The organism is Thermomonas sp. (assembly GCF_029945965.1).
GTDB lineage: Bacteria > Pseudomonadota > Gammaproteobacteria > Xanthomonadales > Xanthomonadaceae > Thermomonas.
In genome coordinates this window covers 275,695-382,878 of sequence record NZ_JAQSDO010000008.1, presented here as the reverse complement: position 1 = coordinate 382,878, position 107,184 = coordinate 275,695, and the positions used below count along the sequence as shown (strand labels likewise).

General features: G+C 63.3%; 94 protein-coding genes and 2 pseudogenes (1 of these 96 only partly in view). 45 read left to right on the top strand and 51 right to left on the bottom strand.

Annotation, left to right across the window (positions count from 1 at the left end):
* A partial coding sequence (locus tag PSV05_RS04780) for a hypothetical protein (protein ID WP_300062213.1) occupies positions 1 to 180 on the top strand: 180 nt, incomplete at its 5' end.
* Here the strand turns inward: PSV05_RS04780 and tyrS are convergent.
* Positions 177 to 1,427, bottom strand: coding sequence for a tyrosine--tRNA ligase (tyrS, locus tag PSV05_RS04775; RefSeq protein WP_300062210.1), 1,251 nt, complete (start codon positions 1,425 to 1,427; stop codon positions 177 to 179). The genes PSV05_RS04780 and tyrS overlap by 4 nt on opposite strands.
* A gap of 188 nt (positions 1,428 to 1,615) precedes the next feature.
* On the opposite strand from tyrS, the gene PSV05_RS04770 reads away from it, so the two are divergent.
* On the top strand, positions 1,616 to 3,058 hold the full coding sequence (locus PSV05_RS04770) for a M23 family metallopeptidase (RefSeq protein ID WP_300062207.1): 1,443 nt from the start codon (positions 1,616 to 1,618) through the stop codon (positions 3,056 to 3,058).
* A gap of 61 nt (positions 3,059 to 3,119) precedes the next feature.
* Complete coding sequence (locus tag PSV05_RS04765; protein WP_300062205.1) at positions 3,120 to 4,247, top strand: anhydro-N-acetylmuramic acid kinase; 1,128 nt, start codon at positions 3,120 to 3,122, stop codon at positions 4,245 to 4,247.
* A gap of 17 nt (positions 4,248 to 4,264) precedes the next feature.
* Here PSV05_RS04765 and PSV05_RS04760 read toward each other — a convergent pair whose 3' ends face one another.
* The 3 genes from PSV05_RS04760 to PSV05_RS04750 all read right to left on the bottom strand — a co-directional run bounded on the left by PSV05_RS04760 (position 4,265) and on the right by PSV05_RS04750 (position 6,704).
* Positions 4,265 to 4,522: a hypothetical protein gene (locus PSV05_RS04760; RefSeq protein WP_300062202.1), complete on the bottom strand. Its 258-nt coding sequence runs from the start codon at positions 4,520 to 4,522 to the stop codon at positions 4,265 to 4,267.
* Between the two features lie 71 nt (positions 4,523 to 4,593).
* Complete coding sequence (locus PSV05_RS04755) at positions 4,594 to 5,904, bottom strand: MFS transporter (protein WP_300062199.1); 1,311 nt, start codon at positions 5,902 to 5,904, stop codon at positions 4,594 to 4,596.
* Positions 5,901 to 6,704, bottom strand: a complete 804-nt coding sequence (locus PSV05_RS04750; protein WP_300062196.1) for an exodeoxyribonuclease III — start codon at positions 6,702 to 6,704, stop codon at positions 5,901 to 5,903. Before PSV05_RS04750 ends, PSV05_RS04755 begins: the two co-directional genes overlap by 4 nt.
* Positions 6,705 to 6,772: 68 nt before the next feature.
* Here PSV05_RS04750 and pyrE point away from each other — a divergent pair, with 68 nt between their 5' ends.
* Entirely contained in the window at positions 6,773 to 7,441 is a 669-nt protein-coding gene (pyrE, locus tag PSV05_RS04745; protein ID WP_300062193.1) for an orotate phosphoribosyltransferase, read from the top strand.
* Between the two features lie 29 nt (positions 7,442 to 7,470).
* Complete coding sequence (locus PSV05_RS04740; RefSeq protein WP_300062190.1) at positions 7,471 to 8,169, top strand: hypothetical protein; 699 nt, start codon at positions 7,471 to 7,473, stop codon at positions 8,167 to 8,169.
* A gap of 33 nt (positions 8,170 to 8,202) precedes the next feature.
* Here the strand turns inward: PSV05_RS04740 and PSV05_RS04735 are convergent, their stop codons facing one another.
* From PSV05_RS04735 to coaBC, 3 genes and pseudogenes are all read right to left on the bottom strand, one after another.
* On the bottom strand, positions 8,203 to 10,521 hold the full coding sequence (locus PSV05_RS04735) for a phosphomannomutase/phosphoglucomutase (RefSeq protein ID WP_300062187.1): 2,319 nt from the start codon (positions 10,519 to 10,521) through the stop codon (positions 8,203 to 8,205).
* Between the two features lie 11 nt (positions 10,522 to 10,532).
* Positions 10,533 to 10,991 carry a dUTP diphosphatase gene (gene dut, locus PSV05_RS04730; RefSeq protein WP_300062184.1) on the bottom strand — a complete coding sequence of 153 codons (459 nt, stop codon included), beginning with the start codon at positions 10,989 to 10,991 and terminating at the stop codon, positions 10,533 to 10,535.
* A pseudogene (coaBC, locus tag PSV05_RS04725) lies at positions 10,991 to 12,255 on the bottom strand (bifunctional phosphopantothenoylcysteine decarboxylase/phosphopantothenate--cysteine ligase CoaBC). The gene dut and the pseudogene coaBC overlap by 1 nt, the downstream one beginning before the upstream one ends.
* Positions 12,256 to 12,353: 98 nt before the next feature.
* On the opposite strand from coaBC, the gene radC reads away from it, so the two are divergent.
* The 7 genes from radC to PSV05_RS04690 all read left to right on the top strand — a co-directional run bounded on the left by radC (position 12,354) and on the right by PSV05_RS04690 (position 18,254).
* On the top strand, positions 12,354 to 13,028 hold the full coding sequence (gene radC, locus PSV05_RS04720) for a DNA repair protein RadC (protein ID WP_300062288.1): 675 nt from the start codon (positions 12,354 to 12,356) through the stop codon (positions 13,026 to 13,028).
* A gap of 139 nt (positions 13,029 to 13,167) precedes the next feature.
* A complete protein-coding gene (argS, locus tag PSV05_RS04715; protein WP_300062181.1) occupies positions 13,168 to 14,868 on the top strand; it encodes an arginine--tRNA ligase in 1,701 nt (566 codons plus the stop codon).
* Between the two features lie 28 nt (positions 14,869 to 14,896).
* Positions 14,897 to 15,682: an SPOR domain-containing protein gene (locus PSV05_RS04710; protein WP_300062178.1), complete on the top strand. Its 786-nt coding sequence runs from the start codon at positions 14,897 to 14,899 to the stop codon at positions 15,680 to 15,682.
* 102 nt (positions 15,683 to 15,784) lie between these two features.
* The gene (locus PSV05_RS04705; RefSeq protein ID WP_300062175.1) at positions 15,785 to 16,396 is read left to right on the top strand and encodes a PEMT/PEM2 methyltransferase family protein; all 612 of its coding nucleotides are present in this window, start codon (positions 15,785 to 15,787) and stop codon (positions 16,394 to 16,396) included.
* Positions 16,397 to 16,405: 9 nt separating this feature from the next.
* The gene (locus PSV05_RS04700) at positions 16,406 to 17,167 is read left to right on the top strand and encodes an SDR family NAD(P)-dependent oxidoreductase (protein ID WP_300062172.1); all 762 of its coding nucleotides are present in this window, start codon (positions 16,406 to 16,408) and stop codon (positions 17,165 to 17,167) included.
* Positions 17,168 to 17,253: 86 nt separating this feature from the next.
* Positions 17,254 to 17,607 (top strand): type II toxin-antitoxin system Phd/YefM family antitoxin, encoded by a 354-nt coding sequence (locus PSV05_RS04695; protein ID WP_300062170.1) that lies wholly within the window; start codon positions 17,254 to 17,256, stop codon positions 17,605 to 17,607.
* A 17-nt stretch (positions 17,608 to 17,624) separates the two neighbouring features.
* A complete protein-coding gene (locus PSV05_RS04690) occupies positions 17,625 to 18,254 on the top strand; it encodes a hypothetical protein (RefSeq protein WP_300062167.1) in 630 nt (209 codons plus the stop codon).
* Positions 18,255 to 18,393: 139 nt separating this feature from the next.
* Here PSV05_RS04690 and speA read toward each other — a convergent pair whose 3' ends face one another.
* Positions 18,394 to 20,283, bottom strand: coding sequence for an arginine decarboxylase (speA, locus tag PSV05_RS04685; protein ID WP_300062164.1), 1,890 nt, complete (start codon positions 20,281 to 20,283; stop codon positions 18,394 to 18,396).
* Between the two features lie 140 nt (positions 20,284 to 20,423).
* Here speA and speE point away from each other — a divergent pair, with 140 nt between their 5' ends.
* Entirely contained in the window at positions 20,424 to 21,272 is an 849-nt protein-coding gene (gene speE / locus PSV05_RS04680) for a polyamine aminopropyltransferase (protein WP_300062161.1), read from the top strand.
* A gap of 105 nt (positions 21,273 to 21,377) precedes the next feature.
* Positions 21,378 to 23,288 (top strand): diguanylate cyclase, encoded by a 1,911-nt coding sequence (locus tag PSV05_RS04675; protein WP_300062158.1) that lies wholly within the window; start codon positions 21,378 to 21,380, stop codon positions 23,286 to 23,288.
* Positions 23,289 to 23,324: 36 nt separating this feature from the next.
* Here the strand turns inward: PSV05_RS04675 and PSV05_RS04670 are convergent, their stop codons facing one another.
* Positions 23,325 to 23,663, bottom strand: a complete 339-nt coding sequence (locus tag PSV05_RS04670) for a P-II family nitrogen regulator (RefSeq protein WP_300062155.1) — start codon at positions 23,661 to 23,663, stop codon at positions 23,325 to 23,327.
* A 230-nt stretch (positions 23,664 to 23,893) separates the two neighbouring features.
* On the opposite strand from PSV05_RS04670, the gene PSV05_RS04665 reads away from it, so the two are divergent.
* Together PSV05_RS04665 and PSV05_RS04660 are read left to right on the top strand one after the other, a co-directional pair.
* The gene (locus tag PSV05_RS04665; RefSeq protein WP_300062285.1) at positions 23,894 to 24,178 is read left to right on the top strand and encodes an accessory factor UbiK family protein; all 285 of its coding nucleotides are present in this window, start codon (positions 23,894 to 23,896) and stop codon (positions 24,176 to 24,178) included.
* Between the two features lie 10 nt (positions 24,179 to 24,188).
* Positions 24,189 to 25,700, top strand: coding sequence for a YifB family Mg chelatase-like AAA ATPase (locus PSV05_RS04660; protein ID WP_300062153.1), 1,512 nt, complete (start codon positions 24,189 to 24,191; stop codon positions 25,698 to 25,700).
* Between the two features lie 2 nt (positions 25,701 to 25,702).
* On the opposite strand, the gene PSV05_RS04655 is transcribed toward PSV05_RS04660, so the two are convergent.
* Positions 25,703 to 26,938 (bottom strand): putative peptide maturation dehydrogenase, encoded by a 1,236-nt coding sequence (locus tag PSV05_RS04655; RefSeq protein ID WP_300062150.1) that lies wholly within the window; start codon positions 26,936 to 26,938, stop codon positions 25,703 to 25,705.
* A gap of 104 nt (positions 26,939 to 27,042) precedes the next feature.
* Here PSV05_RS04655 and PSV05_RS04650 point away from each other — a divergent pair, with 104 nt between their 5' ends.
* The gene (locus PSV05_RS04650) at positions 27,043 to 27,345 is read left to right on the top strand and encodes an NHLP-related RiPP peptide (RefSeq protein WP_300062147.1); all 303 of its coding nucleotides are present in this window, start codon (positions 27,043 to 27,045) and stop codon (positions 27,343 to 27,345) included.
* A 42-nt stretch (positions 27,346 to 27,387) separates the two neighbouring features.
* Here the strand turns inward: PSV05_RS04650 and PSV05_RS04645 are convergent, their stop codons facing one another.
* From PSV05_RS04645 to aceB, 4 genes are all read right to left on the bottom strand, one after another.
* The gene (locus tag PSV05_RS04645) at positions 27,388 to 29,883 is read right to left on the bottom strand and encodes a putative peptide modification system cyclase (protein ID WP_300062145.1); all 2,496 of its coding nucleotides are present in this window, start codon (positions 29,881 to 29,883) and stop codon (positions 27,388 to 27,390) included.
* A 13-nt stretch (positions 29,884 to 29,896) separates the two neighbouring features.
* Positions 29,897 to 30,901 (bottom strand): diguanylate cyclase, encoded by a 1,005-nt coding sequence (locus PSV05_RS04640; RefSeq protein WP_300062141.1) that lies wholly within the window; start codon positions 30,899 to 30,901, stop codon positions 29,897 to 29,899.
* Between the two features lie 171 nt (positions 30,902 to 31,072).
* Complete coding sequence (gene aceA / locus PSV05_RS04635; protein ID WP_300062138.1) at positions 31,073 to 32,371, bottom strand: isocitrate lyase; 1,299 nt, start codon at positions 32,369 to 32,371, stop codon at positions 31,073 to 31,075.
* A gap of 63 nt (positions 32,372 to 32,434) precedes the next feature.
* Positions 32,435 to 34,093 carry a malate synthase A gene (aceB, locus tag PSV05_RS04630; protein ID WP_300062136.1) on the bottom strand — a complete coding sequence of 553 codons (1,659 nt, stop codon included), beginning with the start codon at positions 34,091 to 34,093 and terminating at the stop codon, positions 32,435 to 32,437.
* Between the two features lie 111 nt (positions 34,094 to 34,204).
* Between aceB and PSV05_RS04625 the strand changes: the two genes are divergently transcribed.
* Positions 34,205 to 35,173 carry a LysR family transcriptional regulator gene (locus tag PSV05_RS04625; RefSeq protein WP_300062133.1) on the top strand — a complete coding sequence of 323 codons (969 nt, stop codon included), beginning with the start codon at positions 34,205 to 34,207 and terminating at the stop codon, positions 35,171 to 35,173.
* Between the two features lie 26 nt (positions 35,174 to 35,199).
* On the opposite strand, the gene PSV05_RS04620 is transcribed toward PSV05_RS04625, so the two are convergent.
* Positions 35,200 to 36,162: an isoaspartyl peptidase/L-asparaginase gene (locus PSV05_RS04620; protein ID WP_300062282.1), complete on the bottom strand. Its 963-nt coding sequence runs from the start codon at positions 36,160 to 36,162 to the stop codon at positions 35,200 to 35,202.
* A 468-nt stretch (positions 36,163 to 36,630) separates the two neighbouring features.
* Positions 36,631 to 36,951: pseudogene (locus PSV05_RS15075) on the bottom strand (Type 1 glutamine amidotransferase-like domain-containing protein); the annotation flags it as partial.
* Positions 36,952 to 37,241: 290 nt separating this feature from the next.
* Between PSV05_RS15075 and PSV05_RS04610 the strand changes: the two are divergent.
* The 3 genes from PSV05_RS04610 (at position 37,242) to PSV05_RS04600 (ending at position 42,047) form a co-directional block, all read left to right on the top strand.
* Positions 37,242 to 37,817 carry a sigma-70 family RNA polymerase sigma factor gene (locus PSV05_RS04610; protein WP_345782235.1) on the top strand — a complete coding sequence of 192 codons (576 nt, stop codon included), beginning with the start codon at positions 37,242 to 37,244 and terminating at the stop codon, positions 37,815 to 37,817.
* The gene (locus tag PSV05_RS04605; protein WP_300062127.1) at positions 37,795 to 38,847 is read left to right on the top strand and encodes a FecR domain-containing protein; all 1,053 of its coding nucleotides are present in this window, start codon (positions 37,795 to 37,797) and stop codon (positions 38,845 to 38,847) included. The genes PSV05_RS04610 and PSV05_RS04605 overlap by 23 nt, the downstream gene beginning before the upstream one ends.
* Positions 38,848 to 38,954: 107 nt before the next feature.
* Complete coding sequence (locus PSV05_RS04600; RefSeq protein WP_300062124.1) at positions 38,955 to 42,047, top strand: TonB-dependent receptor; 3,093 nt, start codon at positions 38,955 to 38,957, stop codon at positions 42,045 to 42,047.
* 95 nt (positions 42,048 to 42,142) lie between these two features.
* On the opposite strand, the gene PSV05_RS04595 is transcribed toward PSV05_RS04600, so the two are convergent.
* Positions 42,143 to 42,709, bottom strand: coding sequence for a 1-acyl-sn-glycerol-3-phosphate acyltransferase (locus PSV05_RS04595; protein WP_300062279.1), 567 nt, complete (start codon positions 42,707 to 42,709; stop codon positions 42,143 to 42,145).
* A gap of 53 nt (positions 42,710 to 42,762) precedes the next feature.
* On the bottom strand, positions 42,763 to 43,188 hold the full coding sequence (gene arfB / locus PSV05_RS04590) for an alternative ribosome rescue aminoacyl-tRNA hydrolase ArfB (RefSeq protein ID WP_300062121.1): 426 nt from the start codon (positions 43,186 to 43,188) through the stop codon (positions 42,763 to 42,765).
* A gap of 74 nt (positions 43,189 to 43,262) precedes the next feature.
* Between arfB and PSV05_RS04585 the strand changes: the two genes are divergently transcribed.
* The gene (locus tag PSV05_RS04585) at positions 43,263 to 43,784 is read left to right on the top strand and encodes a DUF2059 domain-containing protein (RefSeq protein WP_300062118.1); all 522 of its coding nucleotides are present in this window, start codon (positions 43,263 to 43,265) and stop codon (positions 43,782 to 43,784) included.
* A 6-nt stretch (positions 43,785 to 43,790) separates the two neighbouring features.
* Here PSV05_RS04585 and PSV05_RS04580 read toward each other — a convergent pair whose 3' ends face one another.
* Positions 43,791 to 44,501, bottom strand: a complete 711-nt coding sequence (locus tag PSV05_RS04580) for a pseudouridine synthase (RefSeq protein ID WP_300062115.1) — start codon at positions 44,499 to 44,501, stop codon at positions 43,791 to 43,793.
* Between the two features lie 163 nt (positions 44,502 to 44,664).
* Between PSV05_RS04580 and PSV05_RS04575 the strand changes: the two genes are divergently transcribed.
* Positions 44,665 to 45,894 (top strand): sodium:proton antiporter, encoded by a 1,230-nt coding sequence (locus PSV05_RS04575; protein ID WP_300062112.1) that lies wholly within the window; start codon positions 44,665 to 44,667, stop codon positions 45,892 to 45,894.
* 24 nt (positions 45,895 to 45,918) lie between these two features.
* Here the strand turns inward: PSV05_RS04575 and ubiB are convergent, their stop codons facing one another.
* From ubiB to PSV05_RS04520, 11 genes are all read right to left on the bottom strand, one after another.
* The gene (ubiB, locus tag PSV05_RS04570) at positions 45,919 to 47,586 is read right to left on the bottom strand and encodes a ubiquinone biosynthesis regulatory protein kinase UbiB (protein ID WP_300062109.1); all 1,668 of its coding nucleotides are present in this window, start codon (positions 47,584 to 47,586) and stop codon (positions 45,919 to 45,921) included.
* A complete protein-coding gene (locus PSV05_RS04565; RefSeq protein ID WP_300062106.1) occupies positions 47,583 to 48,221 on the bottom strand; it encodes an SCP2 sterol-binding domain-containing protein in 639 nt (212 codons plus the stop codon). Before PSV05_RS04565 ends, ubiB begins: the two co-directional genes overlap by 4 nt.
* 76 nt (positions 48,222 to 48,297) lie before the next feature.
* A complete protein-coding gene (locus tag PSV05_RS04560; protein ID WP_300062103.1) occupies positions 48,298 to 48,453 on the bottom strand; it encodes a DUF1328 domain-containing protein in 156 nt (51 codons plus the stop codon).
* An 81-nt stretch (positions 48,454 to 48,534) separates the two neighbouring features.
* Positions 48,535 to 49,527, bottom strand: a complete 993-nt coding sequence (oleD, locus tag PSV05_RS04555) for a 2-alkyl-3-oxoalkanoate reductase (RefSeq protein WP_300062101.1) — start codon at positions 49,525 to 49,527, stop codon at positions 48,535 to 48,537.
* Between the two features lie 133 nt (positions 49,528 to 49,660).
* Positions 49,661 to 51,310 carry an olefin beta-lactone synthetase gene (gene oleC / locus PSV05_RS04550; protein ID WP_300062098.1) on the bottom strand — a complete coding sequence of 550 codons (1,650 nt, stop codon included), beginning with the start codon at positions 51,308 to 51,310 and terminating at the stop codon, positions 49,661 to 49,663.
* Positions 51,311 to 51,350: 40 nt separating this feature from the next.
* Positions 51,351 to 52,301, bottom strand: coding sequence for an alpha/beta fold hydrolase (locus tag PSV05_RS04545; RefSeq protein ID WP_300062095.1), 951 nt, complete (start codon positions 52,299 to 52,301; stop codon positions 51,351 to 51,353).
* 136 nt (positions 52,302 to 52,437) lie between these two features.
* Positions 52,438 to 53,607, bottom strand: a complete 1,170-nt coding sequence (locus tag PSV05_RS04540) for a Fic family protein (protein WP_300062092.1) — start codon at positions 53,605 to 53,607, stop codon at positions 52,438 to 52,440.
* Positions 53,608 to 53,715: 108 nt separating this feature from the next.
* Positions 53,716 to 54,732, bottom strand: a complete 1,017-nt coding sequence (locus PSV05_RS04535) for a 3-oxoacyl-ACP synthase III (RefSeq protein WP_300062090.1) — start codon at positions 54,730 to 54,732, stop codon at positions 53,716 to 53,718.
* A 90-nt stretch (positions 54,733 to 54,822) separates the two neighbouring features.
* Entirely contained in the window at positions 54,823 to 55,140 is a 318-nt protein-coding gene (locus tag PSV05_RS04530) for a DUF4156 domain-containing protein (protein WP_300062087.1), read from the bottom strand.
* Positions 55,141 to 55,245: 105 nt separating this feature from the next.
* Positions 55,246 to 58,083 carry a pitrilysin family protein gene (locus PSV05_RS04525; RefSeq protein WP_300062084.1) on the bottom strand — a complete coding sequence of 946 codons (2,838 nt, stop codon included), beginning with the start codon at positions 58,081 to 58,083 and terminating at the stop codon, positions 55,246 to 55,248.
* 165 nt (positions 58,084 to 58,248) lie between these two features.
* Complete coding sequence (locus tag PSV05_RS04520; RefSeq protein ID WP_300062081.1) at positions 58,249 to 61,140, bottom strand: pitrilysin family protein; 2,892 nt, start codon at positions 61,138 to 61,140, stop codon at positions 58,249 to 58,251.
* Positions 61,141 to 61,231: 91 nt separating this feature from the next.
* Here PSV05_RS04520 and PSV05_RS04515 point away from each other — a divergent pair, with 91 nt between their 5' ends.
* From PSV05_RS04515 to PSV05_RS04505, 3 genes are all read left to right on the top strand, one after another.
* Entirely contained in the window at positions 61,232 to 61,951 is a 720-nt protein-coding gene (locus PSV05_RS04515; protein WP_300062078.1) for an SDR family oxidoreductase, read from the top strand.
* 12 nt (positions 61,952 to 61,963) lie between these two features.
* Positions 61,964 to 62,443: a tRNA (cytidine(34)-2'-O)-methyltransferase gene (locus PSV05_RS04510; protein WP_300062075.1), complete on the top strand. Its 480-nt coding sequence runs from the start codon at positions 61,964 to 61,966 to the stop codon at positions 62,441 to 62,443.
* 150 nt (positions 62,444 to 62,593) lie between these two features.
* Positions 62,594 to 63,166: a diffusible signal factor-reguated Ax21 faimly protein gene (locus PSV05_RS04505; RefSeq protein WP_300062073.1), complete on the top strand. Its 573-nt coding sequence runs from the start codon at positions 62,594 to 62,596 to the stop codon at positions 63,164 to 63,166.
* Between the two features lie 200 nt (positions 63,167 to 63,366).
* Here PSV05_RS04505 and PSV05_RS04500 read toward each other — a convergent pair whose 3' ends face one another.
* The 11 genes from PSV05_RS04500 to PSV05_RS04450 form a co-directional block, all read right to left on the bottom strand.
* Complete coding sequence (locus PSV05_RS04500) at positions 63,367 to 66,057, bottom strand: DEAD/DEAH box helicase family protein (RefSeq protein WP_300062070.1); 2,691 nt, start codon at positions 66,055 to 66,057, stop codon at positions 63,367 to 63,369.
* Positions 66,054 to 67,127, bottom strand: coding sequence for a virulence RhuM family protein (locus PSV05_RS04495; protein ID WP_300062067.1), 1,074 nt, complete (start codon positions 67,125 to 67,127; stop codon positions 66,054 to 66,056). Before PSV05_RS04495 ends, PSV05_RS04500 begins: the two co-directional genes overlap by 4 nt.
* A complete protein-coding gene (locus PSV05_RS04490; RefSeq protein ID WP_300062064.1) occupies positions 67,124 to 68,758 on the bottom strand; it encodes a site-specific DNA-methyltransferase in 1,635 nt (544 codons plus the stop codon). Before PSV05_RS04490 ends, PSV05_RS04495 begins: the two co-directional genes overlap by 4 nt.
* An 8-nt stretch (positions 68,759 to 68,766) precedes the next feature.
* The gene (locus PSV05_RS04485) at positions 68,767 to 71,079 is read right to left on the bottom strand and encodes a hypothetical protein (protein WP_300062061.1); all 2,313 of its coding nucleotides are present in this window, start codon (positions 71,077 to 71,079) and stop codon (positions 68,767 to 68,769) included.
* Positions 71,076 to 71,252, bottom strand: a complete 177-nt coding sequence (locus PSV05_RS04480) for a hypothetical protein (RefSeq protein ID WP_300062058.1) — start codon at positions 71,250 to 71,252, stop codon at positions 71,076 to 71,078. The genes PSV05_RS04485 and PSV05_RS04480 overlap by 4 nt, the downstream gene beginning before the upstream one ends.
* Positions 71,253 to 71,261: 9 nt before the next feature.
* Entirely contained in the window at positions 71,262 to 74,117 is a 2,856-nt protein-coding gene (locus tag PSV05_RS04475) for an SNF2-related protein (protein WP_300062276.1), read from the bottom strand.
* Between the two features lie 232 nt (positions 74,118 to 74,349).
* Entirely contained in the window at positions 74,350 to 75,414 is a 1,065-nt protein-coding gene (locus PSV05_RS04470; protein ID WP_300062055.1) for an NAD(P)H-dependent glycerol-3-phosphate dehydrogenase, read from the bottom strand.
* A gap of 96 nt (positions 75,415 to 75,510) precedes the next feature.
* On the bottom strand, positions 75,511 to 76,050 hold the full coding sequence (secB, locus tag PSV05_RS04465) for a protein-export chaperone SecB (protein ID WP_300062052.1): 540 nt from the start codon (positions 76,048 to 76,050) through the stop codon (positions 75,511 to 75,513).
* Positions 76,051 to 76,198: 148 nt separating this feature from the next.
* Positions 76,199 to 76,639 carry a rhodanese-like domain-containing protein gene (locus PSV05_RS04460; protein WP_300062049.1) on the bottom strand — a complete coding sequence of 147 codons (441 nt, stop codon included), beginning with the start codon at positions 76,637 to 76,639 and terminating at the stop codon, positions 76,199 to 76,201.
* 71 nt (positions 76,640 to 76,710) lie between these two features.
* Positions 76,711 to 77,142 carry a hypothetical protein gene (locus PSV05_RS04455; RefSeq protein WP_300062046.1) on the bottom strand — a complete coding sequence of 144 codons (432 nt, stop codon included), beginning with the start codon at positions 77,140 to 77,142 and terminating at the stop codon, positions 76,711 to 76,713.
* Positions 77,143 to 77,212: 70 nt separating this feature from the next.
* Complete coding sequence (locus PSV05_RS04450; protein WP_300062043.1) at positions 77,213 to 77,683, bottom strand: YiiD C-terminal domain-containing protein; 471 nt, start codon at positions 77,681 to 77,683, stop codon at positions 77,213 to 77,215.
* Positions 77,684 to 77,730: 47 nt separating this feature from the next.
* On the opposite strand from PSV05_RS04450, the gene PSV05_RS04445 reads away from it, so the two are divergent.
* The 10 genes from PSV05_RS04445 to hemF all read left to right on the top strand — a co-directional run bounded on the left by PSV05_RS04445 (position 77,731) and on the right by hemF (position 86,267).
* The gene (locus tag PSV05_RS04445) at positions 77,731 to 78,501 is read left to right on the top strand and encodes a uroporphyrinogen-III synthase (protein WP_300062040.1); all 771 of its coding nucleotides are present in this window, start codon (positions 77,731 to 77,733) and stop codon (positions 78,499 to 78,501) included.
* Positions 78,502 to 78,523: 22 nt separating this feature from the next.
* Positions 78,524 to 79,510 (top strand): hypothetical protein, encoded by a 987-nt coding sequence (locus tag PSV05_RS04440; protein WP_300062037.1) that lies wholly within the window; start codon positions 78,524 to 78,526, stop codon positions 79,508 to 79,510.
* Positions 79,511 to 79,601: 91 nt separating this feature from the next.
* Entirely contained in the window at positions 79,602 to 80,852 is a 1,251-nt protein-coding gene (locus PSV05_RS04435; protein WP_300062034.1) for a heme biosynthesis HemY N-terminal domain-containing protein, read from the top strand.
* A gap of 212 nt (positions 80,853 to 81,064) precedes the next feature.
* Positions 81,065 to 81,892, top strand: coding sequence for an ATP-binding cassette domain-containing protein (locus PSV05_RS04430; RefSeq protein ID WP_300062031.1), 828 nt, complete (start codon positions 81,065 to 81,067; stop codon positions 81,890 to 81,892).
* Positions 81,892 to 82,653: an MlaE family lipid ABC transporter permease subunit gene (locus PSV05_RS04425; RefSeq protein WP_300062028.1), complete on the top strand. Its 762-nt coding sequence runs from the start codon at positions 81,892 to 81,894 to the stop codon at positions 82,651 to 82,653. The genes PSV05_RS04430 and PSV05_RS04425 overlap by 1 nt, the downstream gene beginning before the upstream one ends.
* Before the next feature lie 42 nt (positions 82,654 to 82,695).
* Complete coding sequence (gene mlaD, locus PSV05_RS04420; RefSeq protein ID WP_300062025.1) at positions 82,696 to 83,238, top strand: outer membrane lipid asymmetry maintenance protein MlaD; 543 nt, start codon at positions 82,696 to 82,698, stop codon at positions 83,236 to 83,238.
* Entirely contained in the window at positions 83,235 to 83,927 is a 693-nt protein-coding gene (locus PSV05_RS04415; RefSeq protein WP_300062022.1) for an ABC transporter substrate-binding protein, read from the top strand. The genes mlaD and PSV05_RS04415 overlap by 4 nt, the downstream gene beginning before the upstream one ends.
* Entirely contained in the window at positions 83,908 to 84,210 is a 303-nt protein-coding gene (locus PSV05_RS04410) for an STAS domain-containing protein (protein ID WP_300062019.1), read from the top strand. The genes PSV05_RS04415 and PSV05_RS04410 overlap by 20 nt, the downstream gene beginning before the upstream one ends.
* 37 nt (positions 84,211 to 84,247) lie before the next feature.
* Positions 84,248 to 85,192, top strand: a complete 945-nt coding sequence (locus tag PSV05_RS04405) for a VacJ family lipoprotein (protein ID WP_300062016.1) — start codon at positions 84,248 to 84,250, stop codon at positions 85,190 to 85,192.
* Between the two features lie 136 nt (positions 85,193 to 85,328).
* Entirely contained in the window at positions 85,329 to 86,267 is a 939-nt protein-coding gene (gene hemF, locus PSV05_RS04400) for an oxygen-dependent coproporphyrinogen oxidase (protein ID WP_300062273.1), read from the top strand.
* A gap of 19 nt (positions 86,268 to 86,286) precedes the next feature.
* Here hemF and PSV05_RS04395 read toward each other — a convergent pair whose 3' ends face one another.
* Both PSV05_RS04395 and polA read right to left on the bottom strand, forming a co-directional pair.
* Positions 86,287 to 86,769, bottom strand: coding sequence for a YetF domain-containing protein (locus tag PSV05_RS04395; protein ID WP_300062013.1), 483 nt, complete (start codon positions 86,767 to 86,769; stop codon positions 86,287 to 86,289).
* Between the two features lie 447 nt (positions 86,770 to 87,216).
* Positions 87,217 to 90,003 (bottom strand): DNA polymerase I, encoded by a 2,787-nt coding sequence (polA, locus tag PSV05_RS04390; protein ID WP_300062010.1) that lies wholly within the window; start codon positions 90,001 to 90,003, stop codon positions 87,217 to 87,219.
* A gap of 85 nt (positions 90,004 to 90,088) precedes the next feature.
* Between polA and PSV05_RS04385 the strand changes: the two genes are divergently transcribed.
* Entirely contained in the window at positions 90,089 to 90,376 is a 288-nt protein-coding gene (locus tag PSV05_RS04385) for a DUF2782 domain-containing protein (protein WP_300062008.1), read from the top strand.
* Positions 90,377 to 90,416: 40 nt separating this feature from the next.
* Here PSV05_RS04385 and PSV05_RS04380 read toward each other — a convergent pair whose 3' ends face one another.
* From PSV05_RS04380 to deoC, 6 genes are all read right to left on the bottom strand, one after another.
* A complete protein-coding gene (locus PSV05_RS04380) occupies positions 90,417 to 92,015 on the bottom strand; it encodes an SDR family oxidoreductase (RefSeq protein ID WP_300062005.1) in 1,599 nt (532 codons plus the stop codon).
* A 66-nt stretch (positions 92,016 to 92,081) separates the two neighbouring features.
* Positions 92,082 to 92,552: a DUF1456 family protein gene (locus tag PSV05_RS04375; RefSeq protein ID WP_300062002.1), complete on the bottom strand. Its 471-nt coding sequence runs from the start codon at positions 92,550 to 92,552 to the stop codon at positions 92,082 to 92,084.
* Between the two features lie 81 nt (positions 92,553 to 92,633).
* The gene (uvrD, locus tag PSV05_RS04370; RefSeq protein WP_300061999.1) at positions 92,634 to 94,838 is read right to left on the bottom strand and encodes a DNA helicase II; all 2,205 of its coding nucleotides are present in this window, start codon (positions 94,836 to 94,838) and stop codon (positions 92,634 to 92,636) included.
* 34 nt (positions 94,839 to 94,872) lie between these two features.
* Entirely contained in the window at positions 94,873 to 95,580 is a 708-nt protein-coding gene (gene deoD / locus PSV05_RS04365; RefSeq protein WP_300061992.1) for a purine-nucleoside phosphorylase, read from the bottom strand.
* Complete coding sequence (locus tag PSV05_RS04360; RefSeq protein WP_300061989.1) at positions 95,577 to 96,809, bottom strand: phosphopentomutase; 1,233 nt, start codon at positions 96,807 to 96,809, stop codon at positions 95,577 to 95,579. The genes deoD and PSV05_RS04360 overlap by 4 nt, the downstream gene beginning before the upstream one ends.
* Entirely contained in the window at positions 96,806 to 97,579 is a 774-nt protein-coding gene (gene deoC, locus PSV05_RS04355) for a deoxyribose-phosphate aldolase (RefSeq protein WP_300061987.1), read from the bottom strand. Before deoC ends, PSV05_RS04360 begins: the two co-directional genes overlap by 4 nt.
* A 193-nt stretch (positions 97,580 to 97,772) precedes the next feature.
* Between deoC and PSV05_RS04350 the strand changes: the two genes are divergently transcribed.
* Positions 97,773 to 98,513 (top strand): glutathione S-transferase C-terminal domain-containing protein, encoded by a 741-nt coding sequence (locus PSV05_RS04350; RefSeq protein ID WP_300062270.1) that lies wholly within the window; start codon positions 97,773 to 97,775, stop codon positions 98,511 to 98,513.
* Positions 98,514 to 98,589: 76 nt separating this feature from the next.
* Positions 98,590 to 99,096 (top strand): hypothetical protein, encoded by a 507-nt coding sequence (locus tag PSV05_RS04345; protein WP_300061984.1) that lies wholly within the window; start codon positions 98,590 to 98,592, stop codon positions 99,094 to 99,096.
* A 24-nt stretch (positions 99,097 to 99,120) separates the two neighbouring features.
* On the opposite strand, the gene PSV05_RS04340 is transcribed toward PSV05_RS04345, so the two are convergent.
* Positions 99,121 to 101,448 carry a S9 family peptidase gene (locus tag PSV05_RS04340; protein ID WP_300061982.1) on the bottom strand — a complete coding sequence of 776 codons (2,328 nt, stop codon included), beginning with the start codon at positions 101,446 to 101,448 and terminating at the stop codon, positions 99,121 to 99,123.
* Between the two features lie 106 nt (positions 101,449 to 101,554).
* Between PSV05_RS04340 and PSV05_RS04335 the strand changes: the two genes are divergently transcribed.
* The 5 genes from PSV05_RS04335 to aroE all read left to right on the top strand — a co-directional run bounded on the left by PSV05_RS04335 (position 101,555) and on the right by aroE (position 105,692).
* The gene (locus tag PSV05_RS04335) at positions 101,555 to 102,394 is read left to right on the top strand and encodes a glycosyltransferase family 2 protein (RefSeq protein ID WP_300061980.1); all 840 of its coding nucleotides are present in this window, start codon (positions 101,555 to 101,557) and stop codon (positions 102,392 to 102,394) included.
* 41 nt (positions 102,395 to 102,435) lie between these two features.
* The gene (locus PSV05_RS04330) at positions 102,436 to 103,440 is read left to right on the top strand and encodes a pteridine-dependent deoxygenase (RefSeq protein WP_300061977.1); all 1,005 of its coding nucleotides are present in this window, start codon (positions 102,436 to 102,438) and stop codon (positions 103,438 to 103,440) included.
* A 93-nt stretch (positions 103,441 to 103,533) separates the two neighbouring features.
* On the top strand, positions 103,534 to 103,782 hold the full coding sequence (locus PSV05_RS04325) for a hypothetical protein (RefSeq protein ID WP_300061974.1): 249 nt from the start codon (positions 103,534 to 103,536) through the stop codon (positions 103,780 to 103,782).
* 37 nt (positions 103,783 to 103,819) lie between these two features.
* Positions 103,820 to 104,812, top strand: coding sequence for a porphobilinogen synthase (gene hemB / locus PSV05_RS04320; RefSeq protein WP_300061971.1), 993 nt, complete (start codon positions 103,820 to 103,822; stop codon positions 104,810 to 104,812).
* A 34-nt stretch (positions 104,813 to 104,846) separates the two neighbouring features.
* The gene (gene aroE / locus PSV05_RS04315; RefSeq protein ID WP_300062267.1) at positions 104,847 to 105,692 is read left to right on the top strand and encodes a shikimate dehydrogenase; all 846 of its coding nucleotides are present in this window, start codon (positions 104,847 to 104,849) and stop codon (positions 105,690 to 105,692) included.
* A gap of 31 nt (positions 105,693 to 105,723) precedes the next feature.
* Here aroE and PSV05_RS04310 read toward each other — a convergent pair whose 3' ends face one another.
* Positions 105,724 to 106,260, bottom strand: coding sequence for a gamma carbonic anhydrase family protein (locus PSV05_RS04310; protein WP_300061968.1), 537 nt, complete (start codon positions 106,258 to 106,260; stop codon positions 105,724 to 105,726).
* A 52-nt stretch (positions 106,261 to 106,312) separates the two neighbouring features.
* Between PSV05_RS04310 and PSV05_RS04305 the strand changes: the two genes are divergently transcribed.
* Positions 106,313 to 107,184, top strand: partial view of a coniferyl aldehyde dehydrogenase gene (locus PSV05_RS04305; RefSeq protein WP_300062264.1) — the 5' portion only. Its footprint extends 532 nt past the window's final position; the window shows 872 of its 1,404 coding nt (coding positions 1-872); the start codon lies at positions 106,313 to 106,315; its stop codon lies beyond the right edge, outside the window.

Sequence of the window (107,184 nt, the reverse complement as noted above, 5' to 3'; positions counted from 1 at the left end):
CACTTCTGCTCAAGCGAGCCGCACATCATACAAGCTTTTTGCCTTCCGTCAATACCGCGTGAGGAAGAATTTGGCTTGCTTCAGTGGCTAGTGAGAATTCTCACCGCCCACCTCAGCCGGCCGACCAGTATAGCGAACTTTGCTGCACTGCCGCAAGCCTTGCCCGCCAAAATAATCTAGGGTCCCGCCACGGAACGCAGAATTACCCGGGCGAAATTTCGCTTGCCGACAGCCAGCACACCCTCGAAGCCAGGCAGGAACAGCCTGGATGCATCTTCGAAGACCTCGCCATCGATCCGTACGGCGCGCTCTTTAAGCTTGCGATTGGCTTCGGAGTTGCTGGGCATCAGGCCAGCTGCAACCAGCAGCGCCGCGATGCGCAGGCCATCTGCCGGCACAGGCACGTCCTGCAATGGCAGGTTGCCGAGGTCACCTTCGCCGCGCACGGCGGCATGCCAGCCTGCGAGCGCCTGCTCTGCAGCGGCATCGCCCTGGAAGCGTGCAGCCAGTTCGCGGGCCAGCCGCAGCTTGACGTCGCGCGGATTGAGTCCACCCACTTCGATGTCGCGCTTCAATGACTTCGCTTCATCGACGCTGATCTCGAAACTGAGCAGGTCGATCCATTTCCACATCAGTTCGTCGCCGATCTTCATCGCCTTGGTGACGATGTTGATCGCCGGCTCGTCGATGCCAATGTAGTTGCCCAGCGACTTGCTCATCTTCTGCACGCCATCCAGGCCTTCAAGCAACGGCATGGTGAGGACGACCTGTGGCGGTTGCCCGTGGTGTTCCTGCAGGCCGCGGCCCATCAGCAGGTTGAACTTCTGGTCGGTGCCACCGAGTTCCACGTCGGCCTTGAGTGCGACCGAGTCGTAGCCCTGCACCAGCGGATACAAGAACTCATGGATGGCGATCGGCTGCTGCGCGGCGTATCGCTTGGCGAAATCATCGCGCTCAAGCATGCGTGCCACCGTATGCTGCGCCGCCAGCTTGATCATGTCTGCGGCAGTCATCGCCCCGAACCACTCACTATTGAAGCGCACCTCGGTACGTTCGCGGTCGAGCACCTTGAACACCTGGTTGGAATAGGTCTGCGCGTTGGCCAGTACGTCCTCGCGGGTCAACGGCTTGCGGGTGACGTTCTTGCCTGTCGGGTCACCGATCATTCCGGTGAAGTCGCCGATGAGGAAGATCACCTGGTGGCCGAGGTCCTGGAACTGGCGCATCTTGTTGAGCAAGACGGTGTGGCCGATGTGCAGGTCTGGCGCGGTCGGGTCAAATCCCGCCTTGACTCGCAGCGGGCGCCCGCCGCGCTTCAATGACTCGGCCAGGCGCGCCTGCAATTCCTCGCGCTTGAGGATTTCATCGCTGCCACGCGCGATGAGGTCGATGGCGTGCTGCAGGTCAGGATGTGGCTGGTCGGTCACGGGTAGTGCTCTTGAAAGGAATGTTCGCTGGCGGCACGCACTGTGACCGCTGTCTGGAATGGCTCGTTAAAGTAGCGTTAAAACGTGACACGGAAAAACATTCGGCGATTCAATGAGTTGACGCATGTATTTCACATGACTATGGTACCGCTTTGACGCGATCTTCACGCTGAGAGGGAAACAAACGCATGACGGATTCGAGCCACGAGGCCGTGCGTCGCAGCAATCTTGAGCGCGCAAAAGCCGCATCAACCCCGATCCCGGCACCCCGCCTGCCACATGCCTTCAATGGCCGATGGACCCGTCGCCACTGGCTGCATGCCAGCCTGTTCGCAACCATCGGCGCATTGGTCGCGGCGATCGTGCCCGGTTTTTCGACTGCGATGCAATCGCCTGGCCTGGCGCAGCGGATGACGCTGTCGCTGCCTTTGCCACAACTGGGCATCAAGCACAGCATCACCTCGGATCACTGGCAGAGTGTTTCGCTGAAACCAGGCCAGACCCTGAGTGGCGTCTTCGCCGAGCTTGGGATCCCGAATCGCCAGCTGCATGACGTGATGAAGCACCCAAAGATCCAGCCGATGCTGCGGCGCATGCGCCCGGGCACCGAAGTGAGCTTCAACCTGCCGGCCGACGGCAGCGTGCGGGCAATGCGCATCGACATGGGCAAGTACGCCAACGATGGCGAGCCGGTCGAACTGGAATTCGACGGTAATGCGCTGCGTGAGCGCGAGATCGCGCATGAAGTCACCACGCGCACGGTCGTATTGAGCGGCAAGGTCGGCAAGTCGCTGTTCAAGTCGGCACGCTCGGTTGGTTTGGGCAGCAAGCAGCTCAACCAATTGACCGACGAGATGTTCAAGTACGACATCGACTTCGATTCCGACCTGGACGACAACGACCGCTTCAGCGTGGTCGTCGACCAGACCTGGAAGGATGGGCAACTGGTCGATACCGGCCCGGTGCTGGCCGCGACGTTCACCATGGACGGCAAATTGAAGAGTGCGTTCCGGTACATGCGCAATGGCAAGCCGGAATACTTCACGCCCGATGGCCGCTCGCTCAGGCGCCCGTTCATTCGCATGCCGATCCCGTACGCGCGCATCACTTCCGGCTTTGGCATGCGCAAGCATCCGATACTCGGCCGCATGCGCGGTCACATGGGCATCGATTACGCTGCGGGCACAGGTACCCCGATCATGGCCGCAGGTGATGCACGGGTAGAATTTGTCGGCTGGAAGGGCGGCTACGGTCGCGCAGTGATCCTCAATCACGGCAACGGCCGCACGACCCTGTACGGCCACATGTCGCGCTTCGGCAAGGAAAAGATCGGCCAGCGCGTCGCCCAGGGCTCGGTGATCGGCTTTGTCGGTTCCAGCGGCCTGGCCACCGGCCCGCACCTTCACTACGAATTCCGCGTCAATGGCGTGCACCAGAATCCGTTGAAGATGACCCTGCCGCCGCCGCAGCCCTTGCAGGGCGCTGCGCTGGTCGCGTTCAAGAACGAGACCCGGCGTGCGCTGGACAAGATCCGCGAGGTCGAGGACGTAATCTACGATCCCAATGACGACACCCGCGTAGCCAGTGCCGACAAGCCTGCCAAGGCCAGCAGCCGCAACAAGAAGGGTTAACTCGGCGAGAACGGACGTTGTATCTGCAAGTGCAGTGCATGGCGATGCGATACTTCATCGCATGTCGAAATCCGCATCCCAGCAGTATTTCCTTGGCCTGATTTCCGGCACCAGTGCCGACGGCATCGATGCCGCGCTGGTGCGCTTTGCAGATGACGATGCGCACGCCACACCCGAGCTGGTGTTCGGCCTGACCGACCCGTGGGAACCAGCATTACGCTCGCGCCTGCTGGCACTCGGCCAGCATGCCATGACGCTCACCCTGGACGAAGTTGGCGAACTGGATGTACGCATCGGGCGTGCGTTTGCAAAGGCGGCGCAGGCTGCCATCGAAGCAGCCGGCATCGACCGCAACGAGCTGGTTGCGATCGGCTCGCATGGACAGACCTTGCGCCATCGTCCGCATGGCGAGGTTCCGTTCACCCTGCAATTAGGGGATCCCTCCAGCATCGCCGAGCACTGCAGCGTGCAAGTGGTGGCGGATTTCCGCCGGCGCGATGTCGCGGCCGGCGGCCACGGTGCGCCGCTGGTGCCTGCCTTCCATGCAGCCACGCTGCATTCGGATCGCGAAAACCGCGCGGCACTGAACCTGGGCGGCATCGCCAATTTCACCCTGCTGCCGAAGCACGGCGCGGTGCGTGGTTTCGACACCGGCCCGGCCAATGGCCTGATGGATGCCTGGTGCCTGCGCCATACCGGAAAGCCCTATGACGCTGGGGGCGAATTCGCGGCGCAGGGATGTATCGATGAAGCGCTGTTGGCACGACTGCTGGACGAGCCATGGTTCGCCCTGCCGCCACCCAAGTCCACTGGCCGCGACCAGTTCCATCTGGCCTGGGTCGAATCGAAACTGACTGGCGACGAAGCGCCGGCCGACGTGCAGGCCACGCTGATGGAATTGAGCGTGCGTACGATCGTCGATGCATTGCGCGTGACACAACCGGATACGCAGCGGGTCATCGCTTGCGGAGGTGGCGTGCACAACGACAGGCTGATGGCTGCGCTTGGGCAAGCGTTGCCCGATGTCATTGTGGAATCCAGCGCGGCGCATGGGCTGGACCCGGATTTCGTCGAGGCGATAGCGTTCGCTTGGCTGGCGCGGGAAACCCTGGCGGGGCGACCCGGCAACCTGCCGGCAGTCACCGGTGCCGCAGGCCTGCGCGTGCTGGGCGCGGTCTATCCGGCCTGAACTCTGCCTAGCCTGAGCTATTGCCGCGGCTTCACGCGTCCGATCAATCCGAATGCAGCATTCGGTACCTTCTGGATCTGCTCGATCGCATCTTTCAGTGCGACCTGTTCACGGGTATTGAGCAACTCCTTGCGAACCCGATCCTCGATGGCATCCACGCCAATGGTGAGTGCTTCCGAAGCGACGGCATCCAAGGCCAGGCCCTGGAGTTGCGCGAGCCGCGTGAGTCGCTCGACAAGCTTGGGCCTTAGGTTTTGCAACGTGATATCGGTCATGACGGAGGACTTCCTTGATTGCGCGGGGGAACGCAGTCCATATCTAACCCGACACGCGGCGCAGGGCAAGCTCAGGGGGCTTGCGCCCTGCCCGCAGCTTCATGTGCTGCGCCAAGCCGAAGCCTCGGCATGACCCAGAAAAACAGCAGCACGGCGGGAATCGACGCAAGTGCGGTGATCCAGAAATAGACGCCATAGCCGGTAGTCTCCACGATACCTCCGGAGACCGCGCTGAGCAGCTTGCCTGGCAACATCACCAACGACGAAAACAAGGCGTACTGCGTCGCAGTAAAACGCTGGTTCACCAGTGCCGACAGGAAGGCGACCAGTGTGGTGCCCTGGAATCCCTGTGCCAGGTTTTCGCCGGAAATGACCACGGTCAGCATGCCCAGGTCGCCGTTGGCACCGACCAGCCAGACATACAGCAAGTTGCTGACCGCGCCCAGCACCACCCCGGCCAGCAACGGCCAACGTATGCCCCAGCGTGCCACCGCGAACCCGCCCAGGAACACACCTGCAATGCCCACCCAGATCCCGTACACCTTGCTGATCGCCGCGATCTCGGTCTTGCTGTAACCCTGATCCAGATAGAACGGCGCCATGATCCCGCCGCCCAAGGACTGATCGGAAATCTTCGCCAACAGGATGAATGCGAGCACCGCCAGCGCCAGCGGCACGCTGAAACGCCGGAAGAAATCCGCGAAAGGTTCCACCACGCCATCCTGCAACCCAGCCGCCCAACCGCTGGCGTACTCACGCTGCACGTCCGGTTCGCGTGCAAGCAAGACCGCCACTAGCGGTATCAGCATGACTCCGGCCATTGCCCGGTAGACATTGCTCCACGCCGTGTGATCGGCGAGTACCAATGCCAACGCACCAGTGACGATCAGGGCAACTCGATAGCCCAGCGAGTACGTGGCCACCAGCGCGCCCTGCGCCTCGATCGGCGCGATTTCGACGCGATATGCATCCACCGCGATATCCAGCGTGGCACCGGCGAAGGCGACGAGAATCGTGACCCACACGAACGGCGCCAGCCGGTCAGGGGTCAACTGCGCCATGCCCAGCAGTCCGCCCATCACGATGAGCTGCGCCAGCAGCAGCCAACCGCGCCGTTGTCCAAGACGACCAAGCAGCGGCAGCCGCCAGCGGTCGACCAAGGGCGCCCACACGAACTTCAGCGTGTACGCCAGGCCTGCACTGGCGATCAGCGTGATGTCCTTCAGGGTGATGTCCTTTTCCTTCAACCAATAGGCCAGGGTGCCGGCCACCAGCAGGAACGGCAGGCCGGAGGCGAAGCCGAAAAAAAACATCGTCCACGCCGATGGCTGGGCGAAGGCCTGCCAGGCCGAAGGCTTTTTGGCAGCAGCGGCATCATTCACTCGGTGTACTCCACCAGGCAAGGCGCATGGTCGGAAAATTTAGGTTCCGGGAAGATCGTCGCCGAGGCGATGCGAGCGGCCAGTGCCGGCGTCACCAGCTGGTAGTCAATGCGCCAGCCCACGTTATTGCCACGCGCGGCGCCGCGTTGCGACCACCACGAATATTCGACAGCATCCGGCTTGGCCACGCGGAAGCTGTCTTTCCAGCCGTGCGCCGGCGGCACGATCAGGCCGTCATGGCAGTCGTCCGCGATCAAACCGCTCAGCCATGCCCGCTCATGCGGCAGGCAACCGGAGTTCTTCTGGTTGCCGGTCCAGTTCTTGATGTCGTTCCTGGCCCGCACGATGTTCCAGTCGCCGCACACCACGTAGTCGCGGCCGCTGGCCAGCCAGCCATCAAGGATCGGCTTGAGCCACGCCATCGCCTCTTGCTTGAAGCCCTGGCGCAATTCGCCGGAGCTGCCGGATGGAATGTAGAACGACACCACCGACAAATTGCCGAAGCGCGCCTCGATGTAGCGCCCCTCGTCATCGAAAGGGGCCCAGCCGAGTTGGGTACGCACCTCGTCGGGTTCGCGGCGGCTGTAGATCGCCACCCCGCTGTAACCCTTCTTGGTGCTGGCATCCTTGAACCAGGCGCGATAGCCGTCGGGGCGGAACACCGCATCGCCCAACTGGTGTTCCTGGGCCTTGGTTTCCTGCACGCACATCACGTCGATGTCCTGTGCCGCGAACCAGTCGAAGAAGCCTTTCTTGGCCGCCGAACGCAGGCCATTGGCGTTGAAACTGAGGATGCGCATGCGATCTCGCGTGCCGGATCAATGCGGGAGCGTAGCGGAAAAGCCGCCAGATCGTGGACACTAGGGGCATGGACGACCACCGCTCGCGCTTCCTTCGACTTGCCATGCGTGCCGACGCACTGCGGTTTGGGCAATTCACCCTGAAGTCGGGACGCACCAGCCCGTACTTCTTCAACGCCGGTCACTTCGACTCGGGCGCATTGCTGATGGAACTGGCAGGTTGCTATGCCGATGCGCTGGACGCGGCTGGCATCGCTGGCTCAATCGGGGATTTCGACCTGCTGTTCGGCCCCGCCTACAAGGGCATTCCCCTGGCCACGGCATTGGCCTGCGAATACGCGCGCCGTGGCCGCGACCTGCCATTGGCGTTCAACCGCAAGGAAGCCAAGGCGCATGGCGAGGGCGGCAACCTGATCGGCGCGCCATTGGCCGGCAAGCGCGTATTGATCGTCGATGACGTGATCACCGCCGGCACCGCGATCCGCGAGGCACTGGCGATCATTTCGGCTGCCGGCGGCTTGCCGGCTGGCATTGTGATCGCGCTGGATCGTCAGGAACGCGCGGGTGACGAGGATGCCCACTCGGCCGCTCAGGCGGTCGCCGCCGAGCACGCAATCCCGGTGATTGCAGTGGCCGGATTGGAGGACTTGCTTGCGTTTGCAGGTAAAACCACCGAACTTGTGGCCCAACGAGATGCCCTGCTCGCCTATCGCGCGCGCTACGGCACGACCACATGAACGCTTCACGATTGCCGCAGGGGGCTGTCATGTCGCATCGAAATCAAATGGCGTGGATCACTGCTGCCTTGCTGCTTGGCGCCGGGCTGGGTGCAAGCGCCTGTGCCAATGCTCAGGCCCAGGCGCACAAGAAGGTCTATTGCTGGAACGAGAATGGCCGCAAGATCTGCAGTGATGCGCTACCAGCCGAAGCGGCCAACGCTGCACGCACCGAGATCAGCGCAAGTAGTGGACTCGCCACCGGCCAGGTGGCGCGTGCGCTGACCGAGAGCGAACGCGCTGCGGCGGCAGTGTCGGCGACAGTGGCGCGCAGGCAGGCTGAAGCCGTGGCCATGCAGCAGCGTCAAGACCTGGCGATGGTCGAGTCCTACATGACCGAAGCCGACCTGCGCCGTGCCTACGGTGAACGCACGTCGCTGCTGGACGAAACCCTGAAGGCAAGCCAGTTGGGGCTGTCCAACCAACGCCTGAGCCTGATCACGTTGCTGCGCCAGGCCGGCGATTGGGAACTGGACAAGAAGCCGGTGCCGAAGCGCCTTGCGGATTCCATCCTGCATCAACACAACGACCTGATTCGCCAGCAACAGATCCTGGCCGACCAACAGCAGGACCGCGCCACCCTGGACGCGGAGCTGGTCGATGCGGTCCGCCGCTATCGCGACCTCAAGGCATCGGAAGCGGACAATCCGGCCAATCCGGGCAGTCAAGACCCGCTGCCGGCACGCTGAACCACTGGGCGAACTCCGCCGCAATACGATCCGTCAGAACGGCAGCGCCATCCCGGGTTGTACCGCCAGCAGCTGTTCGCGGAATGCCTGCTGGATGCGTGCCATCGCCGGATTGGAATCGGCGTCGAAGCGCATCACCAGTACCGGCGTCGTGTTGGATGCGCGCACCAGACCCCAGCCATCCGGCCAATCCACGCGCAAGCCATCAATGGTGGACAGGCGCGCACCCTCAAAGCGCGCGATGCTGCGGAAGCGTTCGACGAAGGCATGCGGGTCGCCATCCGGTGCTTCGACCTTGATCTCCGGCGTTGAAATGCCATCGGGCAAGGCATCGAACACTTCGTCCGGCGTGTAGCCGCTGCCATCGAGGATTTCCAGCAGGCGCGCTGCCGCGTAGATGCCGTCGTCGAAGCCATACCAGCGCTCGGCAAAGAAGAAATGCCCGCTCATCTCGCCGGCCAGTTCGGCCTCGGTTTCCCGCATCTTCGCCTTGATCAGCGAATGCCCGGTCTTCCACATCAACGGGCTGCCGCCATGGCGCAGGATGTGCGCCGGCAGGCGACCGGTGCACTTCACGTCGTACACGATCACCGCGCCCGGATTGCGCTGCAGCACGTCGGCGGCAAACAGCATCAGTAGCCGATCCGGATAGATGTTCTTGCCGGCCCGGGTAATCACCCCCAGGCGGTCGCCGTCACCGTCGAAGGCGATGCCGATATCGGCCTCCAGGCGCTCCACCATCTGCACCAGCGCGGTCAGGTTCTGCGGGTCGCTGGGGTCGGGATGATGGTTGGGGAAGGTGCCGTCGATATCGCAGAACAACGGCGTGACCTCGGCGCCGATGGCTTCCAGTACGCGCGGGCCGATCACCCCGGCCGCACCGTTGCCGGCATCTACCACTACCTTCAGGCGCTGACCGATCTGGATGTCGCCAGCGATGCGTTCGACGTAGTCGTCGCTGATGTCGCGCTCGTCCAGGGTGCCGCGCGAATCCGCTTCGAGCAGCTGGTCTTCGGCGATGCGTGCATGCAAGTCGGTGATCGCCGCACCGGACAGCGTCTCGCCGCCAACCACGATCTTGAAGCCGTTGTAGTCCGGCGGATTGTGGCTGCCGGTGATCGCCACACCACAGCCGGTGCGCAGGTGGAAGCAGCCGAAGTACACCACCGGTGTCGGCACGAGGCCGATGTCGATGACGTTGCGGCCCGCCTTGCGCAGGCCAGTGATCAGCCCTTCGGTCAGCTCCGGACCGGACAGGCGGCCATCGCGGCCAACCACGATGTCCTCCAGGCCCTTGTCGTGCATCAGCGAACCGATCGCCTGGCCAATCAGTTCGGCCACGCCTGCATCCAGGGTCTGCCCCATCACGCCACGGATGTCGTAAGCACGGAAGATGCTGCGGTCGATCACGACCGAGGCTTTCGCGGTTGCGCTATCGGTGATTTCGCGCTTCGGCTTGGGCTGCGCCTCTTCGGCCTGTGTCAGCTGCAGCTCGGCCAAGGTCTGGACATCACCGGCGTCGGCACCAAGCACCTTGCCGAGCATGCGCGGGCGCACGCCAAGCCAGACGCCAAGCGCCGCCAGCAGCAGGATGCCGCCGGTGCCGATCGCGGCGATCGCGCCAAGGCCAAGCGGCACCAACACATCATCCGGCACCGCCGCGGCAACACGCAGGTCGCTGTCGGCCACCTTGGCCGCCAACGATTCTGCAGAACCCTTGAGCGTCAGATCCCCGCGCTCAAGCACATCGCGCGCGCCTTGACGCAAGGAAAGATACGTACCCGAGGACAGCCTGGCCGCAGCTACGCCATGGGTCGCGCGTTCCAGTGGCAACTCGACATAACCCAGCACCTGCACTTGCGGGCCAGCCGCAGGGGCCGCCAATGCCAGGCGCTCGCCGCCTGCGGTCGAGATGATGCGTGCCACCGGCTTGCCTTCGGCCAGCGCGGCCTCGCCCACTGCAAGGCTGCCAAAACCGCTGGCCGGCAGGCTGGCGTAACGCTCCTGCAAGTCAGCTGGCCAGACTTCGCTGCGCATGAGATCGGGCCATGCCGCCTCTATGGCCCGAGACGCAGCCGCGTTGTCACCCGTCTTCAATGCAGCAGCCACCGCGGGCGACGCCAGCGTCGCGCTGAATTTGCGCCGAAATGACTGCAAGTTGCGCTGGGTTTCGGTCACCGCGTCGTCGCGCGCGACCTGGAGGGAATCCAGGCGCATGTCCGCCTGCAACTGGCGCCCGCCGGCAATGGCAAACCAGAGACCCAACACCAGCAGGAACAAGGTGATGACAGCCAATAACCTTGCCCATTGCGCAGGGTCTAGTTGCAACTTGCGCTTGTCTTCGTCGCTCATCCTGCCCCCAGTCAACGCACGCCGGTATGGCCGAATCCGCCGGCCCCGCGTGCGCTTTCGTCGAAAGTATCCACCACTTGCAGGGTCGCACGCACGATCGGCAACAAAACCAGTTGCGCGATGCGGTCGCCCGGCTCGATGGTGTAGGCCGCCTTGCCGCGGTTCCAAGCGCTGATCATCAACGGCCCCTGATAGTCCGCATCGATCAGGCCAGTGCCATTTCCCAGCACGATACCGTGCTTGTGGCCCAACCCCGAGCGCGGCAGGATCACTGCGCACAGGGTGGGATCGGCGATGTAAATCGCAAGCCCTGACGGGATCAACGCGGCATCGCCCGGCTGCAGCATCAGCCCCGTGTCCAGCGCCGCGCGCAGGTCGAGGCCGGCGCTGTGCTGGGTGGCGTAGGCCGGCAATGGCCACACATCGCCAAAACGTGGATCCAGCACTTTCACCTGCAAGGCGTGATCCATCAGCGCAGTCGCTCCGTGACCAGTCGTTCGGTGATCAGTCGTTCCGAGATCAGATCGAGCAATCGTCCGGCAATTTCAGTTTTCGCGGCCGGCCCCAGCGTGCGCTGGAAACCCTCGTGACCGAGCACCAGCAGCGTGTTGTCGTCACTCTCGAAACCGGTGGCACCCACGCCGACTCGGTTGGCGCAGATCAGGTCGAGCCGCTTGCGTTGCAGTTTCCCGCGCGCATAGGCGACCACATCATCGGTTTCCGCAGCGAAGCCAACCACCAGCCGTGGTCGCTGTGCATGGGTCGCGACTTCCGCCAGGATGTCGCGGGTCTTGACCAGCTCAAGGGTCAACGTGTCTTCGCCGGGCATCTTCTTGAGCTTGCTGCCGGCGAACGCCTGCGGGGTGAAATCGGCGACCGCCGCGGCGCCGATATAGGCATCGCAGGGCGAGTGCTCTATTGACAGCTGCGCCATCACCGCCGTGTGCATTTGCGCCGCGCTGCGCACATCGATGCGGGTTACGCCGACGGGCGTCGGCAACGACACCGGCCCGGCGACCAGGCATACCTGCGCACCACGTTCGACGGCAGCGGCGGCGATCGCGAAGCCCATCTTGCCGCTGCTGCGATTGCCGAGGAAACGCACTGGGTCAATGTCTTCGAAGGTCGGACCGGCGCTGACCAGCACGCGACAACCGGCAAGCGCATTAATCACGCACCAGTTCCGTTCAATGCGGCAATGATTTCCGCTGATTCGGCCATGCGCCCGGGGCCGGATTCACCTTCGGCCAGCGAGCCGTCGTTCGGTCCAATCACCTGCACCCCGCGCGAACGCAACGTGGCGATATTGGCCTGGGTCGCCGGATGCAGCCACATGCGGTGGTTCATCGCCGGGGCAATCGCGATCGGTGCGGTCGTGGCCAGGCACAGGGTTGACACCAGATCGTCGGCCAGTCCATGCGCCAACCTGGCGATGCTGTTGGCTGTGGCCGGCGCGATGATGACCTGGTCGGCCCAGTGCGCCAGTTCCAGGTGGCCCATCGCCGCTTCGGCGCTGGCGTCCCACAGCGAAGTACGCACTGGCTGGCCGGACAATGCCTGGAAGGTCTGGGCTCCAACGAAGCGCTGCGCGTTTTCGGTCATCGCCACCATGACGCGTGTCGTGGAATCGTCGCGCAGCCGGCGCACCAGTTCCGCAGCCTTGTAGGCGGCAATGCCGCCGCAGACGCAGAGCAGGATATGACGCGTGCCGGAGGGCATGACGGATGCCTGCATGCGACGGGGTTTCCTGACCATTCCACGGGTCCCCAGCTTACCCGATGCAGCGCATTCGCCGGATGTCGCCGAGCCCGCGCCGCGCCGAACATGTGGCCATGCACATCCGTGACTGGCCCGCCTGCGAACGTCCCCGCGAAAAGCTCCTCAGCCGCGGCCCCTCTGTGTTGTCCGATGCCGAACTGCTGGCGATCTTCCTCGGTTCCGGCACCGCCGGCCGCGATGCGGTCGCCACTGCGCGCGACCTGCTGCAGGCGCATGGCCCGCTACGTGGCCTGCTGGATCGCAGTGCGCAGGCGATGACCGAACTGCCGGGGCTCGGCCCGGCGCGCGCCTGCACGCTAGTTGCCGCACTTGAGCTTGGGCACCGCCACCTGGCCGCGCAACTCGAACGTGGCATCACCTTGAGCGATCCTTCCGCCGCCGGCCGCTATTTCGCGCAACGTCTGCGCGCGCAGCCACGCGAGGTGTTCGCCGCCCTGTTCCTGGATACGCGGCATCGCGCACTGGGTTTCGAGCCATTGTTCCACGGCAGTATTGACGGGGCCGAGGTGCATCCACGGGTCCTGGTCGAACGCGCGCTGGCGCAGGGCGCAGCGGCCGTGATCGTTGGCCACAACCATCCCAGCGGCAATCCCGAACCCAGTGCCGCCGATCGCGCCGTCACCGCACGCCTGAAACAGGCACTGGCCTTGGTCGATGTGCGTCTGCTGGACCATTTCGTGATCGGCGATGGCCCGCCGGTGTCGATGGCGGCGCGCGGGATGGTGTGAATAATGTAGGAGCGCCCATCTGAGCGCGATGCGGTTTGTGATGTGAATTCAACCGCGATCGGCCCAAATGGACGCTCCTACAGCCAGATCAGGGCCTCGCGTACAATGCGACACCATTGAACGTGACTACCTTCCCGTTGTGAAAGCCCAGCTTCGCACCCTGATCGAACAGGGCCTTGATGCCCTGCGTGCCGCCGGCATCCTGCCCGCCGACCTGCCCGGCGCTCCCTCCAAGCCGGACTTCGTGATCGAACGTCCTAAAGAACGCGCGCATGGCGACTTTTCCAGCAATGTCGCAATGCTTCTGGCCAAGGCCGCGCGCAGCAATCCGCGTGCGCTGGCCCAGCAACTTGTGGCCGCCTTGCCGGCATCAACCGCCGTCGAGAAGGTCGAGATCGCCGGACCCGGCTTCATCAATTTCCAACTGACGCCCGCCGCATGGCAGCAGCAGGTGTGCGACGTGCTGGAAGCGGGCGATGGCTTTGGTCACAACGCGTCGGCTGGCGGTCAAACCGTGGGTGTGGAATACGTCTCGGCCAACCCGACCGGCCCGCTGCATGTTGGCCATGGCCGCGCCGCGGTGATCGGCGACTGCATCGCGCGAGTCATGGCCGCCAACGGCTGGAACGTGAAGCGCGAGTTCTATTACAACGACGCGGGCGTACAGATCGAGAACCTGGCGAAATCGACCCAGGCGCGTGCCAAGGGCTTGAAGCCCGGTGATGCCGACTGGCCTGTAGAGGCCTACAACGGCGACTACATCGACGATGTTGCAGCCGCCTATCTGCGCGGTGACAGCGTCGAGGTCGATGGCCATGTGGTCGAGGGCAAGAACGACCCCGACGACATCGACGCCATCCGCGCGTTCAGCGTGGCTTGGCTGCGCCGCGAACAAAACGAAGACCTCGCCGCCTATGCCGTGAGCTTCGACCGCTATTTCCTGGAATCATCGCTGTACACCGACGGCAAGGTCGCCGAGACCGTGCGCGAATTGATCGCCCACGGCCATACCTTTGAGGAAGGCGGCGCACTGTGGCTGCGCACCACCGACTTCGGTGACGACAAGGACCGCGTGATGCGCAAGTCCGACGGCAATTACACGTATTTCGTGCCGGACGTCGCCTATCACCTGAGCAAGTGGCAGCGTGGCTATACGCGCGCGGTGACCGAGCTTGGCGCAGATCACCACGGTTCGCTGGCACGCGTGAAAGCCGGCCTGCAGGCACTGGATTGCGGTATTCCCGCCGGTTACCCGGACTACGTGCTGCACCAGATGGTCACGGTGATGCGCGGCGGCGAGGAAGTGAAGCTGTCCAAGCGTGCTGGCAGCTACCTGACCCTGCGCGACCTGATCGACGAAGTCGGCTGCGATGCCACGCGCTGGTTCCTGATCGCGCGCAAACCGGATTCGCAACTCACCTTCGACATCGACCTCGCCCGTTCGCAATCCAACGACAACCCGGTCTACTACGTGCAGTACGCGCATGCGCGGATCTGCAGCCTGCTGCGTCAGGCCATCGAGAAAGGCATGCCGCACGATGCCGCCAACGGCGAAGCCAACCTGCACTTGCTGGACGATGCACCGGCTCAGGAGCTGATGCGTGAACTGTCGCGTTTTGCGGAAGTGGTGGAAGCCGCCGGCATCACACTGGAGCCCCACCTGATCGCGCAGTACTTGCGTGAACTCGCCAATGCATTCCACGGCTGGTACCACGCCAGCCCGGTACTGGTCGCCGACGCCGCCTTGCGCGACGCACGGCTTGCATTGGCGCGAGCGACGCGGCAGGTTCTAGCCAATGGACTGGATTTGCTGGGCGTGAGCGCCCCGGAGAGCATGTGATTCACATCAAGAGCGGGAGCAGCAGCTAATGGCGGCACGACGCGGCAAGTCACAAGCGCGGCGCAATCCTTCCGGTGGCCTGCCCGGCTGGGCCTGGCTGGTGATCGGCGTGCTGGTCACCTTGCTGGTGGTCTTGGCCGCGCCACGCCTGCTGAAATCCGGCGCCGGTGGCGACGGTTTCCTGCGCATTGGTCCGAAGCCGAACCCGGATGCGCAACCAGCAACCAGTGCCAATGACGACGATGCACTCGCACCCGATGTCACCACCGACTCGACGGTCGGCGGCAAGGCTGGCGACAGCAAGCCCAAGCCCCAGTACGACTTCTATACCCTGCTACCGGGCCAGGAAGTGGAGATGAGCGACGCCGAACTGGCCGCCAGCGCCAAGGCCGAAACCGCGGCACAGACTGCAGCAACCCAGGCGGGCACATCGACAGTTGCGGGCGGGCTGCCCAAGCCGATTGCTGAAAACCCTGATGCGGCCGGGTTGGCGGCGTCGACCAACGCTTCGAGCACGACACCCAATGCCGGCACGACGGTTGCCACCAGCAGTACGACGAGTCCGTCAGCACCGACCAGCGATGCGCACTACATTCTCCAAGCCGGCGCATTCGGCGGTTCCGGCGACGCAGAAACGGTGAAGGCGAAGATCGCCCTGCTGGGCCTGAACGCGCGGGTGGAAGCTGCAGAGATCCGCGGCAAGACCGTCTACCGGGTGCGGATGGGGCCGTATGGCACCGCCTCCGAGCTGGCCGCCGCCAAGTCCAAACTCACCAACGGCGGCTTGCCGGCGATGGCGGTCAAGACCAACTGAGGCCCCGCAACAGCTCTCACGCCTTTTGCATGAGACCTGTCACTTCTTTGCACTCCCGGGTGTAGGTAACTTGCATCCAGCTTTCCACGTGCAGGTTCAACGATGATGCTTTCGCAGGTTTATACCGGCCTGGTTGCGGTTTGGGCCGCCAGCGAAATCTGGCTTGCATTGCGCCGGCGTTCGAGCGATCGCACGCGCCAGCGCGACGGTGGCACCCTGCGCCTGCTAATGGTGACGATCTACCTGTGCATCGGGCTGGGCGTGTGGCTGTCCCGTCTGCAGCCATCGCCGATTCCGGAACCACCGCGGCAGGCGCTGTTCCTGATCGGCATGGCGATGATGATCGTCGGCATGCTGTTCCGCTGGTGGTCGATCCGGGTGCTGGCCGAATACTTCACCGTGGACGTGTCGATCCGCCCCGACCACCGCATCGTCCGCGACGGGCCGTATTGCGTGTTGCGACATCCGTCCTACACCGGCGCGTTGGCAACGTTCTACGGCTTTGCACTGTCCCTGGGCGACATCGCCGCGGTGCTGGTCGTCATCGTGCCGGTGACGCTGGTGTTCCTGTGGCGCATCCGCGTCGAGGAAGGCGTGCTGGCGCAGGCGTTCCCGGACGACTATCCGGCTACGCACGCGAAACCAAGCGTCTGCTACCCGGCGTCTGGTGAGCTGCTGCAGCCAATGAGGCGCAGCGGCCGCTTGCCTCGTTAGAATATCGGCATGAACACGAACTCTCCCCGCACTGCCTTGATCACCGGCGCCACCGCCGGCTTCGGCCGCGCCGCCGCGCGCCGCTTCGTCGATGCCGGCTGGCAGGTCATCGCCACCGGTCGCCGCGCCGAGCGCCTGGATGCATTGCGCGCCGAACTCGGTGATGGCGTGCACACCACCTGTTTCGACATCCGCGACGAAGCCGCGATGCGCGCCGCACTGGATTCGCTGCCCGAGCGTTTCCGCGGGATCGACCTGCTGGTCAACAACGCCGGCCTGGCGCAGGGCACCAAGCCCGCACAGGACGCGCTGCTGTCGGACTGGAAAACCATGATCGATACCAACGTGACCGCGCTGGTCACGCTGACCCATGCGCTACTGCCGACGCTCATTGAGCGCAAGGGCGCGATCATCAATATCAGCTCGGTCGCAGGTGTGTATCCGTACTTTGGCGGCAATGTCTATGGCGGCAGCAAGGCCTTCGTCAGCCAGTTCTCGCTAGGCCTGCGCTGCGACCTGCACGGCACCGGCGTGCGCGTCACCACCATCGAGCCGGGCATGGCCGAAACCGAATTCACCGTGGTCCGCACCCATGGCGACCAAGCCGCGTCCGACAAGCTCTATACCGGCGCGAACCCGATGACCGCCGAAGATATCGCCGAAAGCATCTTCTGGGTTGCGACGCTACCTTCGCACCTCAACATCAACCGGCTGGAAATCATGCCGACCTCGCAGGCGTTCGCGGGCTTCCAGGTGGCGCGCGATACCTGATACACGCCATTTAGCCTATTTGTTCCATTCAGGCCTAAAGGTCCAAAAAGTGTATATTGGCCACTCAACCCTCTGGAGAATCCGCCATGGCAGCCGTTGCGCTCAGCGCCCTTGAAAACCTGCCGCGCACGCCAGCCTCGGACGTGAAGAAGCTGGGCTGGCGTGGTGTGATGAAAACCATTGCCCGTAGCGGCAAGGTGGTGGTCACCAACCACGATGAACCCGAGGCGGTGATCCTGTCTGCCGAGGAATACACCGCCATCCTGGACCTGCTGCACAAGGCCGCCGACCGCGATGCAGCGGCGCTTGATGTGCTCCGTCGCAAATTCGACAAACGTCTGGAATCGCTAGACGCGCCGGATGCAGGCGAGAAGCTGCGCGACATCCTGCGCAAGCCGCTTGACCTGGCCGGCGAGATCATGGCCGGCAAGCACTACTGAGTCATGACGACTGAACCATGCCGCGTCCACTGATTTACGTTCTTGCCGGCGTCAATGGAGCCGGCAAAAGTTCGATCGGCGGCCGCGCGTTGACGCAAGCCGGACTGGACTGGTTCAACCCGGATACGTTTACCCGGCAGCTGATCGAAACCACCAGCTGCCTGCTTGCGGATGCCAACGGCGCTGCTTGGCAGGAAGGCGTGCGCCGGTTGGATCGCGCCATCGCCAATGGGCGGGATTTCGCATTCGAGACCACATTGGGCGGCAATACCATTGCGGCAAAATTGCGCATCGCCGCCACGACCCACGATGTCCTGATGTGGTACTGCGGACTGGACACACCGGAACATCACCTTGCCCGCGTCAGGTTCAGGGTTTCGCAAGGTGGGCACGACATCCCCGAAGCGAAGATCCGCGAACGCTGCGTTACGTCTATTGCCAACCTGATCGCCCTGCTCCCGCATCTGGCGCAGTTGCAGGTGTACGACAACAGCATCGACGCCGCACCCGGCACACCCATTCCCAACCCATGCCTGCTGTTGCAGATGGAACACGGCCGTATCGCCTGGCCCACCGACACCGATACGCTAAAGCGCACCCCAGAGTGGGCCAAGCCGGTGTTGGAGGCTGCATTGTTGATGCAGTGAGGCGTTCGCCGCCCCGATAGAGGCTTCGTTCAAGCCAACGCCCGCCCTTGCGATACCGACCATCTCGCAGCATCTCGCCGCGCAAGTATTCCGGCGAAGGCATTCAGGTGGAAATACCGGCGAGTCGCCGTGAAATCACCTACTCCAGTGGCTCGTCACTCAAGTACGTGTACGCAGTCAGCCCGTTTTCCAGCGCCTCATTGAGGCGATCAGACTCGACCTGGCCGAAATCGGCGGCGGCGACTTTATCCTTGTAGATACGGCGCAGGTCGTCGACGTTGTAGCCAACGTAATCCAGCATCACGTCGGTAGTGTCGCCTTGGCGCTGGTGGACGATGCGGCAACCGTCGCCTTCGGCCTTGACCTCGATCGCATCGGTGTCGCCGAACAGGTTGTGGATGTCGCCCAGGATTTCCTGGTAGGCGCCGACCAGGAAGAAGCCAAGACGATAGCGTTCGCCCTTGCGCAATTCGTGCAGCGGCAGCGAACTGTCCAGGTCTTCGTTTTCGACGTAGATGTCGATCTTGCCGTCGGAGTCGCAGGTCAGGTCGGCAATGATCCCGCGCCGGGTCGGCGCTTCGTCCAGGCGCTCGATCGGCATGATCGGGAACACCTGGTCGATCGCCCACACGTCGGGCATCGATTCGAACACGCTGAAGTTGACGAAGTACTTGTCGACCAGGCGCTCATTGAGTTCATCCAGCAGATCGCGATGGCTCTTTTCGTCGTAGGTCAGGCGCGCCTTGACTGCATGTGCGATGGCGTAAAACAGGTCGTCGATACGCGCGCGCTGGATCAGGTCGATTTGCCCGAGCGCATACAGGCTCAGGCCTTCGGAATGCGCCTGCACCGACTCGTGGTAAACCTCGACCGCAGGCCGGTCGGCAAGCTCTTCATGCAGCACGCGCAGCTGCGCGACCGGATCGGATTCATCACCATGCACGTCAGGCACGCGGCCTTCCGGCGCGCGTTCGACTTCGGAGACATTGGTCACCAGCACTGCATGGTGCGCGGTCATCGCGCGGCCGCATTCGGTGACGATGCGCGGCGGCGACAGTCCTTCGCGCGCGCAGGCTTCGGCCAGCGGCTGCACGATGCTGGATGCGTAATGGTGGATGCCGTAGTTGACCGAATTGTAGGAGCGCGAACGCGTGCCTTCGTAGTCGACGCCGAGCCCGCCGCCGACATCGACATGACTGATGTTCGCGCCCAGCTTGCTCAGTTCGACGAAGTAACGGGTGGCTTCGCGCATGCCCTTGGCGATGTCGCGCACGTTGCTGATCTGGCTACCCATGTGGAAATGCAGCAGTTGCAGGCAATCGCCCATGCCGGCATCGCGCAGGCGCTTCCACAGATCCAGCAACTGGCGCGGGTCGAGGCCGAACTTGGCCTTGTCGCCGCCGCTGTTCTGCCACTTGCCGGCACCCAGCGAGGCCAGTCGCATGCGAACGCCGAGGCCCGGCTTTACATCCAGCGCCTTGGCTTCTTCCAGCACCAATCGCAGTTCGGACGGCTTTTCGATCACGATATAAGTCTGCATGCCCAATTTGCGCCCGATCAGCGCCAGCCGGATGTATTCGCGATCCTTGTAACCGTTGCAGACAATCAACCCGCCAGGCCGGCTCAGCGCCAGCACGGCCATCAGTTCCGGCTTGCTGCCGGCTTCCAGCCCGAAGCCCTCGCCGTGGTGGCTGGCCAATGTACCGGCGACGCCGAAATGCTGGTTGACCTTGATCGGATACACCGCGGTGTACTCGCCGGCGTAATCCCAGTCCTTGCGTGCCTGCGCAAACGCAGTCTGCAATCGATGCAGGCGGTCGCCGAGCACGTCCGGGAAGCGCACCAGCATCGGCAGCTTCGCGCCCATGGCCATCGCCGAGTCGACCACTTCGGGCAAGGCAATGGTCGGGCCGGTGGCGCCTTTCGGCCGCACCACGACCTGGCCGGCGGCGTTTACATCGAAATAGCCTTCCGACCAGTGCGGGATGGAATAGGTCTTGCGGGCAAGGTCGAGCGACCAGTCGGTCATCGTGTCGGGGTCGGCGTGCGAGAAGGTAAGCCACATTGTAGGGCGGGCCTGTTCCCACCGTGCGAAAATGGGGCCACGCGACTGCACTGCAGCGGGTCAAGACCCGCTCTACAACCCCCACGAATTGCCCGGAGCTGCACATGACCGAACCGACTTGGCTGCATGAAAACTTCGACAAGGCCGGCTCGTCGATCGGTTACCGCATCACGCGCAAGCTAGATGAAGTGCAGTCGCCGTTCCAGTTCATCGAGATCTACGAGTCGACTGATTGGGGCAACCTGATGTTGATCGATGGCGCGATGATGCTGACCACGCGCGACAATTTTTTCTATCACGAGATGATGGCGCACCCCGCCCTGTTCACCCACGCAGATCCGAAGCGCGTGGTGATCATTGGCGGTGGCGACTGCGGCACGTTGCGTGAAGTGCTACGGCATCCGGGCGTCCTGTCTGCCACCCAATGCGACATCGATGAACAGGTCACACGCATGGCCGAGAAATATTTCCCGGAGCTGTGCGAATCCAACCACGACCCGCGCGCCGAACTGCTGTTCGACGATGGCATCGCGTACATGGCCAATTGCGAGCCCGACAGCGTGGACCTCGTGATCGTGGATTCCACCGACCCGGTCGGTCCGGCCGAAGGCCTGTTCAATGCGTCGTTCTTCGCCAGCTGCCATAGCGCGCTGAAAGACGACGGCATCCTGGTACAGCAGTCGGAATCGCCGCTGGTATTGCTGGATTTGATCAAGGCGATGCGTGTCGAAATGGGCAAGGCCGGTTTCGCCAGCTTCCAGACCCTGCCGTTCCCTCAGCCTTGCTATCCGACCGGCTGGTGGAGCTGCACGATGGCGAAAAAGTCCGGTAATTTCGATTTCCGCGAAGCTGACGCGCGCGCCAAATCGTTCGCGACGCTGTACTACAGCGCTGACATGCACAAGGGTGCGCAAGTGCTGCCACCGTTCGTGGCCGCGGCGTTGGCGGGCTGAGTAGGCCCATTCAGGCTCCCACGGACCCGGAACTGCGACCACGCTCACGGAAGCCCACCTACCAGCCCGCTAAGGTGTCGGGTTGAATGTGACGACTGGAGCCCCGTGAGGCGGCATCAAAACCCGTGGAAGGCTGTGCTACTGGCCGCGTTATGCGCGTGGCCATTTGCAACGCCTGCCAGCGTTCCGCTGCGCGGCGGGGCAGTCGAACCTGCCGCCACCCGCGAAGCCGCCTTCGACGAAACCTTCCAGAAAGTGGTTGGGCCGACCTCGATGGAGGCCAGCAGCGTCGCGTATGAAGGCTACCTGGAGCGCCTGCAAGCGCTGCTGCCAGCTGGCGACCAGGCGCGCGAGGTACGTTTACGTTCCGTGTATTGCGGATCCCGCATCTGGAGGGAACCGAAGCGCGGGCTGGCCTATTCCGATGATGCGTTGAAGCGGGCCCGTGACCTGCACGATGTCGCCTCCGAGGCGCGCGCGATGCTGTGCCGCGCCGACTACATCATGCTGATCAGCGGTAACCAGCGCGGCCTGCCGGAATACGACAAGGTGGTGACCCTGCTCGCGGACAGCCCCGAGCAGCAACTGCTGGCCGAAACGCTGGAGATGCGCGGCGACACCCTGTCCCTGCTCGGCGAGCAGGCCCGCGCCATGATCGATTTCCAGCGCTCGCGCGCCGCCTACCGCGCTGCCGGCATCGACCATGAAATCGAACCACTGATGTTCAGCATCGCCGTTGGCTACCGGCGGGTGGGGGATTTCGTGCAGGCAGAGCGCTATTTCACCAGCGCCATCTCACGGCTGCAGGACCAGCAGAATTGGGAAACCCTGGCCACAAATTACATCCAGCTGGGCTTCCTGCATGCCGAATCCGGCGCGCCGGACAAGGCGCAGGCCGCATTCCTGCAAGCGATTCATATCGCAAGCAAGCACGTCGACCCCAATAGCGTGAACAGCGCACGCCTGGGCCTGGCCAGCACCCAGATCACTCTTGGCGAACCCGATACGGCCCTGGACACCCTTGCCCAGGCCAGGGCGGGATTCATCAAGGAGAAGAACACCTCCAGCAATGACATGTTGCTGATCCTGACCGGCCAGGCCCTGGCCAGGCAGGGCGAGCACGCTGCCGCGCTCGCGCACTACGAAATGGCTTTGCCGCTGGTCAAGCGCAATGGCAACGACCGCTACCTGGCTGAGATCTACAAGCTGCGGGCCGCCAGCCAGGAGGCGCTGGGGCATGCCGACACCGCGCTGGAGGACTACAAGCGCTACACCGACCTGCAGATGAAGCTGCAGGGCAAGATGCGGCTGGAACAGAGCCGCATGCTGGAATACGAATATGAAATCCGCAGGCGAGACTTCGAAAACCGGCAACTGCGCGCGGATGCGCAGGCCAAGGAGCTGCAGGTGGTCGCGCTGGAACAGGCCCGCCATTGGCAGGCCTTGAGCCTGGTGCTGGCGGCATTGTTCGTTGCCCTGCTCTCTTCATTGGCGTTGCGCCAATGGAAGAAATCGCGCCGGCTACGCAGTTTGACGATGACCGACCCACTGACCAACGTGGGCAGCCGCATCGGCATCGAACACGAAGCCGAGCAAGCGATTGCCATGTCCACCCGCACGGATACCCCACTGTCCCTGCTGATGCTCGACCTGGACCATTTCAAGGCGATCAACGACCGCTATGGGCATGCCGCCGGCGACCGGGTCCTGCGCGAAACCGCCGCCACCTGGCACGCGCAGTTGCGCGGCCGCGACCCACTGGGCCGGATCGGTGGCGAGGAGTTCGTGGTGGTCTGCCCGGACACGGCGCTGGAACAGGCATTGCTGGTTGCTTCACGCCTGCGCGAAGCAACCCATGCGCTGCGCTTCGACAACATCGACCCGGCCTTGCAGGTCAGCGTCAGCATCGGTGCGGCCAGCCACAAGCAGGGCGAGACCCGCGAGGATCTGTTCGCCAACGCTGATGCCGCCTTGTATCGCGCCAAGCAGCGCGGCCGGGATCGTACCGAGACCTGATTCGCCTGGCGGGTCTTGGCCCGCCCGACGCCCGCCCTACAGGGCGTCGCCGTCCAGTTCACCGGTGCGGATGCGCACCACGCGTTCAAGATCCCAGACGAAAATCTTGCCATCGCCAATCTTGCCGGTGCCGGCAGTGCGCATGATCGCCTCGGTCACCACGTCCACCTGGTCGTCGGTCACCGCCACCTCGAGTTTTATCTTGGGCAGGAAGTCGACCACGTATTCGGCGCCGCGATACAACTCGGTATGGCCTTTCTGGCGACCGAAGCCCTTGACCTCGGTCGCGGTGATGCCGGCCACGCCGGCCTCGGCAAGCGCTTCGCGGACGTCGTCGAGCTTGAATGGCTTGATGATCGCCATGACCATTTTCATTAGGCGGTCTCCTGCTGGGATACCACGAGCATAGCCTGCCACCGTGGCCTGCGTGCATACTCGTGGTCACGTGGATTGCGATGCGGATGCCGTCAACGGGGTTGGTTCGGATCAGTGTCCCGAATGAGCAGTTCCCCTACCCCGCAACACAATCTGCACCGACAGCGGTTTGCCCTGCCACCGCGCACGCTTGCACCACCCGCAGGAGACCCAGCATGAATCCCAACCGCATGATTGACCTCGCCCAACTCGACGAACTCGCCCGCCGCCTCAGCAGCCTGGTGCCACCTGGCTTGCGCGGTGATGCTTCTTTGGAGCTGCGCGAAGAATTGCAGCAGAACTTCAAGTCGGTGCTGCAGACCGGACTGGGCAAGCTCGACCTGGTCACTCGCGAGGAATTCGAGGTCCAGCGCGCAGTACTGGCGCGGACCCGCGAGAAGCTCGAAGCGCTTGAACGCAGCCTGGTCGAGCTGACCGGCACGGCAGGCAACACCACGCCACCCTCCTCGCACTGAGGCCGCCGCCATGGGTCTTGCGATCGTGCACTCACGTGCGCGGGTGGGCGTGCATGCGCCTGAAGTCCGGGTCGAGGTGCACATGGCTGGCGGGCTGCCGGCGATGTCGATTGTCGGGTTGCCGGAAGCGGCGGTGCGCGAAGCCAAGGATCGTGTGCGCGCGGCCATCCTGTGTGCGCAGTTCGAATTTCCCGCGCGACGCATCACGATTAATCTTGCGCCCGCCGACCTGCCGAAGAACGGCGGGCGTTTCGACCTGGCAATCGCGCTCGGTATCCTGGCCGCCAGCGGGCAACTGTCGAACGAGGCGCTGGATGGCTGGGAATTCCTCGGCGAACTCGCGCTGACCGGCGAGATCCGCGCAGTCGATGGCGTGCTGGCGGCTGCCGTCGCCGCGGGTCAAGCGCAGCGGAAAGTGCTGGTAGCGCCGGCCAACGGGTTTGAAGCCGCACTTGCCACCGATGTCGAGGTGCGCACCGCGCGGACCCTGCTGGAAGTCTGCGCCGCGCTCGACGGCCGCAAGGAATTGCCACGCGCGCAGCCGAGGCAGTACGTGCCCGCGCGGCAGCCGGACCTGGTTGATGTGCGCGGGCAAACGCAGGCGCGGCGTGCGCTGGAGATCGCTGCTGCAGGTGCGCACCATCTACTTTTTATCGGGCCGCCCGGTAGTGGCAAGACGTTACTGGCCTCGCGCCTGTGCGGGATCCTGCCGGAAGCCGGCGATACTGAAGCCTTGGAGTCGGCGATCATTCGTTCGGTCAGCGGTCATGGCCTGGACCCGGCGCGCTGGCGCCAGCGCCCGTTCCGCAATCCGCATCACACCGCAAGCGCAGTGGCGCTGGTTGGTGGTGGCGCCGATCCACGCCCCGGCGAGATCTCGCTGGCACACCACGGCGTGCTGTTCCTTGATGAATTGCCCGAATGGAGCCGGCATGCGCTGGAAGTGCTGCGCGAGCCGCTGGAATCGGGCAGCGTCACGATCTCGCGCGCGGCCCGCCAATGCGAATTCCCGGCGCGCTTCCAGTTAGTTGCGGCGATGAATCCCTGCCCCTGTGGATGGGCCGGTGATCCCTCCGGTCGCTGCCTGTGCAATGACGAAATGATTCGCCGCTATCGCGCGCGCATTTCCGGCCCGTTGCTGGAGCGCATCGACCTGCATGTGGAAGTGCCGCGACTGGCGCCAAGCCTGCTGCGCAGCGATGCGATTCCCAGCGAGAGTAGTGCGGTGGTGCGCGAACGCGTGATCCGCGCGCGCGGGCTGCAAGAGGTGCGCGGCGCGACCAATGCACGCATGGACCAGGCACAGACCAACGCATGGTGCGTGTTGACCTCGGGCGATTGCGCCCTGCTGGAACGCGCGGTTGAAAGCCTGCAGCTGTCGGCCCGTTCACTGCACCGGATTTTGCGGGTAGCGCGCACGATTGCCGATCTTGCCGGCAGCGAGACCATTCGTACACAGCACCTGACCGAAGCGATTGGCTATCGGCGACTGGAGCGCAGCCTGCCGCGCGCGGCGGCCTGAGTTCAGGCCACAGTCTTTCCGGAGCGCGACCACACCGTCTGGTTCGGATCCAGTTCGTATGTTTCCATTTGTCCCGCGCGCGGGCCGATGCCGCAAACCGCCAGCGCTCCATCGAGCCAGGCAGTCAATCCAAATGCGCGCTCGATGTCGGCTTCGTTGATCGCGGCTGTGACATAGCTGCCTAGCCCCTGTTCGGTCGCGCTGAGCAACAGCGTTTGCGAGAGGTGGCCGACGTCCAGGATGCACACCCGATAAGCCTTGGAGTGATTGCGGTACTTCCAGAAATTACGCTCGAACCGCGGCGCCAGTACGCAGAGCGCATGTGCGTCGGCGAAGTATGGCTGCCCGCCCACCGCAATCCAGGCCAGGTAGTCTAAGGCACTCATGCCTTCGGCGGCCGCATGCTTTCCCGCGCCTGCGAGCACCTGTTCCTCATCCAGCGGCAAGGCCTGCAGCGCATGTTCACCGGGGCGGTAGTGGTAGATGCCGGATGCCAAGCCCTCGACCTTGCGTGCGATCAGATAGCACTCGGTGGGATGCAATGCGCCGCCGGAAGGACTGGTCCGCTTGAGCACATCGAAATCGTCCGCACCGCGGACCCGGCCACGTTCTGCGAATGCGCGCTCCAGCACCTGGGCCAACTGCCCAAGCGGCAGCATCTTGCCCGCATCGAAATTGCGACAGCTCGCGCGCGCATCGAGCAACTGATCAAACGCATTGCGCGGCATCTTCGGCAACGCGGTGCATGCGCCACCATCGGGACGTGTGTGCAGCATCGGCGGTGGCACGCCATAAGCCTGGCGCAGGCCTTCGGCATTATGCAGGCCTGCCTCCTCCACTTCGCCGGCGGCATCAACACTTTCCCAGCGCGAACGCGCATGACACACCGCGGAAAGGCCATGCCAATGCATGTCGCGAAGACGAGTGTCGAGCTCGCGACCTGCTGTCCACGCCTTTGTGCTGCCCACCAGCACGCCGGCCTGCAGCAGGCGCCGCACGCGCGCCACGCCATGGCGCGCACGCAATGGCGTGGCCGCGACCCAATCGAGCGGGCTCAGCTCGCCCAGCAGAGTGACGTCGTCAACATCCACTTCCACCGGAGTATCCAATTGCGGCACATGCGCGAACCACTGCATGCTGCTGACCACACCGGTGCCGCCCGCAAGCAGTACATCGAGTTCGAAACGGGTTTCCTCGCGGGGCTCCAACCAAAGCGCCGCACATCGCCTAATCCGCATGCATCAATCCCGGCCAAAACGTGATCTTGGCGCTTGCCGCCAATCATAGACAAGGGTAGCGTCGCAGCTGTTGTGCCCATCAATCGCTAAAGGGGGAATGCTCTATGGCCACGAAGAAGGGTGCCAAGCCGGCGCCGCTGGATCCGAAAGTCACCAAGAAGTTGCTCGACAAGCTGTCCACCGACAACGATTTCCGGCGGCTGTTCAAGAAGGATGCACACGCGGCGCTGGCCCAAGTCGGCTACAGGCCCGATGCGGGCACGTCGTCGGTGGGTGAGTGCATGCAGCTGCAGGCCACCGACAGCATCGCGCCCAAAGCCAAGATCGCACGCGATCGCATCAAGCTCGAAAGCGCATTGAAGGTGCCTGTCAGCTTCATGTGCGCGAAGGACTTCAGCGCAGACTGAGTCTCCACATCCGCGCGGCACTACCTGCCGCGCGGTTCTTGCTCAGCGCGATGCCGTTGTTGCAGGCGTCGCCAGCAACGCCTCCCGCGACACCCAGACGTTGAAGAATCGCAGCACGTCACTGGTCGTGTTCTCGGTAAACACGCGCCCGCGATGGGTGGCAAGCCAACGTGACTGCGCCGTGGCCGCGGCCGCGTTGCCAGCAGATCGTTCCGCACGCATCAACGCCCAGTGCACGGCCACCAAGGAAACATCCTGCTTGGCCAACGGGCGCAAGCGCTGCAGCGCCGCATCGACATTGCCCGCCAGTCGCTCCTGCTCGGCCAGCAGCACTGCGTTCAACTGGCCAACAGTCGGGAAGTCGTGCACCACCGCGCTGTCCTGCACGCTGCGCAGCGCGTCCGCAAGCAGCGCGCGATCACCGGCATGCGCGGCCAACAAGCCGGCATACAACTCCAAATCGACCGACATCGTCGGATAGATCGCATCGGTTTCCTGCGCCTGCTTACGGCTCGCCAACAACAGCTTTTTCACGACACCGGCGGCATTGCCGCTGCCAGCCAGCGCCGACAGACTGGCGATCGCAGCGCGCGCGCGCTGCGTTTCGAGCACGTCCGCGTCCTTGATAGCCTTGGCCAGCCAGGCATCAGCTGCCTTGGCCGCCTGCTGTGGTTGGCCGCGGTCGATCCAGGTCGTCACCGCGCTTTCACCCTGCCAACCGTCGCGACCACCGGTGCCTCCAAGGTAGGTTTTGTCGGCGTCGGCATGCCTGCCCTGTGCGTCGTAGGCGCGCGCGTAGTACTCGCCGGCACCGCTGAAACCCAATTCGCGCGACCTGCGGAATGCGGCCAGCGCATCATCGACACGCTCCTGACCCAGCAGCACGATCCCCAGGCTGTAGTTGACGCTGCCCTGGTTCGCGAAGGCCGGATTGAGGGCCTGGCGAAACCGCGCCTCGGCGGCGCGGAAATCATTGCGCTGGTGCCACAAGTTGCTGCCAGAGCGCGCGATGACTTGCTCATCATCCGGGTAGATGGCCAGGTATTCGTCGACTTTGGGGAAATAGGCGTTCGGAACCGTGTACTGCTGGAGCAGCAAGTCGATCCGCATGGTTTCCTGCGGCGACAGGCGTCCGCGCATCGCAAGCGCTGCACGCCATTCCGTCATGGCAGCCTCGACTTGCCCGAAACTCGCAAACATGCGCGCCATGTCCGCGTGCGCCAGGGCGAATTGCGGATCGAGCTGCAGGGCGCGCCGGTACAGGCCAAGCGCCTGCTCGCGATCGCGGGTCGTGTAGTACACGTTGCGCGCCACCGCAAATGCCTTCAATGCATCAAGACTGGGCGTGCTGACATTGGGCAGCGGCACCGAGGTCTTCTGCACGTTGTGCATGGCCTCGCCAAGCTTCTCGCGCAGCTGACCAGTGACGTCATCGATCGAGGCCAGCGCGGATTCGATTCCTTTTCCATCGGCCGATATCGCGTACACCGTGGTCTGGGTGCGCGGATCGATCACTTCCGCGCTGACCCGCAGGCGCCCGCCGACTTCGGCCACGGTGGGCAGCAGTAGTGCGCGCGCACCATCGCGCATGGCGATCTCGGAACCAATCGCGCGGTCGATCTGCGTCTCCGGCTTGCGCTGCATGCGCTGCATGGTCTCGCGCATCTTCAGGTCGCTGATCAGGTTGACGTAGCGCGACTGTTCCAGGCTGATCCGGAACGCCTGTTCCAGCGAATCATCCAGGCGCGCATCGCCGGTCAGGTTGCGCAAGTCGCCGACCACCACCCAGTCGCGTTCGCCGAAGGCAATTGCCGGTTTCGGCTGGGTGATGAACCAGCCGCCGACAACCATCGCCGCCAGCACCATGGCTTCGGCGGCCAGCGCCGCCGGCCGCCGCCACAACGGCAGGTCGCGCCAGGCCTTGGGCGTATGCGAAGGCATGCGCAACGGGGCCAGGCCGGGTTCGCCGACTTCGTAGACTTCCTGGCCTTCCGGCACACCCTTGAAGCGCCAGCGTCCATAGGATTTCCAGACCAGCAGTTCGCCGCGCTCGCCGAGTTCACGCGCGGCGCGATGCGCCAGCGGTTCGGCAGTCGCCGACAGCAGGATCTGGCCCGGCCGCGCCAACGACATCAAGCGACCGGCGAGTGGTTTCGCCAACCCTTCTACTTCAAGTGACTTGGCGCCGACGCGGATCGCATCGGCGCTGTTTTCCCACACCAGCACTTCGCCCACATGCAGACCGGCGCGCGCCTGCAATGGCTGCTTGTGTTCGCGGCCGAGGTCGCGCAGGCCGCGCACGTAATCCAGCGCGAAACCGAGGCCGTCGATGGGCCGTTCGAAGATCAGCAACAAGCCATCGCTGCGGTCGATCAAACGGCCGCGCCAACGCTGCTGCAGTTCCAGCACCATGCGGTCGTGCGCGCGGAACAGTTCGGCGGCGGCAGTGTCGCCGATGCGTTCGACCAAACTGGTGGAATCCACCAGGTCGGTCAGCAGCAAGGTGCGGACTTGGGGCTTATCGGTGATCAGGGTCATCGCTGGCACCGGCTCAATCCTGCCATTCCACGCGGTTGCCGCCCAGCCGCTTGGCCCGGTACAGCGCGGTATCGGCCTTGGTGTACCAGTCTTCCCAAGTGCCGTCGTCGGTGATCAGGCAAGCACCGATACTGAGCGTGGTCATCTGCGGCGGCTTGCTGTGCATGCGCTGCAACATGCGCGCGCTGCCCAGCATGTAGTCGCCCATGCGCTCCATTTCCTCACGATGATTACCGCGCACCAACAGGCAGAACTCGTCGCCACCGATGCGGCAGGCGATGTCGTCCGGCCCGGCCACCGCGCGCAACAGGTTGGCCACGCTTTGCAGCACGCGGTCACCGGCCAGGTGGCCATGGGTGTCATTGACGTCCTTGAAGCGGTCGCAGTCGATCAGCACCAGCGCCAGTCCGCCCAGGCTGCTGTTGCGGCGGCGCTTGTCGACATCCACGGTGAAACCGCGGCGGTTCAGCAGGCCGGTCAGTTCATCGGTGCGGGTCAGTACTTCGGTCTGGTTGAGCCGGTGCGCGGTGGCGCGCAGGGTGTCCAGCGCGGTCTCCAGGTCCTGGTTGCGGCGGCGCAGCCGTGCGATCAGGGCTTGTTCATTGTGCACCACGCGCATGATCGCGCGGCGCAGGAAGTGCGCCAGCATCTGCGGGTCACGCTGGGCAAGCGCGTCGAATTCGGCACGCCCGAGTTCCAGCACCACGCCATCTTCAGCCACCATTGCATCGGCGCTGCGCGCATGGTCGCCAATCAGCAGGCCAAGTTCACCGAGGAATTCGCGCGTGGTCAGGCGTTTGCCGACCAGGTCATCGCCGAAGTCCAGTTCGACCACACCATGCGCGACCACGTACATGGTGGTGCCGAGATCGCCGCGACGGAACAGGCACTCGCCGGCCTCGACCCGGCGCGGATGCGCGACCTGGGTGAACAGGGCGTACTCGGCCAAGGTCAACGTCGACGAGTTCGGATCGTCGATGTCTCGCTCGCCATTTGCTGCCTGCGCGATTGCGGCCACGCCGTTGCCCACTCCCCCGCCCCGATTTCATGGATTTTTGCAGGATACCGGAAAAGCAAACGCAGACCGATGCATGACCCGGTCTGCATGAGTGGGAAAGACATTCAGGCGAATACACCACGAACCCTGCGAACACCCGCCGGCATGCGGCCGGCGGGTCGTCCAAACGGCTTACGCCGCGGCGCGCTCGCCCTGGAACTGCTCTTCTTCGGTGGAACCCTTGAGCGCCATGGTTGAGGTCTGCGTACCCTGGATGGTCTGGCTGATCGCATCGAAATAACCGGTACCCACTTCGCGCTGGTGCTTGACCGCAGTGAAGCCACGGTCGGCGGCAGAGAACTCCTTCTCCTGCAGCTCGACGAAGGCGCTCATCTGGCGGCGGGCGTAGCCATGCGCCAGATCGAACATACCGTAGTTGAGCGCATGGAAGCCGGCCAGGGTAATGAACTGGAACTTGTAGCCCATCGCGCCGAGTTCAGTCTGGAAGCTGGCAATGGTCGCGTCGTCCAGATTCTTCTTCCAGTTGAACGATGGCGAGCAGTTGTAGGCCAGCAGCTTGCCCGGGAACCTGGCGTGGATGGCCTCGGCGAACTTGCGCGCGAATTCCAGGTCGGGTTTCCCGGTTTCGCACCAGACCAGGTCGGCATACGGCGCATACGCCAAACCACGACTGATCGCCTGGTCCAGGCCCTTGTGGGTCTTGTAAAAGCCTTCGACGGTGCGCTCGCCGGTGCAGAACGGCTTGTCGTTGTCGTCCACGTCCGAGGTCACAAGATCGGCGGCTTCGGCATCGGTACGCGCAACGATCAAGGTCGGCACGCCCATCACGTCGGCGGCCAGGCGCGCGGCGGTGAGCTTCTCGATTGCCTCGCGGGTCGGCACCAGCACCTTGCCGCCCATGTGCCCGCACTTCTTCACCGATGCCAGCTGGTCCTCGAAATGCACGCCCGCAGCGCCGGCTTCGATCATCGCCTTCATCAGTTCATAGGCATTGAGCACGCCACCAAAACCGGCTTCGGCATCGGCCACGATCGGTTGCAGGTAATCGATGCTGTCGTCGCCTTCGGCGTGGTTGAGCTGGTCCGCGCGCAACAGGCAATTGTTGATGCGCTTGACCACCAGCGGCACCGAGTTGACCGGGTACAGCGACTGGTCGGGGTACATCTCGCCGGCACCATTCGCATCGGCGGCAACCTGCCAGCCACTCAGGTAGATCGCCTTCAGGCCGGCCTTGACCTGCTGCATCGCCTGGTTGCCGGTCAGCGCGCCGAGCGCGTTGACGAAGTCTTCCTTGTGCAACGACTTCCACAGCTTTTCCGAGCCCAGCCGGGCCAGCGAATGCTCGACGTGCACAGTGCCGCGCAGGCGCACCACGTCTTCGGCGCTGTAGCTGCGGGTCACGCCTGCCCAGCGCGGATTGTTGGCCCAATCCATCTTCAACTGTTCAGCGGAATGCATGGTGGTCTTCATGTCAGGTGGTCCTTGTGTGGGAGCGGCGTGTTGTTTGAGAGCTGCGTGTTTTTGGCAGCAGGTTCAATCGAGTCGTTCGTAGGCCGGCAAGGTCAGAAACTCGGCCAGCGTCTCGGCGTGCGTGAGGCGGTCGAGCATCCCGATCGCCTCGTTGATGCGGCTGGCGCCGGGCAGGCGCAGGCGGTCCTGGAGCTTGCCGGGCAGGCTGATCAGGGCGCGATCCAGCAGGGCGGAATCAACGGGTGTCTCATCGTCCAGAGACAGCGGCTCACGACCGTCATCGGCGTAGTGAATCCACTGCCAGAGTTGGGTGCGGGCGATCTCGGCGGTGGCGGCGTCTTCCATCAGCCAGTGGATCGGCACGCAACCGCTGCCATCCAGCCATGCGGCCAGGTAGCGCACGCAGACTTCGACGTTGTTTTCGAAGCCGGCCCGCGTGATCGTGCCCAGCGGCGGCTTGATCAGGTCGTCGCGGGTGACCTTCACGTCATCGCGCAGCACGTGCTGTTGGTGCGCTTCGGGCATGCGTGCATCGAAGATCTCGCGGGCCAGCGGGATCAGCGCCGGGTGCGCGACCCAGGTGCCGTCATGGCCGGCGGTGACTTCACGAAACTTGTCGGCGCGAACTCGGGCCATCGCCGCGTCGTTGGCTTCGGCATCACCGGAGATCGGGATCTGCGCGGCCATGCCGCCCATCGCATGCGCACCACGGCGGTGGCAGGTGCGAATCAACAATTCCGAATAGGCCTTCAGGAACGGCTGGGTCATCGACACCTGCGCGCGCTCCGGCAACACCTTGTCGTGATGCGCGCGGAAGGTCTTGATGTAGGAAAAGATGTAGTCCCAGCGCCCGCAGTTCAGGCCGACGATGCGCGCACGCAGCGCATGCAGGATCTCGTCCATCTCGAACGCGGCTGGCAGGGTTTCGATCAGCACGGTGACCTTGATCTGGCCATGCGCCAGCCCGAGCGCGGTCTCGATATGGGCCAGCGAGACTTCCCACAGCGCGGCCTCTTCCATCGACTGCAGCTTGGGCAGGTACAGGTAAGGCCCGCGATCCTTGGCTGCCAGCGTGGCCGCGTTGTGGAAGGCGAACAGGCCCGCATCGAACAGCGATGCCGAGATTCGATTGCCGTCGACCAGCACGTGCTTTTCATCCAGGTGCCAGCCGCGCGGGCGCACGCACAGCACGGCGCGTTCGGCTTCGGGCTTGAGCGTGTAGTGCTTGGACCCGTCTGGTCGGCTCTCATCAAGCACGGTCCAGTCCAGGGTGCCGGCGACCGCCTTGCGCAGCGCATGCTGGCCTTCGATCAGGTTGGCCCATGTCGGCGAGGTCGAGTCCTCGAAGTCGGCCATGTAGACGTTGGCGCCGGAATTGAGCGCATTGATGACCATCTTCGGATCGACCGGCCCGGTGATCTCGACCCGGCGGTCCTGCAGCGCAGCCGGAATCGGCGCGACTTTCCAGTCGGCGGCACGGATGGCGGCGGTATCTGCACGGAAATCGGGCGAAACGCCGGCATCGAAACTGGCCTGGCGCGTCGCGCGGGCCTGCAGCAACGCTTGGCGGCGTGGTTCGAAGCGCTGGTGCAGGTCGCGCAGGAAGGCCAATGCCGCAGGGGTCAGCAACTGCGACTGGCCCGGTGCCTCCAAGGTCAGCTGGATTCCCTCAGTCTGGGCATCGTGCTGGGCATCAGGGGTGGATTGAAGGACTGCCGACATGTGCTGGGCCCGATAAGTGCGTTGCAGTGCACCATCCATCGGCGTGTGGTATTTGACAAGCTAGTTTTATCAATGCGTAGTATTAATTAAATTAATATCAATTGAGACTATATGGCCGACACACCCGCCAGCAAGGTTCGCTTCGCCTACAAAGGCTCCCGCCTGAAGCCCTTGCGGGCGTTCTGCCAGGTGGCGCGGCTGGGGTCGGTGTCGCGTGCGGCCGAGGCGCTGTATCTCAGCCAGCCGGCGGTAACCCTGCAATTGCAGGCGCTGGAGCGTGAACTGGGGGTGCGACTACTTGAACGCAGCGGCCGGCGCCTGACCCCAACCCGCGAGGGCGACCTGCTTTATGAAATGGCGCGTCCGCTGGTCGAAGGCCTGGATGGGCTGGCCGCCAGCTTCCGCGAGCAGGTGCGCGGGCTGGACGCCGGGGAGCTCAATGTAGCCGCTGGCAGCTCGACCATCCTGTACCTGCTGCCCGGCATCGTGGATGCGTTCCGCCAGCGCATGCCGGACGTGCGTCTGAGCCTGCACAACGTCACCGGGGCGAGTGGCCTGGACTTGCTGCGCTCCGATGCGGTGGACCTGGCGGTGGGCTCGATGCTGGATGTGCCGGCCGACCTCAGCTACGCGCCGATCTATCGCTTCGAGCCGATGCTGATCATGCCGCTGGACCATCCGTTGGCCTCCAAACGCGACCTGCAACTGGAGGATCTGTCGCCCTACGGTCTGATCCTGCCGCCCAAGCGACTGACCACGTATCGGCTGGTCGACCTGGTGTTCCAGCAAAACCGCGTGCCGTACACGGTGGCGCTGGAAGTCGGTGGCTGGGAGGTGATCAAGCAATACGTTGCAATGGGGCTCGGCATCAGCATTGTTACGGCGATCTGCCTGACCGAAGCCGACCGCCAGCGTCTGGCCACGCGCTCGCTGGCACGCTGGTTCCCGTCACGCAGTTACGGCGTGGTCATGCGCAAGGGCAAGTTCCTGAGCACGCAGGCACGCGCGTTCGTCGAACTGATCCAGCCTGAGTTGCTGTCCAGCCGCGACTACGACCAGAGCGGGCACTCGGAGCGCTGAAGCGCCACGGTACGCCTGCCCAAGCCTTACTTCCCGGGCATCACCAACGCGTCAGTCTTGTAGATCGCCACGTGCGGCACGCCATCAGCGCCGATCCAGCCGCGGTACATGCCGCCGGTATTGAACGGGAATGCCACGCTGCCATCGGCACCGAGCGCGATTGCACCACCGTCACCGCCGGCCTTGGGGATGTCGACATTGATCACGCGATCGGCAGCCTTTGCCAGCGGCTCGCCGGCCAGGCGCACGCGCGCGCAGATCTCGTGCGCAGCGGCGTCGCGGATATAGAACTCGCCCCAGCCGGTGCCGGACACCGCGCAGCGTTTGTCGGCCCAGGTGCCAGCACCAATGATCGGCGAATCGCCCACGCGGCCATAGCGCTTGTTGGTCATGCCGCCGGTTGACGTGCCGCCAGCCAGGTTGCCCTGTGCGTCCAGCGCGAGCGCGCCAACGGTGCCGAAATAGGCCTTGCCCGGCAGCACCAGCGGCGTGTTGCTGGCCTGCGCCTGCGCCTCTTCCTTGAGCGCCTTCTGCAACTGCTGCCAGCGCTTCTCGACGCGGAAATACGAAGGATCTACCAGCTCGATGCCCTGCGACTTGGCGAAGATTTCCGCACCGTCGCCGACCATCATCACGTGCTCGGACTTGTCCATGATCGCGCGCGCCAACAGGATCGGGTTTTTCACCCGATGCAGGCCGGCCGCCGCGCCGGCCTTGCCGCTGGCGCCATCCATCAGCGAGGTATCCATCTCGTTGCGGCCGTCATGGGTGAACACCGCGCCGCGACCGGCGTTGAACTGCGGCGCGTCTTCCATCACGGTAATCGCGGCGGTTACTGCGTCCACCGCAGGCTTGCCCGCGGCCAGTTGTGCATGGCCTGCGCGCAGCGCGGCTTCCAGGACCTTGCGTGCAGCGACTTCCTCCTCCGCGGTCAGGTCGCCCGGCTCGACACCGGCACCGCCATGCATCACCAGCAGTGGTGTATCCATCGCCACCAGCACGCCATCGCGTACTGCGTAATGGCGTTCGGCGAGCGGCCGCTCGACGCGTCCATCGGGCAGGTGCAAGACCGAATCGACGCCGGCAATCACCGTGTCGACGCGGCCCAGGTTCATCGCTTCGTCTTCGCCCTGCTTCTGCGCAAACCCGCCATGCACCACGGTGGCGCCCGCGCCCGGCGCAGTCGCATACAGCTTGGCGGTGCCATCGCCGGAAACTGCCACTGCAGCATCTTCGTCCACGCCCAGGCCCAACAGTGGGTGGCCAGCCATTGTTTCGGCCTTGGCGACGAAGCTGATCAAGCGGCCAAGCCGCCCACGCTCACTGAAGTGGGTATCGGTCAGCACGCCCTTGAGCGATGCCAGATGCAGGAAGTCGGTTTCGATCGTGTTGCCGCTGCCCAGCGGATCCTCCAATCCGCGCGGACTGGTCTGGCTGCCGCCGTCCATCGCGCCGTAGAGGTAGTCACCCAGCATCGCCAGGCCGGCGCTGGTGCCGCCTAACGGCTTGCCAGCAAGCACATGCTCGTCAAGCGCCTTGGCCACCGGCGTGCCACGCCAATAACGCACGTAGCGCGACTGGTCACCGCCGGCGATGAAAATGCCGTCCGCGTGCGTGAGCGCAGCGATGATTTTCGGATCGTTGGCTTCGTCGCGATCATTGAACACAAAGGTCTCGACCGAGGCAATTCCGCCCACGTCCTTGTAGAACTCTTCGCCGATCTCGCCCGCCTGCGATGCACGCAACACGACGATGTGGCCATTGCCGGCATGGTTCATGAACCAGTGCATCGCATCCATGTTGTGGTCGCCACCGCCCATCAGCAGCAAGCCTGGCTGCACCTTGCCGGGCGTCTTCGCCGTAGTGTCGCCGAGCACGTAATGGCCGTAGTCCGCCGCAAAGGCGGGCAGCGCCGGCGCAAGCGCCAGCAGCGCAGAGAGCAGCATCGAACAACCCACGCGTCGCATGATCATCGATCGTTCTTCCTCAAGTGGCAGTCCACGGTAGTAGACGAACGGCGGTGTGATTTCCCCCGTTGGCAATCCAGATCATGCGCTATGGTGCCGGCATGCAGGCCGAGCTTGATCGCTGGTTCACCGAGGAAATCCTCATCCACGAGGATGCGCTGCTGCGTTATTTGCATCGCACCTGGCGGCACCGCGACGAGATCCATGACTTGCGCCAGGAACTCTATGTGCGCATCTACGAGGCCGCGGGCAAGGCATTTCCGACCCAGCCCAAGGCATTCCTGTTTGCCAGTGCACGCCACCTGATGGCCGACCGGATCCGCCGCAATCGGGTGGTGTCGATCGAGCCGATGGGTGATTTCGAGCCTTCGCACGTCTTGGTAGATGACGTGACGCCCGAACGCTGGTGCGGCGGTCGGCAAGCGCTGTCGCGGCTGGCCGGCGCCTTCGACCAGTTGCCGGATCGCTGCCGCGAAGTGGTCTGGCTGCGCCGTGTAGAAGATTTGTCGCAAAAGGAAGTGGCCGTGCGCCTGGGCATCAGCGAGAAAACCGTGGAAAAGCACATTGCCAAGGGCATGCGCCTGCTCGCCGACGCCCTGTACAGCGGCGACGAAGCATCGCGCCCGGTGCGCATGATCCGCAGGCAAGTTGACGATGAACAGCAACAGGCCGACTGACTCGCCAGCCGGGCGCAGCCTGGACATCGAACACGCCGCATCGCGCTGGCTGGCACAGCGCGATGGCGATGCCTGGTCCGATGCCCATGCAGGCGCGCTCGACGCATGGCTGCAGGTCGATACCGCACACCGCGTGGCCTTCCTGCGCCTGCAGGCTGCGTGGAACGAGAGTGGCCGCTTGCAGGCGCTCGGCGCTGGCCTGCGCGGCGACGGGCCGCCGCCGCGTGGCAGCTGGCACACGTCGCCATTTAACGGCAGACAAGCCGCGCCTTCGGCTGCCGCATACAAGCCAGCCAACCGCATGCGCATTGCCGGGTTCGCCATGGTCGCGACCTGCGTCTTGCTCGCGGGCTTGGGCTGGCGTGCCTACCAGCATGTCGATGTGGCGTCGTATCAGACCGCAATGGGCGAGATCCGGACGCAGCCGTTGGCCGATGGCTCACGCACAACGCTGGCCAGCGATAGCGCGGTCGAGATCCGCCTGTCGCACGGCGAACGCGATGTCACGCTGCTCCGTGGCGAGGCGATCTTCGCGGTCGCCAAGGATCCGGGTCGGCCGTTCGTGGTGTCGACCAACGGCCATCGCGTGATCGCGGTGGGTACCCGGTTCTCGGTGCGCCGCGACGGCGAAGACCTGCGGGTGGTAGTCACCGAAGGCACGGTACGCCTGGAATCCGAGCCGGATGACGGCAGTCCGGGGCCTTCCGCCTTGCTGCCAGCCGGCAGCGTGGCACTGGTGCGTGATGGCAACGTACTGGTGCGCAGCCTGCCATTGGCCGACGTCGAACGCATGCTCGGCTGGCGCGACGGGCTGCTGGCCTTCCGCGACACGCCGCTGGCGGAGGCCGCCAGCGAGTTCAACCGCTACAACGTGCGCAAGTTGGCGATGGGCGATGCCGAAGCCGGTGCATTGCGCATCGGCGGCAGCTTCCGCTGGGACAACGAGGAAGGTTTCGTACGCCTGCTGGAACAGGGTTTCCCGGTTCGCGCCGAATACGCCGCCGACCAGATCGTCCTGCATTCGCGATAATCCCGTACCTGATGTCTTGAAATGATCGTGCGGGTGGTGGGGATTTCGCCAGTCTGTTCGTCCTGATAGCAGGAAGCGCCACTTGGCCGGCGCATTGGGGAACCCGCTTGAAATCGTCCCGTAGCTTGCGCGTACTGCTGTTGTCCTTGGCCTGTTCTGTGGCACTGGCCGCGCAGGCGCAATCGGCAAGCATCCAAATCGATATCCCCGCCGGCGATCTGGCCTCCGCGCTGGATGCCTACGCCCAGCAATCCGGCGCCCAACTGGTCTATCGCGCCGATCAGCTCAAGGGTGCTCGCAACGCCGCCGTGCATGGCCAGCTACCTGCGCAGGCCGGGCTGGACCAATTGCTGAAAGGCAGCGGCTTCCGTGCCCAGCGCGATGCCTCGGGTGCGGTATTGATCGTGCCGCAACCTTCGACTCCGCCAGTCGCACCGTCGCCAGCTCCACGCCGTGCAGCTGCCACGCAGACGCAGCAGGCTGCCGCAGATGCACCGGTCACCAATCTGGATACCGTGCAAGTCACCGGCTCGCGCATTCCGCGCGCACAGGCGGAGGGACCGGCTCCGATCACGATAGTGACCGCCGAACAAATCCAGGCCGCCGGCCTCACCTCCGTGCCTGACCTGCTGCATTCCCTTAGCCAGAACAGCGGCAGCGTGCAGGGCCAGCAGAACACCACCAGCGCCCAGTCCACGCCTGGCGCACAGGCGGTCGACCTGCGTGGCCTTGGTCCCAACCACACACTGGTACTGATCAACGGCCGCCGCGTCGCCGACTTCCCGCTGCCGCTCAACAGCCGCAGCAACTTCACCGATATCGGCAATATCCCGCTGGGGATGATCGACCGGGTCGAAATCCTCACCGGCAGTGCGTCGGCGGTCTATGGCTCCGACGCCATGGCCGGCGTGATCAACTTCATCCTCAAGAAATCCACCGACGGCACCACGATTGACTATCGATATGGCGATACCAGCCGCGGTGGTGGCGAATCCCACAACCTGACCCTGACCACTGGTTTTGATCGCGGCGGTTTCACCGGCATCATGGGTCTGGAGTTGATCGACAAGCGTCCGCTGTGGGGCTACCAGCGCAGCATCCAGGACTCGACCCTGGACGCCCCGACCACGCGTCGACGCCTGCCCCGCCTGACTGCCCAGCTCTATGACTGGGACGACGACGTCAACATCGCACCGGCTGATAACTGCAATGCCATGGCGGGGCTGAACGAAGGCACGACCGTGCTGGCCGATGATCGCTACGGCGAACCCTACTGTGGAAGCGATCGCGCCATCGCCTACCGCACGATCCAGAACCAGCGCAAAGGTGCGAATGCCTATGGCTCATTCGAATACCGCATCTCCGACAAACTGTCCTGGTTTGCGGATGTGCAACTCGGTTGGCAGGAGGTCAAGCTGCTGACCGGCACCAACGGCAACGACGTGGCGAGCGATCACATGGGTTGGGAGTTCCACGACCCCAACTCGACCAACAACTACCGCAACAAGATGTTTTACAACGCCAATACCGGTCACTACGAGATCTGGTCGCGGCAATTCACGCCCGAGGAAATCGACGGACTGAAGAACCGCATGAACGTCACCACCGAAAAGACGCTGGCGGTGACCACCGGCCTGAAGGGCTACTTCGGTGAAAACTGGGACTGGGAGGCGAGCTACAACCATTCCCAGTACAACGCCGACGTCGGCATGCCACGCATCAAGGCGGCCGCTGCAAACCAGCTGTTCCTGGGCAACCGCCTGGGCTATGACGCTGATGGCTACGCGATCTATGCCCCGGATCCGACGCGCCTGTTCAAGCCGCTGACACCGACCGAATTCGCATCGATTGCTGCCATGTCCACGTTCCGCCCAAAGTCCGATAACGACAACCTCAGCCTCACCTTCAACACCCAGTCACTGTTCGCGATGCCAGCCGGTGATGTTGGCTTTGCCGGCGCGATCGAATGGGGCACCCAGTCCTATCGCATCAACCCCGACCCACTTGCCCTGACCGAAGATGCCTATGTCGGTCCGCGCTATGGCGATGGCAGCGGTAGCCGCGATCACTGGAGCGCCGCAGGCGAATTGCGCATGCCGCTGCTGGCGTCCCTGCAGGCCAGCCTGGCCGGCCGTTACGACCGCTACAGCTACGGCAACAAGAATCCCGGCAAGTTCACCTACAGCATGGGCCTGGAATGGCGTCCGCTCGACACCTTGCTGGTGCGCGGCTCCTACGGCACCGGCTTCCGGGCGCCCGACATGCACTACCTGTTCGCAGGCGCCGACTACTATCGCACCCGCTACGCCACCGACTACTACCAATGCCGGACTGCGGAACCGGGTGCCACCGACGCTTATTGCTACGACGATGGCAGCTACGACGTCTCCACCTTCGACGTCTACAACGGCAACATGAACCTGGACGTGGAGACCAGCAAATCGTTCACCACAGGCTTTGTCTGGTCGCCTTCCGCCAATTTCGACATGGCGGTGGACTATTACGATATCCGCGTGATGAACCAGGTGCAGACACAGAGCCGCGAATTGCTGCGGCTCACCGAAGCCAATTGCCGCCTCGGCATGACCGACACGGGTGCTCCGGTCGATGCCAACTCGCCCACCTGCATCGATGCGCGGGCCCGCGTCATCCGCGACGGCAACGGTGACATCACCAGCGTGCACTTCGCACCCATCAATATTGCGCAGGAACAAACCTCGGGCATTGACGTCACTGCCAACTACCGCCTGGAAACCGCACGTGCTGGCGATTTCCGCTTTACCGGCAACTACAACTGGGCGCGCAGCCATACCCGCAAGCAATTTCCGGGCGACCCGACGGAAAACATGCTGGATGTCAGTTTCAGCGACACCACCCTGCCGCGCACCAAATCCAATGTCGGCGTGAGCTGGGACAAGAATGCCTGGGGTGCCAGCCTGTTCGGCAGCTATCTCGGCCGCGTTGCCAACTACAACAACGATGCCTGGACGCAGGCCACCTGGCGTTTCAACGCCGGTGCACGCTACGACGTTACCGACCACTTCCGGGTCTCGCTGACGGTCAACAACCTGCTCGACAAAATGCCGCCAAAGGATCCGACGTGGGCGAACTACCCGTACTACGACACCTCCTGGTTCGACAGCTTCGGACGCAGCTATTACCTGCAGTTCACCTACAAGTTCGGTGGCAAGCCGCTGTAACTGCCGCGCCATTGCTCACGAAAACGCAAAATAAACCCCGGCTTGCCGGGGTTTTTTGTTTTCATGTACCTGTATCAAGCGGCTGCCCACAGCGCTCAGTCCTTGGGCTGCACCACGTCGTGGTTACGGCCCTTGAATGGCTTGTACCAACGCTGGATGCGCGCGATGTCCTCGTGCATGTTGGTGGTCAACTGGAACGGCGGGCCAATGCCAAGGGTTTTGGTCGCGTAGTCGAAGTACGCCGGCACCACGGGCACGCCGGCCGCGCGGGCGATATGCCAGAACCCCGGTTTCCAGCGCTCCACCAATTTGCGGGTGCCTTCAGGGGCAATCGTGAACCACATCCGGTCGGCCTTGCGGATTGCCATTGCCGCCTGCTCGACCACGCCATGCGCGGCGTTGCGGTTCACCCCGATCACGCCCTGCCATGTCGCCAACTGCCCAATCAGCGGCGTCCTGATAAGTGCGTCCTTACCCAGAATCGACAGCTTGGCGCCCATGCCCAGCTTGACCGCGAAGCCCCACAAGCCATCCCAATTGGACGAATGCGGCGCCGCAATCAGCACGAATTTCGGCAAGTCGGGGAATTCACCGGCCATGCGCCAGCCGCCCAGCCGCAGGATCGTACGCCCGATCCATTCCACCAGGCGGTTGCGTGGCATCCGCGGTGCGCTTGGCGGCAACGCCAGCACCACGTCCTTGCGCTGTTCGCTGTTCAGTCCCAATCCCGTCCCCCGCGATCCTGTCCGCGCCCCAGCTTGATCGTCGCACGTCCGCGTTTTTCGCCCAACCTCCGTTCCTTCGATCCACGCGAAGGCTTGGTGGGGATGCGCGTCTTCGGCACGTGCAGGCCGGCTTCGATGAAATGCGCCAGGCGCACGCGGGCATCCTCGCGGTTGCGTTCCTGGGTACGGAAGCGCTGCGCATTGATCACGAACACGCCCTCCAGTGTCATGCGTCGGTCGCGCCGGGCCAGCAGGCGCGCGCGCACGTCGTCCGGTATTGAAGGCGATGCCGCCACATCAAAACGCAACTCGACCGCGGTGGCGACCTTGTTGACGTTTTGCCCACCGGGACCCGACGCGCGCACGAAGCGTTCGATCAGTTCGTCATCGTCGATGTCCAGGCGCCCGGCTTGCATGCGCTGATTGTATAGGCGGGTTGCGCATGGCCGCCGGGATTGCGAGGATGCGCCACTTTCCCCTGGAGCCTGCCATGCGCCTTTCCGGACTTACCCTCGCCGCGGTCCTTGCCTTCGCCTGTACGCCGGCACTTGCCGACAATCCCGTCACCACAACCGCATCCACGCAGGCCTCCAGCGCCGACATCGACCGCCTGCTGCAGGTCATGGACATGCAGACCATGATGGCCGGGATGATGAAGCAGATGTCCGATGCGCAGCGGACGATGGTGGTCGATTCCTTCGGCAAGGACGCCTCCGACGACCAGCGCACGCGCATGCAGGCCGTGCTCGACAAGACCAATACCATCGTCCAGCAGGAGCTCTCGTGGAGAACGCTCGAACCGGTGATGCGCAAGGTCTATGCGCAGGTTTTCAGCAAGGCCGAAGTGACCGCGATGATCACGTTCTATTCCAGCCCGGAGGGCGCTTCGATCCTGAAAAAATCGCCGCAGATAATGGGCCTGACCATGCATGAAATGCAGCCGCTGATGGTGTCCACGATGGAAAAGGTGAAGGCGGCGATCACTGAGGAAATCGCGGCGCCCAAGAAATAATTTCGATCACGGCACCGATCTGTCGAACAGATCCAGCGCCTTGCCGAATTCCGTATCAGTCAACGGCGCCTCGATGCCCATCGCGACGCTGGACTGTGGATGCACGAAGCCAAGCCGCTGCGCATGCAGCAGCATGCGATGGATGCCGAGCATCCGGAACTGCCGGTTGTGGCGGCCATCGCCATGGCTGGTGTCGCCAATCAGGTGATGCGACAGGTGCTTGAGGTGGCGGCGTATCTGGCGGAAGCGGCCGGTGATCGGGCTGGCACGCAACAGCGCATAGCGTGAGGTCTCAAAGCCCGCCGATGGCATCGCCAGCTCGCAGCTGGCGAGCACTTCGAACGCAGTCTGCGCCGGCTTCTTCAAGGGCTTTCCGGGGCCGCCATCCAGTGGATGATCGACTGTGAAACGCGGCTCCGCAGGCCAGCCGCGGCACACTGCGAGGTAATCTTTTTCGATACCGCCGGCCATCACTGCCTTGCCCAGCATGGAGGCGGTGTCGCGATCGAATGCCAGCAACAAGCAACCCGAGGTGGCCCGATCCAGGCGATGTATCAGGAAGATGGGTTTGCCGAACTGCTCACGCAGGCGATCGGCGGCGAAGTCGGTTTCGCCGCGCGCCAGCGCACTGTCGTGCACCATCAGACCCGCCGGCTTGTCGACCACGGCCAGCCAATCGTCGCGATACAGGACGGGCAATTTCGTTGACGTGGTCATGCGTTTATCATGCGATTGGTAACAGGCATTGTCGGTTCAATACCAGGCCGCGGCCAGCACGTGCGGTCTAGAATGCCTACTTCTGCGTCCACATGGCTTGTCGTGCCCTGCGGCACGGCGCAACGTGCAAGCAGCTGCGACGCACGCAATGGGGTAACGACACATGTTCGAAATAGCAGTGGCTTGCCTGGTCATCACGGCATTGCTGGCGTATGTGAATGCACGCTTCGTCGGCCTGCCCACCACCATTGGCGTGATGGCGGTGGCGATGTTGCTGTCGCTTGCGCTGATCGGACTGGACCGGCTCGGCTTCGGCGCGTTGCGCGAGTACGAAACCAGCCTGCTGCGCTCCATCGATTTTTCCGAAGTGCTGATGCAGGGCATGCTGTCGATGCTGCTGTTTGCAGGTGCGCTGCATGTGGACCTGAGCCGCCTGCGTCGCTTCCGATGGCAGATCGGCCTGCTGGCCGTGGTCGGCACCGGGCTGTCCACCGTGATCGTCGGCTACGGCCTGCACTGGGTGCTGCCACTGCTTGGGCTTGGCATGCCGCTGGCGTATTGCCTGGTATTCGGCGCGCTGATTTCGCCGACAGATCCGGTCGCGGTGATGGGCATCCTGAAGTCAGCCGGTATCAACGAGGAAACCGGGATGGTGGTCGCCGGCGAATCGCTGTTCAACGATGGCGTCGGCGTGGTGCTGTTTTCGCTGTTGTTGGGAATCGCCGTGAGTGAGCAGACGCCGTCGTTCGCCGAAGGCGCGATGACGCTGGTGCATGAAGCCGGCGGCGGCATCGTGCTTGGCGCGGTGCTGGGCGGCCTGCTGTTCACCCTGCTGCGCAGCATCAACAACTACCAGGTTGAAGTGTTGCTGACCCTGGCTGCGGTGCTGGGCGGATACGAACTTGCCAGCCACCTGCATGTGTCCGGCCCGCTGGCGATGGTGGTGGCCGGCGTGATCATCGGCAACCACGGCCGCAAGCTGGCAATGTCGGATACCACCCGCCGGCACGTCGATCTGTTTTGGGAATTGCTGGACGAGATCCTCAACGCCGTGCTGTTCGTGCTGCTGGGTCTGGAAATTGTGGTGATCGCCTATCCGCACAATGGAATGTTGGCGGCGGTCGCGGTGGTTGCGCTCACATTGCTGGCCCGACTGCTGACCGTTGGCCTGCCGATGGCCAGCTTCAAGCGCTGGTTCGGCTTGCCCAACGATGCCTGGTTGATCCTGACCTGGAGCGGCCTGCGCGGCGGCATCTCGGTGGCGCTGGCACTATCCCTGCCTGCTGGCCCGTATCGCGACCTGATCCTGGCCCTGACCTATGCGGTGGTGGTGTTCTCGATCCTGGTGCAGGGTCTGACGGTCAAGCCACTGGTGAAGGCGGTACGTTCCTGACGTCTTGCCCACGGTGCTGCAGTCCTAACGTCGCGGCCACGCCGCAAGCAGCGCCCACAGGCCACCAAGTCCGGCAATCCATGCGGCGGCCGGGATCGCCCACACACGTGGACCGCCGGCATCCAGGCCGAACAGCACGGCTGCAACCACCAGCAGGCCGGTGCCCAGAATTGCCGCGACCATGCGCTTCTGGCCATCACGGGCAACGCGTGCGAGCTCGGCCAGGTCGTGCGAGCGCATGCGTAGTTCGTGCTTTCCTTCGACTTGCTGCTGCAGCCAGGCATGCAGCAGGCGCGGTACTTCCGGCGCACGCGTAATCATTTCCGGCAGGCGCTTGCGGAATTCGCTGGCCAGCCGCTGCGGGCTGTAGCGGTCGGCCAAAATCTGTTCCAGCACAGGTTTCGCTACAGCCCAAATATCGATCTTCGGATCCAGCTGGCGGCCCACGCCTTCGATGTTGAGCAGGGTCTTCTGCAACAGGATCAATTGAGGCTGCAAGGTCAGCTCATAGCGCTGCGCAGTGCGGAACAGTTTCACCAGCACTTCGGCCAGCGAGATTTCCGACAGCGGGCGAGTGAAGTACGGCTCGCAGACCGCGCGCGTGGCCGCTTCCAGCTCGTCGATGCGGATCGTCGCCGGCATCCAGCCAGCCTGCACATGCAGCTCGGCGATGCGGCGGTAGTCGCGGTTGAAGATCGCCATGAAATTCTCGGCGAGGTAGTACTGATCCTCGCTCGACAGCTGGCCCATGATCCCGAAATCCAGCGCGATGAAACGCGGGTTTTCCTTGCGCGTGGCATCCACCCAGATGTTGCCGGCGTGCGCATCGGCGTGGAAGAAATTGTCGCGGAACACCTGCTGGTAGAACAGGCGCACACCCTTGGCGGCAAGCGCCTTGCGGTCGATGCCGGCAGCGTCCAGCGCGACGATGTCGTCGCTGGGGATGCCATACACGCGCTCCATGGTCATCACGCGTTCGGCAGTATGCGTCCACACCACTTCCGGGACGTAGAGATCCGGCGAGTTCAACCAATTACGCCGCAGCAGCGAGGCATTGGCGGCTTCCCGCTGCAGGTCGAGTTCGCCCGACAGGGTCGCTTCGATTTCCGCAACAATTTCGCGTGGACGGATCTTGTCAGCGGCCGGATGGGTGCGTTCGACAATACCGGCGATGCGATGCAGTAGCGCCACATCGGCGGCGATCTGGCGGCGGATGCCGGGGCGCAGCACCTTGACCACCACGTCGCGCGGTCCGCTGCCGTCACCCGGATGCATCGTGGCTGCATGCACCTGCGCGATCGAAGCCGACGCCAATGGCGTGGTGTCAAAACTCGCGTAGGCCTCTTCGATGCTGCGCTCCAGCGCAAGCTCGACCATCTCGCGCGCTTTCAAGCCATCGAACGGTGCAACGCGATCCTGCAACATCGTCAATTCGACCGCGACATCTGGCGGGATCAGGTCGCGGCGGGTCGACAGGATCTGGCCAAATTTGACGAAGATCGGCCCGAGTTCCTGCAACGCCATGCGCAAGCGTGCGCCGCGCGACAGCGACGCGACTTCCTTCGACGCCCGCGGCACGAAAGGTCGCGCCAGTTTCAGCCAGCGGCCAGCCGGGGTGTCATCCAACAGGTTGTCCAGCCGATAGCGCAGCAGTACGCGACCGATGCGCCAGGCGCGCAGCAAGGAGCTCATGCGCTTTCTCCGCGCTCACGTTGCACACGCGCGATCTTCGCGGCGATCCGTTCGACGTCGTCGCGCAAGGCATCGACATCGTCATGGAACGCATCGAGTTCGGCGCGCGGGACCACGTCGCGGCTTTCTTCGGTCACGAATTCGGCGGCGGTTTCGGCAAGATTCCGACCGGCCACCTGCGCATGTTTCAGCGCACCCGCGATCGCCTTGGCGATCTGCACGCCGGCGATATCGCCGAACACCTTGGTGAACGGCAGTTGCCAATCGGGATCGAAATTCTGCGCGAGCTGTTGCAGGCGCTGCGCAAGTTCGGCGTCGCCTTCTATTCGCAGCTTGCCGACCGGTGGTGCATCGTTGCGACGGAACATGGGCAATTGCCCAAGCAGGCCAGAAAGTGAGGTGCGTACGCCGAGGTCGGGCTCATTCGCGGCATCGACCGGACCTACGCGCAACATGTCGCCATCAACGCGAATTTCCAGCGCCAACGGCGGCGCGCTCAATTGCAATGCGACGCGTTGGCCATCCAGTGGCCGCAATGCTGCACGCGTGTCCGCGTCAAGCGCCAGCGCGCGGTTCAACGCGACTTCAAGCGCCATGCCGGCGGGATGCTTCCAGTTGAAGGGCGATGGATTCATGCGCGCATTGTAGGGCGGGTCTCGACCCGCCATCGTAATGCCGCATGCATACAGTCTTGGCTAGGGCAGTACAGGCTCAGGCTTTCTTGCGCAGGAACGCCACAACCGCGAGGATCAGGAAGACCACGAACAGAATTTTGGCGAAGCCGGCTGCAGCACCGGCAATGCCGCCAAATCCCAGCACGGCAGCGATAATGGCGATGACGAGAAATACGAGGGCGTAATGCAGCATGGAAGGCTCCGCAGGATCACGCCGGAGTGGCGCGGCGAATAGACTGCCCGCGCGCGCATCACGGGCGGGTGATGATCGCGCTCAGGCTGCCAGTGATACCCGTAGTCGTTCCAGACCTTCGGCCACGCTGACTTTGGGCACGTAGCCGAAGTCGCGCCGGGCAGGCTCCATCGAATACCAGTGGGTGGTGGCCAGCTGTTCGGCCAGGAAACGCGTCATCGGCGGCTCGCCCTTCAACGGCAACACATGCCACAGGCCTTCGCAGATCACGCCGACTGCATAGGCAGCGCCGAACGGGATCGTCTTGTCGACCAACGGCGCGCCAGCAACCTGCAGCAGGCCATTGACCAATTCATGCATCGGTTGCGGCTCACCGTTGCTGATGAAGTAGGCGCGTCCCGCGCAGGCCGCACCCGGTGCGAGATGCTCGAACGCATCGAAATGTGCTTGCGCGGCATTGTCGATATAGGTGCTGTCAACCGTGTTATTGCCGTCACCGACGAAACGCAGGCGGCCTGCATTCGCGCGGTCGACCAGCCGCGGCAGGATGTTGTTGTCACCCGGTCCCCAGATCAGCCGCGGACGCAGCGCAACAGTCGCTAATGTCGCATCGTTGGCGGCGAGAACTGCCTTTTCAGCAATCATCTTGGTGGTCGCATACGGCGCCTTGAAGCCTTCGCCGTAGGGCACGGATTCGGCTGTGCCACCTTCGACCGGATTGGTCGCGCGATGGGTGACGCTCGGCGTGGAGGTATAAACCAGCTTGCCGATGGCATGCGCGCGGCAGGCATCGAGCACATTCCGGGTGCCGATCACGTTGGTGCGGTGGTAACTGGCGTAGCTGCCCCACGCACCTGCCTTGGCCGCGTTGTGGAACACCGCATCGGCACCCGCGAACGCCGCAAGCACTACATCGTGATCAGCCAGGTCACCGGCGATCTGGCACACGCCGAGTGCATCCAGCACGGGATAATGACTGCGGTTGAAACTGGTGACGTCATGCCCGCGTTCGACCAAGCCGCGGCAGAGTGCCTGGCCCAAGAATCCACCACCGCCTGTGACGAGAATTTTCATTGTTCCCGTTCCGAACCATCCATGGTGCAACGATCCGACCGGTCATCCACGACCGGCGCTCGGCGCAGCACACGCGCCCTGGAGGCGCGCGTAAGCGCTGCTTCTCGCCCACCACTGCCGATGACGAGGATTCTCATACGATGTCCTTCAACTGCTTCGCCGCCCATGCAGCAATCACCTCGCGGCTGATCTTGGCGTTGTGGCGGATGTCGACCGGGAACGGCTTCGGGTAGTGCAGGAAGATGTCGATGCGTACGGTATGCGGGAACAGCTTGCCGATGGCGCGTAGCTCGTCGTGCCGTTCGCGGCGCACGCGCCCGATTCCCGGCTTGAGTTCGTAGCACAGCACCGCGTGTTGCGCGCCTTTCGGACCGATGCCGACCAGTGCGCTGCGGGCAATCGCCGGATGCGTATTGAACACCGGCTCGACTTGTTCGGTGCACATGGTGGTGATGGCATCCACCACCACGCGCTGCGTCTTGCGCCCGCAGAACCACAACAGGCCTTCGCTGTCGAAATAACCCAGGTCACCCATGCGATGCACGATGCGTTCGCTGCCATCGAGCAGCGCTTCGCGGATCTTCGCAAGCTTGGTGGCGGCATCGCGATTGAAGTAGCTATCTGTAGCACTGGGACCGGCAACGGTGATCTCGCCAACCTGGCCAACGCCAACTTGCAGCGCATCGTCCCAGTACTCAATCGCCTTGTCGTCGATGCGGATGATGCGCACCGCATTGCCAGCCACCGGCCGGCCGACACAAGTACCGGCGCCGTGTTCGGTGCGCGTGCGCAGTGACAATAATTCGCGGCCTTCGATCACCGCGACCGGCAGGCACTCAGTCGCGCCGTAGGGCGTCCAGAATTGCGCGTTGACCGGCAGCAGTTCGAGCATCCGCGCGACCACGTCCGCAGGCACCGGTGCACCGGCACTTGTGACACGTCGCAAGGTCGGCAACGCCTCGCCATGTTCTGCCAGCACGCGCATCAATGCCGGCGAACCGAACAGCTGGTTCACGCCGAAGCGCGTGATCGCCGCGTGCAGTTTGCGTGGATCGGCCTTGGCCGGCCGGGTCGGGTCCATATCGGGAATGATTGAGGTCAGCCCCAACGCGGGATCGAACAAGGCGAACGGCGGAAACGTCGGCAGGTCGATCCCGCCGGGCTGGATGCCGAATGCATCGCCCAGCATCGCGATCTGGGCGACAAAATGTCGATGCCGGTAGACCACGCCCTTGGGCACGCCGGTGCTGCCACTGGTGAACAGGATCGCGGCGACATCGTCCGGCTGCGTCTCCGCAAGTTGCGGGCCGGCATCGCCACCATCGCGCTCGATGTCGGCGAGCGTGGCATCGGCCAGCCAGGCGCGCGCACCGGTAGTGATTCGTGTTCGCGCCGACTTCGCCCAGCACAGCAAGGCCTTGGCCAGGAGTGCCAATGGAATGCCGATGAAGGCCTCGGGCGCGGCTTCGTCCAGGCATTGCTTCAACGCGCGCTTGTCGATGCCGGGATCGACCAGTATCGGTATGGCGCCGGCCTTGAACAGCGCGAACATCAGCAGGAAGAATTCCGGCGTGGGCCGCACCATCACCACCGTGCGGGTGCCGCGAACGATCCCGCGTTTGGCCAGCCCTGCGGCGATCGCATCGCTGCGCGCATCCAGCTGGCCGTAGGTCAGTTCGACCTCGTAGCGACCATTCCGGCCCGGGCAACGCATCGCTACCTGGTCGGGGCGTTCGCGGGCCAATTTCGGTAATGCGTCGGCAATATTGCAGGTGTCGGTCATACCGATATTCTCCCCCGGCGGCGACTTCATTGTGGCGGCTTCAAAGTGGATTGGCGTCGAGAGGGTGTCTATCCAAGAACGTCCGGATCATCGGCACCAGCACCTCATGCTTGTCTTCCAGCACATAGTGATTGGCATCGGCGAATGCATGCACCTCGGCATTCGGCAACGCTTTGCTGAAGCCGTCGAGGAAATGCCGATCAAACACGAAATCGCGCAGGCCCCAACCGATGAACGCCGGGCGATCCGCGTAACTCGGCAACTGCCGTGCAGCAGCTTCCACCAATGGCCATGCGCGATCACCTTCATCCAGCGGAATGTCCTGCATGAAGCGAAGCGTGCTGATCGCCTGCTTCCAACCGTCGTACACGCCGGCATACGCCGCGCGCACATCGCGCGGCAATGAGCGCGTGGTACCCATCCACGCCGCGCCGCGTGCGAACAGGTTGAAACGGCGGATCAGCCAGCCGCCAAGCCGCGAGTGTCGGCCCATCGCAATGCGTTTCGGAAACCGCTTGGACGCGGGCAACGGGAAACTCGACGTATTGGTGATGATCAACCGGCGCACGCGCGTGGGATCGCGCAACGCCCAGCCGAAGCCGACCATGCCACCCCAATCATGCACCGCCAGCGTCACCGGGCCGGTGATGCCCAGATGGGTGAGTAGCGCATCGAGATCATCGATCCGGGATTGCAGCGTGTAGTCGTAGTGCGGCGACGCGCTCGCCGAGTCGTCGGGCTTGTCCGACAGGCCCATGCCGACGTGGTCGGGCACGATGCAACGGTATGCCTTGCCAAGAGCAGGGTCGGACAGCCCCGTGACCAAGTGCCGCCAGTAGAAGCTCCACGATGGATTGCCGTGCAACATGACGATGATTTCGCCATCGCGCGGACCTTCGTCCAGGTACGACATCGCGATGCCGGGACGCACATCGAAGTGCTGCGGGGTGAAGGGGTAGTCGGGGAATTGCGCTGAGTTCTGGGTTTTCATCGTGTATCTGACAAGTGATTGAGTGCTTGGTGCACGACTTTTTTTTGATCGCACCAGCTGGGCAGTTGCAGGTAAGCGGGATGTTGGATGCAGCCAGCGATTCGTGCATCAATGACCGCGCGCATGCGATCGATACTCACAGCGGCTGCGCGCCTTCGCTGAGGATGGCCAAGTATTCGCTATAGGCAAACACGCGGTGGCGGCGCTGGCCGGTCAGTTCGTTGACGATTTCCATGGCTTCCAAGGTGCGGATTGCGCTGCGGATAGTCGGCGCACTCAATGCCAGGTGTGGTTGCACCTGCGGCACGCCAAGCAGCACACGGCGCGCGAATTGCTCGAACACCAGCCCGACATTGCCAGCGCGCGTGCCGAGCGCGGCGATGCGGGCGCGGTCGCGTGTCAGCAAGGCCAGTAGTCGCTGCACGGCATCCACCGCCTGCTGCGCGGTATCTGCGACCCCGTCGAGGAAGAACCCCAGCCAGGCTTCCCAGTCGCCATGCACGCGCACGCCATTGAGCATGTCGTAATAGTCGGCGCGGCGGCGCTTGAAGTACAAGCTGAGATACAGGCTGGGCTCGCGCAGCACGCCTTCGTTGCACAAGATCAGCGCGATCAGCAGGCGGCCAAGACGGCCGTTGCCGTCGCTGAAGGGATGGATGGTCTCGAACTGGACGTGCGCGAGCGCCGCCTTGATCAACGGCGACGTGTCCGTTGCCGGAACATGCAGAAAACGTTCGAAGTCGGCGAGCGCTTCATCAAGCGATTCCGGCGGCGGCGGAACGAAATGCGCCAGTGCGGGCGTCGCCCCACCGATCCAGACTTGCCCCTTGCGGAACTCCCCCGGCTGCTTGCCAGCACCACGGCCACCGCGCAGCAGCAGTGCGTGCATCTCGCGGATCAGGCGCAATGAGAGTGGGAAGTTGTCCTCGCGCAGACGCTTGAGGCCATGGTTCAACGCAGCGACGTAATTGGACACTTCCTCGACATCGTCAATCGGCACGCCGGGCGCTTCGTCCAGCTCGAACAACAGCAAGTCGGACAGCGAGGATTGGGTGCCCTCGATCTGGGAGGACAGCAGGGCTTCCTTGCGCACGTACTGATACAGGAACAGCTCGGGGTCGGGCAGCATCAAGGTGATGCCGTCGAGTCGGCCCAGCGCTTGGTCGGCGCGTTCCTTGCGGGCGATCAGATCGCTCCTGGACAGCTCCAGCGGTGGCTGCGGCGGCAGCGGATCCGGCACGAATGCCTGATACCGGCTGCCCGCAAGTGAGCCTGGAACGTAATGGCCGGTGCTGCGTGACAGCATCTTGCTTTCCTTACGCGGGTTTGGCAGACCCGAAGGGAAAGATTTGTAGCAGTATTTTTCTTAAATAACCAGATTTATGGCTATAAGGAAATTTTTTCCCAACCAGTGCTACCAGACCACTTCCGCCATTGAACAGTTCAGGCCGGAGCCAATACCCAAGAGGGCAATACGGTCGCCTTTCTTCAGACGGCCCATTTCGCGCAACTTTGACAACACGATCGGTACCGATGCCGGCCCGATGTTGCCATATTCGCCGAAAATAGTCAGGATTTTGCGCGGATCTATGCCGATCGCCTTGGCAAAGGCGGCGGTATGCACCTGGCTGACTTGGTGGATGACGAATTCGTCCATTTCCTCGACTGCCCAGCCCAGTGCCAGCTTGGCGGCGGCGAAGGTCTTCTCGGCCAGCTTGACGCCTTCGATCAGCAGCATGCGGGTGTCGGTGACCATGCGGTCCAGGTTGCCGCGGCAGAGATGGTTCCACTGGGTAGCGGCGCGGGTCACGCCACCGCGGTAACGCGGGGCGCCCGGGGCCAGCTCGGCGCGGGCCATGACCATGCCGGCGGCGCCGGAACCCAAGGTCAGGGTGGCCAGCTCGCTGCGAAACTGCTCTTCAGTGATGTCGTCCGCCAGCATGCGGGCGAGAGTCTTGTCGTAGGCCAGGTCGGCAGTTTCGCCATCCACGATCAAGGCGTACTCGATTTCACCGCGCTCGATCATCCGCGCAGCGATGTCCATGCCGTTGATGAAGGCCAGGCAGGCATTGGCGACGTCGAAGTTCTGGCACGTGTCCGGCATCTGCAGGTTGCCGCTGACAATGCTGGCGGTGGACGGCTCCAGGTAATCGCGGCTGACCGAGGTCGAGACCAGCAGGCCCACGCGGGCCGGGTCGATGCCGGCATCGGCCAGCGCCTTTACGCCAGCCAGGGTGGCGGCGTCGGACGCCTGCACGCCTTCTTCCCACAAGTGCCGGGCGTGGATGCCGGCGATGTCCCCGAGCACGTCGGTACGGATACCGAGGCGGTCCAGGGTGGGCTTCAGACGGGCGTTGATTTCATCTGAGCTGAGCCGACGCGGGGCGTCGACGTGGGCAAGACCGGCAATGGCGACATGTTGGAACAGCATGAGGCGGGCAATCCAGACACAGGAACTGGGCAGAATAACTGCTTACGTCCGCTGGCGCTCGTGCGCCCGGTCAATGGTTACCAGCCGGATTCAGCTTCCGCAATGCCACATCGCCCAGCGCTGCTCGCCGTCATTGGGCCGGGTCAACGAGCTGATGCTATCAGCGGAAAGCCCGGGGGCCTCGTTGCGCGCCAGGGTTTCCAGCTCATCGCGGACCTGGGATTCACTCCGCTCATAAGGTCCAAGCCGGTCCTTGACCGACACCTCGACCTCGCCGCGCTTCACGCAGCCAGTAGGCGCGGCGGCCAGCACCTTCACTTTGCTGGCGCCCGGCGCCATGTGCACGAAAGTGCAGCCGGGTGACCCAACCAGCAGGACCGCGGCGGCGAAAACAGGCAACAGGCGCATCGGAACCCCCTTAGATAAAGAAAACGCACCGGATTGTCGCTCGGTGCGTCTTAATGGTTGCCGTCATCACGCCGCTAATGGCGGCGATGGGCGGCAATCAGCGGCTTACTTCTTGACGTTGCCGTCGGCGTCGATCACCTGCACCGGGCCCAGCTTCAGCGCGCGAATCGGTTGCTCGATCTTGGACACATCGCCCACGATCACCCAGGTCAGTGCCTTCGGGTCGAGGGTCTTGGCTGCGGCATCCACCTGTGCCGTGGTCATGCCTTCGATCTCCGCCTTGCGCTGGAACACGTAGTTGTCTGGACGGTCATACAGCACGTTGCTGGCAATCGTGCCCATCACCGAAGCCGCAGTCTCGTAGGCACCCGGCAGGCTCAGGGTCAGGATCTTCTGCATGCGCTGCAGCTCATCCGCGGTGGCGCCCTGCTTGCCGCTGGTGTACGCGTCGAGCTCGCGCTTGATCTCGGCCACCGACTCGCCGGTCTTGTCGATTTGTACCGGCGCACTGACCCGCCAGATGCGCTGGCCAACCGCGCCGCCGGCACCGCTGCGGGCGCCGTACGACCAGTGCTTGTCCTCGCGCAGGTTCATGTTCAGGCGCGCGGTGAAGTCGCCACCGATCACCATGTTGGCCATGTCGAACACGGTGGCGCTGGCATCCTTGCTCGACGGCACGAGTTCGGCGGCAAAGATATTCGCCTGCACCCCGCCCGGCTGGTCGATCAGGAACACGCGCGGGCTGGTCTTGCCGGCGACTTCAGGGATTGTCGTCGCCGTCGCCGCCGCCGCGGTGGCCTTCCAATCGCCGAAATGCTTGTTCAGCACCGGCACGATGTCCGCAAGGGTGGTGTCACCGACCACCACCAGGGTGGCGCCCTGCGGCTGGATCGCCTGGTCCTGGAACGCGACCAACTCCTTGCGGGTCAGCTTGGCGATGGAAACTTCGGTGCCGGTTCCGCTCATCGGGGTGGCATACGGATGGCCAGCGCCGTACAACAGGCCAGGCAGCACGCGCGAGGCCATGCCGTTGGGCTGCGCCTTTTCCTGCTTGATGCCGGCGATCCACTGACCCTTGACCCGATCAATGTCGTTCTGCTCGAAGCGCGGCTTGCGCAGCATGTCTGCGAACAGCGCCACCGACGGGTCGAGATTTTCGCGAAGTGCGGATAGGTAGGCGCTGCTGTTGTCCAGCGAGGCACCGGCGCCGAGGTTGGCACCCAGCGATTCGGCACGGTCGGCGAACGCGAGTGCGTCCAGGTTGCCCGCGCCTTCGTCCATCAGCGAGCTGCTGAAACTGGCGATGCCCTGCTTGCCGGCGGGGTCTGCTGCATAGCCGCCCTGGAACTGGTAGCTCATCTGCACCACCGGGATGTCATGGCGCTCGGCCAGGATCACCTGGGTGCCGTTGGTCAGGGTGGCGCGCTGCAGGCTGGGGAATATGAGGTCGGGAAAGCTCGTCGTAACCGGCACGCCCTTGCTGCGGTCCACGTCGCTGGCGACCGTCTTGTACTTGGAATCCACCGCCGGCAACTTGAACAGCGGTGGGGTGCCAGCCGGGTCTTCGGCGACTTCAACACGCTTGCCCGGGTTCACCACCAAGGTGTGGCTGCCCTTGCCCGCGCCCAGCCAGGTATTGCCGGTGGCGCGCAGGTTGGCGGCGGTGACATCGTCCAGGGTCTTCAGGCTGTCGCGGAAACAGCCCGGATTTCCGGTATAGGTTGCGCACTCGGCCAGCGCATCGGCCTTGCCGCCGAACCCGCCGATACGCTCCACGCCACGGATCCAGCCGGCCATGATCACCGTGCGGGCGCGGTCGACTTCATCCTGGGTCGGGCCATCCTTGAGCAGCTTCTTCAGCTCTTCATCAATAATCGCCTCGACCTTGGCCACGTCCACGCCCTGCTTGACGTCGGCGGTGATCAGGAAGTTCGAGCCCAGCTGCGAGCCATAGGCGCCGCTGCCGACGCTGTCGACCAGCTTGTCCTGATGCACCAGGCGCTTGTCCAGGCGCGAAGACTTGCCGCCGCCCAGGATTCGCGCGAATACCTGCAGGCGGTCGAGGTCGGCATGGCCGAATTCGGCCACGTTCCACATCCGGTAGATGCGCGACTGCGGCACGCTGTCGATCATCTCGGCGCGGGTGTCGGTGGTGTGCGCAGCAACATCAATCTTCGGCTGGGCCATGCTCGGGCTGGCCGGGATATCGCCGAAATACTCGGTGGCCTTGGCCTTGGCAGTGGCCAGGTCGATGTCGCCGGCCAGTACCAGCACCGCATTGTTCGGGCCGTACCAGCTGCGGAACCAGTTCTTGACGTCGTCGAGCTTGGCCGCGTTCAGATCGTTCATCGAGCCAATGGTGCTGTGGTGGTACGGATGCCCAACCGGATACATGGCCTTGCCCAGCGCGTCCCAGACCTGGCCGTAGGGCTGGTTCTGGCCCTGCCGCTTCTCGTTCTGGACCACGCCGCGCTGCTCGTCCAGGGTCTTCTGGTCGATCGCGCCAAGCAGGTGGCCCATGCGGTCGGACTCCATCCACAGCGCCATGTCCAGCGCGGTGGTCGGCACATTTTCGAAATAATTGGTGCGGTCGGAATTGGTGGTGCCGTTCTGGCCGGTCACGCCGACCTGCTTGAACGGGGCGAAATATTCGCCCGGATGGTTTTCCGAACCGTTGAACATCAGGTGCTCGAACAGGTGTGCGAAGCCGCTGCGTCCGCTGGGTTCGTCCTTGCTACCGACGTGGTACCAGATGTTGACCGCCACGATCGGAGCCTTGCGGTCGGTATGCACGATCACGGTCAGCCCGTTGGGCAGGGTAAACGTGTCATAGGCGATGTCGACGACCGGCGCATTGGCGGCAATCGCCGCGGGTGCGACAACGGAGCCGGCCAGTGCGGTGGTCAGGGCAAGGGCAAGGACAGCAGGACGGAACACAGGCATGCAGGACTCCAGATCAGACAGCAAAGACTGGAGATACTAACCCCCGTGCCAATTCGGAGCATTTCGTTGAAGCCATTCCGGGAGTTCCGCGGAACTCCCGCAACCTTCATTCCGGAATGAAACAACCGGGGCCAATGGCTGGCCCCGGCTCGTGCGATAGATGAATCAGCGACCCTCGACCGGCTTGCCGTCGGCATCGATTACGCTGACCTTGCCCAGGTCGAGCGCGCGCACCCCAGCCTCGATCTTCGACAGGTCACCAACGATCACCCAAGTCAGCGGGTCGGCCCGGATCACCTGCTTGGTCGCGGCCCTGACCTCTTCGTCGGTCTGCGCTTCGGTGCGCTGCTTGAGGGTCGTCACGTAATCGTCGGGGCGGCCGTACAGCGCATTGGCCTGGAGCGCGCCAAGCACCGCACCGGCGGTTTCGTATGCACCCGGCAGGCTGCGCACGCTGCCGTCCTTGATCTTGGCGATCTCGGCGCTGGTCAGCGGACGGTCGGCATTGACCGCCTTCACTTCCTTCAGCATCTCGGCGACTGATTCGGCGGTCTTGTCGGTCTGCACCGGCGCATAGAGCATGTACGGACGCTGGCCCAGTGCCGGCTGGGCGAAGCTGAACGCGCCGTAGGCCCAGTGCTTTTCTTCACGCAGGTTCATGTTCAGGCGCGAGGTGAACGCCCCGCCGAACGCACCGTTCATGGTCTGGATCTGCAAGTCGTTGGGCGCGGATGTCGGTGGTGCCAGCTCACCGGCAAGGATCAGCGACTGCTGCGCGCCGGGCTTGTCGATCAGGAACACCCGCGGCGACGCCTGGTCGGCGACGTGCGGCAGGGTCTTGTGGCCCTTTGCCGTCGCCGGGGCCTTCCAGTTGCCGAACACCACCTCCAGCTGGCGGGTGATCTCCGGCAACGTGGTGTCGCCGGCAACCAGGATGCGCACATTGTCAGGGCGCAGCCATGCCGCTTGCCATGCACGCAGATCGGCGGCGGTCAGTGACTTGATCGATGCCTCGGTGCCACTGCCGGTGAACGGGATCGCATACGGATGGCCGGCGCCGAACAGCAGCGGTGGCAGCGTGCGCAGCGCGATCCCGATCGGCTGCGATTTTTCCTGGGCAATGCCGGCGATCCACTGCGCGCGCACGCGCTCGATGTCGGCCTCGCGGAACGCCGGGTTGCGCACCACATCGCCCAGCAGCGCCAGCGACGGCGTCAGGTTCGCGGTCAGGATATTCGCACTGGCGGTGCACGCATCCAACCCGCAGCCAGTGGACAGACCCATGCCGAGCCGCTCGCGGCGCTCTGCAATTTGCACCGAATCCAGGCTGGTGGTGCCTTCATCGAGCATCGAGGTGGTGAAGCTCGCCGTGCCCAGCTTGCTGCCAGCATCCGCCGCATAGCCGGCATCGAACTGCAGGCCAAGACTTATGGTCGGCACCGTGTGGCGCTCGGCCAGCACGACTTCAATCCCGTTGGCGAGGCGGCCGCGCTCGACCTTCGGGAAAGTCAGGTCGGGGTACGAGGTGACCGCGGGCACACCCTTGCTACGATCAAGATCGGTTTCCACGGTCTTGAACTGCGCGGTGGGCTGGCCGGGGATGTTCGCCGGACGATCCTTTGACGCCGGCAGGCCAGCAATTTCCTGCTGCTTCGGCGCGGTCTTGGTCGGCACCACGGTCAGCGTGTAGTCGCCCTGGCTGAGCCATTTCTTCGCCGCTGCCTGCACGTCGGCAGGCTTGGCCTCCTGGTTCCAGGCGTAGCTGCGCTTCCAGCCATCGGGGCCACCCAGGTAGAGCGTGCTCTCGCCGAGGATTTGCGCCTTGCCCAAAGCACTTTCCAAACCGCGAATCATGCCGGCGCGGTTACGCACCTGCACGCGCTCGAGTTCATCGGCGGTCGGACCCGCGCTCAGGAATTTCTGAAGCTCATCGGCAATCGCGGCTTCAACCTTGGCAGGATCGGCATCCTTCTTCACGTCGGCCTGGATCTCGAACTGGCTGCCCAGTTCAAACGGACTGGCGCTGGCACTGATGCTGTCGACCAGCTTGTCCTGGTAGACCAGGCGCTGGTACAGCCGCGAGGTCTTGCCACCACCCAGGATATCGGCGGCAAGGTCGAGCAGGGTGAAATCGCGCTCGCTGCGCGCAGGAATGTTCCACTCGCGCATGACACGTGTTTGCGCAACCACGTCGTCCATGCTGGCGCGGGTGGATACCGTGCGCGGCGCGGCCCAATGCGCCTGACGCGCCACCGGCGGGCCAGCTGGAATGTCGCCGAAGTACTTCAGCACCTTCGCCTTGGCGGTGGCTACGTCGATGTCTCCCGACAGGATCAACACCGTGTTGGCCGCGCCGTAGTAGTCGCGGAACCAGGTCTTGACGTCATCCAGCGAGGCCGCATCGAGGTCGGCCATCGAACCGATGGTGTCGTGGTGATAGGGATGGTTGGCGGGATACGTATCGGCAAGTTCCAGTTCGCCAACGCGTCCATAGGGCTGGTTCTCGCCCTGCCGCTTCTCGTTCTGGACCACGCCACGCTGCTCGTCCAGGGTCTTCTGGTCGATCGCGCCAAGCAGGTGGCCCATGCGGTCGGACTCCATCCACAACGCCATGTCCAGCGCGGTGGTCGGCACGGTCTCGAAATATTGGGTGCGATCCAGCCAGGTGTTGCCATTGATCTCTGACACGCCGGCTTTTTCGAAGGGCGCGAAGTATTCGCCGGGATGATTTTCCGACCCGTTGAACATCAGGTGTTCGAACAAGTGGGCGAAGCCGGTCTTGCCCTTCGGTTCGTCCTTGCTGCCGACGTGGTACCAGATGTTGACCGCGACAATCGGCGCCTTGCGGTCGGTGTGCACGATCACGATCAGGCCGTTTGGCAGGGTGAACGTGTCGGTGGCAATGTCGATCGCACCAGCTCGGGCGCTAGCGCCCGCAGTGGCTTCCGCGATGGTTCCTGCAGTAGCGTTTGCGGCAATCGCGGCTGGCGCATGCACGCCGGCCACCAAGGCGGTGGACAGGGCGAGGGCAAGGGCAGTGGGTCGGAACAGACGCATGCGCAACTCCAGAAGTCGGGGAACAAGACTTTCAATGCTAACGCTAGCGCCGGCTGGATACACTAGGCAGGAAGTCCTGCCTGGAGCCAACATGCATCGCCATTGCCTTGTCACTGGTGCCAACCGTGGTCTCGGGTTGGCTTTCGCTCGTCTGTTGCTGGAACACGGCGAGCATGTGATCGCCAGTTGCAGGCAACCCGGCAAGGCGACCGCGCTCAACACGCTAGCCGGCGAATTCCCCGGCCGCCTGCACGTCTTGCCGCTGGATCTCGCAAACGAAAAATCGCGCATGGAGTTCGTCCGCGAACTGCCACTGGTGCTGGGCGAACGAACCGATGCAGGGCCGAGCCGCATCGACCTGCTCATCAACAACGCCGGCGTGCTGCATTCTGGCGAGCGCTTCGGCCACATTGATCCGGCGATCCTCGAAGACAGTTTCCGCATCAACGCAATCGGCCCGTTCATGCTTAGCCAGGCGCTGGCGCCCTTGCTGGCGGATGGCGCGCACATCGCCAACCTGAGTTCGGTGATGGGTTCGCTCGAGCGTTGCAGCGAATTCCGCTCGCCCAGCTACTGCAGCAGCAAGGCCGCGCAGAACATGCTGACCGTGGAGCTTGCGCATGCCCTGCGTGCACGCGGCATCGTCGTGCTTGCGTTGCATCCGGGCTGGGTGCAGACCGCAATGGGTGGCGCCAGCGCCACCGTCGACAGCGACGATTCCGCGCGCGGCCTGCTGCAGGTCATCGATGCCGCAACGCTCAAAGATTCGGGCCACTTCCTCGACTGGTGCGGCAACCCGCTGCCGTGGTGAACAGGTGAATCCATGTTCCATGTGATCCTGCATCGCCCGGAAATCCCGCCCAATACCGGCAACGTGATCCGCCTGTGCGCAAATACCGGCGCGCAACTGCATCTGGTGCGCCCACTGGGCTTCGACATCGATGACCGCCAGCTGCGTCGCGCCGGTCTGGATTACCACGAGTTCGCACCGATGCAGGTCCACGACAACCTGCCGGCCACGCTTGCAGCAATTGAAAGCGCAAATGGCGCGGCGCCGCGCGTGTTCGCCTTGTCCACCCGCGGCATGCAGCGCTTCGATGCGCCGGCCTATCGCGATGGTGATGTATTCCTGTTCGGCAGCGAAACCAGCGGCCTGCCGCAGGACGTGTTCGACGCGATTCCTGAAGCGCAGCGCCTGCGCCTGCCGATGCGTCCACACAACCGCAGCCTGAATCTGTCCAACACGGTGGCGGTGGTGGTGTTCGAAGCCTGGCGGCAGTTGGGGTTTTCCGGCAGCAGTTAAGCGCGCACTACGACATGACAGATCCCGAATAGTTCCTGTACCGGCCGGTTCCGGATTCAGCGCCGGTTGCGGGCACCTCGACACAATGCGCGCCACGACGAACTGCAATGGTTCCGCCGTGACCACATAACAACAACGAGGCGTTCCCCCATGAAGCATTCCCCCGCCCTGATCAAACTTTCTGCGCTCGCGCTGGCCTGCGCCCTGCCGTTCGCGGCCTCTGCTGCCGACGGCATTTCCTACAATTACGTGCAAGGCAACTACGTCTACACCAACACCAACAGCGGCAATGCCGACGGCTGGGGCCTGAACGGCTCGGTTGCGGTGCACCCGAACGTGCACATCTTCGGCAACTACGCCAACCAGACCATCAAGGGCTCGAGCGTGGACTTCGACCAGTGGCGCGTTGGCGTTGGCTACAACAAGCCAATTTCGCCGAAGACCGATCTGGTCGCCAACGTGGCCTATGACAAGCTCAACGCCGGCGGCGGAGTGAAGGTCGATGGCTACAGCGTTGAAGGCGGCGTGCGGGCCTCACTGGCACCGAAGCTCGAGGGCTACGCGATGCTCGGCTACGAAGACGGCAAGAACTACAACGGCGATGTCTATGGCCGTCTGGGCGGACAGGTGAAGTTCAACCAGAGCTGGGGCGTGGCTGCCGACGTCAAGATCGCCAACGGCGGCGACACCCAGTGGATGGTCGGCCCGCGCCTGACCTTCTAAGCCTTCTGGAGGACTAAGCCTTCTGACTTGATGCGCGCTGTCAGGCGTATCAACGGTTGTTGCAGGCCCTCCCCCACTGCAATGACCAAACGCCCGGCTCAGGCCGGGCGTTTTCTTTGCGTCGAACCTGCTGCACTTGACCCACTTGAGCAGCCCACTCTTTCAGCCCATTCACTCCCTGGGAGTGACATCTACCTCATTCACCCTCGAAACCGGGCTACCAATCCAGAGAGCGTGAAGTTACCCGCTATTTCGTCGTGCGGAATCAGCACGTAACTCCACGGTTTGCCGCCATTCGCCAGTGCATATTCTGATGCATTTGTGCACCACTCAATTGCGGATTCTTTCTTTGCCAAAACAACCGAGTCTTCCATCTGGTTGCTGGCTTTTGGCTCGAGCATGTAGATCGCGTCTTTCGTTTCTGCCACAAAGTCCGGCTGGTATTCGAGATGATCTGCGCCTTGGCGATAGAAGATCTGGAACTGGCTTTTCGCAGGCTTGAACCACTTCAAGGCATCACGATCCAGGATGACGGCGAGTTTGCGTTCCGCCTCTGAATCGAATTTCTGCACCGTGTACAGGCACCGTTCGAAGCCGGTGAACAAGTATTTCGCCATGTTGCTCTTGTCGGCAGGCGACACGCGGTAGTCGGCAGGAGCTTCCTTGACGGCATGCGTATAAGCACTCTGCTTCAGCTCGGTATAGCCCTTGCTGATCCGTACGTCGTAGCCTCCCCCATCGTCTTCCCAATAGTGCTGCTGCATCTGCGCATGTACAAACTGCGCAATCTGCTTTTGGTGATTACGTAATACACGCCGTGTCTGCTCGTCGCTGAGGTAGCCGCATAGGTGTTGCACAACCTGACCAGCAAGGTCATAGAGAAGATCGGCATGCCCTTCGTAGGACACGTCATCAAAGTCGACCAGACCAGAAACGACGTAATCCTCCAGGCGGGCTTCATCGACGCCGCCGCTCCCGAGTGCCAGCGCCTGGCCTCCACCTGAGCGCAGGTATTGCACCCACAGCTCATCGGAAATCGGCTGATAACGCATGCCCTCCAGCAGCAGAGTGAAAGGCTTGAATCCGGAGCGTACCTCGCCCTTCGGCACCACAAGAATTCTTGGAATATCAATAGTTTGTTGCGTCACCAGTTCGACCGTCTTTGCCACGATCGCAGCAACGTCCGGAGTCTTTTCCAGCCCTTCCAGCTCCTTTTGACCGGGTAACTGTTGCTCTTGCACAGCTTTCACAATGGCAGCCTGCACGTCGGGCCGCTTCAGGTGTTCAAGCGTCGGAACGGCGGCGGGTTGATCTTCGAGTGAGCGGATCACCTTCCATGCGATCTGCGCAATCTCCTGTTCCTCGGGCTTCTGGAAAGCGAGCGGCTGTTGCATCCCACCGCTTGAAGCCGTGTCCGTCGGCGGCTGCGCAAGCGACAACCCCAGGCGCCCGGCAAGCTGCGATTGAGAAACAATGGTTTCCTTCTTGTTCTCCAGCTCGCTGCCATCCAGCACGATTGACGCCATGCGGATCGGATTGCCCGGCTTCCTGGCCTCCTGAATGATCTCGTCAAACTTGTCGTGGGCGATGATGTTGAGCCGGTCCACGGCATCAACGCCGGTCCGCTTGCCGTAAGGCAGACGCAGTCCGCGACCAATCGATTGCTCGATCAGGATGCGCGCGTTGGCTGCACGCAGCGGCACGATCGTGTACAGATTGGTGACGTCCCAGCCTTCCTTGAGCATGTTGACGTGAATGACGATCTCGGTCGGCTCGTCTGTATGCTCCACCTTGAGCAGGCGCTCGATCATTTCTTCCTCTTCGGCGCCGCTCTTGCTGGAATCGACCTGGATCACCTTGTCGCGATAGCGGCCCTCGAAAAACTTGTCGGACTGGATCAGTTTCAACAACTGGGCAGCATGTGTCGTATCTCTGGCGATCACCAGCACGAATGGCTTGACGATCTGTTTGTCTGTTTCGCGCGCGTATGTCTCCAGTTCGACCTTCACTCCCTCGTGCAAACGAACGCCGTCTTCCAGTTTCAGGCGCTCCAGGGCCTCGACCGACATGCCCGCCGGATTGAAGTCCTTGCGCGTGACGACCGCAGGTTCTTTGACGAACCCATCGGTCATTGCCATGCCCAGCGGATAGTCATAGATCACATTGCGGAACGGGATCGCGCCCTTGCTGGTCTCCACGAACGGCGTGGCCGTCAACTCAAGCCCCAGCACAGGCTTGAGCTCGTTGATCGCACGCAATCCGGAACTCGCCCGATAACGATGCGACTCGTCCATCAGCAACACCAGGTCGGGCAACGCAGCCAGATAAGCAAAATAGCTTTCCCCGATATATTCCGAAAGCCGCTTGATGCGCGGGCTGCGACCGCCGCGCACTTCGGAATTGATCTTGGAGATATTGAAGATATTGATCTTGCAACGCAGCAGCACGTCGAACAGCGAACCCGCCATCGACTCGTAGTTGTCACCTGTGATGATCGCGGGCGCATTCGTCGCGAACTCGGAAATGCCCTTGAACACGTACTTCGGCGTGTTCGGGGTGAAGTCCGCAATCAACTTGTTGTAGATCGTCAGGTTCGGCGCCAGCACGAAGAAGTTGTTGATGCCGTGTGCCAGATGCAGGTAGGCGATGAATGCGCCCATCAACCGGGTCTTGCCAACGCCAGTTGCCAGTGCGAAACACAACGAAGGAAACTCGCGCTCGAAATCCGTCACCGACGGATATTCACTGCGAATTATCTCCAGTGCGGCGGCAACGTCCGCTGCTTTTCTTGGCGGCACAATTTCCGTAATGCGATCCAACAATTCCAGTGAGCGTCGCTGCGGTGGACGCAGGCTCAGACGGCCAGCAATGGCATTGACGTGCCGGTTCATTGCGTGTCTCCCGCTTTCGTGTCCGACTTCTTCCGCGCCGGGCTTCGCTTGCCGGCCTTGATCTGCTTGAGCTTGGTGGTCGCGACGTCGAAATCATGCTCCACCGCGGTAGTCGCCTTCGCCTGCTGCTGGCGGTACAGATCGAACTGCGTCTCGACATGCGCCATGGCTGAATCATGACTAATGCGGCCAGCGTGGGTGAGGATGTCGCGCTCGCCCAGGCGGAGAAAATCGTCAAGTTTCCCGATCCAGCCCTGCATGGTCATGGGGCGCCGGTTCAGTGCCTGCAACTCGGCGAACTCCAAATAGGCATTCACGATACGGTTGAGCGCTTCCAGCTCTTCCGCATTCAAGTAGTTTTTCGCAATTGCGGCATCCACCTTGCGCGGCCGCGCAGCGCTCCAGCTCGTCATGCCCATATGCGGCTTGTCTGCGTCAGCACGCGCACTGACGATTTCCGCCGCCGTATGGCCGTGTGCCGCCCAATGCATCTTGTTCTGGATTGTCTTGAAGAAACGCTGGCTGGCCTGCGCGCTGCCGTCGTAATCGACGCTAGTGGCATAGATGTCCAGCACCTTGCGCCAGAACATCCGTTCCGACGAACGAATATCGCGAATTCGGGACAGCAGCTCTTCGAAGTAGCCATCGTCCGGGCCGCGCTTCAGGCGCGCGTCGTCCATGGTGAAGCCCTTGACCAGGTATTCCTTCAAGCGCTCCGTCGCCCACTGGCGGAACTGGACGCCACGTGCGCTGCGCACCCGATAGCCGACGGCCAGAATGGCGTCCAAGCTGTAGTGCCGTAATTCACGGCGCACCGGTCTGCCACCCTCGTCCCGAACTTGTAAGTAATGCTTACAAGTTGCCGCTTCATCGATCTCACCATCCCCGTAGATCGCCTTCAGATGCCCCGTGATGTTCTGGGGAGTGGTTTCGAACAGCTCGGCCATCTGCGCCTGGGTCAGCCAGACCGAGCCGCTTTCCAGGCGCACGTCGATCCGTGTCCGCGCGTCGGCGGTGCGATACAGGATCAGCTCGGAAGCGGACGTGGCCTCATCGCCGTCCGTGCTCATGACGCACCTTCGGTGAACAAACCGGATTGCGCCGGTCGGGAATCCTCGGCCTCGGGTGCCTGCGGCAGGTTCTCGATCTGCAGCGAATAGTCGTCATGACCCCATTCGCAGCGCGACAGTACCTGCTTCGGGATCTTGCGGACGGTCAGATTGGGGAAATCGGCGTTGCCTCGAAAGGCCGGGCACAGTACCAGCAGGGATCGCTCCGGGCCGACGTCATCGGCGAGTTGCTGCAACTGCTCATGGCTCAGCGTCGCGGTGGTGACGTACAGGAAATCGCGCTCGGTGGAATAGCCTTGCTGCCAGTACACGGTGTCGCTGGGCGCATAGGTGAAGCCTTCCAGCTTGCACAGCGCCTCGGCCAGCATGGCGGCGTTGTAGTCGCGGTGGATGACCCAGTTGTCCCAGTTGTCTTTTTCCAGCAGGGATGGGGCGAGGTGGTAGTAACGGAAGCCGCCACCGCCTTTCCAATCGACCGCTTGGGTGATGCCACCCTTGTCTTCGCCGTCGATGACTTTTTGAAGGCGGGGAATGATGTGCGTGTGGCAGTGTTCGCCAAGCTCCACCATGATCCAGCGGCGTCCCATCTTGTGGGCGACTGCGCCGGTGGTTCCGGAGCCGGCGAAGGAGTCGAGTATTAGGTCGCGGGAATTCGAGGCAAGCTTCAGGATTTTCTCAATTAGTCTTTCAGGCTTTGGCGTCCCAAACAATGACGTAACGGGCACGTCTGGGAAAAGGTTTTTCAGCTCGTATTTCGCCTGTCTGTTATGGCCGGTTTCTTCAAGGTCAGTCCAAAGGGTAGAAGGAGGCAACCCTTTTTCCATGTCGGCTAAATAGGTGCGTCGGATCAGGCGTTTCCCGTCTTCTGAAAATCGAATTTCTCGAGTCGAGAGTTTTTCGTTAATGGTTTCAAGAGACCACCTCCATCCATTCGGTGGATGCTTGATCACATGTCCAGTCGGCGAGGTAATATTAAACTGAAGATTCGGTCGCAATCCGGGATTATTGACGGGATTACCATCGAACCAAGGGCCGCGAGGATCATTGTCGGGGTTTTTGAAATGCTTTCGTTTCTTCGGATCATCAAGGAAATTTGGGCACCAATCAGCTTTTTTCGCGTAAATCAGCACATTGTTATGATCAAGAGAGAACTTCGTAACATTGTTGTTGCTGTTATCCGAAGTTCGCCATACTGCATCCGCAATAAAGCATTTTCGTCCAAAAACTTCATCACACAGCACCTTCAGGTAGTGCGCCTCGTTGTCATCGATCGTGATCCACAACGACCCATCATCCGACAGCAACTTCCGAATGATCTCCAGCCGATCGCGCATCAGCGACAGCCAGATCGAATGTTCCACTCCGTCGTCGTAATGCGTGAACGCGCTACCGGTGTTGTACGGCGGATCAATGAATACGCACTTCACCTTGCCCGAGAACTCCTGCTCTAGCGCCTTCAACGCCAACAGGTTGTCTCCGAAGATCAACCGATTGTCGAATAGGTCGTCCTCGCCCACCCGATGCTTCGCGTGATAACTCTTGGTCCTGTCTTCAAGCAGGATGCGCGGCTCAAGTTTCGGCCGTGCGTCCTTGCCAACCCAGGTGAGTTCGAGTTTTTGTTTCTTGTTCATGCGTAACCTTACGCGGGTTTCTTGAGTGGGTGGAGGCGACGAGTGTCACCACCATTGTTCCAATAGCTGCCTGACTTATCCTTGTTGGGCCATCCATGCTCAGGGCAAATCAACGCATCGCATAGTTGCTCGACCAGCCTGGCGAACTTAAGTCCGTCAACTGGGTAAAGATCAAAAGCCACCGCGTTGAAATGTGCGCCCATGACGTTGCGCGCTTGAGCAATCTTTGCAATTTCATCGAGGATCGACTTCAATTCCGTGGCCGTAACAACGGGTGAGTCACAAACAGAATGCTCCACCGTTTCAACTTTCAATGCAGCGAGCAATTTGCCATTTACAGCGCCGAGCAGATCGCTCAAAACATAGGCATCGCCAACACGGCGCGTCACCGCACACCCATATCTCAGAGTGAGAAAATTCAACATTGCTTCCAAGATAACCCCGGCCTTGCTGCAGGCAGACTGGACATCCGGATTTGAGTCGGCCAATAGAGCTTTAAGCCGCACGATCTCGGGGATGGAGCCCGTAAGCGTTATGCCTTCACCAAGCGTCCATTGTTTCAATTCTACAAATTGGCACACCTGATCAGGCTTCCACTCGCCCCAACGGAATTTCTCGCGCCAACGCAGGTAGTGCGTTGTAACGATGGTGTGGCGGAAATTCTTACTCACCTCGTAGATCATCCCGATAACGCGCTCAACATGCGGCTCATCCACGCTGGCCAAGACATCGTCGAGTACAAGGATCGTGTTTTCCGCGCCGTCCATTGCAGCCAAGGCCAGAAACACGCAAAGGCCGAGCGTATCGAGATGTGAATCGCTGAAGTAGGCTTGCGGCTGCGCCCCCGCTTGTCCACAGAAGCTTGCGCCAATTGAGAGAGAGGCTCGCTTGCTGGGGTCCAGTTCCAGACCGATCTTGTTCAGTCCTTCGTTCGGGTGCACTTCTTCGTATAAGCGCCCCACTTCCCCAGCGATCTTGGCAAGCACACTGTCAGTGAAGGATCGACGTTCCTCTTGAACAATCCCCAGCGTCCTGGTCAGATTCGGGAGAAGGATATCGAGTTCCTGTTGGGTGGCAACGTTCTCTAAATATGTCTTCAGCGCCCCCTTCAGGGTCCTAGTGAATTGCTTCTTGTCGATCCTTGCGGTCTCGACCTTCTTCCAATCGACAACCAGTGGGGCCGTAGCGGCCAGCCAGTCTGCAAGAGCGGCAATGTCAACTGGTGCTGACGCCAGCGGCATTACGATATCTGACGACCAAACGAAGCCCGTGCGAGCTTGCTCGAATTCCTCAGCGTGCTTCTTTGCACTGTCCCGCAGTACCGCCAACTGTTGTTCAACCTGCTGCGTATTCCGACCCGCTGCCGTTACTTGAACGCGCGTGGCTTGAAGCGCAGAGAATGAACCAAGCCGCTGTGTGATTCGCTGGGATAATCCGTCAACTTTCTCCGCGCTCTCGCACAATGGACATACTTGCGGGTCGGTGTGCTTCTGCAAATACGAGCGCGCCGCTTCCAGAAGCCCAACAATCTCTCCTGCATCTTTTGCAATCGTCTGCAGCTGCTCATCAATCTTTGCTTGAACAACGATGGCTGCACTCGCTGCAGCCTTAATGGCCGCCTCTGCTGCCTTCAGGCGCGTCGGATAGTCACCAAGCCTGACATAGGCAGCTTGCAATTTAGCAAGCGCTTCAAGTTCCACATCTGATTCGTTGGGGTCGCGGGTGGCTTCGGTTTCCGCCCATGAAAGAGCGTCAGTTCCTGGCTCTCCTGCCGACGACCAGAATTGTCCGATTGCGTCTTGATTCTCCTGAATTCTAGCGATTGCGATCCCGCGACTTCCGTCCATATCTCGAATCAGTCCACGCAGTGTCGCTTCAGACGCTTCCACACCAGAAACATCGATGAAACGACTCACTTCCGCATATCGATCTGCCGGAGTAGCTTCGATGAGAGAGAGTATCTGGCTGCGTCGAAGCACTTCGACTCTTGGGCGTGCTGCCGCAGGGTCTACCACCACTTCACTCTTGACGATCTTTGCCAGACACGTCGAGTTCGCAGTTTCCAAGGTAACGATAACGTCTGCTGGGTCCCTTCCGAGGGAGTGCCAATATTTGTTGGTTTTTCCTAAGCCACGGTTCTCCAGCGACCCTACCTTTCCGTTGCCTAAGAATTCAAACGCGTCGCAGATTGTAGATTTTCCGCTCGCATTCTCTCCGTAGACGATGGTGAGCTTTCTCCCCTTCTCGAAGGGGAGCGCGAACGGCGTCACTGAACCTCTGAGGTAGTCAATCGTCAGTTTCTTAAGTGATGGCTGACTCATGTCTTCTCTTCCTTGCCGACTCCCAGTTCGATCGGCAGCCTCCAGTCTTCAGCACGGAGTTTGCCTTCGGCAAGAAGCGGTTCCAGCTTCTTTGCTGCTTCCGGTGCCAATAGTTTTTCCTGGATCAATCGGGCGACAATCTTTGTTGCAAGTGTCTGTGATGGCGCTTCCATTACTTCTCCCTACGACAATGACCAGCGAATTTTGAATAGTAACGAACCCGACAACCGCTGGTTTAACTTCGCTTCAATCTGCCCGATCAACTCATCTCGCCTTCTATCTACCTGGTCTTGAGCATCGAACAGCGTGCGCCGCTTCTGGTTTCTCTGCCCCTCCAACGCCCTGATCTGCTTTTGTGCTGCGAGCTTGTCATCCAGCGTCAGGGCGACGGTCGCGGCGCGGCGGGCTTCCTTGATCTGGCGATCCAGTTCCTTGATCTCCCGTTCCAGCCCGACCTTGAGGTCGTCCGCCCAGCCATCGAGCTTGTCAGCCTCGGCTTCGAAGAATCGCGCATTGCGCTCGGACGTTTCGCGTTGAATTGCGACCTGTTGCATCTGCGCAATCTGGCCCAAAGCCGTCTCATCCACTGATACGCCTTGTTGCATCACCCGTCCAGGCAGCGTGAGTAACCGCTGGGCCGCATCGGCATCTAAGTTGTGTCCACCATCGTCCGTTGTTGCCGCGACGATCAGATGATCTTCACCCTGATCCAGCGATTCGACACTGAATAACCAGACCGCGAGTTGGCCCGATTTGCCGATCAGCGGCTGCAGCGCACTGATCTTGCCAGCATGCTGGCTGTAGTCGAAATGGATCTCAGCTGATGGAAGTTCCCGAGCCTTCGCCTGCGCCACCAATGCCTCGGCCAGCGGATGATTCAGCCGATACAGATGCGCTTCACCGTGCCGACGCGGTAGTTCATACAAACCCTTCGGGATGGCCGGCAAGTCCGCAAACGGAGAACTGTCGAGGCGAAAGGCGCCGTTATCCAGAAACTCGGCATGGCCTGCCAGTTCGTGCCGGGTCAGCTGCATCAGCAAGCGCTCGTAGCGGCCCAACTGCTCCTCCGAATCGTGCTTTCGCATCTTCAGCTTTTCGCGCACTTCGTCATCGAAGTGTTCGAGCAGCTTCTGCCGGGTGCGTGTCATCGACTCGTCAATCTCCAGGCTCAGTTCAAGCTGGAGCTGGTCGAATGCGGACTTGATCTCTTCCTGCTTGCGGCAACCCTGATAGATCGCAGCGATGCGTTTCTCGAAATCCACGCCGGATTCGATGGCGCCCAACACCTCGTCGCTGGCGCCAAACACACCTTCAAACAGGTGGAACTTTTCCGACAGTAGTTCAAACACGCGTTGGTCGGCAGCGTTCTTGCGATTGAGGAAATTCACCACGACCACGTCGTGTTTCTGCCCGTACCGATGGCAACGGCCGATGCGCTGTTCGATACGCTGCGGATTCCATGGAAGGTCGTAGTTCACCACCAAGGCGCAGAACTGCAGATTGATGCCTTCAGCACCCGCCTCGGTGGCGATCATGATGCGGCCTTCGTCGCGGAAGTAGTCCACCAACGCCGAGCGCATGTCGGCGGTCCGCGAACCGGTGACGCGGTCGCTACCTTGGTGATGCTGCAACCACTCCGCATAGATCACTTTGGAACGTTCGTCCGTGTTGCTGCCGTTGAACAACACGATGCCATCACCGAATGGACTGTTGGCGAGCACCCGCAACAGGTAGTCCTGCGTGCGGCGCGATTCGGTGAAGATGATCGCCTTCTCGTCCGCGCCCAGCTCGCGCGCTTTTGCGAAGGCGACGGTCAACGCTTTCAACAACGCAGTCCCCTTGGCATTGGACTGGATCGATGTGGCAAGTTGCGCAAAAGTATCGAGTTCGACGATTTCGTCAGCCATCGCCTTGCGGTCCTGCTCGCTCAGTCGCTCAACAGTCCCATCGTCAGGCCATTCCTCGGCAGTCTCGTTAAACGCTTCGTAGTCTTGGTCGAGGTCTTCGGCCAGCGTTTCGGTAGGCGATTGCGCGGCAAGCTCCGCCTTGAGGCGCTTGGAGATTGTCTGCAGCGCGCCAGCGATGGCGAAGGTCGATGAAGCCAGCAGCTTGCGCAGCACCAGCGTCATCAGCGAGCGCTGGCTTGCCGGAAGTGCGATCAGGTTGTCGCGCTGAAGGTATTCCGAGACCAGTGCGTAAAGGCGATCCTCGCTTTCTTCCGGCGTGAACTCTTCAACCAGCGGCAGGCGGCGTGTGTACGGTATGTACGCGACAACCTGGCGTCGCAAGGTGCGGTGACAGATCGGCTTGAGTCGGGCCTTCAGCACGTCAAAGGCCTGACCCTGACTTGCGTTGGCAAACTGCTCGCGAAAGCTCTTGAGGTCACCGAAGGTGTGCTCATCGATGAAGCTGACCAGCCCGTAGAGTTCCAGCAAGGAATTCTGCAAGGGCGTAGCCGTCAATAGCAGCTTGTCGCGATTGGCCAATGCCAGTTTCAGCGTGTTGGCGATGACGTTGGTCGGCTTGTAGACATTGCGCAGGCGATGCGCTTCGTCGATGACGACCAGATCCCACGGCACGGCTTGGACGTCAGACGCCTTGCTGCGGGCGAACTGGTAGGAACACAGGACAATTTCCGGCCCTTCAAAGGGACGCAGGTTTTCCTGCTTGATGGCTGCGTTGTAGGACTTCGACTCGAGGATGCGGCAGGGCAGGAAGAACTTTTCACCCATCTCCTGGAACCACTGCTTGCGCAGGTTGGAGGGCGTGATGATCAGGATGCGGCGCTTTTTTTCCGCCCATTTCTGCGAAAGGACCAGCCCCGCTTCAATCGTTTTTCCCAGACCGACTTCGTCAGCGAGCAGCGCGCCTTTCGACAATGGGGAGTTGAAGGCGAACAACGCGGCATCAACTTGATGCGGATTCAGATCGACCTGTGCGCTGGCAACAGCGCCTGCCAATTTCTCTGCGCTACCCGGTGGAAAGCGGCGAGTAAGCTCGTGTGCGTAGTATTTGGCCTGGTAGTCGGTCAGTTCCATTGATTTCACGTTCTACCTGAGTCTGGCGATGATTTGTGCGCATTGGCCTCTGCCATGGTGCTCAAGGAGCTCCGACAGTGAAAGCCCCGCCTGACATTGCACATCGTCCATGACCATCATCAGGTCATCGGGGGCGAGGGCCTCCTCTTCGGACTTCGCACTCTCGAGGAGTGCGGCAGACTGAAAAAACACGCGAATCAGCTGATGCCTGGGCATCCGCCCATTACGAGCATCAATGCTCGAACAGCGACTGCGGGTATTCCGCTTTCTGCTCGCGCGCCATCAACCGGCGCAGGCCTTCGCCAGGGCTGATGTCGCCATGCAGAACTTCACGGACATTGCTGGAAATCGGCAGCTCCACGCCATGCGCTTCGGCTTGGCGCATGACTTCGTCCGCGGTCTGGATCGATTCCACCACCTGGCCGATCTCGCGCACCGCATCGTCCAGCGACTGGCCGCGTCCAAGCGCCAGGCCCAACCGACGATTGCGTGACAGGTCGCCGGTGCAGGTCAGCACCAGATCGCCCAGACCAGCCAGGCCCATCAGGGTTTCCGGCTGGCCACCGATGGCGATGTTCAGCCGCAGCATTTCGTTGAGACCGCGGGTGATCAGGCCCGCGCGCGCGTTCAGGCCAAGCCCCATGCCATCGGCGACGCCGGTAGCCACGGCCAGCACATTCTTCATCGCGCCGCCCAGTTCCGCGCCCCGCATGTCGTCGCCGGTGTAGGCGCGGAACGCGGGGCCATGCAGGACATCGGCGACCTGCTGGCAGAAAACAGGGTCTTCGGAATGCACGGTCAGGGCGGTCGGCAGGCCGGCCGCGACTTCCTTGGCAAACGACGGACCGGTGACGACCGCCAACGGCACGTCTTTGCCCAGCCTGCCGTTACCAAGAATGTCTCCCGCGACTTCATGCAGGAAACGGCCACTGCCGGGCTCGAAGCCCTTGGTCGCCCAGGCCACACCGGCATGCCCCGGGCGCAGCGGCGTCAGCGCGCGAAGGGTGTCGGCGAAGGCATGAGAGGGCACTACCACCAGCACCAGATCCGCGCCGGCCATGGCCTCGGCCAGCACGCTGGTCGCGCGCAGGCTTTCCGGTAGAGCGATGCCGGGCAGGTAACGTGGATTTTCGTGGCGAACGGCGATGGTCTGAACCATCGCCGCATCGCGACCCCACAACATGGTGGGGTGACCGTGGCGGGCGATCAGCGCAGCAAGCGCGGTGCCCCAAGAGCCCGCGCCCAGTATCGCAACCGATGGGCAAGAGGTCGTGTCCAGCTGATGCTCTATCGGCATCAGCTGCGACCTCGAGCGCACGGCAATGGATGACCGTGCGGGACGTTCCGAGAGTCCGCGTTGCTGCGCCATGGACGGCCACGGATCATCTTGAGCTTACGCGTTGCCGGCGGCTTCCGTGTTTTCGAGCGAACCACCACCTGCCTGCTGTGCCATCTGCTCGGCACGCTGGCGCAGGTTTTCGGCATACAACGCATCGAAATTGATCGGCTGCATCGGGAACGGCGGGAACCCGCCAGAGGTGATCAGCTGACCGATCGCGGCGGTCGCATACGGATACAGGATGTTCGGGCATTGGGTGCCGAGCATCGCATCAAGGACCTGCTCATCGAAGCCGGCCAGACCGAACACGCCGGACTGCTCGACTTCCGCAAGGTAGGCGCTCTTGCCATTGAGGGTGCAGGTCACGGTGATGCCCAGACTGACTTCGAACGCAGCATCGGCCAAACGGTTCACCTTCTGGCTGAGCTTCATCTGCAGGTCGGGCTGACCCTGCTCGTTGAACACCTGCGGGGCATTCGGAGCCTCGAACGACAGGTCCTTCACGTAAAGCTTCTCGACCGTGAAGCTCGGGCCTTGCGGCTCCGGCTGGGCTTCGACAGCCGGGGCTGCGCCGTTCAGGGTTTCATCAGACATGGTGGCTCCAGGCAATGCGTGTTGACGCGCGAGTTAAGAGATGAATTATCGCACCGATCGATGCGTGCTTCCTGACTTGGGGCAATCGCGGCAGGTTGCAAGGCTTGGCCGCAGAAACTTCCGAGCCGTCACGAGATGGCGCCCAGGCTCAGCCGCGACCTTTCTTGACCAGCGGCAGGTCGGCGGCCTGCCAGGCCTGCACGCCGCCTTCAAGCACGCTGACATGGCTGAAACCAGCCTTGCGCAGGCGCTTGGCGGCGGTGCTGGCAGTCTCTCCAGCCTTGCACACCAGCACCACCGGCAATGCCCTGGCCGGGGCCAGTTGTTTGTTCTCGGGATCAAACTGGCTCATCTGCACGTTCTTGGCGCCGGCAATATGGCCCTTGTCGAAGTCGGCAGTCGGGCGCAGGTCAACCACCAGCGCGTTATCGCGATTGATCAGCGCGGTCAGCTGGGCAGGGCCGATCCGGCGAACCCCGGACAGGCGTCCGGCAAGTTCGGTGTAGATCAACGCGAGAGTCAGCCCGACCAGGGCCAGCGAGAGATAAGGGTGAAGACCGGCGAAGGCCATCAGTTCTGCAAGATTCACGGATTAGACCAGCTAGCGACGCGAGGGCCGCGATTGTCGCCGCTACAGCGCGATCACGCAAAAAAACCGTGCTATTCGCCTTGCCACAGATCCGGCAGGCCAGTGTCCAGCCACCAGGTCTTCGCCGTCTCGTCATAGCGCCAGTGTTCGCGGTATAGCACCGTACGCTCAGTCAACGTGTTGCGATTGATCACGCCGATCTCGATGTCGCGGATGATTTCGCCGCTGGGCTGGATCGCCATGCCCTTTTCGCGATAGCCGGAGATCTGCACCTGCTTGTAGCGCGAGAAGTCGATGTCGGTCAGCGGGTGCGCGGTGCGGTATTCGGGATCGACCAGGTTCCAGGCGCCCTCGAAATCGCCCCAGCGGATCGCCGCCGAATACGCGTACTTCGCTTCGTCGAGCGCGCTGCCCTTGCTTGCGGACTTTGGACAGCCGGCCAGCAGTGCCAAGCATGATGCCAGGCAGCACAGCAGCAGGCAACGCAGCAGCAATCTGGGCATGGGTCTCTCCGCGGGGACATTGGCAACACGAGCGTGAGCATCCTAACCCGCGCGGCGGCGAACCTGCGGGCTAGCCCCTGGCGATCGCCACATAGCGGCCAACGAAGGTCGCGGCCACGCCGCCATCGGCCAACAAGGTGCGCGCCTGCAGGCGGATGCTGGCCCGCCCCTGCCTGCGCAGCGCGTCAAGCAACGCCACGCGCTCACCGGCATCGTCGAAACAGGCATCGACCTGCAGGTCCTCGAACACCGGCTTGAGGTAACGCACGCGGCTGTCGGCGACGAAAATGTCGGCCTCGATGCCCTGTTGCGCCAGTTCCAGGTACACCAGCCCCCACGAGGCCAAGGTCATCAGCGAGGCCAGGCTGCCGCCGAATGCACAGCCCTTGTCATTGACGTTCGCGGCCAGTGGCGCGCGCAGGCACAGGTGGCCGTCCTGCCAGTGGTCAATCGCGGGTTGCAGCGCCGCGACCGGCGGCATTGCCAGGTAATGCGCGGCCAAGCCATCCAGTGGCGAAGCAGATATAGAAGTCATGTCCATGCGCGATAGCCTGCCGCAAGCACGGGTGCTATGCCAAGCTTCGGCCAATGCCAGCACGCATGGACAACCCGAAATCGCTGCACGGCTGGACCGTGCTGTCGCTGCGTCCGCGCGGCCAGCATGACGGCCTGCGCGCGGCTGCCAGCCGGCGCGGAGCGCGCGTACTGGCGCTGTCGCCGTTTGCGATCCAACCCCTGGCCGAACCGGATCACCGCAAAGCCCTGAAGCAGGCGCTGGCGGCCGATATCGTGATCTGGACCAGCCCCAATGCAGTGCGCGCGGCGGCGGCGCTGCAACCCCTGAAGGCGCGCCGCGGACAGGCCTGGCTGGCAGTCGGCAGTGGCTCCCGGCTTGCCCTGCAGCACGCGGGAATCGACGCACGGGCGCCCTCGCGGATGGACAGCGAAGGCCTGCTGGCGATGCCGGAACTGCAGGACATCCGAGGTCGCAGTATTGGTCTTGTCACTGCGCCCGGTGGCCGCGGGCTGCTCGCACCAACCCTGGCCAAACGTGGCGCGAAGGTCATCCGCGCGGACGTATATGCAAGGCAACCAATCGCTTTCAGCGCGCGTGCGCTCACTGCGCTCGATGCAGCCCTGGAGTCACCGCAACGCGTAATGATGGTCTTGAGCAGCCAGGATGCGCTGCAGCGATTGCTCGCGGCGCAAACGGCAAGCGCACTCGCACCTATCGCCGTGATCGTCGCCAGCCAGCGCCTTGCCGATATCGCGCGCCAGTCGGGTTTCCGTCGCATCGCGATTGCAAGCAGCGCCAGTCCTGCCGCATTGCTGCAGGCGGCGGCCAACGCGTTCGTTTAGCATCTTCGTTTAGGATCACTGCGTGAACGCATCCCCCGCTCCGTCGCCACCCCCCGCTTCGCTGCCATCCGTGCCGCCGCGTCGCTCGCGGGCCGGCGGTCTGTTGCTGTTGTTGCTGTTGTTGATCGTGCTGGCAGCCGCCGGTGTTTTCGGCTGGCGCTACTGGCAGCACCAGCAGGCGCAGTCCACGGCCCTGGCCGAGCAGCAACGGCAGGCACTGGACGCCAGCGTGGCCAGCCTGCGTACTGGCCAGCAGGCGCAGGCGCAACGCCTGCAACAGGCCGAAGCCACCAATCGCGTGTTGCGCGATGAACTGCTCGGCATCGGCGAACGCGCCACGCTGCTGGAAGACAGCGTATCCAAGCTCGCCGATCCCGACCGCAACAGCGCGCAGGCATTGCGCCTGGACGAACTCGAACTGCTGCTCGGCATCGGCCAGCAGCGCCTGCAGCTGGCCGATGACCTCGACGGTGCGCGCCGCGCGCTGGCCTTGGCGGCACCGCTGCTGGGCGGCATCGACGACCCTGCCTACCTCAACCTGCGGCAAACACTGGCGCAGGAACAGGCCGCGCTCGATGTGCTGGGCATGGATCCGCGGATACGTGCCAGTGCCCTGCTGGATGCGTTGGCCAAGGACCTGCAGGACGTGCCCGCAGTGACCACACAACATTCCGACCAACAGGCATCTTGGTACGAACGCCTGATCGACCGGATCGTGCGCGTGCAACCGACCGCTGGCGCCGGCCTGCGCGAGCGTGCGGATCGCGAAGCGGCGCTGGCGTCGATGCAGGTCGAGCTGAGCCTGGCGCGCGCGGCGATCGAACGCCGCGACAATCCTGGCATGGCGACTGCGCTGGACCGGATCGAGGCATGGCTGCAGAAGCTGCAGCCATCGAAACTGGCGGCGGATCGCAAGCGGATCGGTGAACTCAAGGCGATCACGCTGCAGATCGATGCGCCGCTCTCAGGCAGCACCCTGCAGCAGCTGCGCGCACTGCGCGGGCAATGAGCCAATCACGCGACCCTTGCATGCGGCTTGCGATGCTCCACCGCATGACCTGTAGTAGTACCCATTGCTCCGCCGAAGGATTGGAGGCGACATGAACCTGTTCCGCAGCGTGTTGTTCTGGCTGGTGCTGGCCGTGCTGGGTGCATTGCTGGCGCAACTGCTGCTGCAGGATCCTGGCTATGTGCTGGTGCGCTTCCGTGGCACCGACTACCAGGCCACGGTGGCCGCCGGGCTTGGCCTGCTGCTGGCCTTCATGTTCGGCGTCACGTTGCTGTGGAATTTGTTGCGGCTGCCATTCGTGGCATGGAAACGGCGTCGCGAACGGCGTGCCCGCGCGCAACTGATCGACGGCCTGCATGCCCACCAGCGTGGCGAGTACCAGCGCGCCGAACAATTGCTGAAGCAGGCCGCCGCGCATGGCGAAGGCGGCAACCTCGCGCGCATCCATGCGGCGCGCGCCGCCGCTGCACGTGGCGACGACGCGGCGGCAACTGCGCACCTGGACGCATTGGGTGAACGCGATGCCACCAGCCAGGCGCTGCTGCGCGCCGAACACGCACTGGCACGCAGCAATCCCGCCGATGCACTGGCTGCGCTGGACGCGCCGCGTGCACAACCGCTTCCGCCGCGTGGGTTGCAGCTACGCGCAGATGCGCTTGCTGCCAGTGGTCGCAGCTTCGATGCCTATGGCCTGCTTGGCGCATTGCGCCAGCAGCAGGCGCTACCTGCAGCGCGCCTGGATGAACTGCAATCCCAGTGGGCCGCGCAGTCGCTGCAACAGGCTGGCAATGCCAGCGAACTGGCGGACCGCTGGGACGCACTGCCGCAAGGCGTGCAGACCAGCGCATCGGTCGTCGCGGCGTATGCACGGCGGGCAGCAGCGATGGGCTGGAACGAAGCGGCCACGCGTAGCCTGGAACAAGCCCTGGATCGCCAGTGGGACGAAGACCTCGCCGACCTGTATGGCCAGCTGGACGTGGCTCGCCTGGAAGAACGCCGCACGCAGGCTGAGCGCTGGCTGCAAGCACATCCATCCAGCCCCGCCCTGCTGCTGGCGGTCGCGCGACTGGACAAGGCGCAAGGCCACCTGCCACAAGCCGAACGCGCCTTGTATCGGGCAATTGCCCAAGGCGCCGGCAGCCCAGCCTGGGAGGCATTGGGCGATATCGCCGTGCAATCCGGCGACGAACCGCGCGCACGCCTGGCCTATGCCAATGCCTTGCGCAGCCAGCGCAGCGCAACCTTGCTCGACATGCCCGGCCGCGACCTGCGCCAGCAAATAGCGGATACCGCGGCGATCGAGGAACGCAACGAGCACGGCATTCCGCGGCTGCGGGGCTAGCGTCCCGCTCGTCATCGTGTCGATGTGGCGCGCATGCCAAGTGGCTGCATAACGCTGGCCTGAGTGTCAATGCAATAGGTTAAGCCGCGTAGTGACAAGCTGTCCGCTGATTGGCGCCGCAGCCGGCCGCAGCCATCTTCGCTTCGCTCGAAACTTAGCCCCGCATTGACGCCAGACCCGTTGCCAACGCCCGCCCGATACCGATGCCCCGCATGCCCGCCGACTCCTCCGCTGAAGTCATTGCTGTCCGCTTCACTGACGTTCGCCTGTCCTACGGCGCGCGCGCGGTACTGTCGGACATCGACTTGGTCGTGCCTCGCGGCAGTATTACCGCAGTGCTGGGGCCGTCGGGCAGCGGCAAGTCGACACTGCTGGCGGCACTGACCGGCGAGCTGGTGCCGGTAGCCGGCACCGTGGAGGTGTTCGGCAAGCCGGTGCCGCAGCGCCAGCACGACCTGCTGGAGATGCGCAAGAGCCTCGGCGTGCTGTTGCAAGGCAACGGCCTGCTGACCGACCTCACGGTCGGTGAGAACATCGCGCTGCCGCTGCGCACGCACACACGACTACCGGCGCCGGTGATCGACCGGCTGGTGGAAATGAAGCTCAATGCGGTCGGCCTGCGCGCGGTGATCGACGCGTTCCCCCGCGAGCTGTCCGGCGGACAGGCGCGGCGCGTGGCGCTGGCCCGCGCGCTGGCGCTGGATCCGCCGCTGATGATCTACGACGAGCCGCTGAGCGGCCTCGACCCGATCGCCGCGGCGGTGATCATGAGCCTGATTTCCGGGCTCAACGACAGCCTCGGGCTGACCAGCATTATTGTCAGCCACCACGTTCACGAAACCTTGGCCGTCTGCGACCGCGCGGTGGTGATCGCCAACGGTCGCATCGTGTTTTCCGGAGAGCCGGCCGAGCTCGAGGCGAGCACGGATCCGCTGGTGCGCCAGTTCCTGGATGGCAACCCGGATGGCCCGATCGCGTTCGACACCGCGAGCCGAGCTACATTGAGCCCAGCTACATTGAGCCGAAGGGAGGCCGCCTGATGGCGTTTGCGGACACCATCATTTTGCCGATCAGCTCGCTCGGCCGCGCCGGCCTGTTTTCGCTGTCGGTGTTGCGCGCGTCGAAGCCGACAGCGGACTTCTTCGCCGAACTGCTGCGCGAGATCTACAAGGTCGGTGCGCGCTCACTGCCGATCATTGCAGTCGGCGGCGCGTTCGTCGGCCTGTCGGTCACCCTGCTCGGCTACCGCGCGCTGGAGACCTACGGCGCCAGCAACCAGATCAGCGCGCTGGTCGGCCTGGGGCTATACCGCGAGCTGGCGCCGGTGCTGACCGCGTTGTTGTTCATCGGCCGCGCAGGCAGCTCGATCGCCGCCGAACTCGGCCTGATGCGCGCCACCGACCAGATCACCGCGCTCGGCCTGATGGCGATCGACCCGATCGGCAAGGTGGTCGCCCCGCGCTTCTGGGCAGCAGTGCTGACCGTGCCGTTGCTGACGGCGCTGTTCTGCAGCTTCGGCATCAGCGCCAGCTATCTCGAAGCCGTGCACGTCATCGGCATCGACGCGGGCACCTTCTGGCAGGTGCTGCAGGATGCGGTGGATTTCCGCAGCGATTATCTGATCGCGTTCGAGAAGGCCGCGGTCTTCGGCGGCACAGCGGCGCTGGTGGCGTCCTATGTCGGCTACCACGCCGAGCCGACCATCGAGGGCACCTCGATCGCGACCACGCGCGCGGTGGTCAACGCGAGCCTGCTGGTGCTGATGTTCAACTTCGTGCTCTCGGCGCTGCTGTTCCGATGAGTATTTCGCCTGACATCCCGCATTCTCTCAACAGGTGATCCCATGAGTACACGCGGCCCACGTCTCGAATTCGCCGTCGGCGCCTTCCTCCTGCTTGCCCTGGGCTCGATGCTGGTGCTCGCCATCGCCTCGACCAACGGCAAGTTCGGCTTTGGCGGCGACACCTACGAGCTCAAGGCGCGCTTCACCAACATCGGGCCGCTGCGGCCGATGGCACCGGTCAAGATCGGCGGCGTCACCATCGGCCGCGTCGGCGACATCAGCCTCGACCCGAAGAAGCTCGACTCGGTCGTCACGCTCGATATCGACAATCGCTACGACACGCTGTCAGCCGACACCTCGGCGGGCATCCTCACCAACGGTTTGCTGGGGGAAAGCTACGTCGGCCTGCAGCCCGGCGGCGATCCGGAGTCATTGAAACCCGGCGAAGAGATCGCATTCACCACGCCGGCCGTCGACATCATCCAGATGGTCGGCAAATACATGTTCAGCGGCGGCGGCAAGCCCGCCGCGCCCAGCACGGGTGCCGACGAAGGCGCCAGCACCACCACGACCCCATCGCCCATCGAGGCCAACACGCCATGATCACCACACACGCCATCAAGCACCACGTCTTCCTCGTTACAGTAATCGCCGCGACCCTCGCCGCCGCCGTTCCCGGCGCGGCCTTCGCCCAGTCTGCCGCCAAGGCAGCCAAACCGGCCACCGCGGCTACGCAGGGCTCACCAACCCAGATCGTGCTCGACAACACCAAGCGCGTGCTGAGTTCGCTTGAAAGCCGGCGCGCGGAGTTCACCCAGAACCGCGCCGCGCTGCAGCAGTTCATCAACACCGAGTTCAACGCGGTGTTCGACCGCGACTATGCCGCCCGGCAGGTGCTCGGCCGCCACGGTCGCGGCGCCTCGGATGCCGAAGTCAAGCTTTTCTCCGATGCCCTGGCGGACAACCTGATGCTCCGCTACGGCTCGTCGCTGCTCGACTTCAACACCAAGCTACGGGTAAAGATGAAGTCCGAGACGCCGCTGCCGCGCGGCCTGGGTGTCAAGGTGGCCAGCGAGTTCCAGCGCACCGGCGGCGACTCGATTCCGGTGGACTACCTGATGCGCCAGTCCGGCGGAACATGGAAGATCTTCGACATCATTGTCGAAGGTATCTCCTACGTGCAGACCTTCCGCCAGCAGTTCGACGGCCCGCTGCAGACCAAGTCGATTGCCCAGGTCGCCGCCGACCTGCGCGCCGGCAACCTCAAGCCCAATGCCAGCCCCGGCAAATAACGCCGTGGCCGTGCGCCGCGACGGTGACGCGCTGGTGTTCACCGGCGCACTGTCGCGCGATGTCGTGCCGGCCCTGTGGCACGCGCTGCCGGCGAACATGGCCGGCGTGCGCCGCCTCGACATCCGCGCCGTCGAGCGGCTCGACAGCTCGGGCCTGGCGCTGCTGTCCACGCTGTCCACGCGCGCCGAAGACGGCGTGACCGTAGTTGGCAATCCACCCGGCCTGGATGCGCTGCGTGCAGCGTATCGGCTCGATGACACCCTCGGTTTCACCACGACGTGATCCTTCCCCCAACGCCACGCACTGCGATGGAGTTCACATGACCCGCCCGACCTTCCTGCACCATGCCGTACTGCTGTCGCTGGCCCTGCTGGTCTCGGCTTGCGCCAACGGCGGCGGCGCGCGTACTGCGGCCGACACCTCGACACTGGTTTCGGCAGACTCCGCGGCCGTACCGGCGGTTCCCGTGCAGCCCGACACCGATGCGATGGCGGTCATGCCCGCACCCGTCGAGAATGATGCCGACCCGACCGTGCCGACGCCATACGCGGCACCCCAGCCCTACGATCCATGGGAGAAGTTCAACCGTCGCGCGTATGCATTCAACGTCGTCGTCGACCGCACTGTCGCCAAGCCGCTGGCCAAGGCCTACGCCAAGGTAGTGCCCGAACCTGCGCGCAATGGCGTGACCAATTTTTTCAACAACCTCGGCCAGCCGGTGACCATCGTCAACGCGCTACTGCAGGGCAAGGGCAAGGTGGCGGCGCAATCGGTGGGGCGCTTTACGCTCAACACCACGGTCGGCATCGGCGGCATCTTCGACCCCGCGACCCGGGTCCATATCCCCAATCGCCGCGAGGACTTCGGACAGACGCTGGGCGTGTGGGGCTGGAAGCGCTCGCGCTACCTCGAGCTGCCGCTGTTCGGCCCCAGTACGGTGCGTGACATTTTCGGCATCGCCGGCGACGCGACGCTATCGCCGCTGCGCTTTGTCGAGGAAGACAAAACCCGTATTTTTCTGCAGGGCCTGAAGCTGGTCGACCTGCGCATGCGGCTGCTCCCACTGGACGACATGCTGGTCGGTGCCACCGACGAGTACGCACTGGTGCGCGATTCGTGGCTGCAGCGACGCGACTACAAGATCTCCGGCGGCGGCGACGCCAAGATCGAGGATGGCGAGCAACCGCTGCCCGATTACCTGCGCGAAGACAACAACGACCCCAGCGCGCGCCCGCGCATGATGCCGATCATTCCAGGCAGGTGAGGCGGCGGTTGGCTGGTTCACTAAGCAGTTGCGGGGCTAATGGGATCCCGGCCTGCGCCGGGATGACGGAATCCATTCGACCTGCCTGGCATGTCGACCATGGGTCGCCGCTTACAATCCGGGCATGGATTCGCCAATACCCGACATCAACACCGTCCGTGATTATCTGACCGGCCTGCAAGACCGCATCTGCAGTGCGATCGAGCAAGCCGACGGCCAGGCCCGCTTTGTCGAAGACGCCTGGACCCGCGCGCCCAACGACATCTTGCTGGCCGGCCGTGGCCGCACGCGCATCATGCGCGATGGCGAGGTGTTCGAGCAGGCAGGGATCGGGTTTTCGGATGTCTCCGGCAACCGCTTGCCGCCTTCGGCGACCGCGGCGCGGCCGGAACTGGTGGGTGCGCAATGGCGTGCGGTAGGCGTGTCGCTGGTGTTCCACCCACGCAATCCGCATCTGCCAACCACGCATGCCAACGTCCGCCATTTTCGCGCCGAGAAGGATGGCGAAACCGTGGCGTGGTGGTTCGGTGGCGGCTTCGACCTGACCCCGTTTTATCCGGTCGACGAGGACGTGTTGCATTGGCATCGCGTTGCACGCGCGCTGTGCGAACCGTTCGGTGGCGATGAACGCTACGCAGCGCACAAGCGCTGGTGCGACGAGTATTTCCTGCTCAAGCATCGCGATGAAACACGCGGCGTCGGCGGGCTGTTCTTCGACGACCTGCACACCGGCTTCGACGACGACTTCGGATATATGCGTGCAGTCGGCGATGGCTTCCTCGATGCCTACTTGCCGATCGTCGAGCGCCGCAAGGACGTGCCTTTCGGCGAACGCGAACGCCAGTTCCAGTTGTACCGGCGTGGCCGCTACGTGGAGTTCAACCTGGTGTTCGACCGCGGCACCCACTTCGGCCTGCAATCGGGCGGGCGCACCGAATCGATCCTGATGAGCCTGCCACCACTGGTGCGCTGGGAATACGGCTTCACACCCGAACCCGATAGCCCGGAAGCGCGCCTGGTTGAATACCTGCGTCCGCGGGATTGGCTGGGCGAGGCAGGCGCCGCGGTGGACTGAGCGGGCATCGCCTGGCGGATCATGTCTTCTTTTCTCTTGGCACCACGCTGATGTGGCCATTGGTTTCCAGCATGGCGGTGTCCACATCCGCCAGCGACTCGACGTTGTTCATCCGGAGCGCTTCCTCGAAATCGTGCTGGCTGATCAACTCGCGTCGCAGCACAGCTTCCAGCACCTTGCCGTCCTGGGCGAGGAGCACGCGGTGGCCCTCGACGATTTTCTCGATGAATCGGAATCGCGAGGTCAACATCGCGACCAGGTAATTCAGCCCGATCAGCGTGGTTGCCATGATCACCGCGCCGGTCAGCGAGTTGTCGCCGCCATTGATGCCGTTCTGCACCGCATTGCCGAGCAGGATCACCACCACCAAGTCGAACGGCGTGAACTGGCCCACGGCGCGCTTGCCGGACAGGCGCACCAGCACCATCACCAGCACGTAGATAGCCACCGCGCGCAGCATGAAATGCCACCACGGCGCAGACAACTGGAACATGTCGTTCATGGAAGAATTCCCGCAAGACCTAGCGCATTCTGCCTGCAATGACCTTGCTGGAGGAAAGCCCCCTTATTAAGGGGGCGCGGCGAAGCCGGGGGGATTGGAAGCAACTCGCTGGGGCCCAAGATTTGCGCAGCAACTCTTGGGTTTTTATGCGCCGCATGGAATGCGGCGCATAAAAAAGCCCCGCAAGCCAGGGGTGGGCTGCGGGGCCGGGGAGCACAGGTCGGGGAAACCTAGGCTCCGGATGATCACACCAGGGGAGGGGTTGTGATCGGCGACAGACGTTGCATCTGTCGCGAGTGATATGACCACTTCCCGCATTGAGAGTTCGTGAAGATTCCCGTTAAGAATTTGGTGAATTCAGGAGTGATTCATTCACCAAATCACGCCTTGGCCGAAACCGCTCTGGAATCCGGGTTCCCGTCCATCCTGACGGCGCTAAAACCGGCGCTAGTGGGCCTGATCCCAGTTGTCGCCAACCCCGGTATCGACCACCAGCGGCACCCGCAGCGCGGCGGCAGCGGCCATCCGCGCCGGAACCTGCTCCAGCAGGGTCGGCAGAAAGGCTTCGTCGACCTCGAATACCAGTTCGTCGTGGACCTGCAGCAGCATCAAGGCCGGGATTTTTCCAGCTTCGTTACCCTGCCCGGCCAGCCAGGCGTCGATATCGATCATCGCGCGCTTGATGATATCGGCTGCGGTGCCCTGCATCGGCGCGTTGATCGCGGCGCGCTCGGCGCCGGCACGCTGGGCGGCGTTGCGCGAATGGATGTAGTCCAGGGTCAGGCGGCGTCCAAACACGGTTTCGACGAAACCTTGTTCGCGTGCCTGCTCACGGGTGCGTTCCATGAAATCGCGCACGCCCGGATAACGGCTGAAATAAAGAGCGATATAGTCCTGCGCCTCGCCGCGGGCGATCCCGAGCTGCTTGGCCAGGCCGAACGCGCTCATGCCGTACATCAGGCCGAAGTTGATCGCCTTGGCCGCGCGGCGCTCGTTGGCCGAGACCTCATCGAGCGTCTTGCCGAAGACTTCCGCGGCCGTGGCGCGGTGGATATCGGCACCCGCCGCAAATGCGCGCAGTAGCGCGGGATCCTCGGAAAGATGCGCCATGATCCGAAGTTCGATCTGCGAATAGTCGCAGGCAACCAGCTTGCGGCCGGGCGGCGCGATGAAGGCGGTACGGATGCGGCGGCCGTCCTCACTGCGGATCGGGATGTTCTGCAGGTTGGGGTCGGACGATGACAGCCGTCCGGTCGCCGCGCCCGCCTGGTGGTAGCTGGTGTGCACGCGGCCGGTGTCCGGGTTGATCATCTCCGGCAGCTTGTCGGTGTAGGTGCTGCGCAGCTTGGCCAGCCCGCGGTACTCCAGGATGATCCGCGGCAGCTCGTGCTGGTCGGCGATCGCCTCCAGCGCTTCTTCATTGGTCGATGGCGCCCCGCCCGGTGTCTTCACCATCGCCGGCAACTTGAGTTCGTCGAACAGCAGCGCACCGAGCTGCTTGGGCGAGTCCAGGTTGAACGTGCGCCCGGCCAGTTCGGTGGCCTTCTGCTGCGCGGCGAGCATCCGCCGCGACAGATCGGCGGATTGCCTGCGCAGTTCGTCGGCATCGATCAGCACGCCATTGGCTTCCACCCGCGCCAGCACCGGCACCAGCGGCATCTCGATGTCGCGATAGACCGACAACAGGCCGGCATCGGCCTCGATCTGCGGCTTCAATACCTGGTGCAATCGAAGCGTGATGTCGGCGTCTTCCGCGGCGTAGCGGGTGGCATCGTCCAGCGCGACCTGGGCGAAACCAATCTGCTTGGCACCCTTGCCGACCACGTCCTGATACTTGATGGTCGTGTAACCAAGATGGCGCTGCGCCAGCGAGTCCATGTCATGCCGGGTAATCCCGGCATTGAGCACGAAGCTCTCCAGCATGGTGTCGTCGGCATAGCCGGCCACGTCGATGCCATGCCGGCGCAGCACGTGGATGTCGTACTTGCCGTTCTGGCCAAGCTTGCGTTTGCCGGCATCCGCGAGTGCGGGGCGTAACGCATCGAGCACCGCTTCGCGCGGCAATTGCACTGTGCCGGGGATCTCATGCGCCAGCGGGATGTAGCAGGCCTTGCCTGTCTCCACAGAGAAGCTGATGCCGACGAGGTTGGCGCGCATCGAGTCCAGCGAGTCGGTTTCGGTATCGAAGGCGAATTCATCGGCTGCCTGCAGTCGTGCGACCCAGGCGTCGAGTTGTTCGGTGGTGGTCACGCATTCGTACTCGCCGGGCGCAGACAACGCCGGATCAAGGGCGGCAGGTGCCGGCGCCAAAGCTGCGACGAAACCGCTGCGGCGTGCCAGGCCCGGTTCCTTTTCGGCGGTTGCCAGCGCTGAACTGCCATCCAGTTCCTTCAACGCCTGGTTGAATCCATAACGCGCGTACAGGCCGCGCAGGGCATCGACATTGCGTTCGCGCAGCCGCAACTGATCGTGCGTTTGTTCCAGCGGCACATCGATCTTGATCGTGGTCAGGCTGCGGTTGAGCGGCAGGCGGTCGATCACCGCGCGCAGATTTTCGCCGATCTTGCCGCCGATCTTGTCGGCGTTAGAAATCACGCCGTCCAGGGTTTCGTATTCGGCCAGCCATTTGGCCGCGGTCTTGGGCCCGCATTTGTCGACGCCGGGAATATTGTCGACCTTGTCGCCCATCAGCGCCAGGTAATCGATGATCTGGTCGGCGCGCACGCCGAATTTTTCGATCACCGCGGCGTCGGAATCCAGCTTGCTGCCGCTCATGGTGTTGACCAAGGCGACATGTGCGCCGGTGGACGGCTCCCGCACCAGCTGGGCGAAATCCTTGTCACTGGTGGAAATGGTGACGTCGATGCCGGCGCGTGCGCCTTGCACTGCCAGCGTGCCGATGACGTCGTCCGCCTCGACGCCACTGATGCGGATGATCGGGAAGCCGAGCGCCTCGACAATCGCGATCATCGGTTCGACCTGCGCACGCAGCTCGTCCGGCATCGGCGGCCGGTTGGCCTTGTATTCGGGGTCGAGGTCGTCGCGGAAGGTCTTGCCGGGCGCATCCAGCACGAACGCAACGTAATCCGGCTGTTCCTTCAGATGCGCACGCAACATATTGACCACGCCGAACAGCGCGCCGGTCGGCTCACCCGCGGCATTGGTCAGCGGCGGCAGCGCATGGAAGGCGCGATACAGGTACGAGGAACCATCGATCAGGACAAGTTTCAGCATGCCCGGATTCTACGCCGCTGCATTGCCGCTTCATCGCCCGTCACATCCACCTGCGGCATACTCGTGGCATCCATTGGAGTCCACCATGCGCATCGTCATCACTTCGCTTGCAACCCTGTTTGCCACGCTGCTGCTGGCAGCCTGCGCCAGCGATCCGACCGCCACCTTGCCCAATGACACGGTGCCAGTCACCCGCACCGAATCCAACGGCGACGTGATCACCGAGTACCGCGTGTCCGGCGTGCTGCGGATGGTCAAGGTCCAGCCGTTCCGTGGACCGACCTATTACGTCCAGGACCGCGACGGCGACGGCAAGCTGGATTGGGACAAGCGCGACGGGCCGATGACCTATTACAAGCTCTACAGTTGGTGAAGCCAGCGGCCGACTTCGGCCGCATGACAGCACTGAGGGCTCACCAATCGGTCGGCTTGTAGTCCTTCAGGAACTGGCCCCATACGTGATTGCCGGTGTTGATGCCGTCGATGATCGGATCAAGGATCCGCGCGGCGCCATCAACGATATCCAGCGGCGGATGGAAGCGCTCTTCGATGGTTTTGCGCTCGGCCAGTGCCACCGGATCTTCGTCGGTCACCCAGCCGGTATCCACGCTGTTCATGTGGATACCGTCGCCGTGGTAATCCGCGGCGGCGGTGCGCGTCATCATGTTGAGCGCGGCCTTGGCCATGTTGGTATGCGGATGTCGGGTGGTCTTGAAGTTGCGGTAGAACTGGCCCTCCACCGCCGACACGTTGACGACGTGCTTGTCGTGGCCGGGCGTGCGCAGCATCAGTGGCTTGAGGCGTGCGTTGAGCAGGAACGGTGCGACGGCATTGACCAGCTGCACTTCCAGCAACTCCACCGACGGCACTTCGTGCATCAGCAGGCGCCAAGAGTTTCGATCACGCAGGTCAACCTGCTGCAGGTCCTGGTCCAGCCTGCCTTCGGGGAACAAATGCTGCTGCGACAACAGTTCTTCTTGCAGCAAAGGCAACTGTGAGAGTTCAGCTGCATGGGTCAGGCCCGGCGCGGCCGGTCCACCCTGGCCGAGGACCGCAACTGCGCTGTCATTGCCGGCCTCGCCAGCCTCGGCATCGCGCATGCCTTCGTAACGGCCCAGCAACTGGCGTATTTGTACTGGCGCATCGGCCAACGCGGCGCGCTCGGCGTCCATCATGTGAGTGTAGAAACCCGGCGGCCGGCGCACGGTCTGGCAGGCATTGTTGACGATGAAGTCCAGCCGTTCATGGGTTTCCAGCAGGCCGCGGCAGAACGCTTCAACACTAGGCGTATGGCGCAGGTCCAGGCCGAAGATTTCCAGACGGTCTTTCCATTGTTCGAAGTCGGGCTCCTGCGCGTAGCGCAGGGCCGAGTCGCGCGGGAAGCGCGTGGTGACGATCAGATGTGCGCCGCAACGCAGCAGTTTCAGGCCGGTCTGGAAGCCGATCTTGACGCGTCCGCCAGTAAGCAATGCGACGCGGCCATGCAGGTCGGCGAGCTCGGTGCGCTTGTTGAAATTGAACTCCGCGCAGGCCGGGCACATCTGGTCGTAGAAATGGTGGATCGCGGTGTATTTCTGCTTGCAGACGTAGCAGTGCTGCAACTGAGCGGTTTCGCGCTCGGCAATGCGTTTGCCCTCTTCGCCCGGCTTGATGTCACTCGCTTCGAAGCCGGTTGGCGGAAAATAGTTGGTGGTGGTGAACACCGGCTTGCGGCGCAGCGTGCGGATGCCGGTGTCGTCCAGCACGGCATCGTCCTTGGCGATCACCTCGGCATTACGCGCGCGCTCGGCGGCTTTCATGCGTTGCCGGCGCGCCATCGGATCCGGGTTGTAAACACCGGCCACCGCGCGCTGCAAACGGTCGCGCGCTCCCGCGGGTAATTTCGCCAGCAGCGAATGATCCGCGGCGATCCGCTCCAGCACCTCGGTCGCGGCCTGCAATCGTTCGACCAACTGGGTATCGTCGATATCGCCGATGCCGGCGAGTGCCGCGTTGTCGTTCGTGGTGTTCAAGCAATGAATCCGTGTTTGATGACGTTGGTCATGGAGTGAGAGTCATGGCGTGTGTACGCATGCGAATCAGTCGCCACGCACACGCAAGGTCAGGCCCTTGAGAAAATTGCGCAACAGCTGATCGCCGCACAGCCGGAAATTCTTGTGCCCTGGCTGGCGGAACAAGGCGCTGAGTTCCGGTTTTGTCACCGGGAATCCTGCAGCCTCGAACACCTGATGCATGTCGACATCCTTCAACTCGAATGCAACGCGCAGTTTCTTCAGCACCACATTGTTGTTGACGCGCTTTTCAACTAGCCGCGCCGGATGGTTTTCGTCTTTGCCGCGGTAATGCAACACCAGCCCATCGAGGAAATGCGCAAGCACCACGTCGCGACATTCAACAAAACCTTCCTCGTCTTGCTTTTTCAGGAAGCCGTCCAGCTGTTCCTTGTCGATGCTGTAGGCCGGGTCCGGCAGGCTGATTAATTCGATCACCTTGTTGTCGCTCAGGTCGAGCATGTAGCGGATGCTGCGCAGGACGTCGTTGTTGATCATGGTCTCACCGTGATTGAAGCTGCCCAGCACAACGCACCGAAGGCGCGCGCTGGAAGGATTGAAAGGAGCCGACGACCAGCGTCAGACGGGCAACAGGTTGGCATAGGCCAGCACCAGCCACTTGCTGCCCGCGTTGTCGAAATTGACCTGGATGCGCGCGTGGTTGCCGCTGCCTTCCACGTCGGTGACAAGACCGGTCCCGAAACTCGGATGCCGCACATTGGCGCCGAGCCGGATCGCCGGCAGCTCGATCGCCGCATGGCCGGCATTGCGCTGCGGGTAACGATTCGGTTGCATCGGGTAGCCACCGCGCGCGACCTGCGCCTTCGGGCGGATCTCGCGAAGTAGCGGCTTCGGGATTTCACGCAGGAAACGCGAGGGCATGCCGTACATGTCGCTGCCGTGGATGCGTCGGGTTTCAGCATGGCTTAGCACCAGCTGCTGGCGGGCGCGGGTGATGCCGACATAGGCCAAGCGGCGTTCCTCCGCCATGCGCCCGCTTTCCTCGGCCGACTTGGCATTCGGGAACAAGCCTTCTTCCATGCCGACCAGGAACACCAGCGGGAACTCCAGCCCCTTCGCACTGTGCAAGGTCATCAACTGCACGCCGTCCGCGCCGGCCTGGGCCTGGCCTTCGCCGGCTTCCAGGGAGGCATAGCTGAGGAAGCCGACCAGCTCGCTCATCTGCGCGTCTTCCGGGTCGTCGCTGCGACTGAAGCGTGAGGCCACCGACACCAGTTCGTCGAGGTTGTCAGTGCGTGAATCCAGCTGGCCGCGTGATTCATTTTCGTAATGCACGCGCAAGCCGCTGCGCGCGAGCACGTGATCGATTTTCTCCGGCAGGGTCATGTCGGCGCATTCGGCAGCCAGCCCGTCGATCAGCGCCATGAACGCGGCCAGCGCACTGCGTGCACGTCCGGCCAAGCCATTGCCGGTGACCAGCAGCGCGGTTGCGGCCCACAAAGATGAGGCCTGCATCCGCGCCACGCTGCGCACTTCATCCAGCGTGCGCCCACCAATCCCGCGCGTCGGCGTATTGACTGCGCGCTCGAACGCCGCGTCGTCGTCACGGTTGGTGACCAGGCGCAGGTAAGCCAGCGTGTCCTTGATTTCGGCGCGCTCGAAGAAGCGCATGCCGCCGTAGACGCGATACGGAATCTGCGACGCCAGCAACACTTCTTCGAAGGCGCGCGATTGCGCATTGCTGCGATACAGGATTGCAACATCGCCATAACTGCCGCCGTCACGCACCCACTGCGCGATGCGTTCGATCGCGTATCGGGCTTCGTCGATTTCGTTGTAGGCGGCGTACAGGTCGATCTGCTCGCCGTCGCTGGCATCGGTCCACAGCTGCTTGCCGAGGCGGTCTTCGTTGTGCGAGATCACCGCATTCGCCGCGCCAAGGATATTCGCGGTGGAACGGTAATTCTGTTCCAGCTTCAGGGTGACCGCACTGCTGCCATCTGGTGATTTGTAATCACGCAGGAAGCGCTGCACGTTCTCGACCTTGGCACCCCGCCAACCGTAGATCGCCTGGTCGTCATCGCCGACCACGAACACCTGCCCCTTGTCGCCAGCAAGAAGCCGCACGAAGCCGTACTGGATCGCGTTGGTGTCCTGGAATTCATCGACCAGCAACTGGCCGAAGCGGTGCCGGTAATGCGCCAGCAGTGCCGGCGTGTCGCGCAGCACTTCATGCGCACGCAACAGCAATTCGGCGAAATCGACCAAACCTGATCGCTCGCAACGCAGCTGGTACTCGGTATAGGCGCGCAGCATCACGCCGTTGAATTCGTCTCCTTCGGGCTGGATGTGCTGCGGCCTGCGGCCTTCGTCCTTCTGCGCATTGATCCACCAGACGATCTGCCGTGGCGGGAAACGCGCTTCGTCGATCTCCAGCTGCTTTACCACGCGCTTGACCAGTCGCACTTGGTCGTCGCTGTCCAGCACCTGGAAGCTTTCCGGCAGCCTGGCGTCCTGCCAGTGCAGGCGCAGCAAGCGATGGGCGATGCCGTGGAAGGTGCCGATCCACATGCCACGCGGTTCACCGCCCATCTGCGCAGCGATGCGCGCGCGCATTTCGCCCGCAGCCTTGTTGGTGAAGGTCACCGCAAGAATGCCGTGCATGGGCACGCCGAACACCTCGTGCAGCCAGGCGATGCGGTGGGTGAGCACGCGGGTTTTGCCGGAACCGGCACCGGCCAGCACCAGGTAATGGCCGGGCGCGGCGGAAACGGCTTCGCGCTGGGCCGGGTTCAGCCCATCGAGCAGGTGGGAAACATCCATGCCGCCAGTTTAACCGGCTGCCTAGGCGCACGACTCACGCGGTGACCGCATCCAGCACGATCCGCAGCATCGCCTCCAACCCGGTTTCGCGTTGCGCGACCGGCATCGCCTGCTTGTTGCGGATCTGGTCGGAGACTGTCAACACCGCGACCGCTTCAACCCCGAGCTCGGCAGCGACGCCATACAAGCCGGCCGCTTCCATCTCCACCCCGAGCACGCCATGCCGGTCCAGCAGGTCGAACAGCGCCGGATCCGGGTGGTAGAACATATCGGTCGAGAACACGTTGCCGATGCGCAATGGCTGGCCCGCTTGCTGGGCGGCGTCGGCCACCGCGCGCACCAGCGCGAAGCTGGCCAGCGCCGCCAGGTCATGCCCGCCGAACCGCTGGCGGTTCACCCGCGAATCGGTGCTGGCGCCGAGCGCCACCACGATGTCGCCCAATGCCACGTCGGCTGCGCTGGTACCGCAGGTGCCCACCCTCACCAACCGCCGAACCCCATATTCGCGGACCAGTTCAGTGGCATAGATCGAACATGACGGGATGCCCATGCCGGTGCCCATCATCGATACCCGCTTCCCGCGCCAGGTTCCCGTGAAGCCGAGCATGTTGCGCACGTCGGTGACCTGTTGCGCGTCATCAAGCAGATGCGTGGCGATCCAGCGTGCGCGCGCCGGGTCGCCGGGTAGCAGGACGGTGTCAGCGAACGCGCCAGCCGGCGCATTGATATGTGGCGTGGTCATGCGCGGATGGCTCCGAGGAAATCGTGGCCTGCATCGAGTGGCGGAATGCCCAGCCAGTTGGCGATGCTTTGGCCGATGTCTGCAAAACTGTCGCGGCAACCAATACTGCCGGCGTGGACACGTGGACCAAACGCGAGGATCGGGACGTGTTCGCGGGTGTGGTCGCTGCCAGGCCAGGTGGGATCGTTGCCGTGGTCGGCGACCAGCAGCACGACATCGCCATCGCGCAGGCGTGTGAGTAACTGCGGCAACAACACGTCGAAGGCTTCCAGCGCTGCGGCATAGCCGGCCGGGTCGCGTCGGTGACCGAATTCCTGGTCGAAATCCACGAAATTGGTGAACACCAGGCTGCCATCCGCAGCGTTGTTCATGGCATCCAGCGTGGCCTGGAACAGGTCGTCGATGCCGTGGGCCTTGACCTCGCGGGTGATGCCCCGGTGGGCGAAGATGTCCGGGATCTTGCCGATGCCGATCACTTCGCGCTGCACCTCCTGCAGGCGATCCAGCAAGGTGGGTGCAGGCGGGGGCACCGAATAGTCGCGACGGTTGCTGGTGCGCTTGAAGCTGGTGGCATCCTCACCCGTGAACGGACGCGCGATGACCCGGGCGACGTTCAGCGGATCGACAAGTTCGCGTGCGATTGCACAGACCTCGTACAGGCGCTCCAGCCCGAAATGGCCCTCATGCGCAGCGATCTGCAGCACCGAGTCGGCCGAGGTATAGATGATGGGTTTGCCGCTGCAAATGTGTGCTTCGCCGAGCTCGGCAATGATCGTGGTGCCCGAGGCGCGGCAATTGCCCAGCACGCCGGGCAGCTGCGCGCGTTCCACCAGCGCATCCAGCAACTCGGCGGGGAAGGACTCGGTGGGCGCGGTGAAATAACCCCAGTCGAACAACACCGGCACGCCACACATTTCCCAGTGGCCGGATGTGGTGTCCTTGCCGGTCGAACGTTCGCGCGCACAGCCCCACGCGCCCACTGGTGCGGGTGCCAAGTCCTGCAGGCCCGCCGGAAAACTGTCGCTGGCCAGTTGCGCCGCATGGCCCAGGCCGAGATCCAGCAAATGCGGGATATGCAACGCACCATCGGCACCGGAACCACAGCGCGTGGCCAGGCAATGCGCGGCGATGTGGCCGAGGGTGTCGGCACCGGCGTCGCCGAACTGGTCGGCATCGGGTAATGCACCGATGCCCAGCGAATCCAGCACCAGCAGGATGGCGCGGCTCATGGTGCGTCCAATGCGGCGAGAATATCGCCCAGCAGGCTGCTGGCGCCGAATCGGAAATGCGCGGGCGTTGCCCAGTGCGGGCCAAGGATGTCGTCGGCCAGTGCGAAATAGCCGGCCGCATCCGCCAGTGTGCGGATCCCGCCGGCCGCCTTGAAGCCACACTGCCCACCGCGCGCATGGGTTGCCTGCAGCAAGATCCGCGCGGCTTCCGGCGTCGCGTTCACCGCCACCTTGCCGGTAGAGGTCTTGAGGAAGTCGGCGCCGGCATCCAGCGCGATCTCTGCGGCCTCGCGGATCAACGCTTCAATCTGCAACACACCGGTTTCGAGGATGACCTTCATTCGTGCATGCGAGCCACAGGCCTCGCGGCAGGCATCCAGCACCACGCGCGCGGCGGCCGCATCGCCGGCCTGCAGGCGTCGCCACGGCAACACCACGTCAATTTCCTGCGCGCCGGCGCCCAGCGCCCGGCGAGTCTCGCGGGTGACGCGACCGGGATCATTGGCGCCCTCGGGGAAATTGACCACGGTCGCCACCTGCACCTGCGGCAGGCCAAGGTCTTGCAACCGCTGCCTGCAGGTCGCGATCCATTCCGGATAGACGCACAGCGCGGCAGGCGCGCCATGCGGCGTGTTCGCGGTATCGCACAAGGCTTCAATGCGCGCGCGGTCATCGTCTTCGCCAAGGCTGGTCAAATCCAGCGCGGCCAGCGTGCGCCGCGCCAGCACCTTGCGTTCTGGATTGCCTAGCGTGGTTCGTCCATTACCCATGCCGCCACGTTAGCGGCAGCCAACGCGACTGCCATTGATGTCCATCAAGCCTGGGCACAATCCTGGCTCGTCTGCCACATAACGCCGATGGACGTCACCTTGGAGCAGGTATAGCCAATGTAGCCAGCAGCGTTCCCGGCAACGACACATGGCCGAGGCTAGAGTGGCGTTCCCCGCACCGGAGACGCATCCGATGATCGACCTGTATTACTGGCCCACCCCGAACGGGCACAAGATCACCCTGTTCCTCGAGGAACTCGTCGAACAAGGGCACGGCCTGGACTACAGGATCAAGCCGCTCGATATCGGCAAGGGCGCGCAGTTCGAAGCCGATTTCCTGCGCATTTCCCCTAACAACAGGATGCCGGCGATCGTCGATCACGCACCCGTGGACGGCGGCGCGCCAATCAGCGTGTTCGAATCCGGCGCGATCCTGCTCTACCTGGCCAACAAAAGCGGGCGTTTCCTCGGCATCCCCGACGGCGCCGACAAGCAAACCGCTCTGCGCCAGCGCATCCTGGTCAATGAATGGTTGTTCTGGCAAATGGCCGGGCTGGGCCCGATGACCGGGCAGTACGGGCATTTCCATGTTTACGCGCCTGATGACATCGCCTACGCGAAGGAGCGCTACCGCAAGGAAGCCGAACGCCTGCTCGGGGTGCTGGACACCCAGCTTGGTGATCGCGACTTCATCGCCGGCAGCGAATACAGCATCGCCGACATGGCCTGCTATCCGTGGATCAGCCCGTACCAGAAAGCGCCGCTGGACCTAGCCCCGTTCGCCAATGTGCGCCGCTGGGAGGCAGCCATCCGCGCGCGACCGGGGACGCAACGTGCGTATGCACTGACCAAACAGGTCAACCCAGACGCTGCAAAACCGCTTACGGACGACCAAAAGAGGCTGCTGTTCGGGCAGGGCGCGCGGCAGGCATGAACCAGGCCGCCGAAGTCACTTCTCTTGGCTGCTGCTTGGGCCAATAATCCTCGGCAACGCCTGGCGGGAAAGTGTCATGACGTTGGAAACGTTCGGGACCATTGCGCAGATCGTCGAGGCGGCCACCGTCCTCGGTGGCACCGTGTTCGCGGTAGTGCAGCTTTCAGAGCTGAAGTTGCAGCGCCGGGATACCGTGGCCGCGGAGCTGATGCGGACCTTCCTGGATGCGGAATTCGCCAACGCAATGACCGTCATCCAGCAAGAGCCGGACACCGGGCTGGTGGGCAGCCTGGACGACATCAAACCGGAAGTATTTCGAGCTGCCGTGCAGATTGGAACGACCTTCGAGACCATGGGCTTGTTGGTATTCCGCCGGATCGCGCCGTTCGACCTGGTCCTGGAACTGGCCGGCGGCATCGTGGTGGTGATGTGGCTCAAGCTGGGTCCCTTGTTCAGGCAGATGAGGGAAGAGCAGTCGCAACCTTCCGTTGCCGAATGGTTCCAGTGGCTGGCCGAGCAATGCCAGAAGCACAAGGATGAGGGCGCGCCGGCACACAAGAAGCATGCCGGCTGGGTACCTTGACGCCGGATGAAATGGTGAAAAGGCTTACATCTGCGGCTTCAGTTCGAACTGGTTGGGCGGCGTCGCCCCCAGCAGGTTCTTGACGAAGTAGTCCCAGCGCCGACGGGTTGTGTAATAGGTGTCCATGCCGTAGCCGTGGCGCGCATTGGGCAGCAACAGCAGGTCGAAGTCCTTGTTCGCCTTGATCAGCGCATCAACCACCATCAGCGTGTTCTGCGGCGGCACGTTGTCGTCCATCAAGCCGTGCAACAGGAACAACTTGCCCTTCAGATTCTTGGCGCGGCTGGCGTTGTCCTGGCCGGTGTAGTTAGTGGTGCCGTCGGCGTTCTTGACCATCAGGCCGTGATAACGCTCGCCCCAGTCGTCCTCGTAACTGAGATTGTCGTGGTTGCCGGACTCGGAAATACCGACCTTGAAGAAATCCGGATACGTGAACATCGCGGTCGACGTCGCATTGCCGCCGCCGGAATGGCCCCAGATGCCGACCCGGTCGAGATCGATCCACGGATACATCGCGCCCAACTGCTTCAGCGCGGTGACCTGGTCCGGCAAGGTGTTGTCGACCATGTCGCCGTACCACGCGTCCTGGAAGGACTTGCTGCGCAGAGGCGTGCCCATGCCATCGATGGCAACCACTATAAAGCCGAGTTCGGCCATTGCCTGGTTGTCGCCATGTGCGGGCACGAAACTGCGCGAGCGCACCGAACCGACCTGCGGACCCGGGTAGATGTAGTCGATGATCGGGTACTTTTTCTTCGGATCGAAGTTGGACGGCTTGAACATCTGCCCGTAGATGTCGGTCTTGCCATCACGCGCCTTGACCGTAAACGAGGTCGGCGCCACCCAACCGGCAGCCCTGAGGCGGGTCAGGTCCGTCCGCGCCAGTTCGACCAACAGCTTGCCGTTGCCGTCACGCACCACCGCGACCGGGGCAGTGCCGATCGTTGAATACACGTCGGCGAAATCCGTGCCATCGTCGGACGGTGTGATCACGTGGTTGGCGTCTTCCGGAGTAAGCAGGCTGACGTCGCCGCCATCCAGGCCGACCTTGTAGTAGTGCACGTAGTAAGGGTCGCCCGCTTCGCGACCCACGCCGCGGAACCACAGGGTGCGCGATGCCGGATCCAGGTGGCCGATCTGGGTAAGGTTCCAGTCGCCGCTGGTGATCTGGTGCTTGAGCTTGCCGGTGGTCAGGTCATGCAGGTACAGGTGACCCCAGTTGGATTTCTGGCTGAACCAGATGAACTCGTTGCTCTCTGGCAGATAGCGCCAGTTCACCGAACCCAGCACGGGCGCACTCTGGTATTGGGTGGTCACGGTCTCTTCAAACACCTTGCGGACCGCGCCGGTTTGCGCGTCTGCCACGCGCAGTGTCGCGGATTTGTGGCCGCGGTCGGTACTGACGAAAGCCAACGTCTTGCCATCCTTGGCCCACTGCACGTCTTCCCAACCTTCGCCACATACGATGTCGTCTGCACAGGTGGAACGATGCTGGTCCGGCGGCATCTGCAGGCGAACCATGCGTGGTTTTGGACCGGACAGGTCAATGATCACTCGCTCGATCATGGTGATGTCCCTGTCGCCCACGAACGGGTATTTCCACTGCTGGACCTTGGGTGCGCCAATATTGGTGCCGACCAAGGTCATGGTGCTGGTCTTGCGCTGGTCCTGCTGGAAGGTGGCGATCTTGTTGCCATCCGGCGACCACACCAGGATGGCTTTGTCGGTGTGCTGCCAGCCGGCGTTGTCGGTGGCGTAACCGTAGTCGGGCTTGGCATCGAAGGTCAGCTGGGTTTCCTTGCCGCTGGCGACATCGCGCAGCCACAGGTTCCCGTTACGGATGAAGGCTTCGCGCTTGCCGTCGGGCGATGCAGCGCCTGGCTCGGAACCGGTTTCGGGCGTGGGCACCGAAGAGCAGCCCTCCGATGCGCACAGGTAAGTGCCGGCCGAGGTGGCCAGGTGCAGGCGACCATCGGCTTCGCGCTTGATCTCCAGCGGCGGCAATTTCGCGGCAGTGGCCGGGCGCTTGGAGTCAGGATTGGCCAGGTTCATCGCATCGGCCAGCGCTTGCGGATCGAATGCGGGCTTGCTGACGCCGGTGCGTGGTTCCAACCGGAGGTAGGTGGTCTTGCCGCCGGCGGCCAGCGCATACACCAGGCTGCCATCATCCAGCCAGTTGCCATTGCTGATGCTGTTGTCAACCAGCGGTCCGGTGCGGTCACCGAGCATGCTGGCCGCGCGCTGGTAGTCCGCGGTGGTGACTTGCTGCGCCTGTGCGCTGCCCAAGCCCATGCCAGTGACCAGCAGCGTCCCCAACAGGAAATGGAAGTGCCTGACGTTGTTGTGCCCCATTGTGTCCTCGCTTGATCGGGTTCGCGCCCCCGCGCGTAGCCCCTGATGCTAACGCGCGACGGGCTTGGCTACCCGTGACCAAAGGCACGGCTGGCATAATCCGGCGATGCAGAATCCTTCCCCGGCTTCGATCCCGGCTCCGACATTGACTCCAGAGCGCATCGCCGTAGTGATTCCGGCCCTGAACGAGGCCCTGCGCATCCGCGACGTGGTGCTGTCGGCCCTGCGCCACTGCCCGAACGTGATCGTGGTCGATGACGGCTCCGACGACGGCACCGCCGAGGCCATCACCGACCTGCCGGTCAGCGTGCTGCGCCATGCCACCCGCATGGGCAAGGGCGCGGGCCTGCGTGATGGCTTCGCCGAGGCGCTGCGCCTGGGCTTCGATGCGGTGCTGAGCATGGACGGTGACGGGCAGCACGATGGCAACGACATCCCGCGCTTGCTCGCTGCCGCCAATCGCTACCCTGGCTGGATCGTGATCGGCGCACGCCTGCGCAAGCGCGCCAACCAGCCGACCTATCGTCGCCTGGCCAACGAATTCGGCGACTGGGGCATCACTTGGGGCACCGGTTACCAGATCGCCGACAGCCAGAGCGGGCAGCGCCTGTACCCGGCCGCGGTGTGCGCACTGACCGACATTCCCGGCGAAGACTTCGTGTTCGAGGCGCAGATCGTGATGTCGGCGGCGCAGCGGCTGGGTACGCGCTGCGTGTCGGTGCCGATCGAGGCGCGCTACAACCAGGTGCATGGCGCGCCCACCTTCCGGCCCAGCCATTTCCGCCCGCTGCGCGACCTGTGGCGCATCACCAGTCACATCGTTGCGCAATGCGTGCGCCGCGGCGGCCTGTGGCAGGTGCGCCGGCAGGCGCGCGCCAATCCGCCGGTGATCGACGATCCCAGCGGGGAATTCGCATCCGCAGCACCACTGGCGCAGACGCAGTAAGCCAAGCCCTGCACATGCCGCGCGCTATCATTCGCGCCCCGATGCCAGTACTCACCGATCCCATTCCGAATCCGTCCGCCGCTGGCTTGCGCGTGGACTACCGGCATGCGCCGCTGGACAGCCTGCTGGCCGATCCACGCCTGCTGGCGGTATTCGGATTCGGCGTCGATGCAGCCGCTTCGCATGCCGACCCGCGTTACCTGCACGTCGCCTTGCCGGCGTTGGGAAGTCCGCCGCATGAATGCTGGCTCGTCGATGGCGACGTACAACGTGGCCGCGACCGCGGCATCGCCTGGAGCACGGGTGGCGGCCTGCAGTTTTGCGCGCTGGAAGTCCACGACGACGGCGATATCGAGACAGCCGCTGCACAGGCCTATCAGCGCTTGCAGGCATGGCTGGCAGAAAGCCGTCATCCGCATGTGCTGCGGATCTGGAATTACCTGGACGCAATCACCAGCGGCGATGGCGACGACGAGCGCTATCGCCGGTTCTGCGTCGGCCGCGCACGCGGGATCGGGCGCGAGATTCCCGCACACTTGTTACCGGCGGCCACCGCGATCGGGCATCCGCAGCCGACCGGGCGCTTCCAGTTGTACTGGCTGGCCGCGCACTCGGCTGGCACCCCGCTGGAAAATCCGCGACAAACCCAAGCCTGGCGCTACCCGCGCCAATACGGCCCGCAGGCGCCCGGATTCGCCCGCGCAATGCTGCCGCCCGCCGATGCGGCAATGCCGCTGCTGTTGTCCGGCACCGCGGCGGTGGTCGGGCATGCCTCGCAGCATGGGGATTCGCTGGCCGCGCAACTGGATGAAACCCTGGCCAACCTCGACAGCCTGATCGCGATAGCACGCACGCAGCGACCGGCGCTGGCCGCGCATTTCGGCGCGTACTCAAGGCTCAAGGTCTATGTACGCGATGCCACATCGATGCAGCGCGTCGACGAATTGCTGCGCGAACGCCTGCCCGATGGCACGCCGCGGATCGTGTTGCAGGGCGTGGTCTGCCGGCGCGATCTGGCGGTGGAAATCGACGGCGTGCACGCCTGACGCCGTTGCGCGCTGCGAGACGGAACATGCGCGCGACTTGAATTGATGCGCAGCGACGGCATATCGGCAAGACACCAACCGGGGAATCAAGCAATGGGACTGATCAGCGTGCTGTGGGGCATCGTGGCAATGGTCTGGATGATCGTCGCCCTGATCCCGGTGATAGGCATCACCAACTGGCTGCTGATTCCGTTTGCGGCCATCGGCGCGATCATCGCCGCGCTCGGTATTGTGCTGAGCCGACCTGGCTACCGGGGCCGTGCCAAGGTGGGACTGGTCCTCAACGTGGTGGTCGTGGTGGTTGCCACGCTGCGGTTGGGGATGTTTGGCGGCGTGTTGTAGCCGGCCGACCCCTTGCGGGCAGCGTAAACTCTCCGCCATGAGCTATCCCTATATTCGCCCGCGGCGGATGCGCCGTGATGAGTTCTCACGCCGCTTGATGCGCGAGCACGTCCTGACTGCCAACGATCTGATCTATCCGGTATTCGTGCATGAACTGGATGGCCGCGCGCCGATTGCATCGATGCCGGGCATCGAACGGGTATCGATCGATGAACTGCTGCGCGTCGCCGAAACCGCCAGCGAGCTGCGGGTGCCGGCGCTTGCGCTGTTCCCGGTCACCGCACCCGAAGCAAAGTCGCTGACCGCCGAAGCCGCCTGGGACGACGACGGCCTGTGCCAACGTGCGGTGCGCGCATTGAAGGCGCGCTTCCCGGAACTCGGCGTGATTACCGATGTGGCGCTGGACCCGTACACCAGCCATGGCCAGGACGGCCTGGTCGACGACAGCGGCTACGTGGTCAATGACGACACCGTGGAAGCCTTGGTCAAGCAGGCGCTCAGCCACGCGCGCGCTGGCGCCGACGTGGTCGCGCCCAGCGACATGATGGATGGCCGCATCGGCGCGATCCGCACGGAGCTTGAAACCGAGGGCTTCATCCACACCCGCATCCTGGCCTACAGTGCCAAGTACGCGTCGAGCTTCTATGGCCCGTTCCGCGATGCGGTGGGCAGTGCCGGCGCGCTCGGCAAGGGCAACAAATACACCTACCAGATGGACCCTGCCAATTCCGACGAGGCCCTGCGCGAAGTCGCGCTGGACCTGGACGAAGGCGCGGACATGGTGATGATCAAGCCGGGCTTGCCGTACCTGGACATCGTGCGGCGGGTAAAGGACGAATTCGGCGCGCCGACCTTCGTCTACCAGGTCAGCGGCGAGTACGCGATGCTCAAGGCCGCCGCGCAGAATGGCTGGCTGGACGAACGCGCCTGCGCGCTGGAAGCACTGACCAGCATCAAGCGCGCGGGCGCCGATGGCGTGCTCACGTATTTTGCCCTCGACGCCGCGCGTTGGCTGCGCGAAGCAGACTGAACAACTTCCCAGGAATCCTGCCGTGAGCCAACCCATGAATCAACACTTCGCCGTGTTCGGAATGCCGATCTCGCACTCGCTGTCGCCGCGGATCCATGCCGCGTTCGGACGACAGACCGGCATCGCCCTGGACTATGTCGCGATCGAAGCCGGTCCCGCGGATTTCGCGACAAAGCTGCAGGCGTTCGCCGATGCAGGTGGCGTCGGCGCCAACATCACCCAGCCGCTGAAGGGGCTGGCCGCGGAATTGGCAACCACGCTGTCCGAACGTGCGCAACGCGTGGGCGCCGTCAACACCCTGGTGCGCAGTGAGGACAATCGCTGGCATGCGGACAATACCGATGGCACCGGCCTGATCCGCGACCTGGCCATGCGCCACGGGCTTGACCTACGCGAGCGGCGCACCCTGATCGTTGGTGCTGGCGGTGGTGCGCGCGGGATCGCGCCGGCCCTCCTGGATGCCGGCATCGGCGAACTGTTCATCGTCAACCGCACACCCGAACGCGCCGATGCGCTGGCCGACATGCTCGGCAGGCCGGGTCACGTGCATGCACGCTATCTGGGTGACGTCGCCGTCCTGGGTGAATTCGACCTGGTCATCAATGCCACATCGGCCAATCGCGGCGGAACGCTGGCGCCACTGCCACGCTCACTGGTCGGTCGGCGCACTGCGGCGGTGGACCTGAGCTATGGCGAGGCGGCGATCCCGTTCATGGCCTGGGCCCGCGCCACCGGCTGCTACGCGGCCATTGACGGGCTGGGCATGCTGGTCGAACAGGCTGCCGAGAGTTTCAAGCTGTGGCATGGCGTGCGCCCGGATACGAATCCGATATTCACCGAACTGAGCAGCCATTCCGCGGGATTGGTGACGGCGGACTAATAGCGCGATGCGGTTTCGAGTGAGGCCAGTGTCAGCTGGCCGACAGATACTGATCTTTCAGCCGCACGTAGTGGCCGGCGCTGTAATACAAAGCCTCGATTTCGGCATCGGAAAGCATCCTGACTTTCTTGCCCGGGTTACCGAGCCACAGTTCGCCCTCGCCGACGACTTTCCCAGGTGCGATCAACGCACCAGCGCCAACGAATCCATGTTTCTTCACCATGGCGCCATCCAGCACGATCGCGCCCATCCCGATCAGCACCGCGTCCTCGATCCGGCAGGCATGGATGATCGCCTTGTGGCCGATGGTGACGTCCTCGCCAATGATGGTCGCGAAGCCACCGAGCTTGGCGTGCGGGCCATCGTGGCTGACATGCACCACGCTGCCGTCCTGAATATTGGTGCGCGCACCGATGCGGATGAAATTGACGTCGCCGCGCACAATGGTGCCTGGCCAGATCGAGACATCGTCGCCCAGCACCACATCGCCGATCACGGCAGCATCCAGGTCCACATAGACGCGTTCGCCGACGCTGGGGGTGTGCTGAAGATAGGGACGCAGATGCATGTTCGAAATCCTGTCACGGAAATTGGAGGCCGTCATGAATATACTCGGCCGTATGGAAAACACCGCCGTCACCAATATCAACGAACTCGCCCCGACCCTGTCCCGCCTGCGCGACAGCTGGCAGGCACGCAAGCCGGACTACGCGCAACGCCGCGATGACCTCAAGCGCCTGCGCGCAGCGTTCAAGGCGCGGCTGGATACGATGGCCAACGCAATCTCGGAAGATTTCGGTGGACGCTCGCGGCACGAGTCGCTGATCGCCGATGGGATGACCGTGCTCGGTGAGATCGACCATCTGCTCAAGCACCTGCGCGGCTGGATGCGGCCCAAGCGGATTGGCGTGGGTATCAAGTTCTGGCCGGCACGGGCGGAATTGCGCGCGCAGCCCGTCGGCGTGGTTGGCGTGATCGCGCCGTGGAACTACCCGGTGAATCTTGCGCTGGTGCCATTGGCGACCGCGATTGCCGCCGGCAACCATGTGTTCCTGAAGCCGTCCGAACACACGCCGCGCAGCGCAGAATTCCTGCGCGAGCTGCTGACCGAGGTATTCCCGCCGTCACGCGTCGCGGTGGCGTTGGGTGGCGCCGAGGTCGCCTCCGCATTTGCCGCATTGCCGCTGGACCATCTGGTGTTCACCGGTTCGACCGCGATCGGTCGCAAGGTCATGGCCGCCGCTGCGCCCAACCTGACCCCGCTGACGCTGGAACTCGGCGGCAAGTCCCCGGCGATTATCTGCGACGACTTTCCGATTGAAAAAGCCGCGGCGCGGTTGGCCACTGGCAAGTGGTTCAACGGTGGCCAGACCTGCATCGCACCGGATTACGTGATGGTCGATGCCGACCGTCGCGCTGCGCTGGTCGAGGCCTTGAAGCGTGAAGTCGCCGCGCGCTACGGCAGCGGCAACGACGCCGACTTCACCCACAT

Bases quoted from the DNA above. Each gene is read 5' to 3' on its own strand.
- PSV05_RS04770 (WP_300062207.1), top strand. From the start codon at position 1,616: ATGACGGATTCGAGCCACGAGGCCGTGCGTCGCAGCAATCTTGAGCGC.
- PSV05_RS04765 (WP_300062205.1), top strand. From the start codon at position 3,120: ATGTCGAAATCCGCATCCCAGCAGTATTTCCTTGGCCTGATTTCCGGC.
- PSV05_RS04760 (WP_300062202.1), bottom strand. From the start codon at position 4,522: ATGACCGATATCACGTTGCAAAACCTAAGGCCCAAGCTTGTCGAGCGA.
- PSV05_RS04750 (WP_300062196.1), bottom strand. From the start codon at position 6,704: ATGCGCATCCTCAGTTTCAACGCCAATGGCCTGCGTTCGGCGGCCAAG.
- pyrE (WP_300062193.1), top strand. From the start codon at position 6,773: ATGGACGACCACCGCTCGCGCTTCCTTCGACTTGCCATGCGTGCCGAC.
- PSV05_RS04740 (WP_300062190.1), top strand. From the start codon at position 7,471: ATGTCGCATCGAAATCAAATGGCGTGGATCACTGCTGCCTTGCTGCTT.
- PSV05_RS04735 (WP_300062187.1), bottom strand. From the start codon at position 10,521: ATGAGCGACGAAGACAAGCGCAAGTTGCAACTAGACCCTGCGCAATGG.
- dut (WP_300062184.1), bottom strand. From the start codon at position 10,991: ATGGATCACGCCTTGCAGGTGAAAGTGCTGGATCCACGTTTTGGCGAT.
- radC (WP_300062288.1), top strand. From the start codon at position 12,354: ATGCACATCCGTGACTGGCCCGCCTGCGAACGTCCCCGCGAAAAGCTC.
- PSV05_RS04710 (WP_300062178.1), top strand. From the start codon at position 14,897: ATGGCGGCACGACGCGGCAAGTCACAAGCGCGGCGCAATCCTTCCGGT.
- PSV05_RS04705 (WP_300062175.1), top strand. From the start codon at position 15,785: ATGATGCTTTCGCAGGTTTATACCGGCCTGGTTGCGGTTTGGGCCGCC.
- PSV05_RS04700 (WP_300062172.1), top strand. From the start codon at position 16,406: ATGAACACGAACTCTCCCCGCACTGCCTTGATCACCGGCGCCACCGCC.
- PSV05_RS04695 (WP_300062170.1), top strand. From the start codon at position 17,254: ATGGCAGCCGTTGCGCTCAGCGCCCTTGAAAACCTGCCGCGCACGCCA.
- PSV05_RS04690 (WP_300062167.1), top strand. From the start codon at position 17,625: ATGCCGCGTCCACTGATTTACGTTCTTGCCGGCGTCAATGGAGCCGGC.
- speA (WP_300062164.1), bottom strand. From the start codon at position 20,283: ATGACCGACTGGTCGCTCGACCTTGCCCGCAAGACCTATTCCATCCCG.
- speE (WP_300062161.1), top strand. From the start codon at position 20,424: ATGACCGAACCGACTTGGCTGCATGAAAACTTCGACAAGGCCGGCTCG.
- PSV05_RS04670 (WP_300062155.1), bottom strand. From the start codon at position 23,663: ATGAAAATGGTCATGGCGATCATCAAGCCATTCAAGCTCGACGACGTC.
- PSV05_RS04665 (WP_300062285.1), top strand. From the start codon at position 23,894: ATGATTGACCTCGCCCAACTCGACGAACTCGCCCGCCGCCTCAGCAGC.
- PSV05_RS04660 (WP_300062153.1), top strand. From the start codon at position 24,189: ATGGGTCTTGCGATCGTGCACTCACGTGCGCGGGTGGGCGTGCATGCG.
- PSV05_RS04655 (WP_300062150.1), bottom strand. From the start codon at position 26,938: ATGCGGATTAGGCGATGTGCGGCGCTTTGGTTGGAGCCCCGCGAGGAA.
- PSV05_RS04650 (WP_300062147.1), top strand. From the start codon at position 27,043: ATGGCCACGAAGAAGGGTGCCAAGCCGGCGCCGCTGGATCCGAAAGTC.
- PSV05_RS04645 (WP_300062145.1), bottom strand. From the start codon at position 29,883: ATGACCCTGATCACCGATAAGCCCCAAGTCCGCACCTTGCTGCTGACC.
- aceA (WP_300062138.1), bottom strand. From the start codon at position 32,371: ATGAAGACCACCATGCATTCCGCTGAACAGTTGAAGATGGATTGGGCC.
- aceB (WP_300062136.1), bottom strand. From the start codon at position 34,093: ATGTCGGCAGTCCTTCAATCCACCCCTGATGCCCAGCACGATGCCCAG.
- PSV05_RS04625 (WP_300062133.1), top strand. From the start codon at position 34,205: ATGGCCGACACACCCGCCAGCAAGGTTCGCTTCGCCTACAAAGGCTCC.
- PSV05_RS04620 (WP_300062282.1), bottom strand. From the start codon at position 36,162: ATGGATACACCACTGCTGGTGATGCATGGCGGTGCCGGTGTCGAGCCG.
- PSV05_RS04610 (WP_345782235.1), top strand. From the start codon at position 37,242: ATGCAGGCCGAGCTTGATCGCTGGTTCACCGAGGAAATCCTCATCCAC.
- PSV05_RS04605 (WP_300062127.1), top strand. From the start codon at position 37,795: ATGAACAGCAACAGGCCGACTGACTCGCCAGCCGGGCGCAGCCTGGAC.
- PSV05_RS04595 (WP_300062279.1), bottom strand. From the start codon at position 42,709: ATGCCACGCAACCGCCTGGTGGAATGGATCGGGCGTACGATCCTGCGG.
- arfB (WP_300062121.1), bottom strand. From the start codon at position 43,188: ATGCAAGCCGGGCGCCTGGACATCGACGATGACGAACTGATCGAACGC.
- PSV05_RS04585 (WP_300062118.1), top strand. From the start codon at position 43,263: ATGCGCCTTTCCGGACTTACCCTCGCCGCGGTCCTTGCCTTCGCCTGT.
- PSV05_RS04580 (WP_300062115.1), bottom strand. From the start codon at position 44,501: ATGACCACGTCAACGAAATTGCCCGTCCTGTATCGCGACGATTGGCTG.
- PSV05_RS04575 (WP_300062112.1), top strand. From the start codon at position 44,665: ATGTTCGAAATAGCAGTGGCTTGCCTGGTCATCACGGCATTGCTGGCG.
- ubiB (WP_300062109.1), bottom strand. From the start codon at position 47,586: ATGAGCTCCTTGCTGCGCGCCTGGCGCATCGGTCGCGTACTGCTGCGC.
- PSV05_RS04565 (WP_300062106.1), bottom strand. From the start codon at position 48,221: ATGAATCCATCGCCCTTCAACTGGAAGCATCCCGCCGGCATGGCGCTT.
- PSV05_RS04560 (WP_300062103.1), bottom strand. From the start codon at position 48,453: ATGCTGCATTACGCCCTCGTATTTCTCGTCATCGCCATTATCGCTGCC.
- oleD (WP_300062101.1), bottom strand. From the start codon at position 49,527: ATGAAAATTCTCGTCACAGGCGGTGGTGGATTCTTGGGCCAGGCACTC.
- oleC (WP_300062098.1), bottom strand. From the start codon at position 51,310: ATGACCGACACCTGCAATATTGCCGACGCATTACCGAAATTGGCCCGC.
- PSV05_RS04545 (WP_300062095.1), bottom strand. From the start codon at position 52,301: ATGAAAACCCAGAACTCAGCGCAATTCCCCGACTACCCCTTCACCCCG.
- PSV05_RS04540 (WP_300062092.1), bottom strand. From the start codon at position 53,607: ATGCTGTCACGCAGCACCGGCCATTACGTTCCAGGCTCACTTGCGGGC.
- PSV05_RS04535 (WP_300062090.1), bottom strand. From the start codon at position 54,732: ATGCTGTTCCAACATGTCGCCATTGCCGGTCTTGCCCACGTCGACGCC.
- PSV05_RS04530 (WP_300062087.1), bottom strand. From the start codon at position 55,140: ATGCGCCTGTTGCCTGTTTTCGCCGCCGCGGTCCTGCTGGTTGGGTCA.
- PSV05_RS04525 (WP_300062084.1), bottom strand. From the start codon at position 58,083: ATGCCTGTGTTCCGTCCTGCTGTCCTTGCCCTTGCCCTGACCACCGCA.
- PSV05_RS04520 (WP_300062081.1), bottom strand. From the start codon at position 61,140: ATGCGTCTGTTCCGACCCACTGCCCTTGCCCTCGCCCTGTCCACCGCC.
- PSV05_RS04515 (WP_300062078.1), top strand. From the start codon at position 61,232: ATGCATCGCCATTGCCTTGTCACTGGTGCCAACCGTGGTCTCGGGTTG.
- PSV05_RS04510 (WP_300062075.1), top strand. From the start codon at position 61,964: ATGTTCCATGTGATCCTGCATCGCCCGGAAATCCCGCCCAATACCGGC.
- PSV05_RS04505 (WP_300062073.1), top strand. From the start codon at position 62,594: ATGAAGCATTCCCCCGCCCTGATCAAACTTTCTGCGCTCGCGCTGGCC.
- PSV05_RS04500 (WP_300062070.1), bottom strand. From the start codon at position 66,057: ATGAACCGGCACGTCAATGCCATTGCTGGCCGTCTGAGCCTGCGTCCA.
- PSV05_RS04495 (WP_300062067.1), bottom strand. From the start codon at position 67,127: ATGAGCACGGACGGCGATGAGGCCACGTCCGCTTCCGAGCTGATCCTG.
- PSV05_RS04490 (WP_300062064.1), bottom strand. From the start codon at position 68,758: ATGAACAAGAAACAAAAACTCGAACTCACCTGGGTTGGCAAGGACGCA.
- PSV05_RS04485 (WP_300062061.1), bottom strand. From the start codon at position 71,079: ATGAGTCAGCCATCACTTAAGAAACTGACGATTGACTACCTCAGAGGT.
- PSV05_RS04480 (WP_300062058.1), bottom strand. From the start codon at position 71,252: ATGGAAGCGCCATCACAGACACTTGCAACAAAGATTGTCGCCCGATTG.
- PSV05_RS04475 (WP_300062276.1), bottom strand. From the start codon at position 74,117: ATGGAACTGACCGACTACCAGGCCAAATACTACGCACACGAGCTTACT.
- PSV05_RS04470 (WP_300062055.1), bottom strand. From the start codon at position 75,414: ATGCCGATAGAGCATCAGCTGGACACGACCTCTTGCCCATCGGTTGCG.
- secB (WP_300062052.1), bottom strand. From the start codon at position 76,050: ATGTCTGATGAAACCCTGAACGGCGCAGCCCCGGCTGTCGAAGCCCAG.
- PSV05_RS04455 (WP_300062046.1), bottom strand. From the start codon at position 77,142: ATGCCCAGATTGCTGCTGCGTTGCCTGCTGCTGTGCTGCCTGGCATCA.
- PSV05_RS04450 (WP_300062043.1), bottom strand. From the start codon at position 77,683: ATGGACATGACTTCTATATCTGCTTCGCCACTGGATGGCTTGGCCGCG.
- PSV05_RS04445 (WP_300062040.1), top strand. From the start codon at position 77,731: ATGCCAGCACGCATGGACAACCCGAAATCGCTGCACGGCTGGACCGTG.
- PSV05_RS04435 (WP_300062034.1), top strand. From the start codon at position 79,602: ATGAACCTGTTCCGCAGCGTGTTGTTCTGGCTGGTGCTGGCCGTGCTG.
- PSV05_RS04430 (WP_300062031.1), top strand. From the start codon at position 81,065: ATGCCCGCCGACTCCTCCGCTGAAGTCATTGCTGTCCGCTTCACTGAC.
- PSV05_RS04425 (WP_300062028.1), top strand. From the start codon at position 81,892: ATGGCGTTTGCGGACACCATCATTTTGCCGATCAGCTCGCTCGGCCGC.
- mlaD (WP_300062025.1), top strand. From the start codon at position 82,696: ATGAGTACACGCGGCCCACGTCTCGAATTCGCCGTCGGCGCCTTCCTC.
- PSV05_RS04415 (WP_300062022.1), top strand. From the start codon at position 83,235: ATGATCACCACACACGCCATCAAGCACCACGTCTTCCTCGTTACAGTA.
- PSV05_RS04410 (WP_300062019.1), top strand. From the start codon at position 83,908: ATGCCAGCCCCGGCAAATAACGCCGTGGCCGTGCGCCGCGACGGTGAC.
- PSV05_RS04405 (WP_300062016.1), top strand. From the start codon at position 84,248: ATGACCCGCCCGACCTTCCTGCACCATGCCGTACTGCTGTCGCTGGCC.
- PSV05_RS04395 (WP_300062013.1), bottom strand. From the start codon at position 86,769: ATGAACGACATGTTCCAGTTGTCTGCGCCGTGGTGGCATTTCATGCTG.
- polA (WP_300062010.1), bottom strand. From the start codon at position 90,003: ATGCTGAAACTTGTCCTGATCGATGGTTCCTCGTACCTGTATCGCGCC.
- PSV05_RS04385 (WP_300062008.1), top strand. From the start codon at position 90,089: ATGCGCATCGTCATCACTTCGCTTGCAACCCTGTTTGCCACGCTGCTG.
- PSV05_RS04375 (WP_300062002.1), bottom strand. From the start codon at position 92,552: ATGATCAACAACGACGTCCTGCGCAGCATCCGCTACATGCTCGACCTG.
- uvrD (WP_300061999.1), bottom strand. From the start codon at position 94,838: ATGGATGTTTCCCACCTGCTCGATGGGCTGAACCCGGCCCAGCGCGAA.
- deoD (WP_300061992.1), bottom strand. From the start codon at position 95,580: ATGACCACGCCACATATCAATGCGCCGGCTGGCGCGTTCGCTGACACC.
- PSV05_RS04360 (WP_300061989.1), bottom strand. From the start codon at position 96,809: ATGAGCCGCGCCATCCTGCTGGTGCTGGATTCGCTGGGCATCGGTGCA.
- deoC (WP_300061987.1), bottom strand. From the start codon at position 97,579: ATGGGTAATGGACGAACCACGCTAGGCAATCCAGAACGCAAGGTGCTG.
- PSV05_RS04350 (WP_300062270.1), top strand. From the start codon at position 97,773: ATGATCGACCTGTATTACTGGCCCACCCCGAACGGGCACAAGATCACC.
- PSV05_RS04345 (WP_300061984.1), top strand. From the start codon at position 98,590: ATGACGTTGGAAACGTTCGGGACCATTGCGCAGATCGTCGAGGCGGCC.
- PSV05_RS04340 (WP_300061982.1), bottom strand. From the start codon at position 101,448: ATGGGGCACAACAACGTCAGGCACTTCCATTTCCTGTTGGGGACGCTG.
- PSV05_RS04335 (WP_300061980.1), top strand. From the start codon at position 101,555: ATGCAGAATCCTTCCCCGGCTTCGATCCCGGCTCCGACATTGACTCCA.
- PSV05_RS04330 (WP_300061977.1), top strand. From the start codon at position 102,436: ATGCCAGTACTCACCGATCCCATTCCGAATCCGTCCGCCGCTGGCTTG.
- PSV05_RS04325 (WP_300061974.1), top strand. From the start codon at position 103,534: ATGGGACTGATCAGCGTGCTGTGGGGCATCGTGGCAATGGTCTGGATG.
- hemB (WP_300061971.1), top strand. From the start codon at position 103,820: ATGAGCTATCCCTATATTCGCCCGCGGCGGATGCGCCGTGATGAGTTC.
- aroE (WP_300062267.1), top strand. From the start codon at position 104,847: ATGAATCAACACTTCGCCGTGTTCGGAATGCCGATCTCGCACTCGCTG.
- PSV05_RS04310 (WP_300061968.1), bottom strand. From the start codon at position 106,260: ATGCATCTGCGTCCCTATCTTCAGCACACCCCCAGCGTCGGCGAACGC.